This window comes from Plantactinospora sp. BC1 (assembly GCF_003030345.1).
Taxonomy (GTDB): domain Bacteria; phylum Actinomycetota; class Actinomycetes; order Mycobacteriales; family Micromonosporaceae; genus Plantactinospora.
Window position 1 is genome coordinate 5398713 of sequence record NZ_CP028158.1, and the last position, 115105, is coordinate 5513817.

Annotated in this window: 103 protein-coding genes and 2 pseudogenes (2 of these 105 only partly in view); 45 read left to right on the top strand and 60 right to left on the bottom strand. The window is 73.9% G+C overall.

Going from position 1 to position 115105, the window contains the following annotated elements; all coding sequences use genetic code 11:
- Positions 1-92, top strand: the final stretch of a protein-coding gene (locus tag C6361_RS23545) for a ferritin-like domain-containing protein (RefSeq protein ID WP_107262871.1). It extends 811 nt beyond the left edge of the window; 92 of the gene's 903 nt are visible here — the last part of the coding sequence; the start codon falls outside the window, past its left edge; its stop codon occupies positions 90-92.
- Between the two features lie 44 nt (positions 93-136).
- Here C6361_RS23545 and C6361_RS23550 read toward each other — a convergent pair whose 3' ends face one another.
- The 4 genes from C6361_RS23550 to C6361_RS23565 all read right to left on the bottom strand — a co-directional run bounded on the left by C6361_RS23550 (position 137) and on the right by C6361_RS23565 (position 2661).
- Positions 137-604 carry a YkgB family protein gene (locus C6361_RS23550; RefSeq protein ID WP_107262872.1) on the bottom strand — a complete coding sequence of 156 codons (468 nt, stop codon included), beginning with the start codon at positions 602-604 and terminating at the stop codon, positions 137-139.
- 97 nt (positions 605-701) lie between these two features.
- The gene (locus C6361_RS23555) at positions 702-1016 is read right to left on the bottom strand and encodes a cold-shock protein (RefSeq protein WP_107269035.1); all 315 of its coding nucleotides are present in this window, start codon (positions 1014-1016) and stop codon (positions 702-704) included.
- Between the two features lie 13 nt (positions 1017-1029).
- On the bottom strand, positions 1030-1779 hold the full coding sequence (locus C6361_RS23560; protein WP_107262874.1) for a YebC/PmpR family DNA-binding transcriptional regulator: 750 nt from the start codon (positions 1777-1779) through the stop codon (positions 1030-1032).
- Positions 1780-2010: 231 nt separating this feature from the next.
- Complete coding sequence (locus C6361_RS23565; protein WP_107269036.1) at positions 2011-2661, bottom strand: NADPH-dependent FMN reductase; 651 nt, start codon at positions 2659-2661, stop codon at positions 2011-2013.
- A 103-nt stretch (positions 2662-2764) separates the two neighbouring features.
- On the opposite strand from C6361_RS23565, the gene C6361_RS23570 reads away from it, so the two are divergent.
- Positions 2765-3613 carry a helix-turn-helix transcriptional regulator gene (locus C6361_RS23570; RefSeq protein WP_234359651.1) on the top strand — a complete coding sequence of 283 codons (849 nt, stop codon included), beginning with the start codon at positions 2765-2767 and terminating at the stop codon, positions 3611-3613.
- 23 nt (positions 3614-3636) lie between these two features.
- Here C6361_RS23570 and pdxT read toward each other — a convergent pair whose 3' ends face one another.
- From pdxT to pgsA, 6 genes are all read right to left on the bottom strand, one after another.
- Positions 3637-4266 carry a pyridoxal 5'-phosphate synthase glutaminase subunit PdxT gene (gene pdxT, locus C6361_RS23575; protein ID WP_107269038.1) on the bottom strand — a complete coding sequence of 210 codons (630 nt, stop codon included), beginning with the start codon at positions 4264-4266 and terminating at the stop codon, positions 3637-3639.
- Positions 4267-4272: 6 nt separating this feature from the next.
- On the bottom strand, positions 4273-5151 hold the full coding sequence (gene pdxS, locus C6361_RS23580) for a pyridoxal 5'-phosphate synthase lyase subunit PdxS (RefSeq protein ID WP_107264456.1): 879 nt from the start codon (positions 5149-5151) through the stop codon (positions 4273-4275).
- A gap of 217 nt (positions 5152-5368) precedes the next feature.
- A complete protein-coding gene (locus C6361_RS23585; RefSeq protein ID WP_107269039.1) occupies positions 5369-5872 on the bottom strand; it encodes a hypothetical protein in 504 nt (167 codons plus the stop codon).
- 111 nt (positions 5873-5983) lie between these two features.
- Complete coding sequence (locus C6361_RS23590) at positions 5984-7144, bottom strand: glycosyltransferase family 4 protein (protein ID WP_107269040.1); 1161 nt, start codon at positions 7142-7144, stop codon at positions 5984-5986.
- Positions 7145-7157: 13 nt separating this feature from the next.
- A complete protein-coding gene (locus C6361_RS23595) occupies positions 7158-8123 on the bottom strand; it encodes a phosphatidylinositol mannoside acyltransferase (RefSeq protein WP_107269041.1) in 966 nt (321 codons plus the stop codon).
- 19 nt (positions 8124-8142) lie between these two features.
- Positions 8143-8772 (bottom strand): phosphatidylinositol phosphate synthase, encoded by a 630-nt coding sequence (gene pgsA / locus C6361_RS23600; protein WP_107269042.1) that lies wholly within the window; start codon positions 8770-8772, stop codon positions 8143-8145.
- A gap of 252 nt (positions 8773-9024) precedes the next feature.
- Between pgsA and C6361_RS23605 the strand changes: the two genes are divergently transcribed.
- Complete coding sequence (locus C6361_RS23605; RefSeq protein ID WP_107269043.1) at positions 9025-11190, top strand: elongation factor G-like protein EF-G2; 2166 nt, start codon at positions 9025-9027, stop codon at positions 11188-11190.
- 38 nt (positions 11191-11228) lie between these two features.
- Here the strand turns inward: C6361_RS23605 and C6361_RS23610 are convergent, their stop codons facing one another.
- Complete coding sequence (locus C6361_RS23610; RefSeq protein ID WP_107269044.1) at positions 11229-12218, bottom strand: aldo/keto reductase; 990 nt, start codon at positions 12216-12218, stop codon at positions 11229-11231.
- Between the two features lie 150 nt (positions 12219-12368).
- Between C6361_RS23610 and C6361_RS23615 the strand changes: the two genes are divergently transcribed.
- Positions 12369-13244: a bifunctional DNA primase/polymerase gene (locus C6361_RS23615; protein WP_107271137.1), complete on the top strand. Its 876-nt coding sequence runs from the start codon at positions 12369-12371 to the stop codon at positions 13242-13244.
- Between the two features lie 307 nt (positions 13245-13551).
- Here C6361_RS23615 and C6361_RS23620 read toward each other — a convergent pair whose 3' ends face one another.
- Positions 13552-14073, bottom strand: a complete 522-nt coding sequence (locus C6361_RS23620) for an HIT domain-containing protein (protein WP_107262884.1) — start codon at positions 14071-14073, stop codon at positions 13552-13554.
- Positions 14074-14116: 43 nt separating this feature from the next.
- Complete coding sequence (gene thrS, locus C6361_RS23625) at positions 14117-16165, bottom strand: threonine--tRNA ligase (protein ID WP_107269045.1); 2049 nt, start codon at positions 16163-16165, stop codon at positions 14117-14119.
- A gap of 119 nt (positions 16166-16284) precedes the next feature.
- On the opposite strand from thrS, the gene C6361_RS23630 reads away from it, so the two are divergent.
- The 4 genes from C6361_RS23630 (at position 16285) to C6361_RS23645 (ending at position 22076) form a co-directional block, all read left to right on the top strand.
- Entirely contained in the window at positions 16285-17436 is a 1152-nt protein-coding gene (locus C6361_RS23630; RefSeq protein WP_107262886.1) for a class I SAM-dependent methyltransferase, read from the top strand.
- Between the two features lie 185 nt (positions 17437-17621).
- Positions 17622-19859 carry a glycoside hydrolase family 3 N-terminal domain-containing protein gene (locus C6361_RS23635; protein ID WP_107269046.1) on the top strand — a complete coding sequence of 746 codons (2238 nt, stop codon included), beginning with the start codon at positions 17622-17624 and terminating at the stop codon, positions 19857-19859.
- Positions 19860-19962: 103 nt separating this feature from the next.
- Entirely contained in the window at positions 19963-20652 is a 690-nt protein-coding gene (locus C6361_RS23640; RefSeq protein WP_107262887.1) for a response regulator transcription factor, read from the top strand.
- A gap of 29 nt (positions 20653-20681) precedes the next feature.
- Positions 20682-22076, top strand: a complete 1395-nt coding sequence (locus C6361_RS23645; RefSeq protein ID WP_107262888.1) for a HAMP domain-containing sensor histidine kinase — start codon at positions 20682-20684, stop codon at positions 22074-22076.
- Between the two features lie 411 nt (positions 22077-22487).
- On the opposite strand, the gene C6361_RS23650 is transcribed toward C6361_RS23645, so the two are convergent.
- Positions 22488-23531 carry an adenosine deaminase gene (locus tag C6361_RS23650; RefSeq protein ID WP_107269047.1) on the bottom strand — a complete coding sequence of 348 codons (1044 nt, stop codon included), beginning with the start codon at positions 23529-23531 and terminating at the stop codon, positions 22488-22490.
- 9 nt (positions 23532-23540) lie between these two features.
- Positions 23541-24359: a trans-aconitate 2-methyltransferase gene (locus C6361_RS23655; protein ID WP_107269048.1), complete on the bottom strand. Its 819-nt coding sequence runs from the start codon at positions 24357-24359 to the stop codon at positions 23541-23543.
- Between the two features lie 94 nt (positions 24360-24453).
- On the opposite strand from C6361_RS23655, the gene C6361_RS23660 reads away from it, so the two are divergent.
- Positions 24454-25437 (top strand): aldo/keto reductase, encoded by a 984-nt coding sequence (locus tag C6361_RS23660; RefSeq protein WP_107269049.1) that lies wholly within the window; start codon positions 24454-24456, stop codon positions 25435-25437.
- Positions 25438-25638: 201 nt separating this feature from the next.
- The gene (locus tag C6361_RS23665; protein ID WP_107262892.1) at positions 25639-25848 is read left to right on the top strand and encodes a hypothetical protein; all 210 of its coding nucleotides are present in this window, start codon (positions 25639-25641) and stop codon (positions 25846-25848) included.
- Positions 25849-26001: 153 nt separating this feature from the next.
- On the opposite strand, the gene C6361_RS23670 is transcribed toward C6361_RS23665, so the two are convergent.
- From C6361_RS23670 to C6361_RS23710, 9 genes are all read right to left on the bottom strand, one after another.
- The gene (locus C6361_RS23670) at positions 26002-26205 is read right to left on the bottom strand and encodes a cold-shock protein (RefSeq protein ID WP_007075740.1); all 204 of its coding nucleotides are present in this window, start codon (positions 26203-26205) and stop codon (positions 26002-26004) included.
- A gap of 254 nt (positions 26206-26459) precedes the next feature.
- Positions 26460-28028, bottom strand: a complete 1569-nt coding sequence (locus tag C6361_RS23675; protein WP_107269050.1) for an MFS transporter — start codon at positions 28026-28028, stop codon at positions 26460-26462.
- Positions 28029-28032: 4 nt separating this feature from the next.
- Entirely contained in the window at positions 28033-28725 is a 693-nt protein-coding gene (locus C6361_RS23680; RefSeq protein ID WP_159079441.1) for an LppX_LprAFG lipoprotein, read from the bottom strand.
- A gap of 72 nt (positions 28726-28797) precedes the next feature.
- Complete coding sequence (locus C6361_RS23685; protein ID WP_369931448.1) at positions 28798-29049, bottom strand: DUF4235 domain-containing protein; 252 nt, start codon at positions 29047-29049, stop codon at positions 28798-28800.
- A gap of 17 nt (positions 29050-29066) precedes the next feature.
- Complete coding sequence (locus C6361_RS23690; RefSeq protein WP_107262896.1) at positions 29067-29378, bottom strand: DUF3618 domain-containing protein; 312 nt, start codon at positions 29376-29378, stop codon at positions 29067-29069.
- Positions 29375-29806, bottom strand: coding sequence for a phage holin family protein (locus C6361_RS23695; protein ID WP_107262897.1), 432 nt, complete (start codon positions 29804-29806; stop codon positions 29375-29377). Before C6361_RS23695 ends, C6361_RS23690 begins: the two co-directional genes overlap by 4 nt.
- A 453-nt stretch (positions 29807-30259) precedes the next feature.
- Positions 30260-31477, bottom strand: coding sequence for a mechanosensitive ion channel family protein (locus C6361_RS23700; protein WP_107269052.1), 1218 nt, complete (start codon positions 31475-31477; stop codon positions 30260-30262).
- Between the two features lie 128 nt (positions 31478-31605).
- Positions 31606-32427, bottom strand: coding sequence for a DUF1206 domain-containing protein (locus tag C6361_RS23705; protein ID WP_107262899.1), 822 nt, complete (start codon positions 32425-32427; stop codon positions 31606-31608).
- 115 nt (positions 32428-32542) lie between these two features.
- Positions 32543-32878: a hypothetical protein gene (locus tag C6361_RS23710; protein WP_107262900.1), complete on the bottom strand. Its 336-nt coding sequence runs from the start codon at positions 32876-32878 to the stop codon at positions 32543-32545.
- A 100-nt stretch (positions 32879-32978) separates the two neighbouring features.
- Here C6361_RS23710 and C6361_RS23715 point away from each other — a divergent pair, with 100 nt between their 5' ends.
- The 3 genes from C6361_RS23715 (at position 32979) to C6361_RS23725 (ending at position 35657) form a co-directional block, all read left to right on the top strand.
- The gene (locus tag C6361_RS23715; RefSeq protein ID WP_107269053.1) at positions 32979-34232 is read left to right on the top strand and encodes a cysteine desulfurase-like protein; all 1254 of its coding nucleotides are present in this window, start codon (positions 32979-32981) and stop codon (positions 34230-34232) included.
- Positions 34229-34513: a GNAT family N-acetyltransferase gene (locus tag C6361_RS23720; RefSeq protein ID WP_107269054.1), complete on the top strand. Its 285-nt coding sequence runs from the start codon at positions 34229-34231 to the stop codon at positions 34511-34513. Before C6361_RS23715 ends, C6361_RS23720 begins: the two co-directional genes overlap by 4 nt.
- 103 nt (positions 34514-34616) lie before the next feature.
- On the top strand, positions 34617-35657 hold the full coding sequence (locus tag C6361_RS23725; protein WP_369931449.1) for a sorbosone dehydrogenase family protein: 1041 nt from the start codon (positions 34617-34619) through the stop codon (positions 35655-35657).
- A gap of 22 nt (positions 35658-35679) precedes the next feature.
- On the opposite strand, the gene C6361_RS23730 is transcribed toward C6361_RS23725, so the two are convergent.
- A complete protein-coding gene (locus C6361_RS23730) occupies positions 35680-36456 on the bottom strand; it encodes a DUF6042 family protein (RefSeq protein ID WP_107269056.1) in 777 nt (258 codons plus the stop codon).
- 160 nt (positions 36457-36616) lie between these two features.
- Complete coding sequence (locus tag C6361_RS23735; RefSeq protein ID WP_107269057.1) at positions 36617-38137, bottom strand: glycoside hydrolase family 3 protein; 1521 nt, start codon at positions 38135-38137, stop codon at positions 36617-36619.
- Between the two features lie 161 nt (positions 38138-38298).
- On the opposite strand from C6361_RS23735, the gene C6361_RS37140 reads away from it, so the two are divergent.
- The 3 genes from C6361_RS37140 (at position 38299) to C6361_RS23745 (ending at position 41015) form a co-directional block, all read left to right on the top strand.
- Positions 38299-38469 (top strand): hypothetical protein, encoded by a 171-nt coding sequence (locus C6361_RS37140; protein WP_159079442.1) that lies wholly within the window; start codon positions 38299-38301, stop codon positions 38467-38469.
- Between the two features lie 211 nt (positions 38470-38680).
- Positions 38681-40375 carry an ATP-dependent DNA helicase RecQ gene (locus tag C6361_RS23740; RefSeq protein WP_107269058.1) on the top strand — a complete coding sequence of 565 codons (1695 nt, stop codon included), beginning with the start codon at positions 38681-38683 and terminating at the stop codon, positions 40373-40375.
- Between the two features lie 133 nt (positions 40376-40508).
- Positions 40509-41015 carry a hypothetical protein gene (locus tag C6361_RS23745; RefSeq protein ID WP_107262907.1) on the top strand — a complete coding sequence of 169 codons (507 nt, stop codon included), beginning with the start codon at positions 40509-40511 and terminating at the stop codon, positions 41013-41015.
- A gap of 298 nt (positions 41016-41313) precedes the next feature.
- Here C6361_RS23745 and C6361_RS23750 read toward each other — a convergent pair whose 3' ends face one another.
- From C6361_RS23750 to C6361_RS23790, 8 genes and pseudogenes are all read right to left on the bottom strand, one after another.
- On the bottom strand, positions 41314-42294 hold the full coding sequence (locus tag C6361_RS23750; protein ID WP_107269059.1) for a DNA topoisomerase IB: 981 nt from the start codon (positions 42292-42294) through the stop codon (positions 41314-41316).
- Complete coding sequence (locus C6361_RS23755; protein ID WP_107269060.1) at positions 42278-43240, bottom strand: glycosyltransferase family 9 protein; 963 nt, start codon at positions 43238-43240, stop codon at positions 42278-42280. Before C6361_RS23755 ends, C6361_RS23750 begins: the two co-directional genes overlap by 17 nt.
- Positions 43237-43905, bottom strand: coding sequence for an SDR family oxidoreductase (locus C6361_RS23760; RefSeq protein ID WP_107264459.1), 669 nt, complete (start codon positions 43903-43905; stop codon positions 43237-43239). Before C6361_RS23760 ends, C6361_RS23755 begins: the two co-directional genes overlap by 4 nt.
- Positions 43906-44030: 125 nt before the next feature.
- Positions 44031-45680, bottom strand: a pseudogene (locus C6361_RS38295) (PfkB family carbohydrate kinase); the annotation flags it as partial.
- Positions 45677-46432 (bottom strand): SIS domain-containing protein, encoded by a 756-nt coding sequence (locus tag C6361_RS23775; protein ID WP_107269061.1) that lies wholly within the window; start codon positions 46430-46432, stop codon positions 45677-45679. The gene C6361_RS23775 and the pseudogene C6361_RS38295, both read right to left, overlap by 4 nt.
- Positions 46429-47649 (bottom strand): glycosyltransferase, encoded by a 1221-nt coding sequence (locus tag C6361_RS23780; protein WP_107269062.1) that lies wholly within the window; start codon positions 47647-47649, stop codon positions 46429-46431. The genes C6361_RS23775 and C6361_RS23780 overlap by 4 nt, the downstream gene beginning before the upstream one ends.
- Entirely contained in the window at positions 47634-48611 is a 978-nt protein-coding gene (locus C6361_RS23785; RefSeq protein WP_107269063.1) for a glycosyltransferase, read from the bottom strand. Before C6361_RS23785 ends, C6361_RS23780 begins: the two co-directional genes overlap by 16 nt.
- On the bottom strand, positions 48608-50386 hold the full coding sequence (locus tag C6361_RS23790) for an HAD-IIIA family hydrolase (RefSeq protein WP_107269064.1): 1779 nt from the start codon (positions 50384-50386) through the stop codon (positions 48608-48610). The genes C6361_RS23785 and C6361_RS23790 overlap by 4 nt, the downstream gene beginning before the upstream one ends.
- 280 nt (positions 50387-50666) lie before the next feature.
- Here C6361_RS23790 and C6361_RS23795 point away from each other — a divergent pair.
- Positions 50667-51431: pseudogene (locus C6361_RS23795) on the top strand (polyprenol monophosphomannose synthase); the annotation flags it as partial.
- Positions 51432-52219: 788 nt separating this feature from the next.
- On the opposite strand, the gene C6361_RS23800 reads toward C6361_RS23795, so the two are convergent.
- Positions 52220-53821: an NAD(P)/FAD-dependent oxidoreductase gene (locus C6361_RS23800; protein WP_107269065.1), complete on the bottom strand. Its 1602-nt coding sequence runs from the start codon at positions 53819-53821 to the stop codon at positions 52220-52222.
- Between the two features lie 143 nt (positions 53822-53964).
- Between C6361_RS23800 and C6361_RS23805 the strand changes: the two genes are divergently transcribed.
- The gene (locus C6361_RS23805; protein WP_107271138.1) at positions 53965-55404 is read left to right on the top strand and encodes an aldehyde dehydrogenase; all 1440 of its coding nucleotides are present in this window, start codon (positions 53965-53967) and stop codon (positions 55402-55404) included.
- A 79-nt stretch (positions 55405-55483) separates the two neighbouring features.
- On the opposite strand, the gene C6361_RS23810 is transcribed toward C6361_RS23805, so the two are convergent.
- A complete protein-coding gene (locus C6361_RS23810; protein ID WP_107262916.1) occupies positions 55484-55906 on the bottom strand; it encodes a ChaB family protein in 423 nt (140 codons plus the stop codon).
- 257 nt (positions 55907-56163) lie between these two features.
- Between C6361_RS23810 and C6361_RS23815 the strand changes: the two genes are divergently transcribed.
- The 4 genes from C6361_RS23815 to C6361_RS23830 all read left to right on the top strand — a co-directional run bounded on the left by C6361_RS23815 (position 56164) and on the right by C6361_RS23830 (position 58551).
- Complete coding sequence (locus C6361_RS23815; RefSeq protein ID WP_107262917.1) at positions 56164-57147, top strand: YihY/virulence factor BrkB family protein; 984 nt, start codon at positions 56164-56166, stop codon at positions 57145-57147.
- 63 nt (positions 57148-57210) lie between these two features.
- Positions 57211-57621 carry a DUF2795 domain-containing protein gene (locus C6361_RS23820; protein ID WP_107269066.1) on the top strand — a complete coding sequence of 137 codons (411 nt, stop codon included), beginning with the start codon at positions 57211-57213 and terminating at the stop codon, positions 57619-57621.
- Positions 57622-57682: 61 nt separating this feature from the next.
- Positions 57683-58144 carry an SRPBCC family protein gene (locus C6361_RS23825; protein ID WP_107262919.1) on the top strand — a complete coding sequence of 154 codons (462 nt, stop codon included), beginning with the start codon at positions 57683-57685 and terminating at the stop codon, positions 58142-58144.
- A 146-nt stretch (positions 58145-58290) separates the two neighbouring features.
- Positions 58291-58551, top strand: coding sequence for a hypothetical protein (locus tag C6361_RS23830; RefSeq protein ID WP_107262920.1), 261 nt, complete (start codon positions 58291-58293; stop codon positions 58549-58551).
- Between the two features lie 7 nt (positions 58552-58558).
- Here the strand turns inward: C6361_RS23830 and C6361_RS23835 are convergent, their stop codons facing one another.
- On the bottom strand, positions 58559-59779 hold the full coding sequence (locus C6361_RS23835; protein WP_107262921.1) for a sugar MFS transporter: 1221 nt from the start codon (positions 59777-59779) through the stop codon (positions 58559-58561).
- Positions 59780-59942: 163 nt separating this feature from the next.
- On the opposite strand from C6361_RS23835, the gene C6361_RS23840 reads away from it, so the two are divergent.
- The 3 genes from C6361_RS23840 (at position 59943) to C6361_RS23850 (ending at position 63830) form a co-directional block, all read left to right on the top strand.
- Entirely contained in the window at positions 59943-60146 is a 204-nt protein-coding gene (locus C6361_RS23840; RefSeq protein WP_107262922.1) for a hypothetical protein, read from the top strand.
- A 116-nt stretch (positions 60147-60262) separates the two neighbouring features.
- Positions 60263-62419, top strand: a complete 2157-nt coding sequence (locus C6361_RS23845) for a SpoIIE family protein phosphatase (protein WP_107269067.1) — start codon at positions 60263-60265, stop codon at positions 62417-62419.
- Between the two features lie 49 nt (positions 62420-62468).
- The gene (locus C6361_RS23850) at positions 62469-63830 is read left to right on the top strand and encodes a sodium:proton antiporter (protein WP_107269068.1); all 1362 of its coding nucleotides are present in this window, start codon (positions 62469-62471) and stop codon (positions 63828-63830) included.
- 17 nt (positions 63831-63847) lie between these two features.
- On the opposite strand, the gene C6361_RS23855 is transcribed toward C6361_RS23850, so the two are convergent.
- The gene (locus C6361_RS23855) at positions 63848-64834 is read right to left on the bottom strand and encodes a sensor histidine kinase (RefSeq protein WP_107271139.1); all 987 of its coding nucleotides are present in this window, start codon (positions 64832-64834) and stop codon (positions 63848-63850) included.
- Between the two features lie 311 nt (positions 64835-65145).
- Between C6361_RS23855 and C6361_RS23860 the strand changes: the two genes are divergently transcribed.
- From C6361_RS23860 to C6361_RS23870, 3 genes are all read left to right on the top strand, one after another.
- Complete coding sequence (locus C6361_RS23860; protein ID WP_107262925.1) at positions 65146-66540, top strand: glycoside hydrolase family 6 protein; 1395 nt, start codon at positions 65146-65148, stop codon at positions 66538-66540.
- A 136-nt stretch (positions 66541-66676) separates the two neighbouring features.
- Positions 66677-67513: a helix-turn-helix domain-containing protein gene (locus tag C6361_RS23865; RefSeq protein WP_107262926.1), complete on the top strand. Its 837-nt coding sequence runs from the start codon at positions 66677-66679 to the stop codon at positions 67511-67513.
- Positions 67514-67652: 139 nt separating this feature from the next.
- Positions 67653-68261 carry a general stress protein gene (locus C6361_RS23870; protein WP_107262927.1) on the top strand — a complete coding sequence of 203 codons (609 nt, stop codon included), beginning with the start codon at positions 67653-67655 and terminating at the stop codon, positions 68259-68261.
- A 34-nt stretch (positions 68262-68295) separates the two neighbouring features.
- Here the strand turns inward: C6361_RS23870 and C6361_RS23875 are convergent, their stop codons facing one another.
- Complete coding sequence (locus C6361_RS23875; RefSeq protein WP_107269069.1) at positions 68296-68880, bottom strand: DUF1684 domain-containing protein; 585 nt, start codon at positions 68878-68880, stop codon at positions 68296-68298.
- 192 nt (positions 68881-69072) lie between these two features.
- On the opposite strand from C6361_RS23875, the gene C6361_RS37145 reads away from it, so the two are divergent.
- A complete protein-coding gene (locus C6361_RS37145) occupies positions 69073-69765 on the top strand; it encodes a hypothetical protein (protein ID WP_159079443.1) in 693 nt (230 codons plus the stop codon).
- A 90-nt stretch (positions 69766-69855) separates the two neighbouring features.
- Positions 69856-71076: an MFS transporter gene (locus C6361_RS23885; RefSeq protein WP_107269070.1), complete on the top strand. Its 1221-nt coding sequence runs from the start codon at positions 69856-69858 to the stop codon at positions 71074-71076.
- Positions 71077-71147: 71 nt separating this feature from the next.
- Here C6361_RS23885 and C6361_RS38845 read toward each other — a convergent pair whose 3' ends face one another.
- The 14 genes from C6361_RS38845 to uraD form a co-directional block, all read right to left on the bottom strand.
- Complete coding sequence (locus tag C6361_RS38845; protein ID WP_255416232.1) at positions 71148-71282, bottom strand: hypothetical protein; 135 nt, start codon at positions 71280-71282, stop codon at positions 71148-71150.
- Between the two features lie 434 nt (positions 71283-71716).
- Positions 71717-72838 carry a protein-L-isoaspartate O-methyltransferase gene (locus tag C6361_RS23895; protein ID WP_107269071.1) on the bottom strand — a complete coding sequence of 374 codons (1122 nt, stop codon included), beginning with the start codon at positions 72836-72838 and terminating at the stop codon, positions 71717-71719.
- A 34-nt stretch (positions 72839-72872) separates the two neighbouring features.
- Positions 72873-73535 carry a hypothetical protein gene (locus C6361_RS23900; RefSeq protein WP_199853064.1) on the bottom strand — a complete coding sequence of 221 codons (663 nt, stop codon included), beginning with the start codon at positions 73533-73535 and terminating at the stop codon, positions 72873-72875.
- Positions 73536-73634: 99 nt separating this feature from the next.
- Entirely contained in the window at positions 73635-74840 is a 1206-nt protein-coding gene (locus C6361_RS39040) for an aminoglycoside phosphotransferase family protein (RefSeq protein WP_107271140.1), read from the bottom strand.
- The gene (alc, locus tag C6361_RS23910; RefSeq protein WP_107269072.1) at positions 74837-75913 is read right to left on the bottom strand and encodes an allantoicase; all 1077 of its coding nucleotides are present in this window, start codon (positions 75911-75913) and stop codon (positions 74837-74839) included. The genes C6361_RS39040 and alc overlap by 4 nt, the downstream gene beginning before the upstream one ends.
- Positions 75910-77262, bottom strand: coding sequence for an allantoinase AllB (gene allB / locus C6361_RS23915; RefSeq protein ID WP_107269073.1), 1353 nt, complete (start codon positions 77260-77262; stop codon positions 75910-75912). The genes alc and allB overlap by 4 nt, the downstream gene beginning before the upstream one ends.
- 30 nt (positions 77263-77292) lie before the next feature.
- Positions 77293-78480 carry a hypothetical protein gene (locus tag C6361_RS23920; protein WP_107269074.1) on the bottom strand — a complete coding sequence of 396 codons (1188 nt, stop codon included), beginning with the start codon at positions 78478-78480 and terminating at the stop codon, positions 77293-77295.
- On the bottom strand, positions 78480-80804 hold the full coding sequence (gene pucD / locus C6361_RS23925) for a xanthine dehydrogenase subunit D (protein WP_107269075.1): 2325 nt from the start codon (positions 80802-80804) through the stop codon (positions 78480-78482). The genes C6361_RS23920 and pucD overlap by 1 nt, the downstream gene beginning before the upstream one ends.
- The gene (locus C6361_RS23930; protein WP_107269076.1) at positions 80801-82156 is read right to left on the bottom strand and encodes an 8-oxoguanine deaminase; all 1356 of its coding nucleotides are present in this window, start codon (positions 82154-82156) and stop codon (positions 80801-80803) included. Before C6361_RS23930 ends, pucD begins: the two co-directional genes overlap by 4 nt.
- On the bottom strand, positions 82153-82626 hold the full coding sequence (locus tag C6361_RS23935; protein WP_107262940.1) for a (2Fe-2S)-binding protein: 474 nt from the start codon (positions 82624-82626) through the stop codon (positions 82153-82155). The genes C6361_RS23930 and C6361_RS23935 overlap by 4 nt, the downstream gene beginning before the upstream one ends.
- Positions 82623-83489 (bottom strand): xanthine dehydrogenase family protein subunit M, encoded by an 867-nt coding sequence (locus C6361_RS23940; RefSeq protein WP_107269077.1) that lies wholly within the window; start codon positions 83487-83489, stop codon positions 82623-82625. The genes C6361_RS23935 and C6361_RS23940 overlap by 4 nt, the downstream gene beginning before the upstream one ends.
- Positions 83489-84388 carry a factor-independent urate hydroxylase gene (gene pucL / locus C6361_RS23945; RefSeq protein ID WP_107271141.1) on the bottom strand — a complete coding sequence of 300 codons (900 nt, stop codon included), beginning with the start codon at positions 84386-84388 and terminating at the stop codon, positions 83489-83491. Before pucL ends, C6361_RS23940 begins: the two co-directional genes overlap by 1 nt.
- Positions 84389-84401: 13 nt before the next feature.
- Positions 84402-84785: a hydroxyisourate hydrolase gene (gene uraH / locus C6361_RS23950; RefSeq protein ID WP_199853065.1), complete on the bottom strand. Its 384-nt coding sequence runs from the start codon at positions 84783-84785 to the stop codon at positions 84402-84404.
- Positions 84782-85291 carry a 2-oxo-4-hydroxy-4-carboxy-5-ureidoimidazoline decarboxylase gene (gene uraD / locus C6361_RS23955; RefSeq protein ID WP_234358969.1) on the bottom strand — a complete coding sequence of 170 codons (510 nt, stop codon included), beginning with the start codon at positions 85289-85291 and terminating at the stop codon, positions 84782-84784. The genes uraH and uraD overlap by 4 nt, the downstream gene beginning before the upstream one ends.
- A gap of 172 nt (positions 85292-85463) precedes the next feature.
- Between uraD and C6361_RS23960 the strand changes: the two genes are divergently transcribed.
- Positions 85464-87119, top strand: coding sequence for a PucR family transcriptional regulator ligand-binding domain-containing protein (locus C6361_RS23960; protein WP_107269078.1), 1656 nt, complete (start codon positions 85464-85466; stop codon positions 87117-87119).
- A 70-nt stretch (positions 87120-87189) separates the two neighbouring features.
- Here C6361_RS23960 and C6361_RS23965 read toward each other — a convergent pair whose 3' ends face one another.
- Complete coding sequence (locus C6361_RS23965; RefSeq protein ID WP_369930401.1) at positions 87190-87852, bottom strand: NTP transferase domain-containing protein; 663 nt, start codon at positions 87850-87852, stop codon at positions 87190-87192.
- 191 nt (positions 87853-88043) lie between these two features.
- On the opposite strand from C6361_RS23965, the gene C6361_RS23970 reads away from it, so the two are divergent.
- From C6361_RS23970 to C6361_RS23985, 4 genes are all read left to right on the top strand, one after another.
- Positions 88044-88310: a phosphopantetheine-binding protein gene (locus C6361_RS23970; protein WP_159079444.1), complete on the top strand. Its 267-nt coding sequence runs from the start codon at positions 88044-88046 to the stop codon at positions 88308-88310.
- A gap of 198 nt (positions 88311-88508) precedes the next feature.
- Positions 88509-89447, top strand: coding sequence for a phytanoyl-CoA dioxygenase family protein (locus tag C6361_RS23975; protein ID WP_159079445.1), 939 nt, complete (start codon positions 88509-88511; stop codon positions 89445-89447).
- 16 nt (positions 89448-89463) lie between these two features.
- Positions 89464-90681, top strand: coding sequence for a glycosyltransferase (locus C6361_RS23980; RefSeq protein ID WP_159079446.1), 1218 nt, complete (start codon positions 89464-89466; stop codon positions 90679-90681).
- On the top strand, positions 90675-91535 hold the full coding sequence (locus C6361_RS23985; protein ID WP_107269081.1) for a formyltransferase family protein: 861 nt from the start codon (positions 90675-90677) through the stop codon (positions 91533-91535). The genes C6361_RS23980 and C6361_RS23985 overlap by 7 nt, the downstream gene beginning before the upstream one ends.
- 52 nt (positions 91536-91587) lie before the next feature.
- Here C6361_RS23985 and C6361_RS23990 read toward each other — a convergent pair whose 3' ends face one another.
- A complete protein-coding gene (locus C6361_RS23990) occupies positions 91588-92712 on the bottom strand; it encodes an FAD-binding oxidoreductase (protein ID WP_107269082.1) in 1125 nt (374 codons plus the stop codon).
- Between the two features lie 137 nt (positions 92713-92849).
- On the opposite strand from C6361_RS23990, the gene C6361_RS23995 reads away from it, so the two are divergent.
- Positions 92850-93800 (top strand): NAD(P)-dependent oxidoreductase, encoded by a 951-nt coding sequence (locus C6361_RS23995; RefSeq protein ID WP_159079447.1) that lies wholly within the window; start codon positions 92850-92852, stop codon positions 93798-93800.
- Here C6361_RS23995 and C6361_RS24000 read toward each other — a convergent pair.
- Both C6361_RS24000 and C6361_RS24005 read right to left on the bottom strand, forming a co-directional pair.
- Entirely contained in the window at positions 93768-94628 is an 861-nt protein-coding gene (locus C6361_RS24000) for an aminoglycoside phosphotransferase family protein (protein WP_159079448.1), read from the bottom strand. The genes C6361_RS23995 and C6361_RS24000 overlap by 33 nt on opposite strands.
- Positions 94562-94816 carry a hypothetical protein gene (locus C6361_RS24005; protein WP_159079449.1) on the bottom strand — a complete coding sequence of 85 codons (255 nt, stop codon included), beginning with the start codon at positions 94814-94816 and terminating at the stop codon, positions 94562-94564. Before C6361_RS24005 ends, C6361_RS24000 begins: the two co-directional genes overlap by 67 nt.
- 267 nt (positions 94817-95083) lie before the next feature.
- Between C6361_RS24005 and C6361_RS24010 the strand changes: the two genes are divergently transcribed.
- Together C6361_RS24010 and C6361_RS24015 are read left to right on the top strand one after the other, a co-directional pair.
- Positions 95084-96454 (top strand): FkbM family methyltransferase, encoded by a 1371-nt coding sequence (locus C6361_RS24010; protein WP_159079450.1) that lies wholly within the window; start codon positions 95084-95086, stop codon positions 96452-96454.
- Positions 96451-96675: an MbtH family NRPS accessory protein gene (locus C6361_RS24015; RefSeq protein ID WP_107263411.1), complete on the top strand. Its 225-nt coding sequence runs from the start codon at positions 96451-96453 to the stop codon at positions 96673-96675. Before C6361_RS24010 ends, C6361_RS24015 begins: the two co-directional genes overlap by 4 nt.
- 29 nt (positions 96676-96704) lie before the next feature.
- On the opposite strand, the gene C6361_RS24020 is transcribed toward C6361_RS24015, so the two are convergent.
- Together C6361_RS24020 and C6361_RS24025 are read right to left on the bottom strand one after the other, a co-directional pair.
- Positions 96705-97775, bottom strand: coding sequence for a pyridoxal-phosphate dependent enzyme (locus tag C6361_RS24020; RefSeq protein ID WP_159079451.1), 1071 nt, complete (start codon positions 97773-97775; stop codon positions 96705-96707).
- Between the two features lie 48 nt (positions 97776-97823).
- Positions 97824-98615 carry a phytanoyl-CoA dioxygenase family protein gene (locus C6361_RS24025; RefSeq protein ID WP_159079452.1) on the bottom strand — a complete coding sequence of 264 codons (792 nt, stop codon included), beginning with the start codon at positions 98613-98615 and terminating at the stop codon, positions 97824-97826.
- A 156-nt stretch (positions 98616-98771) separates the two neighbouring features.
- Here C6361_RS24025 and C6361_RS24030 point away from each other — a divergent pair, with 156 nt between their 5' ends.
- From C6361_RS24030 to C6361_RS24050, 5 genes are all read left to right on the top strand, one after another.
- Positions 98772-99806, top strand: a complete 1035-nt coding sequence (locus C6361_RS24030; RefSeq protein WP_159079453.1) for a Gfo/Idh/MocA family protein — start codon at positions 98772-98774, stop codon at positions 99804-99806.
- Positions 99807-99945: 139 nt separating this feature from the next.
- Complete coding sequence (locus C6361_RS24035; protein ID WP_107263414.1) at positions 99946-100749, top strand: hypothetical protein; 804 nt, start codon at positions 99946-99948, stop codon at positions 100747-100749.
- Entirely contained in the window at positions 100749-102188 is a 1440-nt protein-coding gene (locus C6361_RS24040; protein WP_107269089.1) for a class I adenylate-forming enzyme family protein, read from the top strand. The genes C6361_RS24035 and C6361_RS24040 overlap by 1 nt, the downstream gene beginning before the upstream one ends.
- 146 nt (positions 102189-102334) lie before the next feature.
- On the top strand, positions 102335-104248 hold the full coding sequence (locus tag C6361_RS24045; protein ID WP_159079454.1) for an ABC transporter ATP-binding protein: 1914 nt from the start codon (positions 102335-102337) through the stop codon (positions 104246-104248).
- A complete protein-coding gene (locus C6361_RS24050) occupies positions 104241-106001 on the top strand; it encodes an ABC transporter ATP-binding protein (protein ID WP_159079455.1) in 1761 nt (586 codons plus the stop codon). Before C6361_RS24045 ends, C6361_RS24050 begins: the two co-directional genes overlap by 8 nt.
- A 7-nt stretch (positions 106002-106008) precedes the next feature.
- Here C6361_RS24050 and C6361_RS24055 read toward each other — a convergent pair whose 3' ends face one another.
- Positions 106009-107160, bottom strand: a complete 1152-nt coding sequence (locus tag C6361_RS24055; RefSeq protein WP_107269092.1) for a glycosyltransferase — start codon at positions 107158-107160, stop codon at positions 106009-106011.
- Between the two features lie 298 nt (positions 107161-107458).
- Here C6361_RS24055 and C6361_RS24060 point away from each other — a divergent pair, with 298 nt between their 5' ends.
- Entirely contained in the window at positions 107459-108784 is a 1326-nt protein-coding gene (locus tag C6361_RS24060; protein WP_159079456.1) for a condensation domain-containing protein, read from the top strand.
- On the top strand, positions 108781-115105 hold the 5' portion of the coding sequence (locus tag C6361_RS24065; protein WP_107269094.1) for a non-ribosomal peptide synthetase. Its footprint extends 1391 nt past the window's final position; 6325 of the gene's 7716 nt are visible here — the first part of the coding sequence; it begins with the start codon at positions 108781-108783; its stop codon lies beyond the right edge, outside the window. Before C6361_RS24060 ends, C6361_RS24065 begins: the two co-directional genes overlap by 4 nt.

Sequence of the window (115105 nt, forward strand, 5' to 3'; positions counted from 1 at the left end):
ACATCGTCTACCTGAACCCCGACGCAGTGACCTCTGGCGGCTTCTATCCGTCCGGCCTCAACGGCGAAATCGTGATGAGCGCTGCCGCGTAGCCGTTGAGGCGTCCATCATCCGGTGCGCTTCTCCGTGCAGAGGGTTATCGAAGGCGGGCGGCGCGCAGTGAGTCGGCAGTAGTCAGGAGCGCGGCACCGAGGAGCACGGTGTCCTTCAACAGGAATTGGCCTAGCTGAGAAAGGCTCAACGCCCCCTGCCCTTCTTGCCGAGCCTCGGCCGTTGTGGCCAGGAAACTGAGCGTGGTGAGGAACATCCCGACCGCTCCGGCGCTACCGATCGCCGATGCTCTGGGCGCAAGTGGCTTCGCGGCTATCAGGCTGCCGAGGGTGATCTCCGTGATCCCGATGAGTCGGTTGAGCTTCTGTGCGCCCAGCGTTTTGCGGAACCGCGAGAACAGCGGACTCGACGTGAGCAGGGGTTCGTTGTTCTCGACCTCGTACTGCGTGAACTTGAGCATGCCGATCCACAAGATGTTCGTCGCCAGTGCGGAGCGCAGGACGAGGGAGGCTACCGAGGCGAGGTCATCGGCCGGGTCGTGTCGTATGCGCATCGCTCACTCCAAGTCGCTGTGGCCATCGGCGTGCGCGCGACCATTACCCGTTACGGCCCACCTCACGCGAGTCGGACGAATTTCGGAGTGAGCAGCGTCAGCTCCAGCAACGGTCGTCGTCGTAGACGATCGTCAGCGTGCTGCGGTACGCCCTCGACGCGTCCCCGTCCGGCACCCGGTCCGGCGGCTCCACCGGTCCGTCGCTCCAGACCTTCGTGGCCCGGTACGGGTAACCGTCCTGCCCGGGCGCCTCGGCCCGGAAGAAGACCCGCTGCCCCGCCGTCAGAGCACGGTAACCGGGGGCAGCGATGGCGGAGAAGTGCACCCAGCAGCCGCCCGGGGTCTCGGCCGCGTCGAGCACTCCCCAGCCCCGGTCGGCGTCGAACTCGCGTACCACCCCGACGAGGGTCACCTGCGCCGCCGGCTCAGCCGACCGCCGCCATGACCTCGTCGGAGACGTCGAAGTTGCCGTAGACGTTCTGCACGTCGTCGGAGTCCTCCAGCGCGTCGATCAGCTTGAAGACCTTGCGGGCGCCCTCCTCGTCCAGCGGGACGGTGACGCTGGGCACCAGGGACGACTCGGCCGACTCGTAGTCAATGCCGGCGTCTTGCAACGCGGTCCGCACCGCGATCAGGTCACCGGGCTCGGAGACCACCTCGAACGCCTCGTCCAGGTCGTTGACCTCCTCGGCCCCGGCGTCGAGTACGGCGAGCAGCACGTCGTCCTCGGAGAGCCCCGCCTTCGGCACGATCACGACGCCCTTGCGGGAGAACATGTACGACACCGAGCCGGCGTCCGCCAGCGAACCGCCGTTGCGGGTCAGCGCGGTGCGTACCTCGGTCGCGGCGCGGTTGCGGTTGTCGGTCAGGCACTCGATCAGCAGCGCGACGCCGCCGGGGCCGTACCCCTCGTACATCACCGTCTGCCAGTCGGCGCCGCCGGCCTCCAGGCCGGAGCCGCGCTTGACGGCGCGGTCGATGTTGTCGTTCGGGACCGAGTTCTTCTTCGCCTTCTGGATGGCGTCGAAGAGGGTCGGGTTGCCGGCCGGGTCACCACCACCGGTGCGCGCGGCGACCTCGACGTTCTTGATCAGCTTGGCGAACATCTTGCCGCGCTTGGCGTCGATGACCGCCTTCTTGTGCTTCGTCGTCGCCCACTTTGAGTGGCCGGACATCTGTTACCTCCGTTGCTAGCCGCCGCCTGCTTCGACCGCACCGCGCACGCCTCGCTCCGCACCCGACGCACACGGTGGTGCCGGTCAACTCCGCTGGAAGCCGTGGCGGCCAGATGGCCCTGCCGAATCTCGACAATCCTACCGACGCGCGGCGGGCGGCCGTCACCCGCCGCACACCGGCAGCCACGAAATCGTACAGATCACCACATAACAAACGGAGCGTCTATCTGCTCACGACGTCGCGACCGGGGCCCGGAGCGGGTCGAGGAGTTCGGTGAGCAGCGCCGTGACCGCCACCGCCCGATCCTCGCCCGGCGCGATCCGCCCCGCGGCGGTTGGATCGGACGGGTCCTCGCCGGACCAGTCGAAGTCGGCGAAGAGGCCCAACCCGACGTGGGTCGGCACGACCACCATCCCCACCTCGGTGAGGATGTCCCGCAAATGCCCGGCCGCCTGCCCGCCGCCACTCACGCCGTAGCTGAGCAGGCCGGCGGGCTTGCCCCGCCACTCCGCATCCAGATAGTCGATGCCGTTCTTCAGCACGGCGGGAATCGAATGGTTGTACTCGGGCGTGACGAAGACGAAGGCGTCGCACCCGGCCACCACCGCCGACCAGCGGCGGGTGTGATCGTTCCGGTAGTCGCCGAACCTGGCCGGCACCGGCTCGTCGAGCAGCGGCAGCCGCTGCTCCGCGAGATCGATCAGTTCGACGGCCGCCACGTCGGCCCGTACCGCCGGGTGCCCGGCCGCCACCTCGGCCACCCACCGGGCCACCGCCGGTCCTCGACGGCCCGGCCGGCTGCTTCCCACGACCACGCCGATGACGCGAGGTCCGGTCCGCTCCGTACTGTCCGAGAGTGCTCTGCGTTCCGTACTGTCCATGACTCGATCCCATCGGCGATCCCGCACCGCCGGGAGACCGGCGCGAGGGTAGCCCTGGCAGGGATACCCTTCCGACCTCCGACAGCGGCAGACTGGACCGGTGATGGACGGAGAACTGGGCGCGTTCCTCCGCAGCCGGCGCGAGGCGTTGCGGCCCGAACAGGTGGGACTGCCGGCCGGGATCCGACGCCGCGCGCCGGGGCTGCGCCGGGCCGAACTCGCGACGCTCGCGCAGGTCAGCGTGGAATACCTGACCCGGCTCGAACAGGGCCGCGACACCCGACCCTCGCCGGAGATCCTCGCCGCGCTGGCAGACGCGCTCCGGCTCGACGAGGACGACCGGCAACACCTGCGGCAGCTCGCAGCGGTCAACCACCACCGACAGCTGTGCGCGGGACGTCGCCCGTCGGTGTCGCGCACCGTCCGCCCGGAGGCTCGGCTGCTCCTGGACGCGCTACGGGACCGGCCGGCGTACCTGGTGAACCGGATCGGCGAATTGCTTGCCTGGAACGATCTGTTCGACCGGCTGTCCCGTCCGCTCGGGCTGCTCGACGGCGACCGACCCAACCTGGTGTGGTACGTCTTCGCCGACGAACGCGCCCGGGAGCACTTCCCCGACTGGGCGGAGTTGGCCGACCAACAGGTCGCCGAGTTGCACCGGCTTCGCCAGGGCGACCCGGCTACCGACGAGTTCGCCGAGCGCCTCGGCCGTACGGTGGGGACGCCGTTCACCTCGCGGTGGCGGCGCCGTCCGGTCAGCGCCAGCTCCAGCGGCGTGCGCTGGTTGCGGCATCCGGAGGTCGGGCCGGTGCGGCTCGGGTACGAGACGTTGGCACTCACCGACGACCAGCAGCGGTTGGTGGTACAGCTGCCCGCCGACGCCGCCAGCGCGGAGGCCCTGGACCGCCTGCTGGGCCGGCGTCCGGGTCAGCTGCGCTCGGTGGCCGGCTGAGGCTGCCGCGGACACCGGTCCGCTCAGGTCGCGCTGCCGACCAGGTCGACGAAGTAGCGGTGCAGCCGTGCGTCGCCGGTGAGTTCCGGGTGGAACGAGGTGGCCAGCAGGTTGCCCTGCCGTACCGCCACGATCCGGCCGGCGGCAGGGCTGCCGGTGACGGTGCCCGGTACGCTGCCGGTGACGGTGCCCAGCACCTCGACACCGGCGCCGACCCGCTCGACCCAGGGCGCCCGGATGAAGACCGCGTGCAGCGGTCCACCGTCGATGCCGGAGATCTCCACCGGCGCCTCGAACGAGTCGACCTGCCGGCCGAAGGCGTTGCGCCGGACCGTCATCGCGATGCCGTCGAAGCCGCGCTGGTCCGGCCGGCCGTCGAGCACCTCGGCAGCCAGCATGATCATCCCGGCGCAGGAGCCGTAGACCGGCATCCCCTCGGCGATCCGCTTGTCGACCGGTTCGCGCAGCTCGAAGATGTCGACCAGTTTGCTGATCGTGGTGGACTCCCCGCCGGGGATGACCAGGCCGTCGACCGCGTCCAGTTCCGCCGGCCGGCGTACCGGACGGGCCTGCGCGCCCGCACTGGTCAGGGCGGCGAGATGCTCGCGGACGTCACCCTGCACCGCGAGCACCCCGATCACGGGTGCGCTCACGTCACCTCACCAGCCGCGGTCGGCCAGCCGGTGCGGGACCGGAATGTCGTCCACGTTGATCCCGACCATCGCCTCGCCGAGCCCGCGCGACACCTTGGCCAGCACGTCCGGGTCGTCGTAGAAGGTGGTGGCCTTGACGATCGCGGCCGCTCGCTGGGCCGGGTTGCCGGACTTGAAGATCCCGGAGCCGACGAAGACCCCCTCCGCGCCGAGCTGCATCATCATCGCCGCGTCGGCCGGGGTGGCGATGCCGCCCGCGGTGAAGAGCACCACCGGCAGCTTCCCGGTCTCGGCCACCTCCCGGACCAGCTCGTACGGCGCCTGCAACTCCTTGGCGGCCACGTACAGCTCGTCGGTGGGCAGCGAGCCGAGGCGGCGGATCTCGTCACGGATCTTCCGCATGTGCGTGGTGGCGTTCGAGACGTCACCGGTACCGGCCTCGCCCTTGGAGCGGATCATCGCCGCCCCCTCGGTGATCCGACGCAGCGCCTCGCCCAGGTTGGTGGCGCCGCAGACGAAGGGCACGGTGAAGGCCCACTTGTCGATGTGGTTGGCGTAGTCGGCCGGGGTCAGCACCTCGGACTCGTCGACGTAGTCCACGCCCAGCGCCTGGAGCACCTGGGCCTCGACGAAGTGCCCGATCCGGGCCTTGGCCATCACTGGGATCGAGACGGCGTTGATGATGCCGTCGATCATGTCCGGGTCGCTCATCCGGGAGACACCGCCCTGGGCCCGGATGTCGGCCGGTACCCGCTCCAGCGCCATCACCGCGACCGCACCGGCGTCCTCGGCGATCTTCGCCTGCTCGGGGGTGACCACGTCCATGATCACGCCACCCTTGAGCATCTCGGCCATACCCCGCTTGACCCGCGCGGTGCCGACCACTCCGGCGGCGCTGACGGTCTGCCCCCCGGCCGAGGTCGACTGGTCGGAACCGGACTGGGCGGTGGATTCGGACACGGCGTTTTCGCTCCTCGGAAGTGTTTTCGGGGGTGGAATCGCACTCGATGCTACGCGGGGTGCAACGCCGGACCGACAGCCAATCAGACCCCGGGTGGCCTGCACTGTGGCCGGGCTCACGCCCGGCGGGCGCGGTTGCCGGTCAGCCGACCGACAGCTCCGGACGGCTGCTCACGGTCGGGTCGTCGATGTCGAAATAGCGCGGCTGCTCGTGCTTGCGGGACATCCGGAACAGGCGTACGAGACGGCGGCGCCGCAGCGAGAGCGCGTCGCGTACCAGGTCGGTGTGCACCTGACGGGCCAGCGCGAGCCGCCGGCTGGCGCCGATCACCGCCGCCGCGGTCGGATCCTCCGGGTCCAGCGGACTGGACCGAAGCTGCCGGGTCAGGTCGTTCTCGGCGGCCTCCCGCTCGTCGCCCTCGGCGTCCAGCGCGATCCGGGACGCCGCGTACAGCTCCACCGCGTAGCGCTCCTCGGCCAGCACCGCGGCGGCCGCCGCCCGGCGCAGCAGGTGCGCGTCGAGCGCGCGGGTCGCCGAGCGTACCCGCGCGTGCATCCGGTCGACCCGGGCCGCGATCCAGATCAGGTACGCCGTCACCAGGACGACCGCCGCGACGCCGCCCACCACCCACCACATGCCCGGCATCGTAGTGCGGCCCCCACTTCCGTCTCCTGGCACGTCACCGGCACCCCCGGGGGACGATCCCGCCTACCGGCCCCGGCGACGGCGAAACCGTGCCGGTCGGGACGATCCGGCTCAGGCCGGCCCGATCCACTCCTGGTCCAGCACCCGACCGTCGGTTGCCTCGATCGCGGTGGCGTACACCTCCAGGACCCGGCGGGCCACCGTCGGCCAGTCGAAGGTCTCGACCACCTCCCGGGCACAGGCCGACAGTTCGGCGCGGCGCACCGGGTCGTCGAGCAGGCCGGCCAGGGTACGCCGCAGCGCCGCCGAGTCCCCGGTGGGAAAGAGTTCCCCGGCCCGGCCCCCGTCCAACACCCGACGGAAGGCGTCCAGATCGCTCGCCACCACCGTCGCCCCGGCGGCCATCGCCTCGGTCAGGATCATGCCGAAGGACTCGCCCCCGGTGTTCGGCGCGACGTAGAGGTGCACGCTGCGCAGCATGCGCGCCTTGTCCGGTTCCGAGACCCGGCCGAGGAAGGTGATCCGGTCCCGCAACTCCTCCGGTACGCCCTCGTGCAGCTCGGCCTCGTCACCCGGGCCGGCGACCAGCAGCCGCAGCCCCGGACGTGCCGCGGCGAGCCCGACGAACGCCTCCCGGAGCACCCCGAAACCCTTGCGGGGCTCGGTGAACCGGCCGAGGAAGCCGAGCGTGCCGCCCTCGCCCTGGCCGCACCGGCCGGGCCAGCCGGGCAGCGGTTCGGCGTCGGCGAACTTCGCCACCGCCACCCCGTTGGGGATCTCCACCGCCCCGCCGCCGAGATGCTCGACCTGGACCTTGCGGGCCAGCGCGCTCACCGCGATCCGGGCGGTGATCCGCTCCACGGCGAACTGCAACACCCCCTGCGCGGCGGCGAGCGCCCGGGACCGGGTCATCGCGGTGTGGAAGGTGGCGACCACCGGCCCCCGGGCGGAGAGCACGGCGAGCAGCGAGAGGCTGAGCGTGAACGGCTCGTGCACGTGCAGCACGTCGAAGTTGCCCCGGGCCAGCCAGCGCCGGACCCGGGCGGTGGAGACCGGCCCGAAGGTGATCCGGGCGACCGAGCCGTTGTACGGCAGCGGCACCGACCGGCCGGCCGACACCACGTACGGCGGCAGCGGCGAGTCCTCGTCCGCCGGCGCCAGCACGCTCACCTCGTGCCCGAGCCCGATCAGCGCCTCGGCGAGGTCGAGTACGTGGTTCTGCACGCCGCCGGGGACGTCGAAGGAGTACGGACACACGATGCCGATCCGCACTGCGCCTCCCCCTTCAGGCCGGCTCGGAGATCGACGGGGTGCCAGGTGTCTCCGGCGCCACCACCCCGGCCGGACCGGTCACTGTGGCGGTCCGGGCGGGCTCGTCGACCCAGACCCGTTGCAGCATGTGCCAGTCCTCCGGGCGCTGCGCGATGCCCTCGGCCAGATGGTCGGCGATCCGCTGGGTCAGCGCCCGGACGCGCTGGTCCAGCGGGCCGGAATCCGGCGACGGCACCTCCAGCGGCCCGATCAGCCGGCCCCGGGGCCCGGCCGGGTCGTACCAGAGGGCGGCCACGTAGAGCGGGGCGCCGGTCCGGAGGGCCAGCAGTGCCGGGCCGGCCGGCATCCGCGCCCGGCCGCCGAAGAACCGCACCTCGACACCGCGCGCCGACAGGTCCCGATCGGCGAGCAGCGGCACCAGGTAGCCGGCGGCGACCCGCTCGGCCAGTATCTCGAACGGGGCCCGGGGGCCGCCGTGGGTCGGCAGGATCTCCATGCCGAGCCGGCGCCGGAAGTCGAGGAAGCGCTCGTAGACGCCCTCCGGCTTGAGTCGCTCCATGACGGTGGCGATCGGCCAGCCCTTGGCGGCCACCCAGGCGCCGGCGGCGTCCCAGTTGCCGGAGTGCGGCAGTGCCACCACGACACCCCGGCCGGCCGCCATCTCGGCGGCGAGCCGCTTCTCGCCGTCGAGCCGGAAGTCGTCGCGGATCTGCTCCCGGCTGCGCGACGGCAGCCGGAACACGTCGAGCCAGTAGCGGGCGTACGAGCGCATGCCCCGGCGGACGAGCTCCTCCAGGGCGTCCGGCGGCAGTTCGGGACCGACCACCCGGCGCAGGTTGGCGGCGAGCCGGCGGGTCCCCCGGCCACGCCTGCGGTACGCCTGGTCGGCGGCGGCCCGGAACAGCGCCGCCGCCACCGGCTTGGGCAGTGCGCGTACGGCCCGCCAGCCGGCCAGGTAGCCGAACTCGACCGGGGTCACCGGCTGGCCTGCGGCACTGTCACGCGTCCACGCCCAACTCGGCGCGCTGCGCCTGCCGCCAGACGTGCGTCATCCGCTGCCCGACGGTGAAGACCGAGATCGCGGCGAGCAGCCAGAGCGCGGTGACCAGCGCCCAGTCCAGCCCGAGGCCGGTGAGCAGCCCGCCGACCCCGACGATCAGCAGCCGCTCGGTCCGCTCGGCGATGCCGACGTTGCAGGTCATCCCGAGCCCCTCGGCCCGGGCCTTGACGTACGAGACGAGGCCACCGGCGACCAGGCAGATCAGCGCGGCGGCGACCCCGACGTGGTCGTCCTGGGTGGCCAGCCAGTATGCGACGGCGCCGAAGACCGCGCCGTCGGAGACCCGGTCCATGCTCGAGTCGAGGAACGCGCCGAACCGGCTCGACCCGCCCCGCATCCGGGCCATCGTGCCGTCGAGCAGGTCGGTGAGGGCGAAGAAGGTCACCACGAGCGCACCGGCGACCAGGTAACCCCGGGCGCCGAGCACGATCGATCCGACCACCACCCCGAGCGTCCCGGTCACGGTGACGGCGTTGGGCGTCACCCCGACCCGCAGCAGGGTCCGGGCGATCGGTTCGACGACTCGGGTCATGCCGGCCCGGGCCGACACCTGGAAGATCTTCGCCATGGCCGTCCCACCATAACGGGCCGCGAACGGCGACGGTACGCCCGGTGGCGCCTACTTCGCGCCGCAGGCTTGTGTCACGACTTGTACGGGTGTGAGATCGGTGCAGGGGACGTGACGTCGCTCACCTGTCACCCGGCACGTCTCCGGCAGCACGGCAGGCCACCCGAGGATATCGCCGCGGAGTCGCCAGGGCAGCTCCCCCGTCGCACGCGGCGGTCGCCACCAACCACCGGCTTAGGGAGGTGCGCCCCGATGGCGCAGAAGAGTCAGGAGAAGGGGGTCACCGGCCCGGCGCCGGTGGTGGACGAGCCCGGCAGGGTTCGCAACGTGGTGCTCGTCGGCCACTCCGGTGCCGGAAAGACGACCCTGGTCGACGCGCTGCTGGCGGCGACCGGCACGATCTCGCGGCCCGGTGCGGTGACCGAGGGCACCACGGTGTGCGACCACGACCCGGCGGCGGTACGCCAGCAGCGCTCGATCAGCCTGGCCTGCGCGCCGCTGCAACACGGCGGCATCAAGGTCAACCTGTTGGACACCCCCGGCTACGCGGACTTCGTCGGCGAACTCCGGGCCGGGCTGCGCGCGGCGGACGCGGCGCTCTTCGTCGTCTCGGCGGTGGACGGGATGGACGGGGCGACCGCCGCGCTCTGGCAGGAGTGTGCCGCCGTCGGGATGCCCCGGGCCGTCGCGGTCACCCGGCTGGACCACCAGCGGGCCGACCTCGACGAGACGGTGGCGCTCTGCCAGCGGGTCTTCGGCGACAACGTACTCCCGCTCTACCTGCCGATGCTCGACGACGAGGGTGTGGACGTGGTCGGCCTGATGGGCCTGATCACCCGCCGGGTCTTCGACTACTCCGCCGGGCTGCCGGCGGCGGTCCGCGACCCCGACCCCGAGCACCTGCCGGCGATCGGCGACGCCCGGAACGAGTTGATCGAGGGCATCATCGCGGAGAGCGAGGACGAGACGCTGCTGGACCGCTACCTCGGCGGCGAGGAGATCGAGGTCGAGGTCCTGATCGACGACCTGGAGAAGGCCGTCGCCCGGGGGCACTTCTATCCGGTGGTGCCGGTCTGTGCCGAGACCGGGCTCGGCATCGACGTCCTGCTGGAGCTGCTGACCTCGGCGTTCCCGACCCCGCTGGAGCACGACCTGCCCACCGTCACCGGGGTCGACGGCTCGCCGCAGCCGCCGCTGCACTGCGACCCGGACGGCCCGCTGGTGGCCGAGGTGGTCAAGACCACCATCGACCGGCACGTCGGCCGGGTCTCCCTGGTCCGGGTCTTCTCCGGCACGCTCCGCCCCGACCAGGTGGTGCACGTCTCCGGGCACGGCATGGCCGAGCGCGGCCATCCGGACCACGACGCCGACGAGCGGATCGCGCACATCTACTCCCCGCTCGGCGCCGCGCTGCGCGAGGTGCCGTACTGCGTGGCCGGCGACATCTGCGCGATCACCAAGTCGGGTACGGCGGAGACCGGCGACACCATCTCGGCCAGGGAGCACCCGCTGCTGATCGAGCCCTGGGAGATGCCCGAGCCGCTGCTGCCGGTGGCGATCGTGGCGAAGAGCCGGGCCGACGAGGACGCGCTGGCCAAGAACCTGGCCCGGCTGGTCGCGGGTGACCCGACGATGCGGCTGGAGCGCAACCCGGAGACCCATCAGCTGGTGCTCTGGTGCATGGGCGAGGCGCACGCCGAGGTGGTGCTCGACCGGCTCCGCGGCGGCGGGGTGGACCTGGAGACCGAGCCGGTCCGGGTGGCGCTGCGGGAGACCTTCGCGGTGGCCTCGAAGGGGCACGGCCGGCACGTGAAGCAGTCCGGCGGGCACGGCCAGTACGCGGTCTGCGACATCGAGGTGGAGCCGCTACCCCGGGGTGCGGGCTTCGAGTTCGCCGACCGGGTGGTCGGCGGCGCCGTGCCGCACAACTACATCCCGTCGGTGGAGAAGGGTGTACGCACCCAGATGGGCCGGGGCATCGTCGCCGGCTATCCGGTGGTGGACCTGAGGGTGACCCTGGTGGACGGCAAGGCGCACAGCGTCGACTCGTCCGACGCCGCCTTCCAGACCGCCGGTTCGCTGGCGCTGCGCGACGCGGCGGAGAAGGGGCAGGTCACGCTCCTGGAGCCGGTCGACGAGGTCATGGTCCGGGTGCCGGACGGATATGTCGGCGCCGTGATGAGCGACATGTCCGGGCGGCGCGGCCGGGTGCTCGGCACCGAGCCGGACCCGGCCGGCACCGAACACACGCTGGTCCGGGCCGAGGTGCCGGCGACCGAACTGATCCGGTACGCCGTCGAGCTGCGCTCGATGACCGCCGGTGGTGGCACCTTCCGGCGCTCCTTCGCCCGTTACGAGCCGATGCCGACGCACCTGGCCGACCAGATCCGCAAGGAGCACAACTCGTCCGGCCGGTGACCGCCCGAGGTGCCCGCCCCGGGGCGGGCACCTCCGCGTCACGCCTTGCCGAGCAGGCGCTCCACCTCGGCGACCTGGTCGGCCGGGAGCGGCCCGTGCGCCAGCGCGCCGACGTTCTCCTCCACCTGGGCGACGGTCCGGAAGCCGGGGATCGGCACCGTACGGCCGCTGCGCGCCCAGAGCCAGCCCAGCGCGCCCTGGGCGAGGGTACGGCCGTCGGAGGCGAGCACGTCCCGGACGGCGGCCACCCGGGCCAGGAACTCCGGGGCGGGCCGCCCGTCCCGGAACCAGTCCAGCCAGGCCGGGGCGATCCCGCGTACGTCGTCGGCGGCCAGCGTGGACGACTCGGTGAACTTGCCGGAGAGCAGCCCCATCGCCAGCGGCCCCCGGTTGACGCTGGCCAGGTCGTGGCGCTCGCAGACGGCGAGCATCTCCGGCGCGTCCTGTAGCACCGAGAAGGAGTGCTGCACGGCGGTGCAGTGCGGGCCGTCGGCGCCCCAGGAGGCGGCCCGGTCGGGCAGGTCGGTGCTCCAGCCGTACGACCGGATCCGGCCCTCGGCGACGAGTTCCTCCAGGGTGCCGAGGAGTTCCGCCGCCTCGTCGACCGGCAGGTCGCCGAGGTGCAGTTGGTAGAGGTCGATCCGGTCGGTCTCCAGCCGGCGCAGCGAGGCGGCCACCGCCCGGCGCAGGTGGTCGGCCGACCCGTCCGCGCCGGTCATCTGCCGGGTCGCCTCGTCGTAGGTGTAGCCCCACTTGGTGGCGAGCACCACCTCGTCCCGGTGTCCGGCCAGGGCGCGGGCCAGGATCCGTTCGCTGTGTCCGGTGCCGTAGACGTCGGCGGTGTCGAAGAGGGTGACGCCGAGGTCGAGGCCGCGCCGGATCGCGCGGATCGACTCGTCGTCGTCCACCTGTCCCCAGCCGAACGGCTGGTCACCCTGGTGCCAGACGCCGCCGATGGCCCAGCAGCCGAGGCCGAGCGCGCTCACCTCGATGCCGCTGCGCCCCAACACCCGCGTGTTCGCATTCATGTCGGTAAGGCTTTCACATCGGGCCGGCCGGGCGGAGCCGGCGACAATCCGCTGGACGGCGGTGAACGGGTCGAACGGCGTACCCGGGTGTCGATCAGACAGGTGTTCGAATATCCTGAGCGTGGGTATCCGGCCGGCGAGGAGGTCGGGATGACACCGCTGCTGCGCGCCGCCCTGGAATACGCCGCTGCCGGCGTACCCGTGTTGCCGTTGCACTCTCCGACCGCGACCGGCTGCACCTGCCGCCGGCCCGACTGCGACCGCCCGGGCAAGCATCCCCGCTGGCACCGCAGCCTGCTCCGGCACGGTCTGCACGACGCCAGCACCCGGCCGGAGGTGATCCGGCGGTGGTGGACCCGCTGGCCGGAGGCGAACCTGGCACTGCGTACCGGTGACCGGTTCGACGTCTGTGACGTCGACCCGCCGGACGGGGTCGCCGCGCTGCGTGCCGTGGTCCGCGAGCGCCGGATCACCGGGCCGGTGGTCCGGACCGGTTCCGGCGGCTGGCATCTCTACCTGCGGCCGACCGGCGCCGGCAACCGCAGCGGACTGCTGCCCGGGGTGGACTGGCGCGGAGCCGGCGGCTACGTCGTCGCCCCGCCGTCCCGGCACGCCAGTGGCCGGGACTACCGCTGGATCCGCCGGCCGGACGTCCCGCTCGCCGACTGCCCGCCGGAGCTGACCGCGCTGCTCTTCCCGCCGGCACCGCCGGCCCGGCCGGGAATTCCCGGGTCGGGCGGCGCCGACCGGCTGCGGCATCCCGACCGGTACGCCAGCGCCGCGCTCGCCGCCGAGGCCAGCAGCGTGGCCGGCGCGGTGACCGGCACCCGGAACACCACGCTCTACCGGGCGGCGTACCACCTCGGTCAGCTCGCCGCGGTGGAGCTGCTGGACGAGCGGGACATCACCGTGGTGCTGGCCGACGCCGCCCGGCGCAGCGGGCTGGGCCGGTACGAGATCGCCCGGACGATCCGCTCCGGGCTGCGCACCGGTCGCCGGCATCCCCGGTACGGTCTCGCCGCCTAGCTGGGTCGCCGACCGCGTCTGATTACATCTCGCGCCGCCGGTCACCTCGACCGGCGACACCCGGGTGGGGAGACTGTCGAGCTGCCCCACCGGTGCACCCGCACCCGAGCCTCCGCACTCAGGCCCGCGCCCCGCCGGCCGCCGTGCGGACAACCGGGTGGGGTGCCCCACCCGTGCACCCAGCTCGACAGCGCGCGCCAGGCACTCTCCCGCCCCGGCCGGGCCGCTCCGGCGCCGGTGGTCGGCTCGGTCGGGAAGAAGAACCCCGCCGAGCCGGGGAGCCACGGGGCCGCAGGCGGTTCGTCGCTCAGCCGGCCGTGGTCGCCCAGGCGGTGGCGAGCAGGGTACGGGTGTCGGCGAGCAACTGCGGCAGCACCTTGGTCCGGGCGATCACCGGCATGAAGTTGGCGTCCCCGCCCCACCTCGGCACCACGTGCTGGTGCAGGTGGGCGGCGATGCCGGCGCCGGCCACCCCGCCCTGGTTCATCCCGATGTTGAAGCCGTGCGCGTTGCTGACCCGCCGGACCACCCGCATCGCCGCCTGGGTGCAGTCGGCCAGCTCGGCCGTCTCCGCGACGTCCAGCTCGGTGTAGTCGGCGACGTGCCGGTACGGGCAGACCAGCAGGTGCCCGGGGTTGTACGGGTAGAGGTTGAGCACCACGAAGACCCGCTCGCCCCGGTGCACCACGAGGTTCTCCTCGCCCTCCCGCTCGGGTGCGAGGCAGAACGGGCAGCCGGCCGGCTTCTCGTGCCCCTCCCCCGGCCGGTCCGGACCGGAGATGTAGGTCATCCGGTGCGGGGTCCAGAGCCGATCGAGCCCGTCGGGCATGCCGAGTTCCGCGTGGGGCGCCGCGCCTGTCACGCCGACGATCCTACGACCCGGCCTCGCCACCGGTCGGTCCGGCGGTCGGACCGGTGTTGACCCGGGACCGGACCACCTCCACCACGTGCGCCACCGCGTCGGCGAGCGGTACCCCGTTGCGCTGCGACCCGTCCCGGTAGCGGAACGAGACCGCCCCGGCCTCCACGTCGGCGTCCCCGGCGATCGCCATGAACGGGATCTTCTGCTGCTGGGCGGTACGGATCTTCTTCTGCATCCGGTCGTCCGAGGTGTCCACCTCGGCGCGGATCCCCTCGGCGCGCAGCGCGGCGACGAAGCCGTGCAGGTGGGTGGCGTGCTCCTCGCGGATCGGGATGCCGACCACCTGCACCGGGGCGAGCCAGGCCGGGAAGGCTCCGGCGTAGTGCTCGGTGAGCACCCCGAAGAAGCGCTCGATCGAGCCGAAGAGCGCCCGGTGGATCATCACCGGCCGCTGCCGGGTGCCGTCCGCGGCCTGGTATTCCAGACCGAACCGCTCCGGCTGGTTGAAGTCGACCTGGATGGTGGACATCTGCCAGGTACGCCCGATGGCGTCCTTGGCCTGCACGCTGATCTTCGGCCCGTAGAAGGCCGCCCCGCCCGGGTCCGGCACCAGGTCGAGCCCGGACGCCTCGGCGGCGGTCTTCAGTGCCTCGGTCGCCTCCGCCCAGTCCTCGGCCGAGCCGATGAACTTCGGCGAGTCGTCCCGGGTCGACAGCTCCAGGTAGAAGTCGTCGAGGCCGTAGTCGCGGAGCAGGTCGAGGACGAAGGCGAGCAGGGTGGTCAGCTCGCCCGGCATCTGCTCCCGGGTGCAGTAGATGTGCGAGTCGTCCTGGGTCAGCCCGCGTACCCGGGTGAGCCCGTGCACCACGCCGGACTTCTCGTACCGGTAGACGGTGCCGAACTCGAAGAGCCGCAGCGGCAGCTCCCGGTACGACCGCCCGCGCGCCCGGAAGATCAGGTTGTGCATCGGGCAGTTCATCGCCTTGAGGTAATATTCCGCGCCCTCGAACCGCATCGGCGGGAACATCGTGTCGGCGTAGTACGGCAGGTGGCCGGAGGTCTCGAAGAGCTGCGCCTTGGTGATGTGCGGGCTGTTCACGAACTCGTAGCCGGCCGCCTCGTGCCGCCGTCGCGAGTAGTCCTCCAGCTCGCGCCGGATGATCCCGCCCTTGGGGTGGAAGACCGCCAGGCCGGAGCCGATCTCGTCGGGGAAGCTGAAGAGGTCCAGCTGGGCGCCGAGCTTGCGGTGGTCGCGCCGGGCCGCCTCCTCCAGCACCTTCAGGTACGCCTTGAGCGCGTCCCGGGTCGGCCAGGCGGTGCCGTAGACCCGCTGGAGCTGCGGGTTGCGCTCGTTGCCCCGCCAGTAGGCGGCGGCCGAGCGCATCAGCTTGAACGCGCCGATCAGCCGGGTGCTGGGCAGGTGCGGTCCCCGGCACAGGTCGGACCAGCAGACCTTGCCGCTCTCGGCGTCCAGGTTGTCGTAGATGGTGAGGTCACCGGCGCCGACCTCCATCACCTCACCGGCGTCGAAGCCCGTCCCGCCACCCTCGGTGCCCGCGCCCTTGACCTCGATCAGCTCAAGTTTGAACGGCTCGTCGGCGAGTTCGGTGCGGGCCGCGTCCAGGCTGTCGAAGCGGCGCCGCCGGAACCGCTGCCCGGACTTGACGATCTCCTGCATCCGCTTCTCCAGCCGGTCGAGGTCCTCCGGCTGGAACGGGCGGTCGACGTCGAAGTCGTAGTAGAAGCCGTTGTCGATCGGGGGGCCGATCCCGAGCTTCGCCTCGGGGAAGGTGTCCTGGACGGCCTGGGCCAGCACGTGCGCGGTCGAGTGGCGCAGCACGTTGAGCCCGTCCGGCGAGTCCAGCCGTACCGGCTCGACCACGGTCTCCACCTCGGGCGCCCAGTCCAGGTCGCGGAGCTGGCCGCCCGGGTCGCGGACCACCACGATCGCCCCGGGGCCGGCGTGCGGCAGATTCGCCGCCGCCACCGCCTCGGCCGCCGTCGTCCCGGCCGGGACGACGACGGGGTCGGCACCGACGGGGGTACGGGGTTGGGACACGGTGGCTCCTTACGATCTTGGACGAATCGGGCATCACCGAGGGGATCGGCTTGCCCAGATGCTATCGGTCCTGCGTTTTCCTCCTGCCGGCGCCGCTGCCACGGCGTTAGATTGACGCCGTGGCACCCGTCGACGCCGTGAGCGCACTACAGCGTAGATACCAGACCTTCTTCGGCACCGGGCCGGGCGTACCGTTCGCGGTGGCGCCGGCCGGTGGGCCGGTGCGGACCTTCGGCACCGGAGCACCGCAGTTCACCATCGTGGTCAAGGACGAGCGGGGCGCCAAGGCACTTGCCGCGCTCGACCAGTTCGCCGTCGCCGTCGCCTACCTCCAGGGGTCGCTGGACGTCGAGGGCGACCTGGCAGCGGCGCTGCGGATGCGCTCGTTCTTCACCGACCGGCATCCGATCGCCTTCGTCGGCCGGTTCCTGCCGACGCTGCTGCGCGGGCGGCGCGAGGACGACCGGCGGGCCATCTCGCACCACTACGACGAGGACTCCGAGTTCTTCCTGACCTTCCTCGACCACCGGCACCGCTGCTACACCGAGGGGGTCTTCGCCTCCGACGACGAGCCGTTGGAAGACGCGATGACCCGCAAGATGGACCTGGCGCTGGAGGCGATCGGGGTCGGCCCCGGCGACCACGTGCTGGAGGTCGGCGGCGGCTGGGGCGCGTTCAGCGAGCACGCCGCCCGCCGGGGCGTACGGGTCACCACCACGACGTTGTCGGTGGAGTCGGAGCGCTTCCTCACCGAGCTGTTCGACCGCGAGCGGCTGCCGGTGCGGGTGGTCCGGGAGCACATCTTCGGCTACTCCCCCGGCGAGCGCTACGACGCGATCGTGAACATGGGGGTCACCGAGCACCTGCCCGACTACCGCACCACGCTGCGCAAGTACGCCGAACTGCTCCGGCCCGGCGGCCGGGTCTACCTGGACGCGCTGGCGATGCGCCGCAAGCACGTCGTCTCGACCTTCATGAAGCGGTACGTCTATCCGGGCGGCTCGGCCCCGCTGCTGCTGCACCAGTACCTGCGGCACGTGGCGCACTCGCCGTTCGAGCTGCTCAATCTCGTCGACGACCGGCACAACTACTACCTGACCTGCCGGGAGTGGGCGCGTCGGCTGGACGACGCCCGGGACGAGATCGTGCGGCGCTGGGGCGAGCCGCTGTACCGGCGATTCCGGCTCTTCCTCTGGGGCTCGGCGGCCGGCTTCGACACCGGGATGGTCCAGGCGTACCGCTGGGTGCTGCAACTGCCGCCGGCCCGCTGAGGCCGCAGGGCCCGGCGACACACGGACGCCCGTTATCGGATCGTTATTGCCCGGCGGATGTCCATGGGAGCGCTCCCGAATAGGGTCGGGCAGGAGCCGAGAACGACGATCGTCGATCGCAGCGGTCACCGTACGGCGGGGAGCGGCGCCGGACGTGCGGGAACCTGCCGCCGGAAGGACGTCCCGTGCCCACCCGACCTCCCGCCGCACTGCTCACCGCCGCCCTGCTGCTGACCCTGGTCGGCATCGGTGTCGGCGCCCCCGCCCCGCCGGCCGCCAGCGCCCCCGCCGCCAGCGTCGCCGCGCTGCCCTACCAGGACCCGGCGCTGCCGGTCGCCAGCCGGGTCGACGACCTGCTCGGCCGGATGAGCCTGGACGAGAAGATCGGCCAGATGACCCAGGGCGAGCGCGCCTCGGTCACCCCCGCCGACATCACCAGCTACCGGCTCGGCTCGGTGCTCTCCGGCGGCGGCTCCGCGCCCACCCCGAACAACGCCACGAGCTGGGCCGACATGTACGACCGGTTCCAGAACGCCGCCCTCGGCACACCGCTGGGCATCCCGATGATCTACGGCTCGGACGCCGTACACGGGCACAACAACGTGGTCGGCGCGACGATCTTCCCGCACAACATCGGCCTCGGCGCCACCCGCGACCCGGAACTGGTCCGGCGGATCGGCCGGGCCACCGCCGAGGAGGTCGCCGGCACCGGGGTGAACTGGACCTTCGCCCCCTGCCTCTGCGTGGCCCGCAACGACCGCTGGGGCCGTACCTACGAGTCGTTCGGCGAGGACCCCGCCCTGGTCAGCTCGATGACCACCGTGATCGACGGACTCCAGGGCGACTCGCTGGCCGGGCCCGCGTCGGTGCTGGCCACCGCCAAGCACTACCTGGGCGACGGCGGCACCACGAACGGCACCGACCAGGGCAACACCCAGCTCTCCGAGGCCGAGCTGCGGGCCGTACACCTGCCGCCGTTCGCCGAGGCGGTCCGCCGGGGCGTCGGCTCGGTGATGATCTCGTACAGCAGTTGGAACGGGCAGAAGCTGCACGGGCACGACTACCTGATCAACGGTCTGCTCAAGGGCGAACTCGGCTTCGACGGCTTCGTGGTCTCCGACTGGAACGGCATCGACCAGCTCGACGGCGCCACCGGATTCACCGCCGCCGAGGTGCGGCAGGCGGTGAACGCCGGCATCGACATGGTGATGGCGCCGACCGGCTGGCGACAGTTCATCACCCACCTGCGCGCCGAGGTGCAGGCCGGCCGGGTGAGCCAGGCCCGGATCGACGACGCCAACCGGCGGATCCTGACCAAGAAGTTCGAGCTGGGCCTCTTCGAACGGCCGCTGGCCGACCGGTCGTACACCTCGACGGTGGGCAGCGCGGCGCACCGGGCGCTGGCCCGGGAGGCGGTGGCGGCCTCCCAGGTGCTGCTGAAGAACGACGGCGGCATCCTGCCGCTGGCCGCCGCGAACAACCGGATCTTCGTGGCCGGCAAGAGCGCCGACAACATCGGGTACGCCAGCGGCGGCTGGACGGTCTCCTGGCAGGGCGGCAGCGGGGCGATCACCCCCGGTACCAGCATCCTGCAGGGGATCCGGAACGCGGTCGCCTCCTCCAGCACGGTCACCTACAACGCCAGCGGTACCGGCATCGACAGCTCCTACCGGGCCGCGATCGCGGTGGTCGGCGAGACGCCGTACGCCGAGGGGCGCGGGGACCGGCCGAGCGGGATGGGACTGGACGCCACCGACCTGGCCACCCTGGACCGGCTGCGCGCCTCCGGGGTACCCGTGATCGTGGTGCTGGTCTCCGGCCGGCCGCTGGACATCGCCGGCCAGTTGCCGAACTGGCGTGCCCTGCTCGCCGCCTGGCTGCCCGGCACCGAGGGCGCCGGGGTGGCCGACGTGCTCTTCGGGGTACGCCCGGCCACCGGCAAGCTGCCGGTGAGCTGGATGAGCAGCGCGAGCCAGCAGCCGATCAACGACGGCGACGGCAAGACGCCGCTCTTCCCGTACGGCCACGGTCTCGGCTACGCCGGCCAGCCGCCCGGCACCCCGCCGCCGAGCACCCCGCCGCCGAGCACCCCGCCGACGGGTGCCGCCTGCCAGGTGACGTACGCGGTCGACGAGTGGGGCGGCGGATTCTCCGCGAACCTCACCATCCGCAACACCGGTACCGCCGCACTGACCGGCTGGACCCTCGGCTTCGGCTTCCCCGCCAGCGGGCAGCGGGTGGTGCAGGGCTGGTCGGCCCGGTGGACCCAGTCCGGCAGCGACGTCACCGCGACGAACGAGAGCTGGAACGGCACCCTCGCGGCGGGCGCCTCCGTCGGGATCGGCTTCACCGGCAGCCACACCGGCAGCAACCCCCGGCCGACGGCGTTCACCCTGAACGGACAGTCCTGCGGCACCGGCTGAATGATGCCCGGTCCGCCCGGAGTCGCGCTGGTGGCACAATCCGGGCGGACCGCCGCACCAGCCACCGATTCACCCGACTTGCCATGGGCAGTACGGTCATCAGGTGGCCACCGTCCTCCTGGTCGAAGACGACCATGTCGTACGCGGCGCCATGCTGCGCTCCCTGGCCGACCGCGGGCACGCGGTGCACGCGGTCGGTACGGCGCTCGACGCGCTGCGCCGGGTCGCCGCCGAAACCCCCGACCTGGTCGTACTCGACCTCGGGCTGCCCGATCTGGACGGCGCCGACGCGCTGCGGATGCTGCGCGGCATCACCGACGTACCGATCATCATCGCCACCGCCCGGGACGACGAGCAGGCGATCGTCCGGCTGCTCCGGGCCGGTGCCGACGACTACATGGTGAAGCCGTTCACCGGCGCCCACCTGGACGCCCGGATCACCACGGTGCTCCGCCGGGTCGGCCGGGCGAGCCGGACGGTCGAGCCGGCCGTACACTCCGTCGGCGGGCTGCGGATCGACGTCGGCGAACGGAGCGCCCTGCTCGACGGGGTGCCCCTGGCGCTGACCCGCAAGGAGTTCGACCTGCTGGCCTATCTCGCGGCGCGGCCCGGCCGGGTAGTGTCCCGCCGGGAACTGTTGGAGGAGGTATGGCGGCAGCCATCGGTCGGCGAGGATCAGACCATCGACGTACATCTGTATTGGCTCCGCCGCAAAATGGGCGAGTCCGCGGCGAAGCCCCGCTACCTGCGCACCGTGCGGGGGGTCGGATTCCGGTTGGTGGTACCGGACTGAGGCTTGCGCTGGCCTACCTCGGGGCCGGCATGACCACCATCGTCGCGCTCGCCTTCCTGATTCCGCTCGGCACGGCGCTGCAACGCGACGCCCGGGAGGACGCGCTCGGCGACGCGGCCCGGCGCAGCGCGGTGGTCACCGGCGCGCTCGCGGTCAGCGCTGACCCGGCGGCGATCCGCCGGGTCGTCGAGTCGACCGCCGGCAACACCGGCAGTCCACCGGTCGTGCACGGCCTGTCGCTCGGCGGCAACCCCCGGGCCGCCGCCGGTGACGTCGACCGGGCGATCCGGACCGGCACCCCGGTCGTCGCCGAGGTCGCGGGCGGCGTCGTCCGGCTCGAACCGGTACCGGTCGCCGGCCGGGTGCTGGTGGTCGAGGTCTTCGTCTCCGAGGCGGCGCTGACCGCCGGTACCGGCGGCACCTGGCTGATGCTGATCCTGGTCGCGATCGGGCTGGTGATCGCCTCGGTGATCGTGGTGGACCGGCTCGCCGGCAAGGCGGTCGCCTCGGCCCGGGGGCTGGTGCAGGCGGCGCTGGCCGTCGGCGACGGCGACCTGGACGTACGCATCCAGCCGAGCGGGCCCCGCGAGCTGGCCGAGGCCGGGTACGCCTTCAACCGGATGGCGGACCGGCTCGTCACCTCGCGCACCGACGAACGGGAACTCGTCGCCGACCTGTCACACCGGCTGCGTACCCCGCTGACCGTGCTGCGGCTCGACGCCGACGCGCTCGACTCCGACGACACCAGCGTCGGGAACTTCAGCGCCGCCGAACTGGACCGGCGCCGGACGATCCGCCGGATCCGGCAGGCGATCGTGACGCTGGAGGGCGAGATCGACGTACTGATCAACACCACCCGGAAGACGGTCGCCCAGGAGGCCGCGCCGGGCAGCTGTGACGTCAGCGAGGTGGTCCGGGACCGGATGGTCTTCTGGTCGGCGCTGGCCGGCGACCAGAACCGGTCGCACCGGGTCATCGGTGCGCACACCCGGATCCCGGTGCCGGTGCCCCGGGCGGAGCTGGCCGCCGCGCTGGACGCGGTGCTCGGCAACGTCTTCCGGTACACCCCGCAGGGCACCGCGTTCGAGGTCGCGGTCACCCGCCGGGACGGCTACATCGCGGTACGGGTGGACGACGCCGGCCCCGGCATCGCCGACCCGGACCGGGCGCTGCGCCGGGGGGCCAGCGACCGTGGCTCCACCGGGCTCGGCCTGGACATCGCCCGCCGGGTGGCCCAGCAGGCGAACGGCTCGGTCAGCATCGACCGGGCCCGCCTCGGCGGGGCGAGCGTGGTCATGCTGCTGGCCGACCCGGACGCGGCGCCCCGACAGGTCAGCCGGTTCGGGCTGGTCGGTCGGCTGGCCCGGGAGAAGGACGCGGTCACCCGCCGCCGCTGGTCCCGGCCGCGCTCCTCCGGCGACTGACCCGATCCTCCGACGACTCCGGCGACTGACCCGATCCTCCGGCGACCGAGCCCCCTCTCCCGGCCGGATCGGGCGTCCTGGCAAGGAGTTTCTGGTTCCGCGCAAGTCTTCCTTAGGTCTGGATTAACGCGCGTCCGAGCGGCCCGCCCCGGTGGCAACATCGAACCCGATCCCATCCCGCTCCACCGGGCCAACCACCCACAGATGTTTGCCCCGATCCGGCCCGTGGAGCCTGGCGCGCGGCGGAAGCACGGTCCCCCACACCTGGCTTCCGTCGCGCGCCGACACCAACGGCAGAGGTCGGGCCGGCGTACCGCGGCGACACGCGCGGGGCGTACCGGTCGATCTCGGCCCCGTGATCGCTGACCCGGCGCGGCCGCCCGCAGCACCCCGCGCCGGGTCAGCCTGTCTTCACCGGTCGGCGCTCGGTCCGGACCGGTACCCGGCCAGGTAGGCGTCGATCTCGGCGATCAGCTTGTCCCGCTCCGGTGCCGCCAGGAACGAGGCGGTGACGGCGTTGCGGGCCAGTCCGGCCAGCCCGGCGGCGTCGAGGTCGAGCAGCCGGGCGGCGACCGCGTACTCGTCGTTGAGGGTGGTGCCGAACATCGGCGGATCGTCGGAGTTGATCGTCACCAGCAGGCCGGCCTCGACGAGCCGGGGCAGCGGGTGCTCCTCGATCGAGCCGACCGCCCGGGTCCGGACGTTGGAGGTCGGGCAGACCTCCATCGGGATCTGCCGCTGCGCGAGGTGTTCCAGCAGCGCCGGGTCCTGGGCCGCCGAGATGCCGTGCCCGATCCGCTCCGCGCCCAGCTCGCGCAACGCGTCCCAGATGGTCCCCGGCCCGGTGGTCTCGCCGGCGTGCGGCACGGAACGCAGCCCGGCCGCCCTCGCCTGGTCGAAGTACGGCTTGAACTGCGGCCGGGGCACGCCCACCTCCGGGCCGCCGAGCCCGAAGCTGACCAGGCCGTCCGGCCGCTCGTCGAGGGCGATCCGCAGGGTCTGCTCGGCCGCCGGCAGCCCCGCCTCGCCGGGAATGTCGAAGCACCAGCGCAGCGAGATGCCGAGTTCGCTCTCGGCGGCCCGCCGGGCGTCCTCGATCGCCTCGCAGAACGCGGGTGCCGGGATCCCCCGGTGCACGTGCGAGTACGGCGTGACCGTCAGCTCCGCGTACCGGACCTGCTGGCGGGCCAGTTCCCGGGCCACCTCGAAGGTGAGCAGCCGGACGTCGGACTCGTCGCGGATCAGGTCGACCACGCTGAGGTAGATCTCGACGAAGTGGGCGAAGTCGCGGAACTCGAAGTAGCTGGCGAGGGCCTCGGGGTCTGCCGGTACCCGGGTCCGGCCCTCGTGCCGGGCGGCCAGCTCCGCCACGATGCGCGGCAGCGCGGAGCCGACGTGGTGCACGTGCAGCTCCACCTTGGGCAGTCCGGCGATGAAGGCCGAGAGGTCGGTCACGGAAACTCCCTACTGACGTGCGCCGGTACGGGCGACGAAGAAGACGCGGCGGAACGGAAACTGCACCAGCCCGTGCCGGACGGGGTACGCCTCGACCAGTCGCTCGGTCAGCGCGGCCCGGAAGTCGTCCCAGGCCGTACCCGCGCCGCCCAGCGCGGCCCGGACCGGACGAAGCGCCGTCCCCTCCATCCAGCCCAGCACCGGATGGTCGGTGGCGCCGGAGGCGGGGAGCAGGTGCACGTAGGTAGTTTCCCAGGCGTCGACGGCGCAGTGCGCACCGGTCAGCAGGGTGGCGTAGCCGGCCACGTCGGAGACCGGGTCGGCCCGGAGCAGGTCGGCGACCAGGTGTCGCCAGCGCGGGGTGTCGGCCACCTCCCGCAGCGCCCGGTGCGAGGCGGCGTCGAAGTTGCCCGGCACCTGGACCGCCAGCCAGCGGCCGGGGCCCAGTTCGCGGGCCCAGCGCAGCAGCAGCTCCTGGTGTCCGGGCACCCATTGCAGCACGGCGTTGCAGACCAGCACGTCGACCTCGGGGTCGGGTGTCCAGGTCCGGGCGTCCGCCAGGGCGAACTCGACCCGACCGCCGGACGGGGCGCCGGACGGGGCCGGCGGGGCGGCGCGGGTGGCGGCGGCGATCATCTCGGCCGAGGAGTCGAGCCCGACGATCCGGGCGGCCGGCCAGCGGGCGGCCAGGGTCGCGGTCAGGTGGCCGGGACCGCAGCCCAGGTCGACCACCGTCCGGGGCCGCTGCGCGGCGACCCGGCCGAGCAGGTCGTGGAAGGGCCGGGAGCGCTCGTCGCCGTACCGGAGATAGCTGGCCGGATCCCACATGACTCTCCTCCAAACCGTACGTACGTCTTGCTTACCATACCGGCACCGTCCCGCCCCGGCAGGCCGGAATCCGTCCCGGGATAGGCTCGCCGACGTGGAAAAGCGGAGATTCCCGCGGTTGAACCGCGAGGTCGGCGTCGTCGGGCTCGGCGCCTGGCAGCTCGGCGCCGACTGGGGCCAGGTCAGCGAGTCCGAGGCGCTGTCGGTGCTGACCGCCGCCGTCGAGGGCGGAGTCACCTTTCTGGACACCGCCGACGTCTACGGCGACGGACGCAGCGAACAACTGATCGGCCGGTTCCTGCGCGAGCGGCCCGACGCCGGGCTCACCGTCGCCACCAAGATGGGCCGCCGGGTGCCGCAGACCCCCGACGCGTACGTCCTGGAGAACTTCCGGGCCTGGACCGACCGGTCCCGGACGAACCTCGGCGTCGACGTGCTCGACCTGGTGCAGTTGCACTGCCCGCCCACCCCGGTCTTCTCCACCGACGCCGTCTACGACGCCCTGGACACCCTGGTCGCGGAGGAACGCATCGCCGCGTACGGAGTCAGCGTGGAAACCTCCGACGAGGCGCTCGCCGCGATCGCCCGCCCCGGAGTGGCCAGCGTGCAGATCATCCTCAACGCGCTGCGGCACAAGCCGGTCGAGCGGGTACTCCCGGCCGCCCTCGCCGCCGGGGTCGGCATCATCGCCCGGGTACCGCTCGCCAGCGGCCTGCTCTCCGGCCGCTACGACGAGCACACCACCTTCCCGAGCGACGACCACCGCAACTACAACCGGCACGGTGAGTCGTTCGACGTCGGCGAGACGTTCTCCGGGGTGGACTACGAAACCGGACTGGAGGCCGTACGGCGACTGCGTCCGGCGGTGCCGGAGGGGGCCACGATGGCGCAGTTCGCGCTCCGCTGGATCCTCGACCGGCCCGGCGTCACGGTGGTCATCCCCGGTGCCCGCAACGCCGAACAGGCTCGCGCCAACGTCGCCGCCGCCGCGCTCGCGCCACTGTCGGCCGAGGCGACCGAGACGGTGGACGCGGTCTACACCGAACTCGTCCGACCGCAGGTGCACGACCGCTGGTAGGCCGATCGACCGGAGCGCACGGCCGCACCGCGCGGCGACGTGCGCTCCGGCGTACCGCGCGGTTGACTGGGCGCAACGGGTTCGTCGCCGAACGGAGGCGACCGGTCGGGGCCGGAGCAGATGCGACCGGTTCGTCGCGGCGGCGACCCGACGTCGTCCCGGAAAGGACCGACGTCGTCCCGGAAAGGAGCAGCGAGACAGATGAAGGGATGGCTCCCGCTCACGCTCGGGCTGCTGGCCGTCGTCATCGGCGCCGTCTGGACGCTACAGGGGTTGGGCCGGCTCGGCGGCAGCGTGATGACCGGCGAACCGCTCTGGGCGGTGATCGGCCCGGTGGTGGTGGTCGCCGGGCTGGTACTCGTGGTGCTGGGCCTGCGCGCCCGGAACCGGGGTACACCGCCGCCGCCCTGACCGGCACCGCCCTGACCGGCGCCGCAGGCAGGCCGACAGACCGCCGGCAGGGCCGACAGACCGGATACGCGTCGAGCCCCGCGGGGCCGCGGGGCTCGACGTGGATCCCAAAGCAATCGAAACTCGGGCCGGCGGGGGCCGGCCGTCACGGAATCAGATGGGGCGAACCTGCTCCGCCTGCGGCCCCTTCTGGCCCTGAGCGATCTCGAACTCCACCCGCTGGTTCTCCTCCAGCGTGCGGTAGCCGCTGGTCTGGATGGCCGAGAAGTGGACGAACACGTCAGCACCCCCGCCGTCGACGGTGATGAAGCCGAAGCCCTTGTCTGCGTTGAACCACTTCACGGTTCCCTGCGCCATGTGTATCTCCTTCTAAAACTGGCGGCCGAGCACGCCGTGCGGCCGGTTGGCCGTTTTCGAGCAGCGGCGCCTCGAGTCGGCCCCCACGAAGGAGGACTTCCCCTCGACCCACGCCATCTCTCAACAGCGTGGAACAGCAAACCACGTACGCAAAAACTTCGCATAGCCTACCCGACGAAATTCTCCGACATGTGACCTGAGAGCGCACCCCGTGGCCCTCCAGCCATCGACGACAGGGCACGGCGACGGCACCGCTATCCGGACGAAACAGGATCAGCCCGGGAACTCCGCCCGGCCTCGGCACCGGCCGGCACAACCGGTGCGGCAGCGCTCTCCCGGCCGCCGAGCGCGATCGCTGCAACCGCGCCGAGCAGGCAGAACAGCGCCGCACCGGTGAACATCTCGGCGTACTCGACCCGGAGCGCCGCGCGTACCCCGGCGGTGTACTCGGCGACCTGCTGTTGGTAGACGGCACGGTCCACACCGAACGGCAGCGGGGTCACCAGGTCTGCGGTGAGTTGCTGGAACCGGTGCAGCCCCCAGGCGGTGACGGCGGCGACCCCGAGCAGCATGCCCACCATCCGGGCCACCACCAGTGCGGCGGCGGCGACGCCGTGCTGCACCGACGGCACCGCACGGAGTACGACGGAACTCAGTGGTGCGATGACCAGCCCGAGACCGAAACCGGCCAGTGCCAGGTCGGTGTCGACCCGGGGCAGCCCCACCGGCCCGATCGAATACCGGGCCGCCATCGCCTCGACCGGCCAGCCGGCGATCAGCAGATAGCCGAGGGTCGCCAGCGCCAACCCGCCGACGGTGAGGACCCGGTCGCCGAGTCGACGGGCGAGCAGCCCGCCGAGCACCGCACCGACCGGCAGCGCCACCAGGAAGCGGGTGAGCAGCAGCGCCCCCTGCACGGCGTCCCGGCCGAGTACGGTCTGCGCGAAGAGTTGCACGTCGACCAGGGTCACCAGCAGCGCGGCGCCGGCCAGTGCGCTCACCCCGAGAGCGACCAGGAAGGGCCGCATCCGAACGCCGGTCGGATCCAGCAGCCGGGTCCGGGACCGGGCCTGCCAGAGCAGGAAACCGCCGAGGACCACCACCCCGGCCCCGACGGTGACCGGACCCCAGGGCGGCAGCAGCGAACGCGCCGGATCGGGGTTGTAGAGGCCGACCACCAGCAGCCCGAGTGCGACCGCCAGCAGCAGCCCGCCGACCACGTCCACCCGCTGCCGGACGGCATCCGGCCGGTCCTGACGGGCCGGCAGCGTCAACCGGACCACCACGATCGCCAACACCGCCAGCGGCAGGTTCACCCAGAAGACACCGCGCCAGCCGACCAGCGCGGCGAGCCCGGCACCGTAGAGCGGGCCGAGCACGCTGCCCAGCTCCTGCGCCGCGCCGACCAGCCCCAGGGTCAGCGCCCGGCGCCGGGCCGAGCCGAGGTCGGAGACGAGCGCCATCGTCACCGGCAGCAGCGCACCGCCGGCCAGTCCCTGAAGGCCCCGACCGGCGACCAGCAGCGGCAGGCTGTCGGCGAGCGCGGCCAGCACCGAACCGGCGGCGAAGCCGGCCAGGCAGACCTCGATGACGACGCGCCGGCCGTACCGGTCGGAGAGCCGGGCGAGCAGCGGCATCCCGGCGACGTAGCCGAGCAGGTAGCCGGTGACCACCGGGGTGGCCCGTTCCAGCCGGTTGACCGGCACCCGCAGGTCGCCGAGGATCTCGACCAGCAGGGTTACCACGACGTACGCGTCGAGCGCGGCGAGCAGCACGGCCGCGCCGCCCACCCCGATCGCGAGCCGGCGACCGGCCCGCGGCACGGGATCAGGGGACACGGATGGTGACCGGAGCGTCGTACTCCGAGAAGGTCACCGTCACCGTCCCGGTCTGGCCGGGCACCGGGAACCGGGCCCGGTGCAGCAGCCGCCGGTCGGCACCGATCCAGAGCGTGCCGGTGACGTCCGCGCTGACGCCGGGCACCAGGTTGCCGAGCGCGGTGCCGGGCAGCGTCCCGTCGATCCGGTACGTGTCGACGCCGTCGACCTCCTCCCGGCCCGTGGTGGTGCCGGTGGCCCTACCGACGAGGTTGGCGACGCCACGGTCCGGGGAGAGGATCGCGGTCGGGTCGTAGATCGCCGCGGCAGTCGCCAGCGGCAACCTCTGCCAGCCGCCGGTCAGCCCGTTGACGTGCAGGGTCTCGTCCTTGACCACGAAGGACAGCTCCAGCGGCAGCCCGCCCTGCTCGATCCGGGCGGTCCCCTGTGCCTCGCCGGTCGCGGTGATCACGCCCTCGGCGGCGCTGATGCCGAGGCTCTCGGCCGCCCCCTCGGTGGCGATCGCGAACCGGGCGGTCTTCACCGTGCCCAACTCGGTCGCCGCGCCCGTGAGGAGTTCGGCCGCCTCGGGCAGGGCGGTGGAATCCGCCCCGGCCGGGTCATCGGCGCCCCGGTCGGTGCAGCCTGCGGAGACGGCCAGCAGCAGGCTCAGCGCACCGGCGAGCGCGAGGGATCGACGCATGAACCGAAGCGTACTCACGACCGGCTGCCCGGCGGCGGTGATCCCGCCCCCGGGCACCCGAAACGGTCGGTTCTAGTCGGGCCAGCGGCCGGTGAGCCGGCGTACGCCGATCGCACCGCCCCGGTCCACGGCGGCCCGGACCACCGAGAAGATGGCCCCCTGCAACGCGGCGGCGGCCAGGATCTCACCCCAGTGCCGGTCCTCGTCGATCGCGTCGGGCGCCTCGCCGTCGCCCGCCGTCAACTTCCAGACCTGCCGGAACACCGCACCCGCGGCAACACCGGCGGCCATGCCCAGAAGAATGCCCACCGGCCGGTAGGCCATCTTGCTGACTGTCCTGCTCACCCACGTCTCCCTCGTGCCATCAGCACCACGACCGCCAGCGCCAGCGCCCCGGCCGCGAACACGGCCCAGGACACCGGATGGCGCAACGCTATCGAACCGGCGTCGTGCACGGAGGACCGGACGTTCGCCGTGGTCTGTCCGGCCCGCTGCACCATCCGGTCCCTGGTCTGCACCGCCGAGCCCTTGATCCGGGCCTTGACGTCCGCCTTGGCCGCCAGCGCCTGCACCGTCTCGCCCAACTCGGCCCGGGTCCGCCGGATCTCCGCCCGGAGCGCCTCCGGGTTGCCGTAGCCGTTGCTGCGACTCATCCCTGTCCCCTGTCCCGGACCGCCGAGGCCACCGTACGCACGTCCGCACGCAGGCTCTCCGCCGTCGCCTTCGGCACCGGCGGCACCGCCCGGCGTACCTGGCGTCGGCCGAGCAGCGCGAAGATCCCGGCGACGACGAAGAGCGCCCCGGCCACCACCAGCGCGGCGGCCCAGGCCGGAATCACCAGGGCCAGTCCCAGCACCGCGGCGGCCACCAGGACGCCGAGTCCGCAGAGCGCCAGCAGAGCGCCGCCGCCGAAGAGACCCGCGCCGATCCCGGCGTGCCGACCCTTCTCGGCCAGCTCGATCCGGGCGAGCGCCAGTTCGTCACGCACCAGCCGCGACAGCTGCTCGGTGGCGCGCTGGACCAGCTCGGCGGTGGACTGCTCCCCGACCGGTCGAGCGGAGTCGCGTACGACGTCGGCCATGCTGCCCTCCTATCCCGGCTCCTGGGCTGTATGCCCCGGTCGCCGGTGGTTCAATCCTGCCGACCGCTGCTGGCGCCGGATGTCCGTTTCGTCGGCGCGGAATCCTCGTTCGTCGCGCCCGTCCCCGGAGCCGCGCGGACGGCCCGTCGGTGCGGCGGAGGAGGAGAGAGGTCCCGCCCCGCTGTGGTTAGTGTCCGCCACCGGACGCTCCGATGGCGGCCGATCCGGCAGGTCAGCGGCTCCGGTCGCGGCCGTGTTCAGCCGGCGGGCCGGTCGCGCGGCCACGCGCCGCACGGGCGGGCGGGGCATCGGCGCTGCGGCCGCCTCGACCGGCTCGTCGGGGGCTCAGCGTGACGGCGCCTCGACCGGCTCTGGCGGGGCTCAGCGTGACGGCGCCTCGACCGGCTCCGGCGGGGCTCAGCGTGACGGCGCCTCGACCGGCTCCGGCGGGGCTCAGCGTGACGGCGCCTCGGCCGGCTCGTCGGGGCCGACGAAGGCGCTGCTGCGGGCCTCGCCGTCGTCGGTACCGCCGAAGAGCCGGGCGTCGTCCGGCGGCTCGTGTTCGGCCGGCCGGTTGTCGGCGGTGCCGCCGTGCACCGGCCGGCGCGGCCCGGCCGACTGCCAGGGCGGCCGGACGGAGGTGTCGCCGAGTTCGGCGCGCAGCCTGGGCAGCGCGCTCGGCCGCTGGTCCCGCAGCCAGCCGACCAGATGCTCGCGGACCAGGCAGCGCAGGTCCCAGAGCCTCGGTGCGTCGGCCGCGCTGACCAGGGCACGCAACCGGACCATCCCGCCGACCGCGTCGGTGACCTGGAGTACGCAGGTACGCCCGTCCCACAGCTCGGTACCCTCCACCAGCCGGCGCAGCTCCTCGCGCATCGCCTGCACCGGTACCGACCAGTCGACCTCGAACTCGGCGGTGCCGAGCACGGCGGCCTGGGTGCGGGTCCAGTTCTGGAACGGCTTGGTGGTGAAGTACGACGTCGGCAGGATCAGCCGCCGGTCGTCCCAGATCTGCACCACCACGTAGCTGAGGGTCAGCTCCTCGATCCGGCCCCACTCCCCCTCGACCACCACCACGTCGTCGAGCCGGACCGCGTCGCTGAACGCCAGTTGCAGCCCGGCGAAGACGTTGCCGAGCACGCTCTGCGCGGCCAGCGCGGCGACCACGCCGATCACCCCGGCCGAGGCGAGCACACTGGCGCCGACACCGCGCACGCTGGGGAAGGTCATCAGCATCACCCCGGCGGCCAGCACCACGATGACCGCGATGGTGACCCGGCGGAGCATGACGATCTGCGTCTTGATCCGCCGCGCCTGCCGGTTGTCCGGCACGTCGACCCGGAACCGGGCCAGCGCGGTGTCCTCGCTGACCAGCAGCAGCGAGGCGACCAGCCAGGCGGTGGTGGCGATGACCGCCAGGACGAGCAGGTGCAGCAGGGTCTGCCGCCACGGGGTACCGACGCCGTAGCCGGTGCTGAACCGCACCCCGAACTGGATCGCCAGCACGGTCGCCGCCACCTGGAAGGGTCGGTGCGAGTGCTCGGAGAGTTCGTCGAGCAGCACCGACCGGCGGCCGAGCCGGCGTACGGTCCGGTGCACCACCTCCACCACGGCGAGGGCGAGCAGTGCCGCGCCCGCCGTCGCGATGACCGTCCACAGATAGCTGTCCACCAATGTTCTTCCTTCCACGCCAAAGCCGGGTGCCGCTGCGGGATGTCTCCCGAGCCGCACCCGGCGAGGGCTGCGAAGCGTTGTGAGGTTGTAAAACGCGGGACGCCGGTGCGTCCGACGCAGTCGGGTCAGACCTTGCGGTACCTCGCCTGCACCACGCAGAAGAGGGCGAAGGCGGCGATGCCGAGCGCCACCAGCGTGAGCAGGATCGAGCCGTACGACTGCTCCCGCAGGGTGTGCAGGGCGGCGTCCAGCCCCCGCGCCCGGTCCGGGTCGTAGTTCACCGCGGCCGTCAGCACGAGCAGCCCGGCGATGCCGTACGCGACGCCCTTGGCGACGTAGCCGGCGACGCCGAGCCGGCGGGCGAGCTTGCGGGTCTGCGGGCTCATCTCACCGGTCTTCAGGTGCCGCTCGAACTTCTTGACCGCGCCGTACCAGATCAGCCCGGCACCGAGGGCGGCCAGGGCGAGACCGGCCAGCCCGACCAGCAGCCGGCCCCCGGTCGAGGCCATGAGTTCCTCGGTGAGCGCCTGCTGCTTGTCCGCACTGGACGAGTTCGCGTGCTGCACCACCTGATAGGCCGTCCAGGCGAAGTAGAGGTAGACGAGGGTCCGGCCCGCCGAGGTGAGCCGCTCGACGACCCGCTCCCGGCCCCGGTACTCCCGGTGCCCGGTCGCCGCCTCGAATGCCTGCCAGATCGCCATCGCGAGCAGGCCGACCCCGATCGCGCCGACCAGGAACCCGCCGAGCGGCTGGGCGGCCAGGGTACGCAGCGCGCCGGACTGGTCGCCGTCGTCGGCCGGCCGGCCGAAGGCGATCTGCAGGGCCAGCCAGGCGAAGAGCAGGTGGACGAGCCCGTAGCCGACGAAGCCGGCCCGGGCGAGGATTTCCAGGGGCTTGCTGTTGGCGGCGCGGGCCGCACTCGCTCCTGCGGTCGAAGTCGCTGACATGGGCCTGTCAATGACCGATCGGGAAGATTTCCAAACGTCCGGGCGGCGGAGGGGCACCCCCGGCCCGGTGGCCGGCGGTGGCGGGTCGACCGCCACCGCCGCCCCGTGTCGCGGTTCAGCCGGCGTTGCGGCCGATCCGGACCACCACCTGCTCCTGGTCGGCGCTCTGCACGGTGGCGTACAGGCCGCCGACCTCGGTGGCCTGCTGGCCGACGGTCAGCGACAACTGCTCACCGGCGACCTCGATCGTCACCTTGTCGCCGTCGACGCCGATCAGCTTGGCCTCGACCCCGAGAATGCTGGTCTGGGCGTCGACGCCCCGGTCGAAGGTGACGGTGCAGGCGTCCAGCCCGCAGTCGGTGCTGGCGCCCTCGGAACTACAGCCGGCCATTACGGCCACACCGAGGGCCAGGCCGGCGAGGAGACCGGCGGCACGACGGACGGTGGTCATTTGGCGGTACGGGGGATTCGTCACCCCACCAACGGTACCCGGAGTGATCCAGGCAACGGCCCGGCCGCGTTCGTCGGTGTCGGCCGATATCGTGCCTGCCATGCCGTTCGAGATCGCCCGGGTCCGGGCCGCCTACCCCGCCCTCGTCGAGGGATACGCGCACTTCGACGGGGCCGCCGGCACCCAGGTCGCCGCTCCGGTCGCCGAGGCGGTGGCCGGCACCATGCGGACGGCGGTGGCGAACCTGAGCAGCGCACACATCCCCGGGCAGCGCTCCGGTGACCTGGTGGCAGCGGCCCGGGCGGCGGTCGCCGACCTGCTCGGGGCGACCCCGGACGGGGTGGTGTTCGGCCCGAGCGCGACCGCGCTGACCTATCACGTGGCCCGGACCCTCGCCCAGGCGTGGCGCCCCGGCGACGAGGTGGTGGTCTCCCGGCTCGACCACGACTCCAACGTCCGGCCCTGGGTGCAGGCCGCCGAGGCGACCGGCGCGGTCGTCCGGTGGGCCGAGTTCGACCCGGAGACCGGTGAACTGCCGGCCGGGCAGTACGCCGACCTGATCGGGCCGCGCACCCGGCTGGTGGCGCTCACCGCCGGCAGCAACGCCATCGGCACCGTGCCGGACGTGGCCGGGATCGCCGCCGTCGCGCACGCGGCCGGCGCGCTGGTCTACGTCGACGGGGTGCACGCCACCCCGCACGGCCCCACCGACGTCGCCGCGCTCGGCGCCGACTTCTACGTGACCAGCGCCTACAAGTGGTCCGGCCCGCACGTGGCCGCCGTCGTCGCCGACCCGGCCCGCTGGGCGGAGCTGCGCCCGGCGAAGCTGCTCCCCTCCCCCGACCGGGCACCGGACCGGTTCGAACTCGGCACGCCGAGCTTTCCGCTGCTGGCCGGGATCCGGGCCGCCGTCGACCACCTGGCCGGGCTGGACCCGGACGCCACCGGCGACCGCCGCGCCCGGCTCCGGGCCGGGCTCGCCGCCGCACTCGGCCACGAGGAGCGGCTCTTCGACCGCCTCCTCCAGGGCCTTCGCGGCCTGCCCGGGGTGACCGTCTACGGTTCGCCCCGGCACCGCTGCCCGACCGTGTCGTTCCGGCTCGCCGGCCAACTCCCGGGGCAGACCGCCGCCGCGCTCGGCGAGCGCGGGGTCTGCGTCTCGGCCGGCGACTACTACGCGTACGAGTACTTCTCGGCGCTGGGGCTGCGGGACAGTGGCGGGGCGGTCCGGGCCAGCGTCTACCACTACAACACCGTGGAGGACGTCGACCGGCTGCTCGCCGAACTCGACCGACTCGCGGTGAGCGGGGTCACCGACGCCACCGGGCTGGTTGGGGGAGAATTGCTCCGGTGAGCTTCCTCGTCGAAGAAAATCCCGCCCGCCGCCGCTTCGAGATCCTGGTCGACGACGCCCTGGCCGGCTTCATCGGCTACCAGGTCGAGTCCGGGACCATGGTGCTGGCGCACACCGAGGTCGACAAGCAGTTCGAGGGGAAGGGGGTCGGCAGCGCGCTGGCCCGGGGCACCCTCGACCAGCTCCGCGACCGGGGCGAGCGGGTCCGGGTCACCTGCCCGTTCCTGGTCGCCTACCTCGAGCGGCATCCCGAATACTCGTCGGTGCTGGTCGACGGCTGAGCCGCCGGGGCGCGGCGGCCGGCTTCGCTGAACGGGCTACCGTCGTACCGTGGCGGAGCCGGGAGTGCGCACGACGGGCCGGGCGGGTCGGTGGATCATCGTGCTGGTCGTGGTGGTGGCGCTGGTCGCCGCCGGGATCGGCGTCGGGCTGTGGCGCGGCTGGTTCGCCGACCCGTCGGTCTCGGACGCGCCCCGGGCCCGGGCCGGCACCGTGCAGACCCTGGTGGCCGACCTCGAAGCACCCTGGGGGCTGGCCTTCCTCCCCGACGGGTCGGCGCTGGTGACCGAGCGGGACAGCCGGCGGCTGCTCCAGGTGACCGGCGGCGAGGCCCGGGAGGTGGCCCGGATCGAGGAGGCGGCACCGGCCGGCGAGGGCGGCCTGCTCGGCGTCGCCGTCTCCGCCGACCACGCCACCGACCGCTGGGTGTACGTCTACTACACCGCCGCCGACGACAACCGGGTCGCCCGGCTGCGCCTCGACGGGGGCAGCCCGGAGATCGTGCTGAGCGGGATCCCGCGCGGCTCGCGGACCCACAACGGCGGGCGGATCGCCTTCGGCCCCGACGGGATGCTCTACGTCGGCACCGGGGACGCCGGTGACCGGGACGCCGCACAGGACCGGAACAGCCTGGCCGGCAAGATCCTGCGGATGACCCCGGACGGCCGGCCCGCCCCGGGCAACCCGTTCGGCGACACCCTGGTCTACAGCTACGGCCACCGCAACGTGCAGGGTTTCGGCTGGCACGCCGACGGGACGATGTACGCGGCCGAGTTCGGCCAGAACCACTACGACGAACTCAACCGGATCACGCCGGGCGGGAACTACGGCTGGCCGGAGGTCGAGGGCGACTCCGACGACTCCCGGTTCGTCGCACCGGTCGCCACCTGGGGTACCGCCGAGGCGTCCCCGAGTGGGCTGGCGGTGGTCGGCGACCGGGTCTGGCTCGCCTGCCTGCGCGGGCAGCGGCTCTATCGGATCGGCACCGACGGTCAGGGCGCGGAGGCGCTGCTGACCGGCGAGTACGGCCGGCTCCGGCACGTCGCCCCGGCGCCGGACGGCTCGCTGTGGGTGCTCACCTCCAACCGGGACGGGCGCGGCTCGCCCTCCGGCGACGACGACCGGATCCTGCGCCTGGTCCCCTGACGCACCCTGTTGACCCGGTGGTCTAGATGGCGTGTTCCGGTGCGGGTAGTTCGGTGAACGGGAAGCGGAGCCGGAAGTCCGGCCACGGCACGCTGAGCCGCAGCCAGTCGCCGCCACGGCCGGCGTCGATGCCCAGCTCGGCGATCTGACCGAGGTCGGCGAGGGAGCGGCGGGCCTGTTCCTCGGTGACCCCGGCCGCGCCGGCCAGGCTGGTCAGGCTGGTGCTGACCACCCGGCGCCGCCACCGCCGACGGGTCCGCTGGGCCAGCCGGCGGATCGCGATCGCCACCAGTACGGCCTGGTCGTCGCGCTGTGCCCGGGCCTCCAGCTCCCGCTCCGACTCGGAGAGCGGCAGCACCTCCAGCGGGTCGCGGTCCAGCCGGGGGATGACCCACGGGTCGTCGCCGTCGCCCTCGGTCACCTCGAAGAGGCCGAACTCCGCCAGGCAGAGCAGCAGCTCGCCGACGGTGTGCGGCACCGGCAGGTCACGTCGCCGACACATCTCGGCGAACAGCTCGATCCGGGTGGCGCGAATCCGGACCATCCAGGCGTAGTGCTGCCGGGCGTGCAGCTCGGCGTCGTCGGCGTCCCGGCCGGCGCGGCGCCGCCGGGCCCGGTCCACCCACTCGTCGACGCTGCCGGGATCGCACCACGCCGAACCCTCCCACGGGACGATCGCCGACCAGGCCGACCGGCGGAACCGGGGTTCCCCGGGTACGACGGTGAGGTAGACGAAGGCGCAGGGTAGCCACCGGATCCAGGACGGGGTGAGGGCGGCCCGCTGCCAGCGAGGGGTCACCGGACGAACGATACAGCGACTCGCCGTAAACGTGGGGGCACCCTTCGTGACAGCCGTGGTACTGATCGGGTGTCGACCCGACCTCGCCGCGACGGTCACCGGACCGGGCCGGCCGAGGGTCCGATCAGGACCCTCCGGTGAGCACCTCGGCGACGGCCGCTCAGGACCCTCCCGTCAGCACCTCGGCGACGGCCCGGCCGGCGGCCCGGGTGGCGCCGTAGGTGGCCAGGTGCACCCGGCCGGTGACGATCGAGGGCACCCCGAGTTCCACCACCACCGCGTCCGGGCGGTCGGCCAGGATCCGGCGTACCGCCGCCGCCATCCAGGGGTGCCGGTGCAGGTCACGGACGACCAGCACCAGCGGTCGCCCGGCCGCCCCGGCCAGGGCACCGGCCGGCGGGGCGTGCTCGGCGGCCAGGTCACCGGCGGCCAGCCGTACGGTCGTGGTGCCGGGCAGCAGCGCGGCCAGCGGGGCACCCACTCCCCACGGCGTCTCGGCGCCGATCGCGATGTTCCGGGGCGGCTCGAACTCCAGCACGTGGGCCGGGCCGGTCAGCGGCAGCACGGCCGGGCCGGCGGTACCGTCGGTGACCCGGATCGCCCGGCGCGCGGCGGCCAGCCCCAGCGCGGAACCGTCCGGTCCGGCCGGGCTCCACTCGGCGCGCTGGGCCCGGGCGGCACCGCTCCAGGCGGCCAGCAGGCCGACCCGCTTGGCGGCCTCGACCAGGCGCTCCTCCGGCAGCACCCCGGCGAGTACCGCGTCGACGATCGCGTCCCGCAGCCGCAGCGCGTCCACCTCGTCGGCGTGCTCACCGCCGACACAGATCGCGTCCGCCCCGGCGACCAGGGCCCGGACGGTCGCCCCGGCGAAGCCGTACCGGTCGGCGACGGCGCGCATCTCCATGGCGTCGGTCACCACCACACCCTGGAAGCCCAACTCCTCGCGCAGCAGGTCGGTCAGGACCCGTCGGCTCAGCGTCGCCGGCCACTCCTCGTCGATCGCCGGTACCAGCAGGTGACCGGTCATCACCGCCTGCACCCCGGCGTCGATCGCCGCCCGGAACGGCGGCAGCTCGCAGGCGTCGAGGCGGGCCCGGGAGACCGCGATCCGGGGTACGTCGAGGTGCGAGTCGACGCTGGTGTCCCCGTGCCCAGGGAAGTGCTTGGCGCAGGCGGCGACCCCGGCCGACTGGAGGCCGCGTACCCAGGCGGCGGTGTGCCGGGCGACGAGCCCCGGCTCGGCCCCGAAGGAGCGTACGCCGATTACCGGGTTGTCGGGGTTGGCGTTGACGTCCGCGTCCGGGGCGTAGTTCAGGGCGATGCCGGCGGCGGCCAGTTCGGCGCCGAGGTCCCGGGCGACGGCCTCGGTCAGCTCGGGGTCGTCGACCGCGCCGAGCGCCAGGTTGCCGGGGCGGGAGCTGCCCAGCCGGGATTCCAGTCGGGTGACGTCACCGGCCTCCTCGTCGATCGCCACCAGCACGTCCGGCCGTTCCGCCCGCATCGCGTCGGTCAGCGCGGTGACCTGCTCGGCGTCGACCACGTTGCGGGCGAACAGCACCACCCCGCCGAGCCCTTCACCGAGCCACCGGCGCAGCCAGTCCGGCGGTCGGGTGGTGCCGACGAACCCTGGTTGGAGCACCGCCGCCGCCAGGCTGGACAGGTTGTCCGTCGTTCCGCTCATCCCGCCGGTTCCCCCCGTATCTACAGTGGACAGCCGCCGCCCTGGTAGCGGCGGGTGCTGTCATGGTCACACCACCTCCGCAAATAGTCAATAAACCTTCCTATTAGCCGGAACGGCCCCGGACATGCGACACGGCGCCGATGACGTGCGAGAGTGCTGGAATGCAGTCCAGCATCGCGGAGACCGCGTCGCGCCTCGCCGAGCTGCCGCAGCACCTGCTCGCCGCCGAGGAGACGAGCTGGTTCGACATCCCCGGCGTCAAGATCGTGGGCGCCATCCTCGGCACCGTGCTGCTGCTCGCCGCGCTGCGCTCGATGTTCGGCCGCCGGTGAGCCGATCTCGGGCCACCGGTCAGCCGGACCTCACGCCACCGGTGAGCCGGACCTCACGCCACCGGTGAGCCGGATCTTTCGCGGCCGGTGAGCCGGACTTTCGCGGCCGGTGAGCCGGATCTTTCGCGGCCGGTAGCGCAGCCGGCCGCCGGGCAGGCCGGGTAGCGGCCACCGTTTCAGGCAGGTGCCCCCGGGGTACCTCCGGCGACCGATGAAGCTGCCACCCCTGAACGCCACCCGGCTCCGCCGTGCCGCCCGGCACCGGTTCGGCTGGCGATCGTTGCGCCCCGACCAGCTCACGGCGATGCGTGCGGTGATGCGCCGCCGGGACGCTCTCGTCGTACTCCCGACCGGGGCCGGAAAATCGGCCGTCTACCAGGTACCGGCGACGCTGCTCACCGGGCCGACGGTGGTGATCTCGCCCCTGCTGGCCCTCCAGCAGGACCAGATCGCCGCGCTCAACGACCGTGGCCAGCCGGAGCTGCGGGCGGTGCGGATCAGTTCGGCGGAGACCGCCGCACAGCAGGCCGCCGCGCTGGAGGAGGTCCGGACCGGCAAGGCCCGATTCCTCTTCACCACCCCCGAACAGCTCAGCAACCCGGATCGGCTCGCCGAGGTACGCGCGCTGCGCCCGGCCCTGGTCGCGGTCGACGAGGCACACTGCATCTCCGCCTGGGGACACGACTTCCGCCCCGACTACCTGGCGCTGGGACACCTGATCCGGGAGCTGGGCCGCCCGCCGGTGGTCGCGCTGACCGCCACCGCCTCCCCGCCGGTCCGGGACGACATCATCGACCGGCTCGGCCTGCACAAGCCCCGGGTGGTGGTCTCCGGGCTGGACCGGGCCAACCTCTTCCTGGAGGTGGCGAACTGCGCCACCGAGGACTACCGGTGGCGGCGGCTGCTCGCGCTGCTCCGTGCCGAGTCCCGTCCCGGGATCGTCTACGTGCCGACCCGGCGGGCCGCCGAGGAGCTGGCCGAGCGGCTGACCGAGGCCGACTTCCCGGCGAAGTACTACCACGGCGGGATGCCGGCCGGCGCCCGCGAGGAACTGCACGAGGACTTCCTCGCCGACCGGGTACCGATCATGGTCGCCACGTCGGCGTTCGGGATGGGCATCGACAAGCCCAACATCCGCTGGGTGGCGCACATGGCACTGCCGGACGCGCCGGACAGCTATCTCCAGGAGATCGGCCGGGCCGGTCGGGACAACGAACCGGCCCGCGCGCTGCTGCTCTGGCGGGCCGAGGACGTCGGTCTGCGCCGCTACTTCACCGGCGGCGCCCCGGACTCCGACGAGCTGCGCGACCTCGCCGCGCTGCTGCGGGACGGACCAACCACCCGGACCGCGCTGCGCGAACGGACCGGTCTCGGCGCCCGCAAGCTCGGCCAACTCCTCGCCCTGCTGGAGCAGGTCGGTGCCGCCGACACCCGACCGGACAACCGGCTCGGCAGCCCCCGCTACGCCCCGAAGCCCGTCGACGCGGCCAGCGCCGCACTCGCCGAGGCGGAACGGCAGCAGACGGTGCAGCGGTCGCGTACCGACATGATGCGGGCCTTCGCCGAGACCCGGAGCTGCCGGGGGCAGTTCCTGCTGGCGTACTTCGGTGAGCGGCTACCGAAACCCTGCGGGCACTGCGACAACTGCCACGCCGGGTTGCCCGAGACCACACCGGCCGGCAGCGCCGCGACTGCGGGCGGTCGCGGCCGGCAGGGCGGGCGGGGCGCCAAGACCGAAGAGCCCTTTCCGGTACACAGTGCGGTCCGGCACACCGAGTGGGGCTCGGGGATGGTGCTCAGCTACGAGGAGGACCGGATGACCGTGCTCTTCGACGAGGTGGGCTACAAGACGCTCTCGGTACCGGTGGTCAGCGAGCAGGGTCTGCTGGAGCCGGCCGACGACTGATCCACGGCGCCCCGGGGTACGGCTACAGGAGCGCCGCCGGAACACCGACCGCTCCGTACGGCGATTCGGTTTGCCCTCGGCCACGGCGTGCCGTGGAATGTGATGGTTTGTTCTGGAGTGGAGGGAGGTTGCCGTGACCGAGCAACCGCTATACGCGAGTGAGTTCGGATTCTCCGACGACGAGTGGGGACTGCTCGTCGGCCTGCCGCAGTCGGTGCTGACCGCGGCCAGCGCGGCGGAGTCGGACGGCGGCCGCCGGACCCGGTCGGAGAACGCCGCCGGGCTGGAGAGCATCGCCGCCGGACGGGAGTCGGCCAGCCCACTGGTCGCCGCCGTCGCCGGAGAGCTGATCACCCGGATCGGCGACCCGGAGGTGGGCGAGGAACTGCCGGTGATCGAGCCGGACGACCCGAAGGCGATGATCGCCGACGTGCTGAGCCGGGCGCAGAGCGCCTCGAAGCTGCTCGCCGGCAGGGTCTCCGAGGGCGATGCCGGTGCGTACCGGCACTGGCTGCTGACCATCGCCGAGCAGGTGGTGACCGCCGCGTCGACCGGCGGGGTACTCGGCCTCGGCGGCGACGAGGTGACCGAGAAGGAGCGGCGGTTCCGGGACGAACTGTCGCACGTACTCAACGACTGAGCGCCGGACACGACAGCGCCGGACACGACACAGCGCCCCCGCAACCGACCCGGTGCGGGGGCGCGCTGCCCCCACCCGTCCAGGGCCGTAGCCGTAACGAGCGCCGTGGGCGCCGTGCCCGGCAGACCGAGCGGGCGTGACCCGCGCTCACCTGTACGTCAGAGGCGTTATGAAGCAGCGGTAGCGCCCACCAGGTACAGGTGAGCGACTCTGCCCGCGCCGCACGCCGGGCGCTGGCGCTGGACGCTGGACGCCGGGCGCCGGGCGCTGCGCGCCGGGCGCTGCGCGCTGGGCGCGATCAGCGGGCCAGCAGGGCCAGGACGGCGCGTTCGGCGTCGGCGTCGGTGCTCTCCGGGCCCACCTCGGCGACCGTCCCGTTCTGGTAGAGGTCGATCAGCCGGGGGTCCACATAGGATGCCCGGGCCACCGCCGGGGTGTTGCCGAGCCGGCCGGAGACCCGACGCATCGCCTCGGCGATCACCCGACGGCGGGCCGTCACCGACCGCTGCGGCCCCGCCTCGGCGAGCGCCCGGGACGCCCAGAGCGTCGCGTGCCAGGTGCGGAAGTCCTTCGCCGTCATCTCGCCCCCGCTGGCCGTCCGCAGGTAGTCGTTCACCTCGTCGCTGCGCACGTCCCGCCAGCTCCGGCCGTCCCAGTAGCCGAATAGCCGCTGGGCGGCACGCCGCCGTCGACGCAGTTCCCGCAGCACCCGGCACGCCTCGGTGTCGTCGACCCGGCACACCTGGTCGATGCCGCCCTTGGCCGGAAACTCGAAGACCACCGCGCCGTGCCGGGTACGGGTGTGCTCCGGCCGGAGCGTGGCGACCCCGAACGTCGGGTCGTCGCCGGCCGCGTACTGGTCGCTGCCGATCCGGAAGGTGCCCATGTCGAGCAGCCGGGCCACGGTCGCCAACACCCGGGGCCGGCGCAGGCCCCGCCCGGCCAGGTCGGCGCAGACCTGTTCCCGCAACACCGGCAGCCGGCCGGCGACCTCCAGTACGTGGTCGAACTTCGCCTGGTCCCGCCGGGCCCGCCAGGTCGGGTGGTAGAGGTACTGGCGGCGTCCGGCCGCGTCCGTGCCGACCGCCTGGATGTGCCCGGCCGGATGCGGGCAGATCCAGACGTCCTTCCAGGCGGGCGGGATCACGAGTTCGCGGAGTCGGGTCAGCTCGTCCCGGTCCCGGATCGGCCGCCCCTGCGTGTCCAGGAAGACCACGCCGCGACCGTGTCGGCGCCGCCCGTACCCGGGGGCGGAGAGGTCGCTACGCCGCAACCGCACGGCTGCCCCGCCCCACCCGGTCGACCTCGCCGGCCGCGCCCAGCACCTCGTCCACCCCGATCGCGGCGAGCGCCGGATGGATCCGGGTGCCCTCGTCCGGCTGCCAGGCCCGGCCGGGACCCGCCGCCCGGTGCAGGGCCCGGTGCCAGGGCCGGTCCGGCGGCGGGCCCCAGAGCTGCGGCCGGATCGGTCCGAACAGCACCACCGACGGTGTCCGGTACGCGGTGGCCAGGTGCGCGACCCCGGTGTCCGTACTCAGCACCAGCCGGGCATGCGCGACCACGGCGGCCAGCTCGACCAGGGTGAGCCGGCCGGCGAGTACCGCCGGGTTCGGCAGTCCGGCGCCGGCCGCCACCCGCCGGGCCAGCTCCCGCTCGTCCGGTGAACCGGTCACCACCACCCGGTGCCCGGCCCGGGTCAGCTCCCGGGCCAGCGTGCCGAACCGTTCTGCCGACCAGCGCCGCGCGCTCCCCTTGCCGCCGGGGTGCACCACGGTCACCCCGACCGGCACCCGCCGGGGCGCCGGACGGCGCAGGTCCAGGTCGTCCGGGTCGCACTCGACGCCGTACCAGTCGAGCAGCCGGCACCAGCGGCGTACCTCGTGCTCCTCCGCCCGCCAGGCGGGACCGTCGAGGTGGCCGGCCTCGGCGCAGTGGTAGCCGCAGAGCCGCTCCGGGCCGGCGGAGGCGAGCAGCCGGTGCGACTGCGGCCCCCGGCCGTGCAGGTTGACCGCCCAGTACGGTGCCGGCCCGGCCCAGTCGACCGGGTCCAGCCCGTCGGTCGGCAGGACGTTGTCCACGTCGCCGACCAGCTCCACCAGCGGGGTGAGCCAGTCCGGGGCGGCCACCGTCAGGGTGTGCTCCGGAAACGCGGCGCGCAGCCCGCGCAGCGCCGGCACCGCCGTCGCCAGATCTCCCACCCCGAGCGCCCGCAGCACCAGGATCACGGATAGGACGTTTCCCGGTCGGCGCAGACCACCATCTCCCGGATCGCGCATCCGGGCGGCTGGCGCAGGGCGAAGAGTACGGCGTCGGCGACGTGCGCCGGGTCGTTGAGTACCGCGTCGGCGCCCGGCCGGTACTGCGGGTCGCGCTCGTCGAAGAAGGCCGTACGCATCCCGCCCGGCACCAGCAGCGTGACCCCGACCGTCCCGGCCAGTTCGGCCGCGAGTGCCCGGGTGAAGCCGACCACTCCGAACTTGGCCGCGCAGTACGCGGTCGCGTCCCCGACCGCCTTGACGCCGAGGGTCGAGGCGACGGTGACCACGGTGCCGCGCGAGCGTTCCAGGTAGGGCAGGGCGGCCCGGATCACCGCCGCGGTGGCCAGCAGGTCGACCGTCACCACCCGTTCCCAGGTCTCCGCCGGTACCTCGCCGAGCCGGCCCGGTACGTCGACTCCGGCGGCGGTGACCACCCCGGCCAGCCCGCCGGCCTGCTCGGCGAGTTCCCGGGTGGCCGCCTCGGCGGCCCGGGTGTCGGCGAGGTCGCAGTGCAGCCACGGGGTGGGGGCGACCGGCGGCTGCCGGTCGAGCACCAGCGGCCGCCCGCCGGAGTTGGCGATGGCGGCCACCACCGCCGCGCCGAGCCCGCTCGACCCGCCGCTGACCAGCACCGCCCCGCCGAGGGCACCGGCAGCGGCGGCGGCACCGGTGGCCGACGAGACGTCACCGGGCCGGGCGGAGAGGGCGCCACCGGCCCCGTCGAGACCGCCGCTCACCGGGTCCGTCCCACCGGTCGGCGGCCGGCCCGGGCCGCGGCGATCATCCCGGTGGTGGAGCGGCCGTCCAGATAGGGCACCACCACGGTGTGGCCGCCCCAGCGGTGCATGATCTCGGCCTCCGGCAGGTCCGGGCCGTCGGCACCGGTGCCGTAGTCGCCGCCCTTGACCCAGATGTCCGGCCGCAGCCAGGCCAGCGCCGCGTGCGGGGTCGACTCGTCGAAGACGACCACCGCGTCCACGCAGCCGAGCGCGGCCAGCAGCCGGGCCCGGTCGGCGTGCCGGACCAGCGGCCGGTCGGGGCCCTTGAGCCCGGCGACGCTGTCGTCGGAGTTGACGCAGACCACCAGGCAGTCGCCGAGCTGGCGGGCCGCCTCCAGGGTGGCGACGTGCCCCGCGTGCAGCAGGTCGAAGCAGCCGCCGGTGGCCACCACCGTGCCGCCGGCCGCCCGGACCCGGGCGACCACCTCGCCGGCGGCCCGGGGACCGATCCGGTCGCTCCAGTCCACCGCCGTGATCGGCACGGTGTCGAGTTGCTGGGCAGCGCCGGGCCGGTTCCGCCCCACCGCACCGGTCCGGCCGACCGCGCCGGCACCGCCGCCGGGAGCCGCCGGGACCGGCCCGTCGGGTGCGGGCCGGGCGGGCGTCGGACCCGCCGTCAAACCCGCCGTCGGAGCGGTCGTCGGAGCGGTCGTCGGCCGAGGGTCGCCGGGTGCCGCGCCGGGCCCGCCGGAGGCCGGTCCCGCTCCGGTACGCGCCGTCGCGCCCCGGGCCGGAGCCGCCGGTACGGCACCCGCCACCCCGCCGTTCGCCACGTACCCGGACGCCTCCGTCACCGCCTGCTGCACCGCCTCGGAGACCAGCGCCCCGTCGGCCAGCGCCACGGTGGCGGCGGCGGCGAACCGGTCACCGGCACCGCAGGTGTCGCCGTCGGCGCAGGTCGGCGGCGGCACCACCAGCGGCGTCGACCCGGCGTGGCAGAGCAGCGCGCCCTCACCGCCCATCGTCACCACCACCGCGCCGACCCGCCAGCGCTGCCTCAGCGTCTGCGCGGACCGTGCCGCGCCGACCAGCCGGGAGCCGCCGGTCGCCACCCCGGCGAGTTCCCGGGCCTCCACCTCGTTCGGGGTGGCCAGCCGGACACCGGGTACCGCCGCAGGGCCACGCGGGTGCGGGTCCCAGACGATCGGGGCGGCGGTACCGGCCAGTGCCGTACGCAGGGCCGGCAGCCGGGCCACGCCCCGGCCGTAGTCGCTGACCAGGATCCCGGCCGCCCCGGCCAGCAGGTCGAGTACGGCCTCGCTCGGCTCGCCCGGCGGTCCGGCCGGCCCACCCCGGTCGTGCCGGAGCAGCACCCGGCCCCGGGTCCGCAGCCGGATCTTCTCCGGCGTCGCCCCGGGCAGCGGCAGCCCGTAGACCTGCACCCCGGCGGCGGTGAGCAGGTGGCTGAGCCGGGCGCCCCCCTCGTCGTCGGCGAGCGCGGTGACCAGGGCGACCTCGTAGCCGCGCCCGACGGCGAAGAGCGCGGCCAGCCCGGCACCACCCGGCCGGTCGACGCTGTTGTTCTCGTCCAGCACCGGGACGGGCGAGTCCGGGCAGAGCCGGTTCACCACGCCCTCCACGTCCCGGTCGAGCAGCGTGTCGCCGACGACCACGATTCGCCCGGTCACGGCGCCTCCTCGGGCCCGGCCGGCCGGAGTGTGCCGGGCACCCGCAGCACCAGCTCGTCCTCGACCCCGGAGGGGCGTACCGGATCGGGGCTGGCCGGGCGTGCCGGACCGGCAGCGGACGCGGCCGCCGCCCGCGCGACCGCCGGTGCCGGGCCGACATGGCTGGCCGGGCCGAACGGCACCGGCAGGTACGCGTCGACGTAGGCGCAGAGCACGTGCGCCGAGACCAGGTGGAGTTCCTGCACCACCTGGCTGTCCGGGCAGGGTACGGCGAGCACCTCGGTGCAGGCGTCGGCGAGCGGGTTCGGCGTCGGGCCGGTCAGCGCCCAGCAGCGCATCCCCAGCTCCCGGCCGGCGCGGGCCGCCCGGACCAGGTTGGCGCTGCGCCCGCTGGTGGAGAGGAGCAGCAGGACGTCGTCGGGGCGGCCGTGCGCGCGTACCTGCCGGGCGAAGACCTCGTCGAAGCCGTAGTCGTTGCCGATCGCGGTCAGCGAGGAGGTCTCGGCGCAGAGCGCGATCGCCGACAGCGGGGCCCGGTCGTCGCGCAACTTGCCGACCAGCTCGGCGGCGAGGTGCTGCGCCTCGGCGGCACTGCCCCCGTTGCCGGCGACCAGGACCCGGCCACCGCCGGCGAGCAGCCGGGCCAGCTCCTCGCCCCAGCGGGCCAGCCGGGCGGCCTCGGTCCGGTACGGCAGCAGCGCGGAGGCGAGTCCGGCCAGGTGGCTGTCCAGCACCTCCATCGACGCGGTCATCCGGCGACCACCCCGCTCGGCCGGCGCACCTCGCTGACCGCCGTGTAGACGGCGGCGATCTGGTCGGCCGTCCGGGTCCAGGAGTACCAGCGGCGGGCCCGGTCCAGCGCGGCGGCCGCGTACCCGTACCGGCGTACCCGGTCGGCGAGCAGGTCCCGGATGGCGGTGCCGAGCGCCTCGGGGTCACGGGGCGGCACCAGGTCGCCGGTACGCCCGTCCGCGACCGTGTCGGTGAGCCCGCCGACGGCGGTACCGACGACCGGCACCCCGCAGGCCATCGCCTCCAGCGGGGTCAACCCGAACGGCTCGTACCAGGGGGCGGCGACCAGCACGTCCGCCGACCGGTACCAGTAGGGCATCTCCTCGCGCGGGACGGCGCCGATCAGGCGTACCCGATCGGCGACCCCGACCTCGTCGGCGAGCGAGCGCAGCCGGCGGACCTGGGGGTCGTCGTCGACCTCGCCGGCCGGCGGCCCGCCGACCACCACGCACTCGGCGTCCGGGACCATCGGCATCGCCCGGATCACGTCCTGGTAGCCCTTCCGCTCCACCAGCCGGCCGACGGTGAGGATCCGGGGCCGACCCGGCACCCGGGGCACGGACGGGCCGTCGGGCGAGAAGGTCGTGTCGTTGACCCCGGACGGGATCACCGTCACCCGGGCCTGCGGCACGCCCATCCGGACCAGTTCGCGGACCTCGTCCTGGCTCTGCGCGATGACCCGGTCGACCGCCCGGCCCAGCGCCCGTTCGTAGCCGACCCGGCGGGCCGGGCTGGTGTCGGCGGCGCCCTGGTGGCGTCGCTTCACCGTGCCGAGCGCGTGGTAGGTCTGCACCACCGGGATCCCGGTCTGCCGGCCGGCGGCGATCCCGGCCAGCCCGCTCATCCAGAAGTGCGCGTGCGCGACGTCCGGCACCCAGTCGTCGCCGCGCCAGCGGGCCACCAGCCACCGGCTGAAATCCTTCATGTACGGCAGCAGCTCGTCCTTGGCGATCGGGTGCGGAGGCCCGGCCGGTACGTGCACCACCTCCACCCCGTCACGCAGCCGTACCGCCTCCGGCGCGTCGGGGCTGTCCCGCCGGGTGTAGACCCGCACCTCGTGGCCGGCGTCGGCGAGCGCGGCGGAGAGTTCGGCGACGTGCGTGTTCTGCCCGCCGGCGTCCTCGCCGCCGAGTACCGCGAGCGGGCTGGCGTGCTCGGAGATCATCGCGACGCGCATAGTTCCTCCTCCAGCAACCGGTCCCAGTCGGTCAGGAACCGGTCCAGGCCGTACCGGGCCTGCGCGACCTCGCGGGCCTGTCCCCCGAGCTGGCGGGCGGTGTCGGGCTCCTGCACGAGCTGCCGGGTGGCCGCCAGCAGGGTGTCCAGCCGGGTGGAGAGCACACCCGCCTCCGGCGGTACCGCCTCGACCGCCTCGGTGGCGGCGAGTACCACCACCGGCATGCCCATGGTCATCGCCTCGATCAGGCTCAGCCCCAGCGACGTCCACCGGCACAGGTGCAGGTACGCCCGCCGCCGGGCGATCTCGGCCTGCATCCGGCCCTGCGGCAGGTCGTCGTAGACGGCGAGCCGGTCGGCGGGGAGTCCCAACCGGTCCGGCAGCCCGGCCACGCCCATGCCGAAGACGTCCAGCGGGGCGATCTGGGCGAAGAGCGGCAGCAGGTCGGTGCCGGTGACCCGCCAGCGGCGTACCGGCTCGTTGACCACCACGGCGAGCCGGTCGAGTTCGCCGGTGTACTGCGCGGTGGGTGCGACGATGCCGTGCTCGACCACGGTCGTCCGGGTGCCGCCGGTGTCCCAGTAGAGCGCGTTGAAGTGCGTGACGTGTGCGATCAGCAGGTCGTCCCGGTCGGCCAGCGGGTGCCGGCTGTTCGGCACGTCCCCCTGTTTCGGGGTGTTGTGCTCGACGAAGATCGCCGGCAGGTCCCGGCCGACCCGGCGGCCCGTCCACTCGGCGACCAGGTCGATCTCCTCCGGGCGTTGCAGGATCACCAGGTCGACGTCGGCGCCGGCCAACTCCTCCGGGGTGACCTCGTCGACGGTGTCCGGCCACTGGTAGGTGCGGGCCCGGCCCAGGCCGTAGGGGCCGCGGTCCGGAGTGACCGGGACGAGGTAGCGGTGCTTGCCGTGCACGAAGGCGGTGGTCCAGGAGCCGTGCACGTGCCAGAGCAGGATGTTCACCGCCGCACCTCCTCGACGCCGGCCAGCGCCGGGGCCAGCGGCAGCAGCGCGGCCACCGGCGGCGGTGCGGTCGGCGCCGCGCCGAGCAGCCGGACCGCCTCGACCACCTCGGCCGGCTCGATGCCGGACAGACACGGGTGCCCGGGTACCGGACAGGTGGTGGCCCGGGTGTGCCGGCAGCCGGCGACGGCGGCACCGAGACGTACCGTCGGCACCCGGTACGGCCCCCACTGTCCGAACGGGACGGTCGGGGCGAAGAGGCTCACCACCGGTACGCCGAGCGCGGCGGCCAGGTGTGCCGGGCCGGTGTTGCCGACGACCAGGCAACCCGCCCGGGCGATGATCGCGGCCAGCCCGGTCAGCGAGGTCTGTCCGCCCAGGTCGATCCCGGTACCCCCGGCGACCCGGGCGGTCAGGCTCCGCTCACCGGGGCCGCCGGTCACCACCACCCGGTGTCCGGCACCGGTCAGCGCCGCGACGATCTCGGCACAGAGGTCGGGTGGACAGGCCCGGGCCTGCACCGACGACCCGGGGTGCAGCACCACGTACCCCGGGTCGGGCAGCGCACCGTCGGCGGCGGGCGCGTCGGCCCCGGCGCGCAGCCGCAGTACCGGCTCGTCCCCGGCCGGGAGCACGAAGCCGGCCGCCGCCGCCAGCGAGAGCGCCCGCTCGGCCTCGGGGATCCCCGGCGACACCCGGTGCCGCACGTCGAGCAGCGAGCCCGGATAGTCCGGGCTGATCGCCGCGATCCGGCCCACCCCGGCCATCCGCAGCACCAGGGCGAGCGGCAGCGCGGACTGGTGGAAGGAGGTGAACAGCACCGCCTCCTCGGCACCGGTCGCGGCGAGCCGGGCGGTCAGCCGGTCCACCTCGGCCCGGTCGACCGGACCGGGTTCCGGGTCGATCCAGGGCAGCCGCCACTCGACCAGCTCGTCGACCCCGGGCAGCAGTTCGGCGGCGGCCCGGCCGCGCGGCCCGCAGAGCAGTACCACCCGGTCGGCCCCGGCCGCGACGGCCCGGATCGCCGGGCCGGTCACGAGTACGTCCCCGGCCGAGTCCGGTCGGGCCACCAGCACGCAGCGGGGGCGCCGACCCGGGACGCCGGGAGCCGGGCCGGCCAGGGCGGAGCGGTGCCGGCGCAGGATCAGGTCGACCGCGCCGCGCAGGTCACCGGCGACCGCCGGCGCGGCGGCCACCTCGTCCGGCCGGGTCGCCGGAGTGGGTACCAGTACCGCGCTCGCCCCGGCCGCACCGGCCGCGGTCATGTCGGCACCGATGTCGCCGACCAGTACGCAGCGGGTCGGTTCGGTACCGAGCGCCCGCGCCGCGTCCCAGACCATTCCCGGTGCGGGCTTGCGGCAGCGGCAGCCCGGCTCACCCGGCGCCGCTTCGGCGTGTGGACAGACCTGCCAGGTGTCGAAGGGGCCCAGAAGCTCGTCGACTCGGGCGTTGACCCGGGCCAGATCGGCGGAACTGAACCGGCCGCGGGCCACCCCGGACTGGTTCGTCACCACCCCCAACCGCAGCCCCGCGGCGCGCAGCCGGTCGAGCGCCTCCCGGGCGCCCGGCATCGGTCGGACCAGCCTCGGATCCCCGTTGTACGGCACGTCGTGGACCAGCGTGCCGTCCCGGTCGAAGAGCACCGCGTCGAACAGGCCGGCCGTGGCCCACACCCCGGCCGGGCCACCGTGCGGTGCCCCTGACCTGCACTGATGCGGGTCGACCTGGTCGTTGCGCACGGCCGGCGGGTTCCCGGGGGCAGGAGGAGTAAACATCAATTCGCCCCGGTCGGACGGGCGCACCGACCCGTCCGACGTCCCCGTCGGGCCTGCGGTGAAGCCCGGTCGCCGTCACCGGTCGGCATACCCCGGGCGGCTCGCCGCTATCCAGAGCCCGAACCGTTACCCAGCCCCGGACCCCCGTTTTTCCGGCCACCCGTACGGTGTTCACCGAGGTACGGGCCGGTTTTCCCCTTCCCGGCCCGTGTTGTGGCCCGCGCGCTACGTCAAGTTAGGCTTTGCCCCTGACCGCTGTCGGCCAACCGAGGATGCCCCGATGATCGAACCCGTACAGCTGCCCTCTCCCTGGCGGGACGTTCGCGTGACCGTCGTCGTCCCCACCTACAACGAGGCGGGAAACCTTCCCGTGCTGGTCGAGCGACTGCTCGCCCTGCCGCTGCCCGGGCTGCAGATCCTCGTCGCCGACGACAACTCCCCGGACGGCACCGGCGAGGTGGCGGACAAGCTCGCGATCGAGCACCCGGAGCGGATCCAGGTGGTGCACCGGGCGGGCAAGGAGGGGCTCGGACGGGCGTACGTCGACGGGATGACCCGGGCCCTGGAGGCCGGTGCGGAGTACGTGGCGCAGATGGACGCCGACCTGTCCCATCCGCCGGAGGCGCTGCCCGGGATGCTCGGTTCGCTGCTCTCCACCCGGGCCGGTGTGGTGATCGGCTCCCGGTACGTCCCCGGCGGGCAGCTCGACGAGGCGTGGCCGCTGTACCGCCGAGCGCTCAGCGGTTGGGCCAACTTCTACGTGCACACCCTGCTCCAGGTGCGGATCCGGGACCTGACCGCCGGCTTCAAGATCTGGCGGGCGGACGCGCTGCGCGACATCGGCCTGCACCGGGTGCAGTCCAACGGCTACAGCTTCCAGGTCGAGATGCACTACCTGGCCACCAAGCTCGGCCACACCATCCTCGAGGTGCCGATCCGGTTCCAGGAGCGCCTGGACGGCGACTCGAAGATGACCACCGCGACCAAGATCGAAAGCGCGCTGATGCCGTTCAAGCTGCGCGGCCGGCACCGCAACATCACCCGGTTGCCGGGGACTTCCCGCAGGGACCGGCTCCCGGTGTCGAACGAGGTCCCGGAGCCGAGCGAGGTTCCGGAGTTGGACGAGGTCCGGGAGCCGGACGGAGTCCGGGAGCCGAACGGGGTTCCGGCGTCTGGCGGGTTCCCGGTGTCGGACGAGGTCCGGGAGGCGGTGGAGGTTCCGTCGTCGGACCAGGTGCGGGCGCCGGAGCCGGTGAAGGTGCCGGTGTCGAGCGAGGTTCCCGAGTCGGTGAAGGTTCCCGAGTCGGTGAAGGTCCCGGAGCCGAGTGCAGCCCCCGAGGCGGTGAAGGTCCCCGAGGCGGTGCTGGTGCCGGAGCCGAGCGAGGTGTTTGAGTCGCCGGAGGCTCCGAAGCCGATTGAAGCTCCAGAGCTGGCCGAGGCCCCGAAGCCGACCGAAGCCGCCCAACTGGTCGAAGCCTCGCAGCCGACCGAAGCCGCGGAACTGGTCGAGGCTCCCAAGCCGACAAAGGCCAGGAGGCCGGCGAAAGCTACGAAGGCAGTGAAGGCCACCAAGGCGGTGAAGGCTACCAAGGCGGTGAAGGCCACCAAGGCCACGAAGGCGGCTGCGGCGACGAAGGCCACGAAGCCGGCTGCGGCCAGGGAGGCCACCCAGGGGACGGGGGCCGCCGAATCGGTGCAGGTCACCGAGGCGACCAAGCTCGCCGGATCCGACGAATCCGGCCCCGCCGACAAGGTGCCGGCACCGACGACCCCGGCCAAGCGCAGCCGACCCCGGCCAAGCGCGAACGGCGCGGGTCAGGCGAGCGGCGCGGGTCAGGCGTAGACGGCGCGCTGCGCCCGGGCGAGCACGGCGGCGTACGCCCGGCCGGTCAGGGCGCGGTCCCTGGCGAGTGCCGCCCGGGCCGCGTTCGCGCCGGGGCCGCCGTGCACCCCGGCGCCCGGATGCGCCGACGCGCCGGCCAGGAAGAGCCGGTCGACCGGGGTGTCCGCCCGGCCCAGTCCGGGCACCGGGCGGAGGAAGAGTTGCTGGTAGGCGGCGGCCGTACCGCCGCCCACGGCGCCACCGACCAGGCTCGGATTGCCGGTCGCCAAATCGGCCGGCCCGGCCACGTGCCGTGCCCTGACCAGCCGACCGAAGCCGGGTGCGGCCCGCTCCAGCACCGCCTCGATCCGCTCGACGTGCGCCCCGATCTCCTCCGCCCGCCAGTTCCGCCGGAACGGCAGGTGGGTGTAGGCCCAGAGCGACTCGGTGCAGGCCGGCGAGCGGCTCGGGTCCGCCACCGTCATCTGCCCAACCAGTAGGAACGGCTCGGCCGGCAACTCGTCCCGGTGCAGCGCGGCCGCGTACCGTCGCAGGTCGGCGAGGTCGCCGCCGAGATGCACGGTACCCGCACCGGCGACGGCCGGATCCCGCCACGGCACCGGCCCGGTCAGCGCCCAGTCCACTTTGACCGTGGAGCCGTCCCAGCGGAAGTGCGCCAGATCCGCCACCAGCCGGGGCGGCAGCCGCTCGGCGCCGACCAGGTCGAGGAAGAGCGCCGGGGCCGGCACGTCGGCCAGTACGGCACGGCGGGCCCGCCACAGCAGACCGTCGGCCGAGCGGACCCCGACGGCCCGGTTCCGGGCCACCAGTACCCGGTCGACCGGGGTGCCGGTACGCACCCGGCCGCCCCGCTCGCGCAGTCGGGCCAGCAGGGCGTCGGTGATCCGCCCCGCCCCGCCGACCGGTACCGGCCAGCCCACCTGCTGGCCGAGCATGGCCAGGAGCCAGCCGTACACCCCGGAGCCGGGCTCGTCGGGAGCGAGATCGGTGTGCAGTGCGCAGCCGGTGAGCAGGGCCGGGCCGCCCGAGCCGGCGAAGAGTTCCGCCCCGAGCCGGGAACTGGGCAGCACCAGCCGGCGGGCCAGCCGCAGCATCCCGGCGGTACGCAGCCGGCGGGCGAGCGCCACGCCACCGCGTACCGGTGGGAAGGGGCTGAAGAGGGCGTCGAGCAGGGGCGCGGAGATCTGCCGCCACTGCGCGTACGCGTCGAGCCACCGCTCGCCGTCACCGTCGCCGAACCGCGCCACGGAGGCGGCGGTGACCTCGGGGTCGCGGTTGAGCAGCACGGCACCGTCGTCCGGGAAGAGGTGCGCCAGCACGTCCGGCGCGTGCCGCCAGGCCAGACCGTGCTCGTCGAGCCGGAGCCGGCGCAGCACCGGCGAGGCGTAGCCGAGCGGATAGAAGGCGCTGTAGAGGTCGCTCAGATAGCCCGGGGCGGTCACCTCGGCCGACCGGACCGCTCCGCCCGGCTCGCCGGTCGCCTCCAGCACCAGCACGTCCCACCCGGCGTCCGCGAGCAGGTTCGCCGCGACCAGGCCGTTGTGCCCCGCTCCGACGACGACCGCGTCGGCGGTGTCCCCGAGCACCGTCACCCGAGCACCCTACCCCGGCCCACCCCGGCCGCCCCGCTACCGGCCCCGGCCGACGAGGCGCCCGGTCACAGGTTCACTGGCGTCCCCGGTCACCGGTTCAGCGGAATAGTTTGGACCGCCCGGACCGGGGCAAACTGCGCTCCATGTATCAGGTGCAGCAACTCATCGCCGGAGTGTGGGACGGCAGCGGCGACGCTGGATGGTTGACCGTGGTCGACCCGGCCGACGGCACCCCGGTCAGCCGGGTACCGGTGGCGACCGCGGCCGAGGTCGAGGCGACGGTCAAGGCGGCCCGGGCGATGGCTCCCCGGTGGGCCCGGACCGCACCCGCCGACCGGGCGGCCGCGCTGCGCCTGGCCGCCGACGCGATCGAGGCCTCCGCCGACCGGCTCGCCGAGGCGGAGACCGCCGAGATGGGCCGGCCGCTGGCCGCCGCCCGCGCCGGGGTCCAGGCGGGGGTGTCGACGCTGCGCCAGTACGCCGAACTCGCCCCCGTGCGCGGCGGTCGCACCCTCGGCGGCGACGCCGAGGCGATCGACCTGATGGTGCCGCAGCCGCGCGGCGTGGTCGCCGTCGTCACGCCGTGGAACGACCCGGTCGCGGTCTCCTGCGGCCTGCTCGGCGCCGCGCTGGCCACCGGGAACACCGTCGTCTACAAGCCGAGCGAGCGGAGCACGGCCAGCGGCTGGCTGCTCGCCCGACTGCTCGACCAGCACCTGCCGTCCGGGGTGCTGTCGCTGCTGACCGGCGGCGCCGAGGTGGGTGCCGCGCTCGCCGCGCAGGAGGTCGACGTGGTCGCGCACGTCGGTTCGACCGCCACCGGCCGGTCGATCGCCGCCGCGTGTGCCCGGTCCGGCGCCAAGGCCCTGCTGGAGAACGGCGGCAGCGACCCGCTGATCGTCGACGGTGACGTCGACCCGCTCTGGGCGGCCGAACAGGCCGCGACCGGTGCCTTCGCCAACGCCGGGCAGCTCTGCGTCGCGGTGGAGCGGATCTATGTGCTCCGGCCGGTGTCGACCCGGTTCCTCGCCGCCCTGGTGGAGCGGGCCGAGGCGCTGCGGTCGGGGCCGGGGCGGGACCCGATGAGCGAACTCGGGCCGCTGGTCGACCGGCGACACCGCGACCTGGTGCACGGGCAGGTCCAGGCGGCGGTCGCGGACGGCGCCACCGTGCTGACCGGCGGTACCGTCCCGGACGGACCTGGTTCCTTCTACCCGCCGACCGTACTGGCCGAGTGCACCGACCAGATGGCGGTGATGCGGGAGGAGACGTTCGGCCCGGTCGCCCCGGTGATGGTGGTCGACTCGTTCGACGAGGCGCTGTCCAGGGCGTCCTACTCGCCGTACGGGCTGGCGGCGACGGTGCTCACCGGGTCGATGAACCACGCGCAGCGGGCCTGGCGGGAACTCCCGGTCGGCACCGTCAAGATCAACGCCGTCTTCGGCGGGGCACCGGGCGGCGCCGCGGAGCCCCGGGGCGGCAGCGGCCAGGGCTTCGGGTACGGTCCGGAGCTGCTCGACGAGCTGACCGTCACCAAGGTGGTGCACATCGAGGGGCCGGGCGGGGACGGCGGCCGGTGGTGAACCGGCCGCACGCCTCCACCCCACCCCTACCCCGCTGACCTCCGTGTCCGGGCTGAAGCGGGCTGCCGAGCGCCCGGGGTCAGCGACGGTTGCGTGCCTTCTCCCGGCCCCGGGAGGAGGTGGTCTTGCGGTTGTTCGCCTTCTGGATCGCGTCGACCAGTTCGGCCTTGGTCATCCGGGACCGACCCTTGACGTCGAGCCGCTTGGCCAGGTCCATCAGGTGTTCCTTCGGGGCGTTGGCGTCCACGCCACCGGCGGTCGGTGCACGCCGGGCCGGCCCACCGCCGGCCGCCTGCGCGTCGCTCGGGCCCTTGCGTCCCTTCGGCTCCCAGTGGTCGCCGACCTTCTCGAACGAGTGCTTGAGCGCGGCGAACGCGGTCCGGTGCGACCGCTGCCCCTCGCCGTACGTCTCGACCGCCGAGTCGTGGGTCTTCGCCCAGGTGTCCTGGGCCTTCTGCGGCGAGCGTCGCAGGGTGCTGGGCAGAACCTCGCGTCCGGGCATGATCTTCCTCCTCCGGATCGTTGCTCGTCTTCGTCTCCCTGATTCGGTTTCCCGAGCCACCGTCGGCAAACCCGGGCCACGGGCGGCAACCCACGGCCGCCGTCGGGGGCAGACCCGGGCCGGTCCGCGGCGCCCGGAGTTTGTCCATTTCCCGCCCGGGGTACCGGGCAGCGCAACCCGCCCGGGGTATCCGGGCAGCGCACCCGGCCGGGGGCGCGACCGCGGGCCCGGCCGGCCCCGCCGACTAGGGGGCGAGCATGGCGTCGACCACCGAACCGGTCCCCGTGGCACCCGGGCGGGACCGCCGCCTCCCGGGTCAACTGCGCCAGTTGCGCTGGTCGACCTGGCGGGGCGTACTGTTCCGCAGCGTCCGGAACTTCGTCACGGACAACTGCGCCGACTGGGCCGCCGCGCTGACCTACTACGGGGTACTCGCGCTCTTCCCCTCCGCGATCGTGATCGTCGCGCTGGTCGGCCTGGTCTCCAGCGGCGAGCAGACCATCGACACCATCGCCGGGCTCGCCAGGGACGTCGGTGCCGGCTCGGTGGTCGCCAACGACGGGGTACTGAACGTGCTGCGCGACGTCGTGGAGAGCCAGGGTTCGGCGAAGGTACTGCTCGGCTTCGGCGTACTGGCCGCGCTCTGGTCGGCCTCGGGCTACGTCGGCGCGTTCACCCGGGCCTCCAACGCCATCTACGGCGTCGCCGAGGGTCGGCCGTTCTACCTGCTACGCCCGCTGCAACTCGGGCTGACCGCGATCGCGCTGGTACTGCTCGCGGTGGTGGCCACCGGGCTGATCGTGAGCGGCCCGGTCACCGACGCGGTCGGCGACGCGCTGGGTCTCGGTGACGCGCCCCGGACCGCCTGGACGGTCGCCAAGTGGCCGGTGCTGGTCGCCATCATGATGCTGCTGCTCTCGCTGCTGTTCTGGATCGCCCCGAACGTGCGGCAGCCCCGGTTCCGCTGGCTCACCGTCGGCGGCACCGTCGCGCTCGCCTCCTGGGCCGTCGTCTCGGCCGGCTTCGGCTTCTACGTCTCCCGCTTCGACTCCTACAACGTCACCTACGGCAGCCTCGGCGCGATCATCGCCTTCCTGGTCTGGCTCTACCTCTCCAACTGCGCGGTGATGCTCGGCGTGGAGATCAACGCCGAGGTGCAGCGCGGCCGGGCCCGCCAGGGCGGCGCCGAGGACCCGGTGGAGCCCGCGCTGCCGCCCAGGTCGCCGGCGGACGACGGTTGACGTACGACGGTTGACGTACCCGGATCCCGTTTAGCGCGATTCCCCTCGGGTAGCGCATCAGACATGGAACGTGGGAACAGCAAGCACGGCCCCCGCCTGGACGAGCAGATGGACCGGGAGGTGCAGGGCGCGGTGCAGGGCTCGGTCGGCGGACGCGCGGAGGAGTGGCGCGACCCCGAGCCGGCCGGCGAGGACCAGCCCGGCCTGACCAGGGCACCGGGCAACGACACCCGCACCGGGGTACCGCAGGGGATGACCTCGGAGGAGGTCGAGGCGCGCAGCCGGCTGGGCCGGTTCATCCCGCTCTCCGCGCTGCCCGGCGACCGCGACGGACTTCGCCGCAGCGCCGAGGAGAACGAGGCGCCGGACGACATCCTCGCCCAACTGGACCAGCTGCCCGCCGGCACCCAGTTCCAGACCGTCTCCGAGGTGTGGGCCGCACTCGGCCACCCGAACGAGACCCGCCGCTGGTAACGGCCCCCGGGCCCAGCGGCGCAACGGCCAGACCTAGACCGACCGACAAGGAGGAGGCCAGATGAGTGGCGTGACCAAGTCCGTCGACGTGGCGGTGCCGATCAGGACCGCGTACGACCAGTGGACCCAGTTCGAGGACTTTCCGCAGTTCATGGAGGGCGTCCAGGAGGTCCGGCAGATCTCGGACACGATGACGCACTGGAAGGTCGAGATCGGCGGGGTCAACCGGGAGTTCGACGCCCGGATCACCGAGCAGCTACCCGACGAGCGGGTCGCCTGGACCTCGACCGACGGGACCCGGCAGGCCGGTGTGGTGACCTTCCACCGGATCGACGAGAACCACACCCGGGTCACCGCGCAGATGGAGTTCGAGCCGCAGGGGATCGCCGAGAAGGCCGGCGACAAGCTCGGCGTGGTGGACCGGCGGGTCGCGGGTGACCTGAACCGCTTCAAGGAGTTCATCGAGCGGCGCGGCACCGAGACCGGTGCCTGGCGCGGGGCGGTCGCCCGGCCGCAGCCGTAGCTCCGGTCCGGGTACGACGACAACCGGTGGCCGCCGGAAGGGGTACGTCCCTTTCCGGCGGCCACCGCCGTGCTGTCCCCGGATCGGCGGGTACGGGAGGGATCGGCGGTGTTTGCCCGCCGAGTGGGCCGGGTAGGGCGACAGGCATGACGGACAGGGACAGGCACGTCTGGCGTGACGAGGAGCAGTTGCCACTGCGCGATCTGGAGAGGGCGATGGGCACGTCGACGCCCGACGGGCAGGTCGACGACGTGACCGGCAACGACGCGGGTGCGGAGTCGACGTTCGGCCACGGCGACGCGGCGGACGACACCGACCGGCCGTACGACGAGGAGCAGGCCGACCAGCGCACCGACGAGCAGCGCCGGTACCGGCCGTCGACCACCGGACGCAACGGGCCGCACTGAGCCCGGTTCAGCCGGCCGGGACGGGATGGCGGGCCGCCCGGCGGCTGGACGCCCAGTACAGCGCGATCATGGCCAGCGAGAGTACGACCAGCGCCGGCCCGAGCACCGCGACCGAGGTACGCCCGATCAGCACGCCGATCGCGCCCGGGATGATCGCCCCGCCCAGCCCGGAGGCTCCGATCTGCAATCCGATGGTCCGGTCCGCGTGCTGCCGCCCCACCCGTTCGGCGGTGCTGAGGGTGAGCAGCGGGAAGACCGCCGCCGCGCCGAAGCCGATGACGGCGAGACCGGCCACCGCCAGCCAGCCCGGTCCGGGTATCGCGACGAGCGCCGAGCCGAACGCCATCGCGTACATGCTGCCGAGCAGCACCCTCCGGGTGCCCAGCCGCTCGGCGACGAACCCCTGCACGACCCGGCCGAGGAAGAGGCTGCCCCAGTAGAGCGAGACGCAGAGGCCGGCGACGGTCGGGCTGATCCCCCGGTCCTCGGTGAGCAGCAGGAAGGCCCAGAGCCCGGCACCGACCTCGATCGCCACGTACACCGCGAAGGTCAGGACGCCGAACCAGACCGCCGGCAGCGCCAGGGTGGCGCCGATCCGTACCGGCCCGGCCGGGGCCGCCGGGGCGGGGTCGGGGCCTTCGGCGGCGTCGGCGCCGCGTCGACGCTCCCAGGTCCGGACGGTGAGCACGAAGGCCAGCGCCAGCCCGGCCTGGGCGGCGGCCAGGATGCCGTACCCCCAGCGCCAGCCGAGCCCGGCGCCGAGCACGGTGGTCATCACCAGCGGCCCGATGGCGACGCCGAGCCCGAAGAAGGCGTGCAGCCAGTTCATCTGGCGCGGCCCGAACGCGTCGGCGGCGTACGCGTTCAGCCCCGCGTCGATCGCACCCGAGCCGAGGCCGAGCAGCAGCGCGCAGCCGATCACGATCGACAACGCCGGCGCGGCGGCGTAGCCGGCGAGCGCGAGGCTGGCCAGCACGGTACTGCCGGCCAGCAGCCAGCCGACGCCGAGCCGGGCGATGCTGAACCCGGCCACCACGCTGGAGACGAGGTAGCCGACCGTGGCCGAGGTGAGCAGCAGTCCGACGGCCTCGGTCGGCGCCTCCAGCTCGGCGCTGATCGACGGCCAGCCGACGCCGAGCAGGCCGTCGGGGAGGCCGAGGCTGACGAAGGCCAGATAGGCCAGGACGAGCACGGCGAGACCCGGGCCGCGGCGGGAGGGAGTGGACACGCTCGCCGATCATGCCGGACGGTTGGACGTCTGGCCATCGGGCCCGGCGGCGCGGGTCCCGGCGCGTCGACCCGGGCGGCAGAGCCGGATCAAGTGGACAGGTACCCTGAATTCGTCCGAACGGACGACCGGCGATCGGCGTCCGGCGAGGCAGAATTTCGGGATGCGTCAGGCTCCTGGTTTCCTTTCCGCCCGTCAGCGTCGCCTCGCGTGGCTCGCCTTCCTGCTCACCGCGATGCAGGCGCCGGTCTCCGCCCGCCTGGTCGACGACAGCTCGTGGCTGTTCAGCCTCTGCGTCTCGCTGATGGTCGCCACCGTGATCCTGGCCGACGACGCGATGCGGCGTCGTCCGGTGGACGCCAGCTAGGTCGACCACCTTCTCCCCCGCCCTCCCCGGCTGCCCGAAGCGGGCGGGATCACAGCACAACGGGCGTACCGACCAGGTCGGCGAGCGGATTCGGCGGCTCCGGTTAGGCTGCTGACATGCCAGGCACGGTCGGGCGGGTACCCGCTCCCCCCTCCACCGTCGCCGGCGCGCCGCCGACCCCGGATGCCACGGCCGGCCCGCCGGCCGAGCGTCGCTGGTCGGAGACGCCGCTGGGTCCGCCCGGCCGCTGGGATCCCGCGCTGCGGGCGGTCGTCGAGCTGGTGCTCTCGGCCCCGGTGCCGATGGCCCTGGCGTACGGTCCGCAGCTCGCGCTGGTCTACAACGACAGCTTCGCCGAACTGATCCCGGCCAAGCATCCGCAGGCGTTCGGCCGGCCGGCGGCGGAGGTCTTCGCCGAGGTGTGGCAGCTGCCGGGGGTCGGCGACGTGATCGAGCGGGTCTATCGGACCGGCGAGCCGTTCCTGGAGCGGGACGCCCCGCTGCCGCTCTTCCGCGACGAACCCGGGTTCCGGGAACAGCCCCTCTTCACCCGTGGCTATTCACCGGTGCGGGACTCCACGGGCGGCACGGTCGGGGTGCTCACGGTCGCCGCCGAGGCTCCCCAGGTCACCCAGCGGTTGCAGAACCTCAGCGAGCTGGCCTCGGCGCTGGCCGGGACGCTCACCCTCGACGACGTCGCCCGGGTCACGCTGCGCAACGCCCTCTCGACGTTCGCGGCCGACCAGGTCGAGTTCGGGGTCGACGACGGCAGCGGCTGGCGGCTGGTCCGGCGGATCCGGGGCGAGGTGCTGGACGAGGCCGACGAGCGGCTCCCCCCGCTCTGGCGCCGGCACGGGGCCACCTCCCCGGCCCCGCTGGTCCGGAGCGCCGACAGCGGTACGCCGAGCTTCGCCACCGACGGTCAGCCGCTGCTGCTCAGCGCCGTCGACCGGCACGACGAGAAGATCCGGGCGCTGGCCGCGCTGCCGCTGCGTACGCCGACGCTGCGTGGCGGGCTGACCGTCGGCTACCGGCAGCCACACCGCTGGCCACCGGCCGAGCGGGCCCTGCTGGCCGCCTCGGCGGAGCTGGTGGCCCAGGCCGCCGAGCGGGCCCGCCGGTTCGAGACCCAGCACGGGACGGCGCAACTGCTCCAGCGCAGCATGCTGCCGGAGCACCTGCCCGACCTGCCGCTGCTGCGGATCGCCGCCCGCTACGACGCCGGGGTCGACGGCAACGCGGCCGGCGGCGACTTCTACGACGCCTTCGCGCTGCCGGACGGCAGGCTGGCGGTGGTCCTCGGCGACGTGGCCGGGCACGACGTGCAGGCCGCCGCGCTGATGGGGCAGGTACGCGCCGCGCTGCGGGCGCTGGCCCTGAGCGATCCCGACCCGGTCGGGGTGCTCGCCGGGCTGGACCGGCTGGTGACGAGCCTGAGCGCGGAGGCGCACAGCGACGAACTCTTCGTCACCGTGGTCTACGGGGTGATCGAGCCGGCGACCGACCGGTTGACCATCGCCAGTGCCGGCCATCCGCCCCCGCTGGTCCGGCGTGCCTCCCCCGGCCAGCCCGGCGTTGCCCGATATGTAGAGGTGCCCCCCGGGGTGCCGCTGGGGCTGCACGGGCGGCGGACGGCGGTGACAGTGGACTTTCCGCCCGGCGACACGCTGCTGCTCTTCAGCGACGGCGTGGTGGAGCGGCGGCAGCGCAGCCTCAGCGACGGGTTCCAGGCGCTGGCCGGCACGGTGGCCGGGTCGGCGACCGGCGACCCGCGTACGCTCTGCGCGCTGGCCAGCAGCGCGGTGCCGGGCAGCACCGAGGACGACGTCGCCGTCCTCGCCGTCGAGCACGCGAGCACGCCCAGCCGGTCGGCGAGCATGGAGGTGCCGGCGGAGCCGACCGCCCCGGGCCGGGTACGGCACTGGATGGCCGGTCAACTGAACCAGTGGGGGGTGCCGGAGCAGGTGGTCGGCGCGGCGGTGCTCTGCACCAGCGAGCTGACCACCAACGCGCTGCTGCACGCCGGCACCGCCGCCCGGGTGGAGATCGACCTCAGTCCGGAGCGGTTGCTGGTCTCGGTCGCCGACAGCGGCACCCGGGGCGCGGTGACCCGGGCCCGGACCGAGAAGCTGAGCAGCCGGGGCCGGGGGCTCGGGCTGATCGAGCAGCTCAGCGACGCCTGGGGGACCGATCCGACGGTACGCGGTTCGACGGTCTGGTTCGAGATGATGATCCCCGCCACGGGCGGCACCGAGGAGCGGCCGGGCGGCTGACCGTTTTGCGCAGGCGTGCGGAGCACCCCGGCGGGGAAAGGGTGCCGGGGTGGATCTCTCGGCTACCTCGTACGCGTTGATCGGCCTCGGGGCGCTGCTCGCCGGCATCCTGCCCAGGGTGCTGGAGCGGCGCCCGCTCTCCATGCCGATCGCCTTCCTCGGCCTCGGCATGCTGGTGTTCCTGCTCCCGCTCGGGCTGCCCGAGCCGGATCCGCTGGCCCACGCCGAGATCACCACCCAGCTCACCGAGATCGGCGTGATCGTGGCGCTGATGGGCGCCGGTCTGAAGATCGACCGTCCGTTCGGCCGCCGCCGCTGGTCGTCGACGTGGCGACTGCTCGCCGTCGCGATGCCGCTCTGCATCGCCGCCGTCGCGCTGCTGGGCTGGTGGTGGCTGGGGCTGGTGCCGGCCGCCGCGCTGCTGCTGGCCGCCGCGCTGGCACCCACCGACCCGGTGCTCGCCTCCGACGTGCAGGTCGGCGAGCCGACCGACGTCGAGGACAACGAGGACGAGGTGCGGTTCGCGCTGACCGCGGAGGCCGGGTTGAACGACGGCCTCGCCTTTCCGTTCGTCTACGCCGCCATCACGATCGCCACGGTCGGGCTCGCTCCCGGCGACTGGCTGGCGCGCTGGCTGACCCTGGACGTCGGCTACCGGGTCCTGCTCGGGGTGGCCGGCGGACTGCTGGTGGGCTGGCTGCTCGGCAAGCTCTTCTTCCGGGCCCCCTCCGAGCGGCTGCGGCTGGCCCGGCACTCGGAGGGCTTCCTCGCGCTGGCCGCCACCTTCCTCTCGTACGGCCTGGTCGAACTCGTCGGCGGGTACGGCTTCCTCGCGGTCTTCGTCACCGCGCGGGCGATCCGGGCGGCGGAGCGGTCGCACGAGTACCACCAGGTGCTGCACAACTTCGCCGAGCAGGTGGAGCGGCTGCTCACCGTGCTGTTGCTGCTGCTCCTCGGCGGTGCGGTGGTCACCGGGCTGTTCGCCCCGCTGACCTGGCCGGCGGTGGCGCTGGCGCTGGCGCTGGTCTTCGTCGTACGCCCGCTGACCGGCCGGCTCTCGCTGCTCGGCGCGCCGGGCCGGCCCGCCGAGCACTGGGTGATCGCGTTCTTCGGCATCCGTGGCGTCGGCACGTTCTACTACCTCGGGTACGCCAGCACGCACGCGCACTTCCCCGGTGCCGACCTGCTCTGGGCGACGGCCGGGCTGGTGGTGGTCGTGTCGGTGGTGGTGCACGGGGTGGCGGCCACCCCGGTCATGCAACTGCTGGACCGTCGCCTGGACCGGACCGGCGACCCGTCCTCCGGCGGGACTGCGGACGACGGGTCAGGGGGCGGAGCGGAGGACCGGCCGGGCGTACCGGCGCAACGGGTGCCCGGCCCGGCCGGGACCGACAGTCCGGCCCGGGGCTGACCGGGATCACGGCGCGGTCAGGTGCCGCCCGCCGGGGCGGGGCCGGTCGCGGACCCGGCCCGGCGGTGCATGTGCAGCCGGACGGTGGTCGAGGTGCTGTCGGTGTGCACCTGGACCAGGTCGCAGAGGTAGTTGACCAGCAGCAGGCCGCGCCCGGTGTCGCTGACCGGTGACGGCGGGAGGCGGCCGGCGAGCCGGTCGGTGAGCACGCTGGAGCCGGTGATCTCGCAGGTCAGTCCCTCGTCGTCGAGCCAGACCCGGGCCACCGCCGGGCGTCCGGAGTGCACCACCGCGTTGGTGGCGATCTCGTTGGCCGCCACCCGCAGGTCCTCGACCTGGTCGCGGTCGAGCCCGGCCTCCCGGGCCAGCGCGGCGACCATGGCACGCATCCCGGAGAGGCCGGCGGCCTCGAAGAACAACGTGGACGCCGACGGCGGCGCGGGCGGAAAGGGGAGGTTGAACGAGTCGACCACGCTCTCCGGGCGGCCGTACCCGGCACTGGCCTGCCGGTCTCCGTCGCGGATCAGGAACGGGTGGGTGCTGGCCGCGTCGGCGATGACGTCCACGTCCAGCCGCGCCGCGTCGTACGGGCAGAGCAGGCTGACCGGCCGGCCGGCGAGGGCGATGTTGATCAGAGCCTCGTGCTGTACACAGCGGGGGTAGGCGAGCACCGAGCGGCCCGGCCAGACCGGCTCGCCGACAACACGTACCCGCAGTGGCGCGTGCTCCTCGACGAAGGCGTGCAGCACTCCCGGGATGATCCACCCCGGGTTGCGCCCCTCCCGGGCCATGTCGACGAAGCGCAGCTCGGTGCCGGTGCCGAGCGCCGCCCGGAGCAGGTCGAGCCGGATTCCGGGGACCGCGATCAGCACCGGCTCACCGGCGTCGAGCCCGCCCGCCACAAAGGAGCCGATGCCGTCGACGTAGTCGTCGTCGCTGCGATAGAAGAGGGCGTCGTGCCGCAACGTTCCGGCCTCCGGCCGGGCGGCTGGTTCGAATGTCATCGTCCGCCGGTCGTACGCGACGCGTTCACCGCCCACCTCCGTCTGGCAGCGTACGCGGCAGCGGCAACATCTGGCCACGCAGAGTCAACGGGCGGGTCCTCGACGGTGCCGGCGCCCGGGTCGCCGGCCGGGGTGGCCGTCCCGCAACGGCAGCGTGGCGGTACCGCGTTCAAGCCGCTGACCTGCGGTGATGAGGTACGGCGGAAACCGGGGCTTCACACGGACGCAACATGGCCTTACCGTAATCGATGTCTGTGGGAGCGCTTCCAGCGATGCCCCTCGATCTCCCACCGTCCCGAAGGGAGTACCGCATGCACCTCAGACCCGCGCTCGCCGCGGCCGGTGCCGTCGCCGTCACGGCACTCGCCGCGACGACAGCGGTCGGTGTCGGCCTGTTCAACCCCACCCCGGCCAAGGCCGCCGACTCGGCGTTCTACGTCGATCCGGACACCAGCGCCGCACGCTGGGTCGCCGCCAACCCCAACGACTCCCGCGCCGCCGTCATCCGGGACCGGATCGCCAGTGTCCCGCAGGGCCGGTGGTTCACCCAGAACAACCCCAGCACCGTACGCGGTCAGGTCGACGCCTTCGTCGGCGCCGCCGCCTCGGCCGGGAAGATCCCGATCCTGGTGGTCTACAACATCCCCAACCGGGACTGTAGCGGCGCCAGCAGCGGCGGGCTGCCCAACCACACCGCCTACCGGCAGTGGATCGACCAGGTGGCCAGCGGCCTGAACGGGCGACCGGCCAGCATCATCCTCGAACCCGACGTGCTCGCGCTGATGTCGGACTGCATGAACTCCTCGCAACAGGCCGAGACCCAGGCGTCGATGGCGTACGCCGGCAAGCGGTTCAAGGCCGCCTCCAGCCAGGCCCGGGTCTACTTCGACGCGGCGCACTCGGCCTGGCTCACCCCGTCGGCGATGGCCTCCCGGCTGGTCGCGGCGGACATCGCCAACAGCGCCGACGGCATCTCGGTGAACGTCTCCAACTACCGCACCACGACCGAGTCGGTCAACTACGCCAAGGCGGTCGTCGCGGCGACCGGCGCACCGAACCTCAAGATCGTTGTCGACACCAGCCGGAACGGGAACGGCCCCGATCCCCGGGGCGAGTGGTGCGACCCGGCCGGCCGGGCGATCGGCACCGCCAGCACCACCGAGACCGGTGACCCGGCGGTCGACGCGCTGTTCTGGATCAAACTGCCGGGCGAGGCCGACGGCTGCATCGCCGGTGCCGGCCAGTTCGTTCCGCAGCGCGCCTACGACCTGGCGATCGCCGCCCCCAACCCGCCCACCGTGCCGCCGACCACCCGGCCGCCGACGACGGCACCGCCCACGGTGCCGCCGACGACCCAGCCACCCACCACCCCACCGACCACCCCACCGGCCGGTACGAGCTGCCGGGTGACCTGGACCGCCAACTCCTGGAGCGGCGGCTTCACCGCCGAGATCCGGGTGACGAACGACGGGCCGGCGGTCAACGGCTGGACCCTGACCTTCAACGTCGGCGCCAACGTCCGCTACAGCAACGGCTGGAACGGCGTCTGGAGCCAGTCCGGAAGCCAGATCAGCGTCGGCAACGTGGCCTGGAACGGCTCGCTGCCGACCGGCGGCACCACCAGCGTCGGCTTCCAGGGCACCTACAGCGGAACCCTCGCCACGCCGACCGGCTACACCCTGAACGGCAACGCCTGCACGAGCTGACCTTCCCCTCCGGCCCGGGTCGCCGCCCGCCACGCACGGGCGGCGACCCGGCCACCCGGGCATACCGCCCCTGACCAGGCCGGGCGGGCCGCAGCCGCCAGCGACCCGGCCGTACGATCGGAATGGTGATGACGAGATGACGGTCGCCGGACAGCGGCAGCGACCGGTCGGCCAACTGCTGCGCGAGTGGCGTGAGCGGCGCCGGCTCAGCCAACTCGAACTCGCCATCCAGGCGGACATCTCCACCCGGCACCTCAGTTTCGTGGAGACCGGCCGGGCGATGCCGAGCCGTGACATGGTGCTCCGGCTCGCCGAGCAGCTCGACGTGCCGCTGCGCGAGCGCAACCACCTGCTGCTGGCCGCCGGGTACGCGCCGATCTACCCGCGTACGCCGCTGGACTCCCCGGCCCTGGCCGCCGTACGCGGCGCGGTCCGCCAGGTGCTCACCGCCCAGCAGCCCTATCCGGCGATCGCCGTCGACCGGGGCTGGTATCTGGTCGAGGCGAACGCCAGCATCGGCCTCTTCACCGCCGGGGCGGCGGCGCCGCTGCTCACCCCGCCGGTCAACGCGCTCCGGCTGGCCCTGCACCCGGCCGGGCTGGCGCCCCGGATCGCCAACCTCGGCGAGTGGCGGGCACACCTGCTCGGGCGGCTCCGCCGGCAGGTCGCGCTCAGCGGCGACGCCGAGCTGACCGACCTCTACGCCGAGCTGCGGGCGTACCCCTGCGACCAGCCGGAGCCCGAGGTCGAGATCCCGGGGCCGGGTGAGGTCGTGGTGCCGCTGCGGATCCGGGACGGCGACCGGGAACTCGCCTTCTTCAGTACCGTCTTCACCTTCGGCACCCCGCTGGACGTCACGGTGTCGGAACTCTCGGTCGAGTCGTTCTTCCCGCTCGACGACTACACGGCGGCGGCGGTGCGCTCGGCCGCCGAGCAGGAGGAGCGACGGGTCGGCACCGCGACCGTCCGCTGACCGCCTCCGCTGCCCGCCACCGCCCCGGGCCGAGGCGGACATTCCGCCCAATGGGTCCCTTCCGTTTACCGTGCGCGAACGGGGTTACCAGGTAGGGGAAGGCGGGGAATCGAGCCGTGACGAAGGAGGCTGATTCATGATGTCCAGGAACCCGACGGCGGCGTGGCGGTCCGGTATGCCTGGTATGCCGGGTGTTGCCGGTGGCAACGACCTACCTGCCGGACCGTCCGGCGACCAGTTCAGGGCGCCGAGCAGCGAGGGTGGGATCGCGCCGGAGCAGCAGTCCACGGTGACCGTCGCCTCGTACCCGGACTACCCATCGGCGCAGTACACGGTGGACTTCCTCTCCGACAACGAGTTCCCGGTCGAACGGGCCGCCATCGTCGGTACCGACCTCAGGCTGGTCGAAACGGTGCTGGGCCGGATGACGACCGGCCGGGCCGCGCTGGCCGGCGCCGCCACCGGCGCCTGGTTCGGGCTCTTCATCGGCCTCCTCTTCGGCATCTTCACGGTCGGCAACTGGTGGGCCGTGATCCTCGTGGGCCTGGCCATCGGTGCGGTCTGGGGCGCGATCTTCGGCGCCATCGCGCACGCCATGACCGGGGGCCGGCGCGACTTCACCTCGGCGAGCAGCCTACGGGCCAACCAGTACGCGGTGACCGTCGACGCGACCTTCGCCGACCAGGCGCGGCAGCTCATCGGCCGGATGAACTGGCAGGGTCAGCGGCAGGCCGGCGCCACCGGTTGACCGCGCCGCCTCCTCGGCGACACGGGTCGGCGGGTCAGTGGTAGACGCGCTCGCCGGCCCGGATCGGCGCCGTGATCCGGTTCTCCTCCGGCGCCAGCGGGCAGGCCCACCTGTCGTCGTAGGCGCAGGAGGCGTTGTAGGCGTAGTTGAAGTCCAGCCGTAGCCGGCCACCGGGCAGCACCGTCACGCCCCGGCCGTAGGTCCCCTTGACCGTGTCGGTGAGATAGCGCCCGCCGCCGTAGCTCTCCCGGCCGGCGGTGCCGTCCCGGAACGGCAGGAAGAGCCCGCCGCCGTACGCCTCGATCCACCAGAGCGTCAGCGGTCCCCACGGAGTCTCGGCGACGCCCGAACGGCGGTAGTGCACGGTTCCGTCCGGTCCGCCGGTGTCGATGCTCAGCATCCCGCTGGCCGGTCGCACCGGCACGTCGACCACGGCCGACGGCTCGGGTGGGAAGTAGCGCAGGCCGGTGAAGCCGGCCCGCTCGGCCAGCGGGATCGGCGACTGCGGATGCCCGGCGAAGAGGGCGTCCCGGGCCGCCCGGAATCCGGCCAGGTCGAGGTCGGACAGGTAGAGCCTCGTCACCTGCTCGCGCCAGTCCGCCAGCTCCAGTTCCTCCACCCGTCCGAGCCTAGCGGCGCCGATCCGGCACCGACGGCGCGCATCTACCGTCCCGGCTGACGGAGGTTCCAGGAAGTCACCATGGTGACTTCCTGGAACCTCTGCCGCGAGAGGGGGCGCCGGAGCCGAGTTGCCGAAGCGTGTGTCAACTGATCGTTGACATGCCCGGGGCCAGCCGGACATCATGCGTGGATGCCACCGGAGAGAACGGACCGACCCGAGGAGACCTCGGCGCGGCCACCTGCCAGCCCGCCGTCGGACGAGGTGGGGCGACGACTCGCCGCGTACGCGGCCGTGCTCGGTGCCGCATGCGACGGCGGTAGCGGGCAGCTCCCGCCGCTGGCCGCGCTACGGCTGCTGGACGGGGTACGGGCCGGGCTGGACGAGGCGGAACGCCGGCTCGTCGAGGCGGCCCGGGAAGAGCGGGTGAGCTGGGCACAGATCGCCACGGCGCTGGGACTGGCCAGCCGGCAGGCGGCCGAGCAGCGCTGGGTACGACTCTCGGGCGCGGCCACCCGGGACCCGGCCCGGGTACGCGCCGAGCGCAAACGTCAACAGTCTGTTGACACACTGTATGGGACGGCGATCACCCGGCTCCGGGCGGCGGTGGTGGCCGTACACCGGCAACTGAGCACGGAACCCGACGGGGCCGACTGGCACCCCCGGGCCCGACTCGCGCGTACCACCCTCGCACTGGCCCGCTCGGCCGAGCCCGGCGGGCTGTACGCGCTCGCCGTGCAGGCGGTCGCCGATCTCGACCAGATCCCGGCAGAGCGGTTGGAGGGCGCGCTGCCGGAGGCGCTGGACCGGCTCCGCCGGGCGGTGGACCAGGCCGTCCCCGCTTCCGGCCGCCGAGCCGCCGACGACGCGACGGAGTCGAGTTGAGCCGATCCGACGCAAGTTCTGGTTGACACGGGGCGACAGGTGATCCGAGGATGTGAGTCTCCATGACTCAACCCCCTCGGAGGTCGAAACGTGCCCGCTGCACCCTGGCGCAGCCCGGAGAAGCGCAACATCCTGATCTTCGTCGGCATCTCGCTCGTCTCCGGATTCGGCGGTACCGCACTCAACGTGGCCTCCGGGGTCTGGGTACTCGACCTCACCGGCTCCAGCAGCCTGGCCGCGCTCACCGGCCTCTGCCTCTTCGCCCCGACGCTCCTCGGCCCGGTCCTCGGCGCACTCGTGGACCGGCTCCCCCGCAGGCGACTGATCGTCTGGACCCACCTGCTCACCGCCGTGGCCGTGCTCTCGCTGCTGGGGGTCCGTACCGACGCCCAGGTCTGGCTCGTCTACCTCGTGATGGTCGGCTACGGCACCAGCCTCGTCCTGGTCGACGCCGCCGAGAACGCCGTACTGCCGGCCGCTCTGCCACCGGCCGCCCTCGGCGGGGTCAACGGGCTGCGGACCAGCGCACAGGAGGGCGTGAAGCTGGTCGCCCCGCTGGCCGGGGCCGGACTCTTCGTCTGGCAGGGCGGACATCCGGTGGCCGCGCTCACCGCGGCGGCGTTGACCGTGGCCGCCGTCCTCTGCACGCTGCTCACGCTCCGCCCGCAGGGGGCGGAGTCCGCCGCCGCACGGCGCCAGGGCGGGCGAGGTCGGATCCGGGCCGGTGCCGCCTTCCTCTGGCGGCACTCCGAACTGCGCACACCCGTGCTGGTCGGCTCCGTCACCATCGCGATGTCCGGGCTCACCACCGCCGCCGTCTACGCCGTCGTCACCGAGGACCTGCACCAGCCCGCCGCGTTCGTCGGGGTGCTCTCCTCGGGGCAGGGCGCCGGATCGCTGCTCGGCGGCCTGCTGGTCGGCCGGCTGCTGCGTACCCGGGGAAGCCTCGCCGTCGGCGCACTCGGCGCCGCCCTCTTCGCCCTCGGTACCCTCGGCCGGCTCGTCCCGTGGTCCCCGGCGGCCGTCGCCTGCTCGGTGGTGGTCGGGATCGGCCTGCCCTGGACCCTGGTGGCGGCCGTGACGGCGGTGCAGTCCCGGACCCCCGAGGCGTTGCTCGGGCGGGTGTCCGGCAGCGCCAACACCCTGCTCTTCGCGCCCGTCGCGCTCGCCACGCCGGTCGGCGCGGCCCTGGTCCTGCCGGATCACCGCCTGCCGCTGGTCGTCGCCGCCCTGCTCTGCCTCGGCACCGGGCTCGTCGCGCTCCGCTCGGCCCGGCGCGCCGCGGACGGGGACGCCGTGCTCCACACCTGACCGGACGCGGAGTCGGACCCGCTAGCCGTGCTGCCGGCCAGCGGGTCCCGTCAGGCTGAGATCGGAGATCGTCACGTGGAGACGGCGAAGATGCCGGCCACCCCGAGCACCACCATCACCAACACCGCGACGAGGGCTCCGCGCTCGTTCTCCACCGCCGCCTGGTCCGGTCCATCCGGCTCGGCGTCCATGATCTCGCTGGACATGCTGTCCTCCCCTGGTCGTCGCCTGCTCTCCCACACGGGCAGGACGACCACCGCCGTACCGGCTCCGACGTCTGCCGCCGACCGACCGGTCACCCGGCGCCTCCGCTGGTACGCGCCGGTCGTCCTCCCCTGGGCACCCGCCCCGGGTGCCTGGGCCGCCCGGAGGCCGTGTACGAGCACGGCCCCACCGTCCTGCGCGATCGGGGCAACCCGACATCGGAGTTGCCGCTCTGGGCGATCGGAAACCCGGCAGCGCCGCCCGATTCCGGGGTAGCCTGCCCGTCCGGACCGTCGGTGGAACCGGGGGCGGAATCGCGCCGAAGCTCCGCCGCGTCCCGCCGCGACCGGATCCCGGCCGAACGAGGGGTTCCTGCGGGTTCCGGTGTTCCGCCCGGATCCGGCGCCGAATCGTGGGATCCGAACGCCGGACGGTTTCAGCGCTGGACCCAGCCGGTCGGTACCAGGATCGGCTGGTCGGGGTCGCCGGCCGGCACCAACCCGGCCGACCAGTCGCAGATCGTCGGCTCGCCCCGGGCCACCCAGCGGTCCCGCAGGGCGAGCGCGTCGGCGGCGTACCGGGCGGCGGACGGTCCGGCCGCCTGCACCGAACCGTCGGGGAGCAGCCCCGCCCCGCCGCCGTGCACCTCGTCCAGGAGCAGGCAGCCGCCGGGGCCGCCCCACCCGCCCGGCGGACCGGCGGAGAAGGTGGTCCGCCGGTCCCAGGCCCCGACCGCGAACCACAGGTCGTGGTAGCGGAAGACGTCCAGCGGCGGATGCCAGCAGGGCGGATGGCGCACCGTCGGCGGCGGCAGTGTGTCGGTGCGCTGCGGCGCCGGATGTCCTCCCGGATAGCGGGCCGCCAGCGGTCCGGCCGCCGACATGAACCCGGCGCGCAGCTCGCCGCGCGCCTCGCCCGTCCCCGGCCCGCCCGGCCGGATCCGCAGCACCGGATGGTTTCCGGCGTGTTCGACCGGTGCAAGCAGGTAGCCGTCCGCCGCGAGCTGGTCCAGCCAGCGCGGTGACACCCCGGTCACCCCGACCGTGACCACCACCCGGTCGTACCCGGCGTCGGCCGGCACGCCGAGGTAACCGTCGCCGAGGCGTACGTCGACGGCGTCGGCCAGCCCGACCCGGCGCAGCGCCGCCCCGGCCCGCTCGACGACGTCCGGGGCGATGTCCACCGTGGTCACCCGGGCACCCATGGTCGCCATCAGGGCCGCGTTGTAACCGGTACCGACGCCGATCTCCAGTACCCGGATGCCGGGGCGCAGCTCCAACGACTCGATCATCGCCGCCATCAGCGACGGCTGGCTCGACGAGCTGACCGGCACACCGTCGACGACCTTGGTGACCAGCGGATGGTTCCGATAGACGAGAGGGAGGAAGTCCGGATCGGCCGGCCCGACCCAGCGCCCGTCGCCGCCGTCGAAACCGGCCGCGACGAACTCCTCCCGGGGCACCGTGCCGAACGCCCGGAGCAGGTCGGCACCGTCGAGCAGACCGTCGCGGCGCAGTTGGTCGACGTACCGGGAGCGCAGCTCGGCCGCCGACGTCATGGCCGGCCCGCCGGACCGGCCGGGCCGGACCGCCTCAGTGTCCGACCCAGCTCTCGCTGCCCGGCAGCGCGAACGACGAGCGTGGCGAGTAGAAGCCCCACAGCAACTCCAACGGGTTGGCCGGACGGAGCGCGTAGACGGGATGGTCCGGCGCGAGGAACTCCACCGACTCGATCTCGAACGGCGCGACCGGCTCGAAGATGTACGGGCAGGTGGCGCCGACGAGCTGGCTGCCGAGCCGGCTCAGGTAGCGGACGTGGCCCCGGTAGACCCGGGAGACGTTGCGGCCGACCCGGGCGGTGGTGCGGATCAGTGCCACACCGTCCACTTCGGTCACCGCCACCAGCGCCTGGCCGATGATCTCGATCGTGGTCCGGCCGGCGCCGGCCGGCACGCCGCGTACCGCCGCCTGGGTCTGGGCCAGCGGACTCGAACTCAGGTGGTGGGTGTACCACCGGCCCCGGCCCGCGTCGGCCAGGTCGAGGTCCGGGCCGAGTCCCGCCGCCGAGTAGCTGTCCAGCCCGGAGGTCTGGGCCGGGTCGTCCACCACGTACTGCTGGAGGAAGACCTGCCGGTTGGCCGGCAGTCGCAGGCCCGGCGGCACCATCGCCGCCACCGCCTCGGGGTCCGCCGGCACCCAGCCGAAGTGGAGCATCCGGCAGTGCACGACGAGTTGCGGCGGAACAGGCTGGCTCAACAGGGCTCCTGTCGCGTCGGGATAGCCGCGACGCTACGACCGGCCCCGGGCGCAGACAAGCGCAGGCGAGACGGAAAGTCGACAGTCACCTCCGCCGGCTCAGCCCGTTCGGGCCGCCCGGTGCAGATAGCCGGGCACGTCGGCGGCGTGGAACACCCGCTCGCTCGGCTCGATCCGGGCCAGGAAGTCGGCGTACCCCGCCGCCATCCGCAACGCCGCCACCGGGCGGAGCAGCTCCACCGCCCGGCCCGGGTCGCTGCCCGGGACGCTCGACCGCCAGCGCCGGACCCAGGACCGCAACAGCTCGCCGGCCGGCTCCGCATCGATCGCCTCGGTCAGCCGCAGAATGTCGAAGGCGGGATGGCCGACGAAGCCGTCCCCCCAGTCGATGATCACCCGGCGGTCGCCGTCGATCCGGACGTTGCCCGGATGCAGGTCGCCGTGGACCAGCACGTCCGGCAGGCCGCAGCGGCCCACCTCGGCCATCCGGTCCGGCAGGCCGTCCAGCAGCGACCGCACCGGCGCCAGGTCGGCGCCGTGCGCGGTCAGCTGGTCGCGTACGGTCCGGGCCAGTGCCGCGCCGCGCCGGTCCGGTACGCCGGCGGCGACCAGCCGCTCGACCTGCCCCACCGAGGCGAGCTGGATCCGGTGCTGGTCGGCGGCGACCGCGTCCCGCCCAGCCGGGTGCAGCCGGTAGCCGTCCTCGCCCGGCACGTGCTCCAGCAGCATCCGTCCGCAGCCGTCGGCGGCCAGCAGCACCGGCACCAGGTCGGGTACCGCCGTGCCGAGCCAGCGCAGCAGCACCGCCTCGTGCGCGAAGAACCCGGGTACCTGCTTGAGCCAGACCGGGCCACCGGCCTCGCCGGCCGACCCCGCCGCGTCGAGTCGCCAGATCGCCGACAGGTTCCAGGCCCGCTGCGGCACGGCCAGGTGTGGACCCCGGCCGGCCCGGTGCAGTTCGGCGGCGGCCCAGCGCAGGCTCGCGGCCGGTCCACCCGGCTCGGCCCAGGGCGCCCGCAGCGGCTCTGCCGACAGGTCCACCTCGGACGGTGCCAGCGGCACGCCGGGCGGCACCCGTGCGCCCGGGTCGAGTTGGGCCAGGTAGCCGACTGTGCCGCCGTGCGGCTCGGGCCGGTCGGTGTGCAGCAGCCGCAGTACCGAGACGTCGATGCCGTACCGGGCCCGGGCACCGGCCACCACGTCGCCGACCTCCTGCCACCAGGGCGCCGGTACGTCGTACGCGGGCAGCACGCCGAGCGGCCGGCCGGTGCCGTCGAGCAGGTGCAGCAGTACGGTCCGGGTCACGGCCACCAGGCTCTCGCCGGTCGGCTCCCGACCTGCCCCACCTGGCGGGCCTGGGCCGGCGGCAACGACTCCGACCAGCGGCGGCGCAGCCGGTCGAGGTCGGCCGGGGCGATCCGGCCGGGCAGACGCAGCCGGGCCATGCCGCCGTCCGGGAAGACGTCCAGCCGGACCTCGGTGGCGGTCGGCACGGCGTCGACCGGGAACCGGTGCCGGGTGTCCGGCTGCAACCGGGTGCGCGGCAGAATCTCGAACCAGGCCGCCTCGTCCGCCGGGTCGGCGATCCGGGTGTCCACGCCGCGCAGCCTCGCCGCCGCCGGTGCGTTCCCCTTGAAGTGGCTGGTGTCCAGCTCGACCTGGCGGATCTGCCCGGGTGCGGCCAGCCGGACCCGTACCCAGTCGTTGCCGTCGTCGCGGCGCCGGGCGGTCTCCCAGCCCTCGCCCATGCTCCGGGCCAGCCCGGGCGCGATCAACTGCCGGGGCGAACCGTAGAACATGTCGCTGCACCCGACCACCAGGCCGCCGTGTTCCAGCGCCGCGAGGTCGAGCTGCCCGTCGGGGAAGAGCGCCGGATCGGGTACGACCACACCGTGCACGCGCAGCCGGGCCACCCCGCCGTCGGGGTAGATCCGCAGCCGTACGTGCGTGTAGCGGCGTGGGTCGTCCACCTCGAAGAGGTTACGACCGTCCCCGCGCAACGCCGCCCTCGGCACCAGGGTGGCCCAGTCGGCGTCGGCCAGCTCGGCCGGATCGGGATATCCGGCCATCCCGCACGCCTCCACCGAGGCGTACGGCGGATAGTTGCCGACGAAGTGCGAGGTGTCCACCACCACCCCGGTGACCACGCCGGGGGCGCCGAGCCGGACGACCGCCCAGTCGTGTCCGGGCTCCCGGCGGCGGCGGGTCTCCCAGCCGTCGTACACCTGGCCCTTGGCCCCGAAGGTGCCGGCGGCGAAGGCCGGCGGCTCGTCGGTGACCAGGTTGTCCCGGGCGGCGAAGAACTCGTCGTTGGCCGCCACCACCCCACCGCCGAGGGACCGTGCCGCCAGGTCGGGCAGTTCGGTGAAGGCGCTCATCCGGGCCCCTTTCCGGCCGGCAGGCCCCGGTCATTCGCTCGACGGTCGTCCCGGGACAGCAGACGTCCCCGGGGCGGGTCCGTCGCGGCGACCGGTTCGCCGCGCAGCCAGGTGGCCCGGACCACCCCGGTCAACCGACGCCCGGCGTACGGGGTAACGGGGTGCCGGTGCAGCAGCCGGGCCGGCTCGACGGTCCACTCCGCGTCCGGGTCCAGCGCCACCAGGTCGGCGTCGGCGCCGGCCCGCAGCACCCCCTTGCCGGGCAGCCCGGCGATCTCGGCGGGCCGCCGCGCCATCCAGCGCACCAGGTCGGTGAGCCCGTGCCCGCGCCGCCGCGCCTCGGTCCAGACCACCGGCAGGCCGAGCTGCACCGAGGCGATCCCGCCCCAGGCGGCGCCGAAGTCGCCGCTGTCGAGCCGCTTCAGGGCGGGAGGGCACGGCGAGTGGTCCGAGACGACACAGTCGACCAGCCCGTCGGCCAGGCCGGCCCAGAGCGCCGCCCGGTTCGCCGCGTCCCGGATCGGCGGACAGCACTTGAACTCGGTCGCCCCGTCCGGGACCTCGGCGGCGTCCAGGGTCAGGTAGTGCGGGCAGGTCTCCACGGTCACCCGTACCCCGTCGGCGCGGGCGGCGGCGATCGCCGGCAGTGCGTCGGCGGCGGACAGGTGCAGGACGTGCACCCGCCGGCCGGTCCGCCGGGCCGCGTCCAGCACCACTTCGACCGCGCGCCGCTCGGCGACCGGCGGCCGGGAGCCGAGGAAGTCCGCGTACCGGGCCGAGGCGGGCGCGACGGCGATCCGGGCCGGATCCTCGGCGTGCACCACGAAGAGCGCGTCGACGGCGGTCAGCGCCTCGTGCAGCCCGGCCGGATCCAGCGGCGGGAACTCCGGCACCCCCGAGTCGACCAGGAACGCCTTGAACCCGAGCACCCCGGCGGCGTACAGCGCCGGCAGCTCGGCCAGGTGCTCCGGGACGGCGCCGCCCCAGAAGCCGACGTCGACGTGGCACCGGCCCCGGGCCGCGTCCCGCTTGCGGCGCAGCGCCGGCACGGTGACCGTCGGCGGTACCGAGTTGAGCGGCATGTCGACGATCGTGGTCACCCCGCCGGCCAGTGCGGCCCGGGTGGCCGAGGCGAAGCCCTCCCACTCGGTGCGCCCCGGCTCGTTGACGTGCACGTGTGTGTCCACCAGCCCCGGCAGCAGGGCCAGGTCACCGAGGTCGGTGCCGGGCACCTCGTCGTATCCGGCCACCCGGACGATCCGACCGTCGCGTACGCAGATCGCCGCCGGCCGCTCACCGTCGGGCAGTACCGCCCGGCGGGACCGCAGCACCAGGTCGTACCCGCTCATCGCTCCCCTCCCCCGCACGCCCGGCAGTGGTCACACCGCCGACAGCGTGGCCCGGTCGTAGCCGGTCTCCTCCTCGGTCAGCGCGCCGCAGTCGAGCCCGCGCAGCAGGAAGCCGGCGAGTGCCCGCGCCGTCGCCGGCTCGTCCAGGATCCCGCCGGAGCGCCCCGCAAGGTACGCCCGCAGCCGCGCCACCGCCGCCGCCCGCCCCTCCCGGAAGAACGCGTACGTGCCGGCGAACCGGGTCGGCAACTGGGCCGGATGCAGGTCCCAGCCCTGGTAGAAGCCGCGTTCCAACCCGCGCCGGACCAGCGCGGCATGCTCCGCCCAGCCGGCCTGCACGGCGGCGGTGTCGCCGACCGGGAGCAGGTTGGTCGAGCCGTCGGCCAGCCGTACCCCGGTCTCGGCGGCGGCGACCTGCATCACCGCCTTGGCGAAGTCGGCGACCGGATGCGCCAGGCTCTGCTGCGCGGCGGCGATCCCGCAGGCGGCGCTGTAGTCGTAGGTGCCGTAGTGCAGTCCGGTGCACCGGCCGGCGGCCGCCCCGATCAACCGGCCCGGCGTCGCCAGCCCGTCCGGGCCGAGGATCGCGGCCGGCGTCTCGATCTGCACCTCGAAGCGCAGCCAGCCGGCCGGCAGCCCGTACGCCGCCTCCAGCCGCTCGCAGAGCAGCACCATCGCCTCGACCTGGGCGGGCACGCTCACCTTCGGCAGCGTCACCACGAACCGGTCGGCCGGGGGCAGCTCGGCACCGCCGTCGCGCAGCGCGTCGAGGAAGAGGTCCAGGGTACGGACCGCCCGGCGCCGTACCGGCCCGGTCAGGCTCTTGATCCGCAGCCCGGCGAACGGCACCCCGAGCCCGTCGCCGACCAGCCGCCCCGCCTCCCGGGCCGCCGCGTCCTCGACCTCGTCGTCGGGTGTCCCGTAGCCGTCCTCGAAGTCGATCCGCAGGTCCTCGATCGGCTCCCGGCGCAGCTTGTCGACCACCCGGTCGTGCAGCTCGGCCGGGTACGGCAGCGGCGGGTGCTCGCGCAACGCCGTCAGTGCGGCCGCACCCCAGCGCGCCGCCAGCCCCGGGCCGCAGCGGTCGGCCGGCACGTAGACGGTGTGCACCGGCTGCCGCCCGGACGGCTGGCCGGGATAGCGGCGCCGCAGCTCGGCGTCGACCGGCGCCAGCCGTCCGTCCAGTTCGACCAGGACGTCCGGGGGGAGCCGGCCCATCAGCCGGTCCCGGTCAGGTGCTCGGGTCGGACCGGTACCCGGGCCAGCGGCAGCCCGGTCGCCGCCCGGATCGCGGCCACGATCGCCGGGGTGGCCGAGATGGCCGGCGGCTCCCCCACCCCGCGCAGCCCGTACGGGGCGTGCGGGTCCGCCAGCTCCAGCACGTCGACCGTCATCGGCGGCACGTCGGCGATGGTCGGGATCAGATAGTCGGTGAAGGACGGATTCCTGATCACCCCGTCGACGACCTGGAGTTCCTCCATCAGCGCCAGCCCGAGTCCCTGGGCCGTGCCGCCGTGGATCTGGCCCAGCACCGCCTCCGGGTTCATCGCCCGGCCGACGTCCTGGGCGGTGGCGATCTCCACCACCCGGACCAGCCCGAGTTCGGGGTCCACGTCCACGGTGGCCCGGTGCGCCGCGAAGGCGTACTGCACGTGCGCTTCGCCCTGCCCGGTCACCGGGTCCAGCGGCCGGGTCGGGCGGTGCCGCCAGCGGGCGGTCTCCTCGACCGGGCCGGCGGCGAGCAGTTCGACCAGGGTGCCGAGGGTGCGGCCGGCGGGATCCCGTACCGCACCGTCGGCGAACTCCAGCCCGTCGGCGAACTCCAGCCCGTCCGCGTCCGGCCGGCCGGCGGAGTCGGCCAGTCGCGCCGCCAGCGCCGCCCGGACCGCCCGGCAGGCCGCCCGCACCGCACCCCCGGTCATGTACGTCTGCCGGGACGCCGACGACGACCCCGCGCTCCCCACCGAGGTGTCCGCGGTCGCCACCACCACCCGCTCGACCCCCAGCTCGGTCCGGGCGATCTGGGCCTGCACCGTCACCAGCCCCTGCCCCACCTCGGCCGCGGCGGTGTGCACCAGCACGGTCGGCTCGCCGCCGAGCAGCTCCAGCCGGACCCGCGCCGTCGAGTAGTCGTCGAACCCCTCGGAGAAGCAGACGTTCTTGATCCCGATCGCGTAGCCGACCCCCCGGACCACCTGCTCCGGCGCGGTCGTGTTCGCCACCCCGCCCGGCAGCCGCCGCGGGTCGTCGCCGGCCGGCGGCGGTGCCGGCCGGTCCCGGACCAGCTCCAGCAACCGGGCCACCGGCGCCGGCCCCTCCACCCGCTGCCCGGTCGGCATCACCCCGCCCTCGGCCAGCGCGTTGCGGACCCGCAGTTGCACCGGATCCAGCCCGACCGCCTCGGCGAGCCGGTCCATCTGCGACTCGTACCCGAAGCACGCCTGCACCGCCCCGAACCCGCGCATCGCCCCGCACGGCGGGTTGTTGGTGTGCACCCCGTACGCGTCGACGGTCACGTTCGGCACCCGGTACGGCCCCACCCCGAGGGTGGCCGCGTTCGCCACCACCGCCGGGGTGGTCGACGTGTACGCCCCACCGTCGAGCAGGATCCGGGCCCGTACGTAGACCAGCTCGCCGTCCCGGGTCGCGCCGTGCTCGTAGCGGAGGATCGCCGGGTGCCGGTGCACGTGCCCGACGAACGACTCCTCCCGGCCGTAGACCATCTTCACCGGCCGCCCGGTACGCAGGGCCAGCAGGCTGGCGTGCACCTGCATCGACAGGTCCTCCCGGGCACCGAACGCGCCACCGACCCCGGCCAGGCTCAGCCGGACCGACTCGACCGGCAGCCCGAGCGCGGCGGCGACCTGCCGCTGGTCGGCGTGCAGCCACTGGGTGGCGACGTACAGCTCGATCCCGCCGTCGTCGGCCGGCACCGCCAGCCCCGACTCCGGCCCGAGAAACGCCTGGTCCTGCATGCCGACCCGGTATTCCCCGGTCACCACCACCTCGGCGGTGACGTCCGGGTCGCCCCGGCGGATCGGCACGTGCCGCACCAGCCGGCCAGCGACGAGCGCCGCCTCCGGGTCCGTCACCGGCTCCCGCACCAGGTAGTCGACCATGATCCGCTCGGCCGCCCGCCGCGCCGTCTCCGGATGGTCGGCGGCCACGATCGCCACCGGCTCGCCCCGGTAGCAGACCTCGTCGACGGCGAGCACCGGTTGGTCCGCCACCTCCAGCCCGTAGTGCCGGTCGCCCGGCACGTCGTCGGCGGTCAGTACCGCGTACACGCCCGGCACGGCGAGTGCGGGGCCGATGTCGATGCCCCGGATCGTCGCCGACGGGTGCGGGCTGCGCAGGGTGGCGCCCCACAGCATGTCGTCGACCCACAGGTCCGACGAGAACGCGAACTCGCCGCGCACCTTCAGCGCGCCGTCCGGTCGTACCGGACTGGCCCCGATCCCCTGGGAGGCCGGCGCCGCCGCATCCGGGCGCGGCCCGGCCCCGCCTCCCGCGCGCCGCACCTCGCCCGGCGGGCCGGTCATCGCCGCGCCCGCCTGACCAGGGTCCGGTGCGCCCGGCGAAGCCCCCGGGCCAGCCCGGCCGGGTCGGCCGTGCGCAGCTCGCCGTTGTCGACCACCGGCTCACCCCCGACCAGCGACAGCTCCACCGGGGCCGGCGGCCCGAAGACCAGCGCCGCCACCGGGTCGTCGATGCCGACGTGGCCGAGCCCGTCCAGCCGCCACAGCACCACGTCGGCGAGCTTGCCGACCTCCAGCGAGCCGAGCTGGTCGGCCCGGCCGAGGCAGCGCGCCCCGCCGACGGTGCCGAGCGCGAGCGCGTCCCGGGCGGTCAGCGCCGCCGCGCCGCCGCGCAGCCGGGCCGTGTAGAGGGCCTGGCGCAGCTCCGCGCCGAGCTGGCCGGCCTCCTGCGAGGCCGGTCCGTCGACGCCGAGCCCGACCGGTACGCCCCGGTCCAGCAGTTCCCGGACCCGCGCCGCACCGGCACCGAGCCGGGCGTTCGAGCTGGGACAGTGCGCGACCGAGGTACCGGTACGGGCCAGCGCGTCCAGCCCGGCGTCGTCCAGGTGTACGCCGTGCGCGAGCCAGACGTCCGGGCCGAGCCAGCCGAGCCGTTCGGCGTACTCGACCGGGGTGCAGCCGTGGGTCTGCCGGCAGTACTCCTCCTCGTCGACGGTCTCGGCGAGATGGGTGTGCAGCCGTACGCCCCGGCGCCGGGCCAGCGCCGCCGACTCGGCCATCAGCTTCGCGGTGACGCTGAACGGCGAGCAGGGTGCCACCGCCACCCGCAGCATCGCGTCGTCGGCCGGGTCGTGGTAGCGGTCGATCGCCTCCTCGGTGCCGATCAGCGCCGCCTCGGTCTCCTCGACGATCTCGTCCGGCGGCAGCCCGCCCGCCGACGCACCGAGATCCATCGAGCCCCGGCAGGGGTGGAACCGCAAGCCCACCCCACGGGCCGCCTCGACCTGTGCGGCCATCAGGTCACCGGCGCCGGCCGGATGGACGTAGTGGTGGTCGGTGCTGGTGGTGCAGCCGTGCAGCGCCAGCCAGCCGAGCCCGGCGGCGGTGGTCGCGGCCACCACCTCGGCGTCCAGCCCGGCCCAGACCGGATAGAGCGCCCTCAGCCAGCCGAACAGCTCCTCCTGCTGCGCCATCCCCCGGGTCGCCCACTGGTAGAGGTGGTGGTGGGTGTTCACCAGGCCGGGGGTGGCGAGGCAGCCGGTGCCGTCGATCCGGCGTACCGAGCGGTGGTAGCGGGGGGCGTGCCCGGGGCCGACCGCGACGATCCGGCCCTCGTCGAGCACCAGGTGCCCGTCGGAGTACTCGGTCCCGGCCGGGTCGACCGTGGCGACGGCGCAGTTCTCGATGATGATCACGATTCGTCCTCCCGGCCGGCGGCCAGACGTACCGCCGTCAGGATCTTCTCGTACCCGGTGCACCGGCACAGGTTTCCGGCCAACGCCTCCCTGATCTCCTCCTCGGCCGGGGACGGCGTCCGAGCCAGCAGGTCGTGTACGGCGACCACCAGTCCCGGGGTACAGAATCCGCACTGCACGGCCCCGGCCGCGACGAACGCCCGCTGCACCGGGTCGAGTTCGCCCGGCCCCGGGCCGAGCCCCTCCACGGTGACCACCTCGCGGCCCCGGGCCTGCCCGGCCGGGACCAGGCAGGCGCAGACCGGCTCGCCGTCCAGATAGACCGTGCAGGAGCCGCACTCGCCCTGCTCGCAGGCGTTCTTGGCGCCGGGCAGCCCGAGCCGCTCCCGCAGCAGGTGCAGCAGGCTCTCCCCGGCCCAGACGTCGTCGGCCCGGCGCGGCGCGCCGTTGACCACGCAGTCGATCCTCACCCGTCGGCCCCCTTCCGCCGATGTTCCGCCCAGACCCGCTGCACCGCCCGCCGGGCCAGTACCCCGAGCGCGTGCCGGCGGTAGGCGGCCGTGCCGCGTACGTCGTCGATCGGACTCGCCGCCGCCGCGACCAGCTCGCCGAAGCGGCGGACCAGCGGTTCCGGCAGCGCGGCCCGGTGCGCCCAGGGCAGCTCGGCGGCGAGCAACTCCTCGGCGGCCACCGCCCGGACCGGCGTCGGTGCCGCCGAACCGATCCCGGTGCCAACCGTCCGGTTCGCCGGCCGCAGCGCCAGCGCGAACGAGCAGACCGCGATCACCATCGCGTTCCTGGTGCCGACCTTGGCGAACTGCTCCGGCCCGCCGTCCGGCCCGATCAGGACGGCGGCGATCAGCTCGTCCGGGGCCAGCACGCTGCGCTTCGGTCCGGTGCAGAAGCCGGTCACCGGCACCCGGCGGACGCCCCGGACCGAGGCCAGCTCCACCAGCGCCCCGGCGGCGAGCAGCGGCGGCAGCGCGTCCCCGGCCGGTGAGGCCGAGCCGAGGTTGCCGCCGACGGTGCCCCGGTTGCGGATCTGCGCCGAACCGACCGTCCGGGCCGCCATCGCCAGCCCCGGCACCCGGTCGGCCAGTTCGGTGACGATCCGCCGGTACGGCACCCCGGCGCCGAGCCGCAGCAGGCCGTCCTCGACGCCCCAGTCGGCCAGCCCGGCGACCCGACCCAGGTCGAGCAGGGCCGGCGGGCGGCGGCGGGCGAAGTTCAGCTCCACCATCACGTCGGTGCCGCCGGCCACCGGCAGCGCCTCCGGGTACGCCGCCCGCGCCGCCAGCGCCTCGGCCCAGCTCTCCGGTTGCAGGAACTCCATCAGCCCGGCCCGCCGTCCCCGGCCCCCGCCGCCTCGGGTGTGCGGGTCTCCACCTCGGGTGTGCGGGTCACGGTGCCCTCGATCAGCCCGTACGGCCGGTCGGTGGCCACGAACACCTCGCCCGGGTTGTCCAGCCCGAACGGCGCCAGATCGACCAGCAGGTGGTGGCGATTGGGCAGGGCCAGCCGCACCTCGGCGATCTCCGGGCGCTCGGCGAGCACCCGGTGCCCCATCGCGTACAGGGTCTGTTGCAGCGAGCGGCTGTAGGTCTGCACGAACGCGTCGACCAGCGCGGCCCGCACCCCGGCGTACGACCCCGCCCAGTCCCGCCCTCCATCGGTCGGGTCGACGTCGTGGTGCCGCCACGACGCCTCGACGGCGGTGGCCAGGATCCGGTCGTCGGTCTCCGGCAGCGTCGTGTACCGGTCCTTCAGGTAGCCCCTGAACTCGGAGTCGGTGCTGTTCAGCAGTACCAGCCCGGTCAGCCCGGACTGCACCGTGCCGCCCTCGGCGTCCACGGTCACCGTCGCGGTACGACTCTCGGCGCCGTCGCGCTGGAACGAGTGCGGGCCGAGCCGCCGCCAGCCGTGCTCGGTCAGCTCCACCCGGGCCCGGGAGATCGCCGGTGCGCTCCGGACGAAGTGCCGGGCGAGCAGCAGGCCGAACTCCTCGGGCTGGTCGACGCCGTGTTCCCGGGCAAAGGCGTAGACGGTGTTCTTCTGCGAGTCGGTGGGGAGCACGTGCGCGTTGTCCCCGCTGCGGTGCACCTCGTCGAGGTCCCCGGCGAGCGCGATGCTGACGGTCAGGTCGCGCAGTTCGTGCCGGGGACCGTCCCGGCGTACCCGGACCAGCCGCACCTCGGCCTTGCCGTACTGGTTCGCGCCAAGCACGATCGCCACCGCCCGCACCTCCTCAGCTTCCCCGGTAGGTGGTGTAGCCGTACGGGCTGAGCAGCAGCGGCACGTGGTGGTGCCGGTCCGGCTCGGTGATCTGGAAGGCGACCACGATCTCCGGGAAGAAGGCCGCGCCGGGCGGGTAGTGGCGCTCGACCTGGAACACCAGCCGGTAGCCGCCGGCCTGCCCGCCCCGCAGCGGCAGCCGGTCCAGCAGCGGCGTCCAGTCGGCCAGCCGCCCGTCGGGATCGGTCCGGCCGTGTGCCACCGGCGTCCAGCCGCCGCTGTCCCGCCGGTCGAGCCGGACCGGGATGTCGGCGGCCGGTTCGCCGCGTACGGTGTCCAGCACGTGCGTGGAGATCCGGATCAGGCCGTCCGGTGCGTTCGTCCGGTCGTCGCTCACGACAGCAGCCTCCTCAGCCGGAGCAGCGCGATCTGCCGCAGTTCGTCCCGGACCACCTCGCGTTCGGTGCCGGGATCGTTGCCGAGCCGCCGCCGGACCGCCGCGAGCAGTTCCAGGTCCGTCCGGCCGTCGGCGAAGACCAGGAAGAGGTGGCCGAACCGCTGCTCGTACTCCCGGTTGGCCCGGTCGAGCGCGGCCCGGGTGTCCTGGTCGGCACCGTCGACTCCGGACTGTTCCCGGCGGGACCAGTTCGACTCCCGACCGGTGCCGGCCGGCCGTTCGCCGATCCGCGGGTGCGCGGCCAGCGCCTGCGCCACCTCCGACCAGGTCAGCCGGCGCAGCGCGGCGTCGGCCACCGCGACCGCCGCCGCGACGTCCGGGTACGGCCTGCCGCCCGCCACCGTACGAGCCCAGTCCGGCACGGCGCAGCAGGCGAGCAGGGCCTGCTCGGCCTGCCCGGCGGGTCGCCGGTTGAACTTGTCCAACACGGTGCTGACGGTGCCCACCCGTTCACCTCCTGCCCGGCTGACCAGAAGTCCACCTGCGCGGTTGACCAGAAGTACAACAGCCGGGCGGTGGCCGGGTGAACCGGCGCGATCACCGAAACCGCCGCCGCCCGCCGTATCGTTTTCGTAGGTTCCTCCAACCGGCCTGTCGCCGGGATCGGACGGGTACGCGATGCTGCTGCGTGAGGCGCTGGACCGGCCCCAACTCCGGCTGACGCTGCTCACCGGCGAATCCGGACTGGACCGCCCGATCAGCCGGGTGTACGTCACCGACCTGCCCGATCCGCGCCGCTACCTCTCCGGCGGCGAGATCGTGCTCACCGGGCTGATGTGGCGGCGCCGGGCCGGTGACTCGGACGGGTTCGTGGCGGCCTGCGCCGCCGCCGGGGTCGCCGCGATCGGTGCCGGCGACGCGGCGTACGGCTCGGTGCCGGAAGACCTGGTGACGGCGTGCCGGCGGTACGGCGTACCCCTGTTCGAAGTCCCGGTCGAGGTCTCCTTCCGGGACGTCATCGACGAGGTCACCCCGACCCTGTGGGCGCGCCGGGCGAACGGGCTGGCGACGGTGCTCGGCCGGTACCGGGGTCTGGTCGCGGCGATGGCCGGCGGCGCCCGGTTGGCCGACCTGATCCAGCCGGTCGCCGCCGACCTCGGCGTCGACTGCTGGGTGTTGACCGCGACCGGCCGGGCCGTCGCCGGTACCGGCGAGCTGCCGTCCGACGCCCGCCGCCGGTTGGCGGCCTCGTTCCTGGCCGCCGGCCGGCTGCCGACCGTGGTCGAGGTCGACGGCCGGCGGGTCTGGCTGGTCGCCGTCGCCGGCCGACCCGAGCACCGGCTCGCCGCCTGGCTGCTGGCCTGTGCGGCACGGGACACGGAACCGTCCGAGCACGAGGTCGCCGCCCGACCCGCCGCCGCCGGTCCCGGCACGGACCCCGGCCGCTCCCCGGACGCGGGTCGGGCCGCGATCGGCGAATCCGGTCCGCCTCCGAGGCTACCCGAGGCGGCAGCCGAACTGGTCAGCCTGGTGGCGCTGGAACGGGCCCACGCCGACGAGGCGGGTCGGGTGGAGCGGCGGCTCGCCGACCAGCTCGGCACGGTCCTGTCCACCGGCGCCTCCCCGGCGGAGTTGCGCGCCGCGCTCTCCGCCTGCGGGTTGCCGCCCCGGTCGACGCTGCTGGTGGCGGCCGTCCGGCTGACCGGGCTGACCACGCCCCCGGAGCTGGCGGTCGCGGTCACCGAGGAACTCGCCCGGTCGACGGCGCTGCCGGCGGTGGTCACCGGCGCCGGCCGGCCCGGAACGGTACTGGCCGTGCTGGCCGGTGGACGGACCGAACTCGCCGAGGTCTGCGAGGCGGTCCGGGGCACGGTCGCCGGGCTGGCGCCGGGGCTCGGCGCCGGACGGCTCGCGGTGGGGATCGGCGGACCGGCCGCCGACCCGGGCGGCCTGCCGGGCGCGGTCGAGCAGGCCGAGCATGCCCTGGCCACGGCGGACGCGGATCCCGGCCCCGGCACGGTGGTCTCGGCCGGCGATCTCGCCTCGCACCTGTTGCTGCTCTCCGGCGTACCCGCCGAGGCGCGGCGGGCGTTCCGGGACCGGGTACTCGGCCCGGTGCTGGCCTACGACCGGACGCACGACAGCGACCTGCTCCACACGTTGGACGAGTTCCTCGCCTGTTCCGGGTCGTGGAGCCGGGCGGCCGAACGGCTGCACCTGCACGTCAACACCCTGCGCTACCGGATCGGCCGGATCGAGCAGCTCACCGGGCGGGACCTGTCGCGGTTTCCCGACCGGGTCGACTGCTATCTCGCGCTGCGCCTACCGCACTGAGGCCGGACCCTCGACCAGCGGGCGTCGGCCGGGCGAGCACGGTCACCTGGTCGGAGCGACGACCGCCGCGTCACGGCACGGTCGCCGGTGGCACGTCCAGGTCCGCGTCGTCCGCGACGTCGTCACAGGGTACGACCGACAGCCGCGCCTGGTGCCGCCGCAGGTACGGCCGGGCGCCCACGTCGCCGACCGCCAGCTCGGCCGCCCCGGACCAGTGTGAGCGGCCGAGCAGTACCGGATGGCCGCGCCGGGTACCGTAGCCGGCCATGCCGAGCGCGTCCGGTGCGGCGATCTCGACCAGCCGCCGGACCGCCTCGGCGGTGATCCCGGGCATGTCGACCAGCAGGACGACCGCCGCGACGGCGCCGGAGTCCCGCAGCGCGGTCAGCCCGGCCCGCAGCGAGGAGCCCATCCCGGACTCCCACTCCGGGTTCTGCACCGTCACGGCGTCGCCGAGTTCGGCCCGGGCCCGGATGGCCGGCGCGGCGGCCCCGAGCACCGCGACGACCGGCTCACAGCCACCGTCCCGGGCGACCTGGACCGCCCGCTCGACCAGCAGCCGGCCGTCGAGCCGGACCAGCGCCTTGGGCCCGCCGTAGCGCCGCCCCGCACCGGCGGCGAGCACCAGCCCGCCGACCCGCTCGACGGGTACTCGATCGGCCGTGACTCGATCGGCGGGTGTAAGCCGTCCGGTGGGGTCCGATGCCGGCTCGTCCGGAGCGAGGTGGGTCACGGTCGGAGCCTAGTTCAGTCAAAAGATCTTGCCGAAGTTCCGGTTATGAGCAGCATTATCCGTTTTATACATCAGCCGTTCGGCTAGCATCCCCCGATACCAACGGGCTAAGGTGATGCCTGAACAGCCACACGACACCTCCACCACCCGACCACCACATAACGAACCTCCACCACCGAACAACTCTGGAGGTGGCGTTCGAGGCGCCGCGTTCGGTGACGGAGCGGGTGTTGGCGGGGTTGTGGGTGGAGTTGTTGGGGGTGGACCGGGTCGGGGTGCACGACAACTTCTTCGAACTCGGCGGACACTCACTGCTGATGATGCAGTTGTTGTGGCGACTACAGGAACAGTTCGGTGCCGAGGTGCCACTCGAACTGCTCTTCGAGGCGAGTACGGTCGCCGAACTCGCCGCGGCCCTCGACGACCAGGCAATGTCGGCCGCACGGCCGACCGACTGACCCACCGACAACGCGAGCCGATCCGCCCATCGCGCGGGCGGAGGCCGCGTGCTGCACAACTGGGGAGTTCCTGCGGTTGCACGCCGAGTCCGGGTGAATTCCACGCCCTGGCTGCCCTCGCGGAAGTTCGCTATACCTATGGCACACCGGCGGCCCGTCGCGTCCGGAGACAGGACGCGCATGGAGAGGAGCACCGGCATGGAATCGGCATTCGCATCCGAGGTACCGCTGACGGACGAAGAGCGGTCGCGGCTGGCCGACGACGGATATCTCGTACTGCGTGGCGTCCTCCCGGACGACGCACTGCAACCGGTCCGGGACGCGCTCGCCGCGGTCGTCGACCGGATGGCGCGGCAGTGGCGGGACGAGGGGCTCATCGAGCAGTTGCACGAGGACGCCCCGTTCACCACCCGGTGGTGGCTGATCCGCCAGCAGCTGCCGGCACTGCGCCCGGTGACCTGGCGCCGGGTGCTGGTCAGTGAGGCGATGTACCGGCTGTGGCGGCGCCCTGAGCTGACCGGCCGGATGCGGAGCTGGCTCGGCGACGAACTCTGGGCGCACGACACCTGGAACGGCCGTCCGCGCGAGCCGTGGGCACCGGTCCAGAAGATCGGCTGGCACCAGGACGCGTACTACCTGCGGGGCTGGGAGCCGGCCGACGGCAACATCCTGACCTGCTGGATTCCGCTGGTGCCGGTCGACGCCCGGGCCGGTTGCCTCCAGATCCTGCCGGGCTCACACCGGCACGGCGTGATCCCGCCGGAGTTCGACGAGTTCCGCAACAAGAACGTCTCGGTCGAGCGGCTCGGCCACATCGAGCCGGTCACCCTGCCGACCGTGCCGGGCGACGTGGTGATCTTCACCGAGAGCACGGTCCACCAGGCGCTGCCGAACGAGTCCGAGGGTGTGCGCTGGACCGTGGACGTACGGTTCGGCGCGGAGAGCCCGGCCATGCGGCGCAAGGCCCGAGGCGGGTACCTCTGCCGGACGGCCGGCGACCCCGGCCGGATCGAGAGCTACGACGAGTGGGCGGCCAAGTACGACCCGCGCACCGGGGCGATGGCCGCACAGCTGCGCGCCATCGACGCGGCCGCGATGCGCAGCGGAAGCATGGCCCGGGACATCAGCACCTACTGACGGAACTGGGGGTTTCGTGGCCAACATAGCCGTGGCCAGCCTGGGCTCACGCGGAGACCTCTTTCCGCTGCTCGGGATCGGGCGGTCGCTGCGCGACCGGGGCCACCGGGTCACCGTCTTCGAATACTCGGAGTACGCGGACGACGTCACCCGGACCAACCTGCGGTTCGCCCCGCTGGGCACCGGCAGCGCCTGCCAGGAGGTCTTCGAGAACTCGGGAGAGACGTCCCAGGCACTGTCCCAGTTGATCCGCCGGGTGGCGCTGCCGACCGCGGCCGAGGCGGCCCGCCGGATCGTCGCCGAGGGACCCTTCGACGTCGTGATCGCCAACCACTTCCAGTACGGCGGCCAGCTCGCCGCCGAACTGCTGGGCGTACCGCTGATCTCGGTGACCGGGGTCGACATCGTCGAGCTGTACTATCCGCCGGCCGGCGCCTCGGCCGAGGAGCGTGCCCTGGCCGAGCGCACGCTGCGGCTGGTGGACCGGCTCGGCACACCGCCGCTGAACGCCATCCGGCGCGAGCTGGGCCTGCCGGAGCGGCCCCACGCCAGCACCCTCGGCAGCCTCTCCGACGACGCCGTTCTGGTGATCGTCTCCGAGCTGTTCCTCTCGGGTACCGATTCCTGGCCCGACCATTTCCGCATCGCCGGGTACCCGGCGTACGAGGGCAGCGACGGGCTGGCGGTGCCGCCACGGGTGCAGCGCTTCGTCGACCGTACCGACCTGGGCCCACTGGTCATCTGCACCCTGGGGGACAGCTGGGCCAACGACTACCCGCCGACCTGTGCCCACCTCGCCCGGCTGGCGCAGCGGCTCCGGTTCCGGGTGCTCTACCTCGTCTGCCGGGGCCGGGTCGACGCCGAGGGCGAGCACTGCCTGGTCCACCAGTTCGCCCCGCTGTCCCGGCTGTTGCCGCAGGCGAGGGCGATCGTGCACCACGCCGGCCGGGGCAGCCTGCTCACCGGGATGCGGGCGGGCGTGCCGGCGCTGATGATCCCGCACTGGCTCGACGGCTTCGAGAACGCCCGCCGGGCCGAGCGGCTCGGCGTCGGTCGGGTGGTGGCGCCGGACCTGGACCCGGCGGCGGTGAGCCGGGCGATCACCGAGCTCCTGGGCGACGAGGCGTACCACGTCGCGGCCAGAGCGGCCGCCGCCCGCCTCGCCGAGGACCCCGATCCGGGACGGGTCGCCGAGGAACTCGTGCTCGGCACGGTCGGGTCGCGGTCGTGGTGAGCGCGGAACCGCCGATGCGGGTGGCGATCGGCGGCCGTGGCTGGCTGCCGGTACGGGCCGCCCGGCTGCTCGGCTCACTGGTCGCGGCCGGCGCGCTGGAGGCCCGGATCGAGGTGGTGCGCAACGACGGCGACCCGGGACGGGACACCTGGATGCCCTCGCTGGCGGCCCTCGCCCAGCGGCGTGGCTGGCGGGTGCACCGCACCGCGGAGACGGCCGGGCTCGGGCCACGGGACGTCTTCCTGTCGTTGCAGCACGACGTGATCGTGGACTGCGCCCGGCTCGGCGGTGCCGCCGCCTACAACCTGCACTTCGCGCTCCTGCCGCACTACCGGGGCAGCCTGACCTCGCTGCTGCCGATCCGCCGGGGCGAGAGCCGGGTGGGTGTCACCCTGCACGTGTTGGCGCCGTCGGTCGACGCCGGGCCGGTGATCGCGACCCGCGCCTTCGAGCTGCCACCCTTCACGACCGCGTACGACCTGTTCCAGACCTACCACCGGTACGGGTTCGAGCTGCTCAAGGAGCATCTGGAGGCGTTGCTGCACGGCACGGTCACCGCCACCGCGCAGGACGACTCCGCCGCGACCACGTTCTACCGCAGCTCGGTCGACTTCACCGACCTGGAGGTGAGCGACTTCGACCGCGACGCCGAGCAGGTGCGGGACTGGTGTCGCTCGCTCATCTTCCCGCCGATCCAGCTGCCGACGTACCGGGGCCGGCGGGTCGGCTCCTGCTACGTGCTGCGCTGGAACGGCGTCGCCGCCGCGCCCGGCACCGTCCTCGACGAGGATCCCGACCAGGTGGTCGTGGCCTGCCGGCGTGACCTGGTGTGCCTGGAGTTCGCCACCGACTGACCGGTACGGCCGTGCCGCGCCACCACGTGCCGACCGCGCCGACCGTGCCCCGTCAGGCCAGCACGTCGAGCGGGCCGGCGGTGGCGGCCCGGGTACGCAGCGGGTCGAAGCGCCGCAGCGGGGCCGGGGTCCGACCCGACGAGATCGCCAGGGCGATCGCCTCGGTCAGCGGCGGTGCCAGTTTGAAGCCCCGACCGCCGAAGCCGTAGGCGACGAGCAGCCCCTCCCCGACCGGCCCGATGTAGGGCTGGCCGTCCCCGGTGAGGTCGAACTCGGACTCGACGACCAGCCGTGGCCGGGGCAGGGCCCGGTCCAGCCGGGTGGTCGCGGCGGCCCGGAGCGCGTCCAGGAAGGACCGGCCGCGCGCCTCGGTGCGGAGCGTCCCCAGCAGGCCCCCGCGAACCGGGCGCAGCAGCACGTCGTGCACCAGGTCCACGACGGCCGGCAGGGCACCGTGCGGGGCGCCGGAGCGGGCACCGCCGGCCTCGGGGAGGTCGGGGAAGAGGCCGAGGCTGACCGGCTGCCGGTGGATCCGGCGCCGGGTGGCCGGATCGGGCAGCAGCGCCGGAGTGGCCGCGCCGGCCGCCAGCAGCACCACCGAGGCGTCCGAGGCGGGCCCGTCGGCGGTGCGGAGCCGCCAGCCGTCGCCGATCCGGTCCAGCGCGCGTACCCGGGTCAGCCGGAGCGCACCGCCCGCCCGCAGGAAGGCCCGGACCAGGGAGAGCAGCACGACCCGTGGGTCGGCGCAGCCGGCGTCGGGCTCGTACCAGGCCACGCCGGCCCCCGGGTCGTACCCGCCGGGGACCTCGGCCCGGTCGCACCGCCGCGGCGGGGTCCCGGAACGCCCGGCGACGGCCCGGCCGGCCCGGGTCGCCGCCTCGGCGGCCTCCGCCGGGGTGACCACGACGACGCCGCAGCGCAGCAGGGCGGCCAGTGCCGGCGGCACCTGGTCGCTCCACCGTCGGTACCAGGAGAGCCCCTCGGTGGCCAGCTCCGGCTCGTCGCAGAGCGTCCGGAGCACCGCGGCCGACCCGGCGGTGGTGCCACCGACCAGCCGCTCGGCCAGCAGCAGCACCCGGTGGCCGGCAGCCTGGAGCCGCCACGCGGTGAGCGCCCCGATGATGCCGGCGCCGACCACCGCGACGTCGGCCCGTCCGGTACGCCGGTCCAGCGCCATCGGATCCTCCCCACGTCGAACCCTGGCCGTCGCACCGGCCACTGAGCAGAATGCGGGTTGCCGCGACTGTCGACAATCGCATCGGTGGTGTTCAGCATGGTGATTCCGGCCCGACCCGGTGCTCCGGTGGGGTGGCCGTGAGCCGGGTGGTCGTGCTCGGCGGCACGGGATTCGTCGGCGGGGCGATCGCCGCTCTCCTCGGCCCGGGCGGTCGACCGGAGCCCGGGGTGGTGGCCGTCGGACTGCCGGGCAGCGGAGCGGCGGTCCCGCGCGGCGTGCCGGTGGTCGAGCGCGACCTGCTCGCCGACCCGGCGTCGGGCGAGGACCTGCTCCGGGGTGCCGACGCGGTGGTCTACGCGCTCGCGCCGGCCGGGCCGCGCCGTACCGCCGGGGAGCGGATGGTCGAGGCGGCCGGCCGGCTCGCCTCGGCGGCGGCCCGGGCCGGGGTACGTCGCTGGGTGCAGGTGAGCAACGTCAGCGTCTACGGTCCGGGCGACGGCTGGGTCGAGGACGACACCCCGGCCGATCCGCGGAATCCGCTCGGCGAGGCGACGGTGCGGATGGAGGAGACGGTACGGCGGAGGCTGGCGCCCGGGCCGACCCTCGGCACCTTCCTGCGGGCCGGACCGGTCTACGCGGAGGACCCGGAGCGGACCGGGGTGTCGGCGTCCTATGTGGACCCGGGACTGAACTGGCTGAGCTTCGTACGCCGGGACGACCTCGCCGGCGCCGTCCGGTTGGCGCTGGCCGGGAAGCTGCCCGAGGTGTGCGTGGTCGCCGACGGGGAGCCGCTGCGGGCGGTCGAGGCGGCCCGGCTCGCCGCCCGGTGGCGGGGGTGTGCGCCGCGACCCGTACCCGAGGCCACCGCGGCCCGGTTCGGCGCCGACGCGTACGCCGTGCTGACCTCGTCGGTACGACTGCGCCCGGTGGCACTGCTGGCGGCCGGATGGCGCCCCTGCGCACCGTTGCGGGCGGCGACGCCGCACCCGCACCCGGCCGGCTCAGCAGAGCAGCCGCCCCGCTCAGCGCAGCCCTCGGCCAGCGCAGCACAGGGCTCAGCGCAGGGCGGATTCGAGGGCCGGCCGTAGCCGCCTGACCAGCCGCAGCGACCGCTCGCAGTAGGCCAGGTGGCTCGGTGGCGTGTCGCCCTGCGGTGCGTCGGTGCCGGCGAGCGAGCGGATCCCGTCCCGGAGCCGCTCCAGCCGCGCCTCGATCAGGTCGACCAGCCGGGACCGGTCCGTCAGCCCGTACGCGTCGCAGATCAGTCGTAGCCGGCGCGGCCGGTCCGGCACCGGCACGTCCGGATTGAGCGGGACGAAACTGAAGGCCGTCCAGGCCAGGTCCCAGCCGCGTGACCCGGGGGCGGCACCGTCGAAGTCGATCATCGCCTGGGGGAGTCCGTCGACGAAGACGCAGTTGTACACCGCGAAGTCGTTGTGGCAGACCACCTCCGCCTCCGGGTCACCCCGCAGCTCCGGGGGCTCCTGGAGGAAGGGATCCCAGCCGGGCAGCGTCCGCAGCGCGGTACCGGCCACCGCGTCGTGGTACCGGCGCAGCAGCCGGGCCGCCTCGACCAGCGCCCGGTCGTCGCCGACCCAGCGCCACGCCCGGGGAACCTCACCCGGCAGATAGCTGAGCAGCTCGCGGCCCTGCCCGTCGACGCCGAGCAGTCGCGGTGACCGGTCGAACCCGACCGTCTCGAGGTGGGAGAGCAGCGCGTGCACCGGCGGGCTCCAGAAGCCCGTCCGGCGCCGTACGACGTCACCGCGCTGCTCCACCAGCGACATCGTGCCGCCGGAGAGCCGCTGCCAGTCGGCGTCGGTGGCGGAGGCCGGCCGCCGGTCGCCGGTCAGGAGGAGCCGACCTGCGCGCGAGCGGACTCGACGTACCCGACGATGCCGGACCGGCTGGCCCACCAGTCGGCTCCCAGCGCCTCGTCCTGGAATGGAATGGCGAGGTTCTGCTCCAGCAGGACGAGAAGTTCCAGCTTCTGCATGGAATCGATCGACCCGGTCAGGTCCTCGTCGTCCGGCGGCAAATACCCGAGGACCTCGCGCAACGCGTTGTCGACCTGTTCCGTCACGCCAACCATCTTGTCCGTCATGGTTTTTCCTTCCGGGAACGAGCGATCCGACAGCACGATCCAGCAGATGAGAGCCAACACCGCGACCGGGGCGAGGGCAAGTGGGATGTCGAACGTGAATGTGCAGTTTCGGTCGTGCGGGTCGGCGGCGCCAAAGCTAGCATCGACCTTGCTCGCCGAGAGGAGGGCGACGTGTACGGCATGTTGCCTGACTATTTATCGGAGCTTCGTCCACACACCACGGAAGACGGTCTGCGGGTCTTGTCGGCCCGGATATCGCCGGATCGGTTGTCGACCGGGGCGGCGGCGCTCATTGGCCTGATCGCCGATCGGGTCGCCGACAACTCGCTGTCGCTGATCGGCGACCACCCCGTATTCGCCAACACGCCGTACGAGGCCGAAGTCGTACTGGCCGAGTTCGCCGCCGACGGCGGATATCTGCACCGGATGCGCCCGCTGCCACCCCGGCCGGTGGTTCTCGACATCGGTGCGCACATCGGCCTCTTCTCGCTCGACGTCCTGCGCCGCCGCCCCGACGCCCGGGTGATCGCGGTCGAACCGTTCGGGTCGTCGCACGCGGCCCTGCTCCGCAACCTCGCGCTGCACCGGGGCCGGACGGAGCCGGTCGCGGTCCGCGCCGTGGCGGCCCAGCAGCTCGGCCGGGCCGAGATCGTCGGCTGTCGCGGTGGCAGCATGCTCGCCGCCACCACGGCCGGCGAGGACGCCCGGACGCTGGCCGAAACCGCCGCGGTGCTCGCCCGGTCGCTGCCGAGGATGCTGCGGCACGGCCCGTGGGGACCGCAGCTGGCCGAGGCGGTGGCGACGGACCTGATCGACCAGCTCTTCGCCCCGGTACGGTCCGTGGTGCCACAGGTGACCGTCTCGACGCTGATCGAGGAGCACGCGATCCGCCGGCTGTCGTTGCTGAAGGTGGACGTCGAGGGTGACGAGGTGCGGGTGCTGGCCGGGGTGGATCCGGCGCACTGGCCGCTCGTCGACGCGGTGGTGGTGGAGGCGGACGCCACGACGGTACCGGCCGTCTGCGCCATGCTGGACCGGCACGGGCTGACCCCGGTGGTCAGCGGGTCGCCGCAGGCTCCCGGCGCGTTCGCCCGGCAGAGCCGGATCGTCCGGGCGGAGCGCGGCGGGCCGCCGGGTGACGACCGGGCGGACCCGCCGGCAGCCGGAGCCGCAGCGCCGGAGTCCCGGCACGCCGGTGCGGTCGCCGAGATCGCCGCGATCTTCGCGCGGCTGCATCAGCTCTCCCGGGGGTACTGGCCGACCGGACACGTGCTCGTCGACGCGTACGCGACGCCGTACGCCGGGCCGCTCTCCGAGCCCTGGCGGGAGCGGGACTTCCGGCTCGGGCTGTCGTACGGCCGGGCGTGGGCCCGGCACCTGCTGTCGGCGTACCCGCCGCCCGGCCCGGCGGACGACGGTCTCCCGGCCGCGCTGACCCGGTTGGTCGGCGGGGACTGGGGTTCGGTGGCGCCGCTGCTGGCCCGGCACCCGGTCGCCGACGTGGTGGCCGCCCGGATGGCCGCGCTGCAACTGGTCCACCGAGCGGTCCGGTTGCCGCTCGACCCCGGTGCCGGATCCGACGTGCGGATCCGGACCGAAGCTGACCGGCCCGGCGGGTCGGGGGAGGAGAGGACATGAGCGAGGTCGAGTCGCCGCGACAGCGCGGCTACGAGGTGGTCCGCAACCACGAGGGCCAGTACTCGATCTTTCCGCAGGGTCGGCCGGTGCCGCCCGGCTGGGAACTGGTCGGCCGCGCCGGCTCCGAGGAGGAGTGCCTCGGCTACATCGAAGAGGTGTGGACGGACATGACCCCGCGCTCGGTACGGCGCCGCCTCGACGAGGCGTCCCGGGGCCGGTAGGCCGGACGGATGCCCCGTCGGCGCGGTGCCTACCGGCGGGGTACCGCGTCGGGGTCGTCGGTCCTGCCCTCGGTGACCACCACCAGGGCGCGGCGGGCGGTGCGCGCCCCGGCCAGCGCCGGGTCGTCCCGCTCGGCGGCGAGTTGGCGCAGCGCCAGCAGGCCGGCCAGTCCGGCGGCGCCGGTGTCGCCGGCCGGTATCCCGCGCTCCCGCAGGGCGTCCCGGGCGAGCAGCGCCCACTCGTCGGCGACGGTGAGGAAGCCGTCGAGGGCGGTGGCGAGGTCGGGCCAGGCCGCCGAGGACAGCCGGCCGGCGTTCAACCCGACCATCACCGACCGGAAGTCGGACTCGATCTGCGCCGGGGTGTCCCGGCCCACCGACGCCGCCGCGCAGCCGGCGTCAACTGGTTCCACTCCGCAGATGAACGGCCGGCCCGGCGCGTGGTGCCGGAGGAACCGGGCCGTCGCGGCGGCGAGTCCGCCGACCCCGATCTGCACCGTCACCAGATCCGGCCAGGGATCCCCGGTCCGGGCGAAGACGTCACCGATCTCCCAGAAGATGGTGCCGTAGCCGTCGATGGTCGCCCGGGGCACCGGGTCGGCCGGGTGGAACGCGGTGTCGGAGACGAGTACGGCGTCGGCCGAGGCGGCGGCGAAGTCGGCGGCGGCGCGTACCGCGTCGTCGTAGCTGCGCTCCCGCGCGTCGATCTCGGCGCCCTCGGCCCGGATCGCCTCGATCCGGGCCGGCGCCGTGTCGGCGGGGAGGAAGATCCGGGCCCGGCAGCCGGCCCGGCGGGCGACCCGGGCCACCGCGCGTCCGTGGTTGCCGTCGGTGGCGGCCACCAGCACCGGTACGGCCGGCCGCGCGGCGAGCTGCGCGAGCGCCACCTCGCTGGCCCAGGACGCCCCGAGGATCTTGAAGGCGGGCAGTCCGAACCGATCGGTCTCGTCCTTGACCCAGAGTCGTTCCAGCCCGAGCTGGCCGGCGAGGTCCGGCAACTCCCGCAGCGGGGTGGCGGCGTAGCCGGGCAGGGCGCGGTGCCAGTCGTACACCGCCCGGGAGGGGCGCTCCGGCAGCCCACCGGCGGAAGGGTTGGCCACGAACCGAGGCGCGGGCCCGGTCGGTCGGGTTGGCATCCGGCCCGCCGGTCAGCCGACCAGGAACTGGCGGTCGTCGAGATCCTGCGGGGTGGTGGCGGTGCCGCCGTCGTCGCCGCGGTCGACCGCGACCGCACCGTCCGGGATGTACTGCACCACGTACGCCTTGCGGGTCGAGTCGCTCCGGTTCGGGTACGTCATGTGCGTCGTCACCGAGGAGAAGATGGCCATGTCACCGGCGGAGAGCGGCACCGGGACGGCGTCGGCCGGATCCTCGTCCAGGCAGACCCAGCCCTGCTCGCTCTGCCAGTGCCGCAGCGTGCCCAGCCGGTGCAGCCCGGGTGCCACGCTCAGGCAGCCGTTCTGCTCGGTCGCGTCGGTCAGCGCCACCCAGCAGGTGATGTACTGCTGCGGCTCGACGAAGACCTTGCCGTTGTCCTGGTGCCAGGCGAACGCCTGGGAGTGCTCGGGGCGCTTGTAGACGGCCTGCTCCCAGAAGAGCCGTACCCTCGGGCCGAGCAGGTCCCGGGCCACGTCGGGCAGTACGCCGGTGGCGCAGAACTGCCGCAGCACGGGCGACCGGAGCACCAGGTTCGAGGCGATGGTGAAGCCCGGCCGGTCGCCGCTGGTCCGGCGTTCGAGCGTCGCGTTGATGCGCGCCTGGATCGGGTCGATCTCGGCGGCCATCCGGTCGACCTCGTCGGCGTCGTACGCGTTCGGAATAACGAAGAATCCCTGCTCGCAATACGAGTCGACCTGCTCGTCGGTAATGCGGCGGAAGGGGCCGTCCGGGCGTCGCCACTCAAAGCCCGCGTTGAATTCATGGACGCCTCTGTGTGCCATGCTGGCCAGTCTCATCCACGAATCGTCCGGCCGGCAACCATCTGCGTGAACGGCGTACCGTGCGAGTCCGCACTCGAACTGTGGTCGGTGGACGGTCACGCAAATATGCTGCGCTGTCATGTGTGGGGACAACCGTCGAAGACGTACGGAGTCGTGATGATGCGGGTGGCGCTGCTCGGGGTGGGCTACTGGGGCGCCAAGCTCCTGCGCAACCTGGTCGGGCTGGTCGGCGCCGACCAGGTGACCGCCGTCGACCCCGATCCGGCCCGGTTGGAGTGGGTCCGCCGGCACTACCCGTCGGTGGCCCGCCGGTCGAGCCTGGCCGCCGCGCTGGCCGGGGGCGACGTCGAGGCGGTGGTCGTGGCGACGCCGGTGCGCACCCATCCGGAGTACGTCCGCACGGCGCTGGAGGCCGGCTGTCACGTCCTGGTGGAGAAGCCCCTGGCGACGTCGACGGCCGAGGCGGTGGCGCTGGCCGAGCTGGCCGACCGGCTCGGCCGGGTACTCATGGTCGGGCACACCTTCCTGTTCAGCCCCCGGGTCCGCTGGATCTTCCGCCGGCTGACCACGACCGGCATCGGTCAACTGCACTACCTGATGTCGTCCCGGCTCAACCTCGGTCCGCACCGCGACGACGCCAGCGTGGTCTGGGACCTGGCGCCGCACGACGTCGCGATCGTGCTGCGGCTGCTCGGCGAGACGCCGGTGACGGTCAGCGCCAACGCCCGCAGCGTGGTCACCGCCGGCATCCCGGACGTGGCGTTCGTGGACCTGACCTTCCCGTCCGGGGTGATCGCCTCGCTGGCCGTGTCGTGGCTGGCGCCGAGGAAGGTCCGCAACCTGGTCATCGTCGGTGACGAGAGCATGATCGTCTACGACGACATCGAGCCGGACGAGCCGGTGAAGGTCTACGACAAGGGGATGGCGCTGGAGCCGTCGCCGGACTTCGGCGCGGACCAGCTCACCTACCGGTACGGGGACACGGTGGCGCCGCACATCGCCGTGCAGGAGCCCATCATGGAACAGATAACCCATTTCGCGGAATGCGTCGCCGCCGGCAAACGCCCGATCTCGGATGGCTGGTTCGGTACCCGGGTCATCGCCGCACTGGAAGCCGCGGACCGGTCCTGGCGTGACGGCGGCCGGGCGATCGAGGTCGAAGCGGTTACCGCGACCGAGTGGTCGACCTGAGTGCACAACTGCGGAAGTAAGCAATTGAACGCTCCTCCGGTGGCACTACCGCCTCCCGGAATCGTAAGAAACAATCGCAGCGCGTGCGGTCGCGGTGCGCCGCCCATTCTCGCCCATTCTCGGCCCGGAGGTAGGGACAGTGACCGACACTCGGACGGACAACCAGATCGGTGGGGGCACCACCGGCGCCTCGGCCCGGGACCCGTACGCGCCCGCCCGGTCGCCGTCGGCGCTGACCCGGGACCGGGCACTCGGTCTGGTGCAGGGACTGCTCGCCGACGGGATCATCAGCCCGACGGACCTGCGGGCGTACGTCCCCGAGGTCGCCGACCCGTTCGAGCCGGAGAGCCTGCGACAGGACTACGAGACCTGGTTCCGGGCCAACGGCATCGAGACCGTCACCGGCCGCAAGTTCTCGCTCGGCCCGTGCCCGTACACCGCCGAGGAGCTGATGCAGGCCAAGGCCGACGGGTGGATCCCGGTCGTCTCGCCCAAGGGCCTGTCGCTGGCCGAGACCGCCCGGACCTTCCACTGTGACACCTGGGCCACCTCCGACCCGCTGGTGACCGCGCCGGCCGAGGAGGAGGACCTCTGGTTCCTCACCCCGGGCGACCTCGTGCCGCAGGACGCCAACGTCTCCGCCCGGGAGCTGCGGCAGCGGTACGACAAGGACGGTTCGCTCGGACTGAGCCTCCAGCGGTACATCATCCTCACCGCGCGGCTGCGGCACCTGACCGGCCAGGCCCCGGACTTCCGCTGGTGGGTGTGGATCATGCGGGGCCGGTACGACCGTTCGGGCTTCATGATCGCGGGCTTCGACCCCAACAACAGGTTCAGCGTGCACGCCTGGATGCCACAGTTCCGGGCCAGCTTCGTCGGCGCCCGGCCGATCCGGATCTGCCCCCGGATCGCCGGACCGTCCGACCACAACACCGCCGGCTGATGTCGGCCGCACCGGCGCCGGCCGGCACCCTCGCCGAGCTGGTCTGCGGCAGCGGGTTCGTGCTGGAGACCGAACGCGGCGCCGTCACCGGCCAGGAGCTGGCCGGGGCGGCCCGCCGGTACGCCGCCGGCTTCGCCCGGTACCCGCGCGGCGCCGGGGTGTCGATCGGGCTCACCGACCCGGCCGAGGCGCTGGCCGTCACCGCCGGAGCGTGGTGGTCCGGGCTCCGGGTCGCCTTCACCCGCACCGACAGCCCGCACGACCCGGCCGCCCAGGCCCGGATCGTGGACGCCCTGGTGCAGGTCGTCGACGCCGGCACCGAGGCAGCCGGGGGAGTGACCCGGCTGACCCCCGGTGAGCTGCTCGGCCCGCCGGTCGACGGGGCGCCGCGCTGCCGCCCGTCCGACCCGGCGCTGGACCTGCTCACCTCGGGCAGCACCGGTACGCCGAAGTGTGTGGTCTTCGGCCACGCGGCGATGGTGGCGAACGCCCGGGCGCTGGCCGCCGCCATGCGGATCGGCCGGACCGACCGGCTCTGGACGTCGCTGCCGCACGGCCTGCCCGGCGTGCTGAGCACGGTGACCCTGCCGGCGGCGGCGGCCGGCGCCACCGCGCTGCTGGTCACCCCGGCGGATCCGCTGGTCGCGGCGGACTCGCTGGTCGCGGCGGCCCCGTCGGTCGTCTACGCCGTGCCGGAGTTCTACGACGTGCTGGGCCGGATCTCCCCGGCCGCCGGATCGGCGCCGTCGGTGCGGTGGTGGTTGTCGAGTTCGTCGCAGCTCTCCGCCGGCCGCTTCGACCGGATGCGCGAGCGCTGGGGCGCGGTGGTGCGCAGCTTCTACTGCGGCAGCGAGGTCGGCACGGTGACCTTCAACGACGACGACGATCCCGGCAGCGTCCGGTCCGGGGTCGGCCGGCCCCTGCCGGGGGTACGCGTCCTGGTCGAGCGGGACGGCTCCGGGGCGGGCGTCGCCGGAGTGCCGGACGCCGGCCGGCTGACCATCGGCGGCGACCTGGTGGCGCTGGGCTACCGCGAGCGGGGCGTACTGGTGCCGTTCCCGTCCGACGGGGTCCGGACCAGCGATCTCGGCTACCTCGACGACGACGGCGCGCTGCGCCTGGTCGGCCGGGTCGACGACCGGATCCACGTCGGTGCCGAGGTGGTCGACCCGCAGGTGGTGGAGGCGTGCATCAACGCACACCCGGCGGTGCACGACTGCGTGGTGGTGCCGAAACCGCACACGATGCTGGGCAGCGTGCTGGAGGCCCGGGTGGTACGCCGGGCCGGTACCGCCCTCTCGGAACGGGACGTGATCCTGGCCTGCCGCGCGCACGGGCTGCGCAACGGCTGGCTGCCCCGGGCCGTGCGGTGGATCGACACCGTGCCCACCACCCCGGCCGGGAAGCCGAACCGCGACCCGGCGTGGCCGGCGGGATAGCCGCCCATCGTTTCCGGTCCCGCCGGGACGTGCCCGAACTGTCCGGACTTTGCGCTGGTTGCACGGCCACGACCGATTGGCTTTGATGGACGGGCTTCCGCGACGACGCGGTCCGGTCCGGTACGAGCCGAGTCGAGAGGGTTCAGATGACGGCAGTGGGTGCGGCCCCGGCGGGTGCGCTGCTCCGGTGGCTGGGCGCCGGTCGACATTCCACGGCCCGGGCCGTTCCGGAGCTGTGGCGGGCGTCGTGGCGGGTCGGTCCGGTGCTGACCGGGACGGTGCTGACCCTGACCCTGCTGCTGGGGCTCGCCGGCCCGGTGCAGTTCGTGGCGATGGGGGCGGTGGTCGGCGGGCTGACCGCCGACGGTGCCGGGCTCTGGCCGGCGGTGACCTTCCTGATCGTCGTCGCGGCGGCCCGTACCGTGCTGCCCGTCGTCGTCGAGCCGCTGACCGGCGAACTCGTCCGCCGCATCGACCTCAACTTCCGCAACCGGATGGTGGCCTGCCTGACCGGGCCGTACGGGGTGGCGCACCTGGAGGATTCCGGCACCCGTGACCTGATCTCCACCGCGCAGGGGATCGCCTCTCCCGGGCAGGGGCCGGGCAGCGGGGCGCGCGGGTACCTGAACCTGATCGCCCTCAAGGCCGGTGCGTTCGGATCGATCCTGCTGCTCGCCCAGTACCGCTGGTGGTTGGGGCTCGGAGTGGCGGCCGGGGCGATGGTGATCCGCCGGCACATCCTGGCGATCTGGTTCCAGACCGCGCAGGCGCTCAGCGGCGACGTACCGGGGCTGCGACGCTCGGAGTACCTGCGGGACCTGGCGCTGCGTCCGGAGACCGCCAAGGAGACCCGGCTCTTCGGCCTGGGCGGCTGGCTGGTGGGCCGGCACGACACCGCCTGGACGACCGCGATGGCTCCGGTGTGGCGGCGGCGCCGCAGCATCGGCTGGCGGATGACCGTGGTCGACCTCGCCGTACTGGTGCTGGCGGCGCTGGCGGGTGTGCCGATCGTGCTGGGTCTGGTCAGCGGGGACCTCGACGCCGCCCAGGCGGTGGTGCTCGGCGGCGCGCTGACCGCCATCGTCGGGCTCGGCGGGTTCCTGCCGGACGCCGACTTCCCGATCCGGTACGGCTGCCTGACCCTGCCGTCGCTGCTGGAACTGGAGGCCCGGATGACGGCCCGGCGCAACGCGGACGCCCCGGCCGGCACCCTCCCGACGGTCGACGGCGGACGGTCCGGGGCGGCGCCGCCGGAGCCCGCCCCGCCGGAGCCCGCCCCGCCGGCCGGGCCGCTCGGCGACATCCGGTTCGACCGGGTCGGCTTCCACTATCCCGGCGTCGACCGTCCGGTGGTCGACGGGGTGGACCTGACCATCGCCGACGGCAGCACGGTCGCCCTGGTCGGGGCGAACGGCGCCGGCAAGACCACCATCATCAAGCTGCTGACCCGGCTCTACGAGCCGACCAGCGGGTCGATCCGGGTCGGCGACACCGACCTGCGCGACCTCGACCCCGAGCGGTGGCGCCGCCGGCTCGCCGTCATCTTCCAGGACTTCGCCCGGTACGAGCTGAGCGCCCGGGACAACGTCGGCTTCGGCGCGCTCGACCTCCTCGACGACCGGACCGCGCTGGAGGAGGCGGCCGACCGGGCCGGGGTGCTGGCGGCGATCCGCGGCATGCCACGGGGCTGGGATTCACCGCTGTCCCGCAACTATTCCGGCGGGGCGGACCTCTCCGGCGGGCAGTGGCAGCGGATCGCCCTGGCCCGGGCGCTGCTGGCGGTACGCGCCGGTGCCCGGGTACTCGTGCTGGACGAACCCACCGCCAACCTGGACGTCCGGGCCGAGGCCGAGTTCTACGACCGGTTCCTGGACCTGACCTCGGGCACCACCACCGTCCTCGTCTCGCACCGCTTCTCCACCGTCCGCCGGGCCGACCGGATCTGCGTACTCGACGGCGGCCGGGTCACCGAGGACGGCAGTCACGACGAGCTGATCTCGCTCGGCGGGACGTACGCCCGGATGTTCCGACTACAGGCGGAGAGGTTCGTCGATGGCTGAGCGCCTCCAGGTGGTCTGGCTGGGCACCCGCCTCGCCATCCGGGCCGGCGGCTGGCGGGTCGGCGTCATCGCGCTGTGCAGCCTGTCGCTGGCCCTGCAACCGTCGGCCAACGCGCTGGCGCTGAAACTGGTCACCGACGGGGCGTTGGCCGGCGACTGGACCCGGGCCGGGATCGGCGTCGGCACCCTCGCCGCGATGATCGCGGTGATGTTCTCCGCGTACGGCATCTCCGTACCGTTGCAGACCACCGTCTCCGAGCGGGCCGCCCGGCTCTTCGAGCAGGACGTCATGCGGCTGGTCACCTCGATCCCCACCGTCGAACCGCACGAGCGGCCCGACTTCGCCGACCGCCTGGAGGTGCTGCGGAGCAACTCGCGGCTGCTGGTCGGTGCACTCTGGACGGCGCTGTCCAACGTGTCGTTCTTCGTCGGCGCCGCCTCCGCGCTCTCGCTGCTCGCCGGTGCCGACCCGGCACTGCTGCTCCTGCCGCTCTTCGGCATCCCGCTCTTCGTCACCTCGGCCCGGGCCGAGCGGTTGCGGGACGGTGCGATCGGGCGGACCGCCGAGGCGTCACGCACCAGTACCCACCTGTTCCGGGTGGCGACGACCCCGCAGTTCGGCAAGGAGATCCGGATCTTCCGGCTGCGCGACGAGATCGTGTCGCGGTTCCACCGGGTCAGCGAGGAGACCAACCGGGAACTCTTCGCCGCCGACCTGCGGGCCGCCCTGCTGGCGGCCGGCGCCTGGCTGCTCTTCACCTCGGCCTGGGCCGGCGGCATCGTGCTGGTCGCCGCCCGTGCCGTGCGCGGCGAGGCCACCCCGGGCGACGTGGTGCTGGCGATCGCGGTGGCCGGCCTCGTCCAGGGGTACGTCTCCGGCGCCGTCGGGCTGGTCCGGGAGCTGACCCAGACGCTGGCGATGGCGAGCCGGTACGTCTGGCTGGTGGAGTTCGCCCGTGGCAAGCGCACCGGCACCGGCACCCCGCCGGCCCGGCTGACCCGGGGCATCGAACTCGACCGGGTCTCGTTCCGCTATCCCGGTACCGACGACGAGGTGCTGCACGACCTCAGCGTTCGGCTGCCGGCCGGTGCCACCGTCGGGATCGTCGGCGACAACGGGGCCGGCAAGACCACCGCGGTCAAACTCCTGCTCGGCCTCTACCAGCCGAGCAGTGGGCGGATCACGGTCGACGGCGTGGACCTGGCCGACCTGGACACCCACCGCTGGCAACGGAGTCTGGCGGGTGCCTTCCAGGACTTCGCGCGGTTCGAGTTCACCCTCGGCGAGTCGGTCGGCGTCGGCGACCTCGACCGGTGCGACGAGGACGGCGCGGTTCGGGCGGCGCTCACCCGCGCCGGCTCGACGATCACGCTGCCGCTCTCCGAGCAGCTCGGCCGGGCCTGGGACGGTGCGGAGCTCTCCGGCGGGCAGTGGCAGCAACTCGCGGTCGCGCGCGGGATGATGCGCGAACAGCCGCTGCTGCTGGTGCTGGACGAGCCGACCGCGTCGCTGGACCCGGACGCCGAGCACGCCCTCTTCGAGCGCTTCCGGGAGGCGACCCGGCGCGGGACCGAGGGGAGCGGGGCGATCACCCTGCTGGTGTCGCACCGGTTCTCCACGGTCCGGATGGCCGACCTGATCCTCGTCTTCGACCAGGGCCGGATCGTCGAGCACGGCTCCCACCAGGAACTGCTCGCCCTCGGCGGCGTCTACGCCGAGTTGTTCGAGCTCCAGGCGCGCGCCTACCGGTAGCCGTTGCTCAGCAGCCGATCAGCCGGTGTATCGCGTCCACCGTCGACACCACCCCGCCGTGCTCGTACGTCGACCGGTGCGCCGACGCGGCGGCGGACCGGATGTCGTCGTCGTCGAGCAGCCGCTGGAGGATCGTGGCCAGCCGGCTGGGCCGGAGTACCGCCAGGTCACCGGTGACGCTGGTGCCCAGCTCGGCGAGGCGGGTGGCGTTGTACCGCCGCTCGTAGTGCCGGCCGGGCACGGCCAGCGCCGGTACGCCGTGGCAGAGCGAGGCCAGCGCGGTGGCCTGCCCACCGTGGAAGACCACCGCGCCGGCCCGGCCCAGCAACGCCTCGAACGGCAGGTAGGAGAAGACCTCGCAGTGCGCCGAGACGCGGCCGGTGGGCCCACCGGCCCGGGCCACGCACCAGAGCACCGCCCCGGCCCGCTCGGCGGCGGTGGCCAGCGCCTCCACCACCCGGGGTACGCCCCACGGCGCGTTGCTGGCGTAGGCCAGCACCAGCCGGTCCGGCACCGGTCGGCTCCACGGCGGTTCGGCCTCGGTCATCGGGCGCAGATAGCCGGTGTAGAGCGTGTTCGGCAGGTCGACGAAGTCCGGCTCGAAGATCGGCACCGAGGTGACCATCCGCAGGTCGGCCCGCCAGAAGACGAGTTCGCTGATGGAGCGTACGGTCAGTGCCGACCAGGTGCTGGCGAGCTGACCGGCCATCTCGTCGAGCGGATGCGTGCCGGACGCCTGGACCCGGGGATCGGTCGACCACCCGCCGCACGAGGCGAGCGGAATGCCGTGCCGGGCCGCCGTGATCGGCGCCGTCAGCCGCATGTGTGAGACCAGGGCGTCCGGCCGTACCGCCTGCACGGCCTCCTCCTCGGAGCGCAGCACCCGGTCCCAGAAGGCCCGGTCGTCGAAGCCGAGGGCGGTGCAGACGTCGTAGAAGGTGTCGACGGCCCGGGGTGTCTCCCGCGGCGGGACCCCCTCGACCGGAAGCACCTCGAAGCCCTGCCGGCGGAGCAGTTCGGCGGTGGGCGGGCAGGCGTGGAAGACGGCCCGGTCGCCCCGGCCGCGGCACTCCTGGGCTAGGGCGACCAGGTTCATCACCGAGCCCCAGCTACCCGACGTGGACGGGTAGGGCAGGAACAGGACGGTCGCGCCGGCCATCAGTCCCGCACCGGCGGCGGGGGTTCGCGGTGTCGCATGGCGGGGTTCCCTCGGCTCGTCCTGCCGGCCAGTCTGCGCCCCGGCGCGGCACCGGACAAGGTGGACCGTCGGCTCGCGTTCAACTGCGGAAAGCGCCAGTTGGCGGCGGTTTCCGCGCCCCTATTGCACCGCACCGCGATGCGAAAGAATCGGCGGGCGCACGGCCGTCTCCGGGGTGAGCCGACGGGCCGCCGCGTCGCGCTGCCGGAGCCGTACCGGTTGGCAGCGCAGGCCCGACGCCTTGGAGGTGGTCCGTCCGATGCGACCCGGTGCGTCACTCGACCCCACCGGCGATCCGCTCACCTTCGGGCAGGAACAGCTGCGGCTGGTCGAGCAGATGAGCGACCCGGAGACCCTGGTGTACGCGCTGCGTCTGCCGCTGCGCGACGGCGTCGCCCCCGAGCCGGTGCTGGCCGCGCTGACCCGGATCGTCCGGGCGCGCGACGCGTTGCGGATGTCGGTGCTGCCGGGGGAGCCGGAGACGCAGCTGACGTACCCGACCCGACCGGTGCAGCAGTTGCCGGCCGGCGCGGACCCCCGGGTCTACGGGGCGATCGGTCCGTCGACGACCGCCGGCCGGATCCCGTGCTTCTTCGCCATCGACGAGGGGTCGGATCCGCCCAGGCTGATCCTGCACCTGCACCACGTCTTCGTGGACGGCTGGTCGGCGTCGCTGATCGCCAGGGACTTCTACCGGTACCACGCCGCGCTCCGCGCTGGCCGGCCCGTCCCGTCCGGTCCGCCGGCCGGCTCGTTCGGGGCGTACGCCCGGGCATCCCGGCAGGCGATGACCGGGGAGCGGTTGGCGAGCCACCTCGCGTTCTGGGCCGAGGAGCTGCGCGACGCGGAGCCGCTCAGGCTGCCGTACCCGGTCCGGCCCTGGCAGCCGGGTCTCCGGACGGGACGCTTCCCGGCGCTGGTCTTCGAGGTGGACGGCTGCACCATGGCCGGGCTGGATGCCCGCTCGCGGCCGCTCGGCGGGCACGGGTCGGCGGCCATCCTGGCCGGCTTCGCCAGCGCGGTCGGCGCCCTGACCGGGCAGCGGGACCTGCTGCTACAGACGCCGCTCACCGATCGCGGCAGCGCCAGCCGGCGGAACCTGGTGGGGTCGCTGGTCAACCTCTGCGTGCTGCGGATGCGGATGCCGGCCCGCCCGGACCCGGAGGCCACGATCCGGAGCGCTGCCGGGGTGCTGCGCCGGGCGATGCGCCAGCAGAGCGGCCCGTTCCAGCGGGACGGCCGGCACACCGAGAGCGGCCGGGTCCTCAACCTCTCGCCCAAGGTGACGATCGCCTTCAACCAGGACATCGGCAGCCGGCTCCGACTCGGGGTGGTACTGCGCAGCGCTCCGGCCGACGCCGAACGGGACGGGCCGTGCCTGGTCTGGGACGCCGAGAGTGGCTGTATCGACGATCTGCACCTGGAGGTCCTGGCGAGTCCACCGGACCTGCCGCTGCGATTCAAGATCACTTATCGGGCCGACCTGTGGCACCGGGACGGGATCAGAGCCCTCGGTACGGACCTCGCGGAACGGCTGCTGCGGATGTCCACCGACGCCGCCACGGTGGGAGGTGTACGTCGATGACGGACCCGGGGTACCGGTCCGCCGGTCAGCTCATCTCGGCCCGGGCGGCGCTGGTGCCGGACCGGGTCGCGGTCCGGGACGGTCACCGAACCCTGACCTACGCCGAACTGGACGCCCGGGCCGACCGCTGGGCCGCCGAGCTGCGTCGGCGCGGCGTCGGCCCGGAACAGCTCGTCGGGCTGCTGATGGAGCGCTCGGCCGAGCTGGTCGTGAGCTGCCTGGCCGTGCTCAAGGCCGGAGCCGGGTACGTCCCGCTGGAACCCGGGCACCCGGTGGCCCGGCTGCGGACGATGCTCGACGACTGCGGCGCCCGGCTGGTGCTGACCCAGCCGGCCCGGCGGCAACTCGCCGACGACCTCGGCGTACCGGCGCTCGCGGTGACCCTGGAACAGGCCGACCCCGGCGCCGAGCAGCTCGACGGTGTCGGGGAGGTCGGCGCCGAGGTGGAGTCGGCCGGTCCGGGGAACCTGGCGTACGTCATCTACACCTCCGGCTCGACCGGCCGGCCGAAGGGTGTCCAGATCGAACACCGGTCGCTGCTGAACTACCTCGACTGGGCGAGCCGGGCGTACGGCCCGGACGGGATCGGCACCGTACCGCTGCACTCGCCGCTGGCCTTCGACTTCACCGTCACCAACCTGCTGCTGCCGTTGGCCGCCGGTGGCACCGTCGAGGTGCTCGAAGACTACCGGCGGCTGCTCTCCGACGAGGTCGGGGCGGGCCGGCCGTACACCTTCGTCAAGCTGACCCCCGCGCACCTGGCCGTGATCGGCCGGGAGCTGTCGCCGGACCGGCTGGCCGCGCTGACCGGCCAGCTCGTGGTCGGCGGTGCGGCGCTGTTCGCCGACACGCTGGCTCCGTGGCGGGAGTCGCCGGAGCCGGTCGTGGTGGTCAACGAGTACGGCCCCACCGAGGCGACCGTCGGATGCTGCGTACACCGGGCGGCGGTGCCGGAGCTGACCGGACCGGCGGTACCGATCGGGCGGCCGATCGCGAACACCGCGATCCATCTCCTGGACGAGGAGCTGAACCCGGTACCGGAGGGCGCGGTCGGGGAGATCTTCATCGGCGGGGTCGGGGTGGCCCGGGGCTACCTGGGGCGGCCGGGCCTGACCGCGCGCTGCTTCCTGCCGGACCCGTTCGCCGTCGAGCCCGGCGGCCGGCTCTACCGGACCGGCGACCTGGCGCGCCGCCGCCCGGACGGCGAGCTGGAGTTTGTGGGCCGGTCGGACGACCAGGTCAAGATCCGGGGCTGGCGGGTGGAGCCGGGCGAGATCGAGGCGGCGATGCTCACCCACCCGGACCTGGCCGAGGCCGTGGTCGTCGCGGGACAGGACCGGCACGGGGACCACCGGCTGGTCGGCTACTTCGTCGCCGCCGCCGACCGGGTGCCGGACCCGGCCGCGCTGCGCGCACACCTGCTCCGGATACTGCCGGAATACCTGCTGCCGGCCGCGTTCGTGCCGCTCGCCGCGCTGCCGCTGACCGGCAACGGCAAGGTGGACCGGCGGGCGCTGCCGGAACCGGACGCCCGCCAGCTCGGGCAGGCCGAGAAGTCGCCCGAGCCGGCGACCCCGACCGAACGGACGGTGGCCGAACTCTGGGCCGACGTGCTGGGGGTGTCCCGGGTGGGCCGGGACGACAACTTCTTCGAACTCGGCGGACACTCCCTCACGGCGGCCCGGCTGGCCGGCCAGTTGCGGCGGACGCTCGGGTTGCGGGTCCCGTTCGGTACCCTCTTCGAGCACCCAACACTGGCCGGCTTCGCCGCCGAGCTGGACCGGGTCGGTCGGCCGACCACCGCGCACCAGGTGCGGCCCACCGGCTCGCCGGGGCCGTTCCCGCTCTCCTTCGCCCAGCAGCGGCTGTGGTTCCTGGCCCAGCTCCAGCCCGAGTCGGCGGACTACAACGTGCCGCTGGTGATGCGGCTGGGCGGGCCGTTGCGGGTCGACCAACTCCGCACGGCGCTGGAGACGGTGGTCGAGCGGCACTCGGTGCTGCGCAGCGTATTCCCGGTCACCGACGGCCACCCCCGGCAGGTGGTGCGGCCGGCGACCGCGAGCGCGCTGTCGGCGGTCGACGTGCCCGCCGACCCGGAGACCCTCCGCCGACTGGTCTCCGACGAGGTGGCCCGGCCGTTCCACCTGGCCGAGGAGCCGCCGCTGCGGGCCCGGTTGCTGCGGGTCGGGCCCACCGACCACGTACTGGTGCTGACCCTGCACCACATCGCGGTGGACGCCCGGTCGATCGAGCTGCTCCGTACGGAGCTGGCCCGGGCGTACTCCGCGGCCTGCCTGGGGCGCCCCGCCGAGCTGCCCGAGCTGCCGGTGCAGTACGTCGACTACACCGTGTGGCAGCGGCAGCTCGTGCACTCCGGGGCGCTGCGCGGCCAGCTCGACCACTGGCAGCAGCGGCTCGCCGGACTGCCCGTCCTCGACCTGCCCGGCACCGGTGTGCGCAGCCGGATCCGCTCCGGGGCGGGGGCGGCGCTGAGCTTCGCCGTCGAGCCCCCGGTGGTCGAGGGCCTCCGCGCGTTGACCCGGAGCGCCGGGGTGACCACGAACATCGTCGCGCTGGCGGCGTTCGCGGTGTTGCTGCACCGCCTGGCCGGGCAGGACGACATCGGGATCGGCTCGCCGGTGGTACGCCGGGCGGAATCCGGGGTGGACGATCTCGTCGGGTGCTTCCTCAACATGGTGACGCTGCGGATCGACGTCTCGGCGGAGCCGACCTTCACCGAGCTGCTGCGGCGGGTCCGGGAGACCACCGCGACGGCGATCGAGAACTCCGACGTCCCCTTCGAGCTGGTCGTCGACGAGGTGGTGGTGGACCGGGACACCAGCCGGCCGCCGCTGTTCCAGGTCTCCTTCAGCCACCAGCTGGAACGCCCGCCGACGGAGGAGGAGTTCCACGACCTGGCGGTGCTGCCGTTCCGGGTCGAGCAGCGTACCGCGAAGTTCGAACTCACCCTGGCGGTCACCGAGTCCGCCGCCGGGCTGCGGGGCAGCTGGGAGTACAGCACCGAACTCTTCGACGAGGCGATGGTCCGGCGGATGTCGGCGTACTACCAGGCGATCCTGCGGGCGGTGGTGCGCGACCCCGGGCAGCCGGTCGGCGCCCTGCCCGTCGCCGAGGAGTCACCGGCCGGACCGGCGGTGTACGGCCCGGTCGTCGAGATCCCGCCCCGGTGCGCGCACGAGCTGGTGGCCGAGCAGGCGGCCCGTACCCCGGACGCCACGGCGGTCACCTCCGGCGGCCGGTCGGTGACGTACGCGGAACTGGACCGTCGGGCCGCCGCGCTGGCCGCCCGGCTCCGTCGACGGGGCGTCGGGCCCGGGAGCCTGGTCGGGCTCTATCTGGAGCGCGGCGTGGATCTCGTGGTGGCCCTGCTCGGAGTCTGGAAGGCCGGCGGTGCGTACGTCCCGCTGGACCCCGCCGTCCCGGCGGAGCGGGTGGCCCAGGCCCTGTCGGACACCAAGGCACCGATCGTGGTGACCCAGCGCGCCCTGGCCGGAGCCCTACCCGACGGCGGCCCCGCACCGCTCCTGCTCGCCGACGCCGACGCCGATGCCGGCGCGCTGGGTGCCGATGCCGATGCCGACGCCGGCGCGGCCGACGCCGGAGCCGAAGCCGGGACCCACGCCGTCCTCGGCGCCGGGCCGGCCGACCCCGCCGACCTCGCCTACGTGATCTTCACCTCGGGCTCCACCGGACGACCGAAGGGGGTGCAGGTCAGCCACGCGGCGGTGGTGAACCTGCTGACCTCCTTCGCCGCACTGCTGCGCCCGGAACCCCGGGACGCCCTGGTCGCGGTGACCACCCTCTCCTTCGACATCTCCGTGCTGGAGTTGCTGCTGCCGCTGGTCACCGGGGGACGGGTGATCGTCGCGCAGCGCGCGCAGACCACCGACCCGCTGGCGCTGCACGCCCTGGTGCGCGACGAGGGCGGCACCGTCATGCAGGCCACTCCGGCGACCTGGCGGATGCTGACCGAGTCGGTCGGGGTGCCGCCGGGGCTGCGGATCCGGCTCTGCGGCGGCGAGCGACTGCCGGCGGACCTGGCCGGCGAACTGCTCGCCCCGGAGAGCACGCTCTGGAACGTGTACGGCCCGACCGAGACCACGGTGTGGTCCACGGCCGGCGTGGTGGACGGTACGGCGGCACCGATCACGATCGGCGCCCCGATCGCGAACACCGGCCTCTACGTGCTGGACTCGCGGCTGGCCCCGACGCCGGTCGGCGTGGTCGGCGAGATCTACCTCGGCGGTGCCGGCGTGGCGCGCGGCTATCACGGCCAGCCCGGGTTGACCGCGGCGCGATTCCGGCCCGACCCGTTCGCGGCTGCGCCGGGGCGGCGGATGTACCGCACCGGCGACCTGGGCCGGCGACGCCCGGACGGGACCGTCGAGTTCCTCGGCCGGGTCGACCAGCAGATCAAGATCCGTGGACACCGGGTGGAGCCGGCCGAGATCGAGCTGGCGCTGCTCGGGCACCCGGCGGTACGCCAGGCCGTGGTGGTGGGCCGGACCGACGACGCGGGCGGGGTACGGCTGGTGGCGTACCTGGTCGGCGACGGTGGCCGGCTGCCCGACCCGCCGGCCCTGCGCGACCACCTGCGGCACCGGCTGCCCGACTACATGGTGCCGGCCGCCTTCGTCGACCTGCCGGCGCTGCCGTTGACCCCGAACGGCAAGCTCGACCGGGGGGCACTGCCGGCGCCCGACCAGAGTGCCGGGCAGTCCACCGGATACGCCCCGCCGTCCACCCCCACCCAGGAACTCCTGGCCGGGATCTGGGCGGACGTGCTGGGGCTGGACGACGTCGGGATCGAGGACAACTTCTTCGAGCTGGGTGGCGACTCGATCCTCGGTATCCAGGTCGTCTCCCGGGCCCGTGACGCGGGTCTCTGGCTCGTCCCCGCCCAGGTGTTCGAGTTCCAGACCGTGGCCGAGCTGGCCAGGATCGTCGACGCCGACGCGGCGCCGACCGTCGTCCGCGGCGCGGCGGCCGGCCCGGTCCCGCTCACTCCGGGGCAGCGGGACCTGCTCGACCCGGCCGGGACCCCGGCGGTCCGGGCCGTCGCCGTCGAACTGCCGCCCGGACTCGGCGAGCCGGCCGTGGCGGAGGTGCTGGCCGCACTCGCCGAGCAGCACGACATGCTGCGGGCCCGGCTGCTGGTCGACGCGCAGGGCCGGCGGCTGTCGGTGCCGGCCGTCGGGCCGGTGCCGCTGTCGATCCGACAGGTCGACGGCGGTGCCACGGATCCCTCGTCGGCGCTGCGCGACGCCGCCGAGACGCTCGCCGCGACGATCGTCGAGACCAGCACCGCCGCGCCGCCCGACGGCACCCCGAGCGGTCCGCTGGTCCGGGCCGCCCTGGTCGGCGGGTCCTCCGGAGACCGCCACCTGGTGCTCGTGGCGCTGCGCCGGCTGCTCGACCGGGCCTCCTGGCGGATCGTCACGGCCGACATCGGCACCCTGTGCGCGCGGATCGCCGCCGGCCGGCCGGTTCGGCTGCCGGAGCCGACCACCTCCTACCGGTACTGGGCCGAGCGGATCAGCCGCTACGCGGAATCCGGCGCGGCCCGGGCCGAGGCCGACTACTGGCTGATGGCCGACGAGCCCGCCCCGGCGCTGCCCCCGGACGGCCCCGACCCGACGGCCCGCCCGGAGACCGTCCCCGCCCGGTCGGTGGTGGCGGAGCTGAGCGCGGCCGAAACCGCCGGGCTGACCGGTGTCGCGGCCGAGTGGTTCGGGGTGACCCCGGCGGAACTGGTACTCGCCGCCCTGGTCCTGACGGCGACGGCCGAGACCCGGGGCGGCGCGCTCGCGGTACGCCTGCGCGACGACGGACGCGACTCGCCGTTCCCGGAGGTCGACCTCAGCCGCACGGTCGGGCGGCTGACCGGCAGTTGTCCGGTACGGCTGCCGGCGGTCGCCGGTGACATCACCGCCACCGCCCGGGCGGTGGCCCGGGAGCTGCGCCGGGTTCCCCGCGCCGGCCTGGCGTACGGGGTGCTGCGGCACCTGTCACCCGACGAGGAGCTGCGGGCCCGACTGGCCCGGGTCGATGCCGAGACGGTCGGGTTCGCGTTCGACGGCGTGCCGCTCGACGCCGGTGTCCGGACGGTGCCGCTCGGCCCCGCCGAGCCGGTACCGGGGCTCGACGTCCGGTGCGAGGTGGCCGCCGGTCGGCTGCGGATCACCTGGGCGTACCCGGCCGGCCGGCACCGGGCGGAGACGATCCAACGGCTCTGCGCGAACCTCGTCGACCGGCTGCGGGCCGCCCTGGCCCAGGGGCTGGCCGGCTGCGTCGACGGGC

Coding starts and splice junctions, on each gene's coding strand:
- C6361_RS24055 (WP_107269092.1), bottom strand. CDS start 107,160: ATGGCCGGCGCGACCGTCCTGTTCCTGCCCTACCCGTCCACGTCGGGT.
- C6361_RS23855 (WP_107271139.1), bottom strand. CDS start 64,834: ATGACATTCGAACCAGCCGCCCGGCCGGAGGCCGGAACGTTGCGGCAC.
- C6361_RS24045 (WP_159079454.1), top strand. CDS start 102,335: ATGACGGCAGTGGGTGCGGCCCCGGCGGGTGCGCTGCTCCGGTGGCTG.
- C6361_RS23815 (WP_107262917.1), top strand. CDS start 56,164: ATGGCGTCGACCACCGAACCGGTCCCCGTGGCACCCGGGCGGGACCGC.
- C6361_RS23740 (WP_107269058.1), top strand. CDS start 38,681: ATGAAGCTGCCACCCCTGAACGCCACCCGGCTCCGCCGTGCCGCCCGG.
- C6361_RS24040 (WP_107269089.1), top strand. CDS start 100,749: ATGTCGGCCGCACCGGCGCCGGCCGGCACCCTCGCCGAGCTGGTCTGC.
- C6361_RS23830 (WP_107262920.1), top strand. CDS start 58,291: ATGACGGACAGGGACAGGCACGTCTGGCGTGACGAGGAGCAGTTGCCA.
- C6361_RS23670 (WP_007075740.1), bottom strand. CDS start 26,205: ATGGCGCAGGGAACCGTGAAGTGGTTCAACGCAGACAAGGGCTTCGGC.
- C6361_RS23780 (WP_107269062.1), bottom strand. CDS start 47,649: ATGCGCGTCGCGATGATCTCCGAGCACGCCAGCCCGCTCGCGGTACTC.
- pgsA (WP_107269042.1), bottom strand. CDS start 8,772: ATGGCGAAGATCTTCCAGGTGTCGGCCCGGGCCGGCATGACCCGAGTC.
- C6361_RS23895 (WP_107269071.1), bottom strand. CDS start 72,838: ATGACGTCGGCGGCCGAGCTGCGCTCCCGGTACGTCGACCAACTGCGC.
- C6361_RS23975 (WP_159079445.1), top strand. CDS start 88,509: ATGGAATCGGCATTCGCATCCGAGGTACCGCTGACGGACGAAGAGCGG.
- C6361_RS23860 (WP_107262925.1), top strand. CDS start 65,146: ATGCACCTCAGACCCGCGCTCGCCGCGGCCGGTGCCGTCGCCGTCACG.
- C6361_RS23565 (WP_107269036.1), bottom strand. CDS start 2,661: ATGGACAGTACGGAACGCAGAGCACTCTCGGACAGTACGGAGCGGACC.
- C6361_RS23940 (WP_107269077.1), bottom strand. CDS start 83,489: ATGGAGTTCCTGCAACCGGAGAGCTGGGCCGAGGCGCTGGCGGCGCGG.
- C6361_RS38845 (WP_255416232.1), bottom strand. CDS start 71,282: ATGTCCAGCGAGATCATGGACGCCGAGCCGGATGGACCGGACCAGGCG.
- C6361_RS23790 (WP_107269064.1), bottom strand. CDS start 50,386: ATGTTTACTCCTCCTGCCCCCGGGAACCCGCCGGCCGTGCGCAACGAC.
- C6361_RS24015 (WP_107263411.1), top strand. CDS start 96,451: ATGAGCGAGGTCGAGTCGCCGCGACAGCGCGGCTACGAGGTGGTCCGC.
- C6361_RS23840 (WP_107262922.1), top strand. CDS start 59,943: ATGCGTCAGGCTCCTGGTTTCCTTTCCGCCCGTCAGCGTCGCCTCGCG.
- C6361_RS23990 (WP_107269082.1), bottom strand. CDS start 92,712: ATGGCGCTGGACCGGCGTACCGGACGGGCCGACGTCGCGGTGGTCGGC.
- C6361_RS24030 (WP_159079453.1), top strand. CDS start 98,772: ATGATGCGGGTGGCGCTGCTCGGGGTGGGCTACTGGGGCGCCAAGCTC.
- C6361_RS23690 (WP_107262896.1), bottom strand. CDS start 29,378: ATGAGTCGCAGCAACGGCTACGGCAACCCGGAGGCGCTCCGGGCGGAG.
- allB (WP_107269073.1), bottom strand. CDS start 77,262: ATGAGCGGGTACGACCTGGTGCTGCGGTCCCGCCGGGCGGTACTGCCC.
- C6361_RS37140 (WP_159079442.1), top strand. CDS start 38,299: ATGCAGTCCAGCATCGCGGAGACCGCGTCGCGCCTCGCCGAGCTGCCG.
- C6361_RS23805 (WP_107271138.1), top strand. CDS start 53,965: ATGTATCAGGTGCAGCAACTCATCGCCGGAGTGTGGGACGGCAGCGGC.
- C6361_RS23920 (WP_107269074.1), bottom strand. CDS start 78,480: ATGGGCCGGCTCCCCCCGGACGTCCTGGTCGAACTGGACGGACGGCTG.
- C6361_RS23710 (WP_107262900.1), bottom strand. CDS start 32,878: ATGACCACCGTCCGTCGTGCCGCCGGTCTCCTCGCCGGCCTGGCCCTC.
- C6361_RS23560 (WP_107262874.1), bottom strand. CDS start 1,779: ATGTCCGGCCACTCAAAGTGGGCGACGACGAAGCACAAGAAGGCGGTC.
- C6361_RS23810 (WP_107262916.1), bottom strand. CDS start 55,906: ATGCCCGGACGCGAGGTTCTGCCCAGCACCCTGCGACGCTCGCCGCAG.
- C6361_RS37145 (WP_159079443.1), top strand. CDS start 69,073: ATGCCACCGGAGAGAACGGACCGACCCGAGGAGACCTCGGCGCGGCCA.
- C6361_RS23695 (WP_107262897.1), bottom strand. CDS start 29,806: ATGGCCGACGTCGTACGCGACTCCGCTCGACCGGTCGGGGAGCAGTCC.
- C6361_RS23665 (WP_107262892.1), top strand. CDS start 25,639: ATGAAGGGATGGCTCCCGCTCACGCTCGGGCTGCTGGCCGTCGTCATC.
- C6361_RS24050 (WP_159079455.1), top strand. CDS start 104,241: ATGGCTGAGCGCCTCCAGGTGGTCTGGCTGGGCACCCGCCTCGCCATC.
- C6361_RS23570 (WP_234359651.1), top strand. CDS start 2,765: ATGGACGGAGAACTGGGCGCGTTCCTCCGCAGCCGGCGCGAGGCGTTG.
- C6361_RS24060 (WP_159079456.1), top strand. CDS start 107,459: ATGCGACCCGGTGCGTCACTCGACCCCACCGGCGATCCGCTCACCTTC.
- C6361_RS23550 (WP_107262872.1), bottom strand. CDS start 604: ATGCGCATACGACACGACCCGGCCGATGACCTCGCCTCGGTAGCCTCC.
- C6361_RS23605 (WP_107269043.1), top strand. CDS start 9,025: ATGGCGCAGAAGAGTCAGGAGAAGGGGGTCACCGGCCCGGCGCCGGTG.
- C6361_RS23865 (WP_107262926.1), top strand. CDS start 66,677: ATGACGGTCGCCGGACAGCGGCAGCGACCGGTCGGCCAACTGCTGCGC.
- C6361_RS23620 (WP_107262884.1), bottom strand. CDS start 14,073: ATGCCCGACGGGCTCGATCGGCTCTGGACCCCGCACCGGATGACCTAC.
- pucD (WP_107269075.1), bottom strand. CDS start 80,804: ATGACCGGCCCGCCGGGCGAGGTGCGGCGCGCGGGAGGCGGGGCCGGG.
- C6361_RS23655 (WP_107269048.1), bottom strand. CDS start 24,359: ATGTGGGATCCGGCCAGCTATCTCCGGTACGGCGACGAGCGCTCCCGG.
- C6361_RS23960 (WP_107269078.1), top strand. CDS start 85,464: ATGCTGCTGCGTGAGGCGCTGGACCGGCCCCAACTCCGGCTGACGCTG.
- C6361_RS23645 (WP_107262888.1), top strand. CDS start 20,682: ATGACCACCATCGTCGCGCTCGCCTTCCTGATTCCGCTCGGCACGGCG.
- C6361_RS24005 (WP_159079449.1), bottom strand. CDS start 94,816: ATGACGGACAAGATGGTTGGCGTGACGGAACAGGTCGACAACGCGTTG.
- C6361_RS23705 (WP_107262899.1), bottom strand. CDS start 32,427: ATGTCAGCGACTTCGACCGCAGGAGCGAGTGCGGCCCGCGCCGCCAAC.
- C6361_RS23870 (WP_107262927.1), top strand. CDS start 67,653: ATGTCCAGGAACCCGACGGCGGCGTGGCGGTCCGGTATGCCTGGTATG.
- C6361_RS23820 (WP_107269066.1), top strand. CDS start 57,211: ATGGAACGTGGGAACAGCAAGCACGGCCCCCGCCTGGACGAGCAGATG.
- C6361_RS23615 (WP_107271137.1), top strand. CDS start 12,369: ATGACACCGCTGCTGCGCGCCGCCCTGGAATACGCCGCTGCCGGCGTA.
- C6361_RS23825 (WP_107262919.1), top strand. CDS start 57,683: ATGAGTGGCGTGACCAAGTCCGTCGACGTGGCGGTGCCGATCAGGACC.
- C6361_RS23610 (WP_107269044.1), bottom strand. CDS start 12,218: ATGAATGCGAACACGCGGGTGTTGGGGCGCAGCGGCATCGAGGTGAGC.
- C6361_RS23715 (WP_107269053.1), top strand. CDS start 32,979: ATGCCGTTCGAGATCGCCCGGGTCCGGGCCGCCTACCCCGCCCTCGTC.
- alc (WP_107269072.1), bottom strand. CDS start 75,913: ATGAGCGCCTTCACCGAACTGCCCGACCTGGCGGCACGGTCCCTCGGC.
- C6361_RS23735 (WP_107269057.1), bottom strand. CDS start 38,137: ATGAGCGGAACGACGGACAACCTGTCCAGCCTGGCGGCGGCGGTGCTC.
- C6361_RS23685 (WP_369931448.1), bottom strand. CDS start 29,049: ATGGCCTACCGGCCGGTGGGCATTCTTCTGGGCATGGCCGCCGGTGTT.
- C6361_RS23680 (WP_159079441.1), bottom strand. CDS start 28,725: ATGCGTCGATCCCTCGCGCTCGCCGGTGCGCTGAGCCTGCTGCTGGCC.
- C6361_RS23775 (WP_107269061.1), bottom strand. CDS start 46,432: ATGACCGCGTCGATGGAGGTGCTGGACAGCCACCTGGCCGGACTCGCC.
- C6361_RS23845 (WP_107269067.1), top strand. CDS start 60,263: ATGCCAGGCACGGTCGGGCGGGTACCCGCTCCCCCCTCCACCGTCGCC.
- C6361_RS23585 (WP_107269039.1), bottom strand. CDS start 5,872: ATGCCGGGCATGTGGTGGGTGGTGGGCGGCGTCGCGGCGGTCGTCCTG.
- C6361_RS24025 (WP_159079452.1), bottom strand. CDS start 98,615: ATGGCACACAGAGGCGTCCATGAATTCAACGCGGGCTTTGAGTGGCGA.